The sequence below is a fragment of the Bradyrhizobium sp. SZCCHNR1043 genome (assembly GCF_032489675.1).
Lineage (GTDB): Bacteria > Pseudomonadota > Alphaproteobacteria > Rhizobiales > Xanthobacteraceae > Bradyrhizobium.
On the sequence record NZ_JAUEYN010000016.1, the window covers coordinates 112,537 to 225,677 of the forward strand.

Annotated in this window: 105 protein-coding genes, 1 pseudogene and 1 riboswitch; of the genes and pseudogenes, 55 read left to right on the forward strand and 51 right to left on the reverse strand. The window is 66.4% G+C overall.

All coding sequences use genetic code 11. The features are described from left to right. Window positions 1–422: 422 nt before the first annotated feature. On the reverse strand, window positions 423–1,766 hold the full coding sequence (locus tag QX039_RS26790; RefSeq protein WP_315739832.1) for a HAMP domain-containing methyl-accepting chemotaxis protein: 1,344 nt from the start codon (window positions 1,764–1,766) through the stop codon (window positions 423–425). 152 nt (window positions 1,767–1,918) lie between these two features. Between QX039_RS26790 and QX039_RS26795 the strand changes: the two genes are divergently transcribed. Further along, on the forward strand, window positions 1,919–2,050 hold the full coding sequence (locus QX039_RS26795; protein WP_315739833.1) for a hypothetical protein: 132 nt from the start codon (window positions 1,919–1,921) through the stop codon (window positions 2,048–2,050). 48 nt (window positions 2,051–2,098) lie between these two features. Here the strand turns inward: QX039_RS26795 and QX039_RS26800 are convergent, their stop codons facing one another. The 9 genes from QX039_RS26800 to QX039_RS26840 form a co-directional block, all read right to left on the reverse strand. Next, a complete protein-coding gene (locus tag QX039_RS26800; protein ID WP_315739834.1) occupies window positions 2,099–2,587 on the reverse strand; it encodes a cytochrome c-type biogenesis protein in 489 nt (162 codons plus the stop codon). A gap of 5 nt (window positions 2,588–2,592) precedes the next feature. Next, window positions 2,593–4,572 (reverse strand): heme lyase CcmF/NrfE family subunit, encoded by a 1,980-nt coding sequence (locus QX039_RS26805; RefSeq protein WP_315739835.1) that lies wholly within the window; start codon window positions 4,570–4,572, stop codon window positions 2,593–2,595. Further along, a complete protein-coding gene (gene ccmE, locus QX039_RS26810) occupies window positions 4,569–5,105 on the reverse strand; it encodes a cytochrome c maturation protein CcmE (protein WP_315739836.1) in 537 nt (178 codons plus the stop codon). The genes QX039_RS26805 and ccmE overlap by 4 nt, the downstream gene beginning before the upstream one ends. A gap of 31 nt (window positions 5,106–5,136) precedes the next feature. Beyond that, complete coding sequence (gene ccmI / locus QX039_RS26815) at window positions 5,137–6,240, reverse strand: c-type cytochrome biogenesis protein CcmI (RefSeq protein WP_315770447.1); 1,104 nt, start codon at window positions 6,238–6,240, stop codon at window positions 5,137–5,139. Between the two features lie 138 nt (window positions 6,241–6,378). Next, window positions 6,379–6,648 carry a hypothetical protein gene (locus QX039_RS26820; protein ID WP_315739838.1) on the reverse strand — a complete coding sequence of 90 codons (270 nt, stop codon included), beginning with the start codon at window positions 6,646–6,648 and terminating at the stop codon, window positions 6,379–6,381. A gap of 107 nt (window positions 6,649–6,755) precedes the next feature. Then, window positions 6,756–8,222, reverse strand: a complete 1,467-nt coding sequence (locus tag QX039_RS26825; RefSeq protein WP_315739839.1) for a hypothetical protein — start codon at window positions 8,220–8,222, stop codon at window positions 6,756–6,758. A gap of 110 nt (window positions 8,223–8,332) precedes the next feature. Continuing rightward, window positions 8,333–9,709 carry a sensor histidine kinase gene (locus QX039_RS26830; protein WP_315739840.1) on the reverse strand — a complete coding sequence of 459 codons (1,377 nt, stop codon included), beginning with the start codon at window positions 9,707–9,709 and terminating at the stop codon, window positions 8,333–8,335. Window positions 9,710–9,771: 62 nt separating this feature from the next. Continuing rightward, window positions 9,772–10,446, reverse strand: coding sequence for a response regulator transcription factor (locus tag QX039_RS26835; RefSeq protein ID WP_006614547.1), 675 nt, complete (start codon window positions 10,444–10,446; stop codon window positions 9,772–9,774). 291 nt (window positions 10,447–10,737) lie between these two features. Continuing rightward, the gene (locus QX039_RS26840; RefSeq protein WP_315739841.1) at window positions 10,738–10,890 is read right to left on the reverse strand and encodes a hypothetical protein; all 153 of its coding nucleotides are present in this window, start codon (window positions 10,888–10,890) and stop codon (window positions 10,738–10,740) included. A gap of 255 nt (window positions 10,891–11,145) precedes the next feature. Here QX039_RS26840 and QX039_RS26845 point away from each other — a divergent pair, with 255 nt between their 5' ends. The 3 genes from QX039_RS26845 (at window position 11,146) to QX039_RS26855 (ending at window position 15,498) form a co-directional block, all read left to right on the forward strand. After that, window positions 11,146–12,120 carry a Ku protein gene (locus QX039_RS26845; RefSeq protein ID WP_315739842.1) on the forward strand — a complete coding sequence of 325 codons (975 nt, stop codon included), beginning with the start codon at window positions 11,146–11,148 and terminating at the stop codon, window positions 12,118–12,120. Between the two features lie 476 nt (window positions 12,121–12,596). Then, a complete protein-coding gene (locus tag QX039_RS26850) occupies window positions 12,597–13,598 on the forward strand; it encodes a LysR family transcriptional regulator (protein ID WP_315770659.1) in 1,002 nt (333 codons plus the stop codon). A gap of 403 nt (window positions 13,599–14,001) precedes the next feature. Then, complete coding sequence (locus QX039_RS26855) at window positions 14,002–15,498, forward strand: porin (protein WP_315756474.1); 1,497 nt, start codon at window positions 14,002–14,004, stop codon at window positions 15,496–15,498. A gap of 229 nt (window positions 15,499–15,727) precedes the next feature. Here the strand turns inward: QX039_RS26855 and QX039_RS26860 are convergent, their stop codons facing one another. Next, window positions 15,728–15,892, reverse strand: coding sequence for a Flp family type IVb pilin (locus QX039_RS26860; protein WP_315716136.1), 165 nt, complete (start codon window positions 15,890–15,892; stop codon window positions 15,728–15,730). Window positions 15,893–16,274: 382 nt separating this feature from the next. Here QX039_RS26860 and QX039_RS26865 point away from each other — a divergent pair, with 382 nt between their 5' ends. From QX039_RS26865 to QX039_RS26880, 4 genes are all read left to right on the forward strand, one after another. Then, on the forward strand, window positions 16,275–17,807 hold the full coding sequence (locus QX039_RS26865) for a thymidine phosphorylase family protein (RefSeq protein ID WP_315770449.1): 1,533 nt from the start codon (window positions 16,275–16,277) through the stop codon (window positions 17,805–17,807). Between the two features lie 46 nt (window positions 17,808–17,853). Next, on the forward strand, window positions 17,854–19,446 hold the full coding sequence (locus QX039_RS26870) for an MBL fold metallo-hydrolase (RefSeq protein ID WP_315770451.1): 1,593 nt from the start codon (window positions 17,854–17,856) through the stop codon (window positions 19,444–19,446). A gap of 258 nt (window positions 19,447–19,704) precedes the next feature. Next, window positions 19,705–21,822 carry an OmpA family protein gene (locus QX039_RS26875; protein ID WP_315770452.1) on the forward strand — a complete coding sequence of 706 codons (2,118 nt, stop codon included), beginning with the start codon at window positions 19,705–19,707 and terminating at the stop codon, window positions 21,820–21,822. Window positions 21,823–21,834: 12 nt separating this feature from the next. Further along, complete coding sequence (locus tag QX039_RS26880) at window positions 21,835–23,568, forward strand: cell envelope biogenesis protein TolA (RefSeq protein WP_315739847.1); 1,734 nt, start codon at window positions 21,835–21,837, stop codon at window positions 23,566–23,568. 190 nt (window positions 23,569–23,758) lie between these two features. Here the strand turns inward: QX039_RS26880 and QX039_RS26885 are convergent, their stop codons facing one another. Both QX039_RS26885 and QX039_RS26890 read right to left on the reverse strand, forming a co-directional pair. Beyond that, window positions 23,759–25,342: an MDR family MFS transporter gene (locus QX039_RS26885; protein WP_315739848.1), complete on the reverse strand. Its 1,584-nt coding sequence runs from the start codon at window positions 25,340–25,342 to the stop codon at window positions 23,759–23,761. 169 nt (window positions 25,343–25,511) lie between these two features. After that, complete coding sequence (locus QX039_RS26890; RefSeq protein ID WP_315739849.1) at window positions 25,512–26,024, reverse strand: YcgN family cysteine cluster protein; 513 nt, start codon at window positions 26,022–26,024, stop codon at window positions 25,512–25,514. Between the two features lie 341 nt (window positions 26,025–26,365). Here QX039_RS26890 and QX039_RS26895 point away from each other — a divergent pair, with 341 nt between their 5' ends. The 5 genes from QX039_RS26895 to QX039_RS26915 all read left to right on the forward strand — a co-directional run bounded on the left by QX039_RS26895 (window position 26,366) and on the right by QX039_RS26915 (window position 32,047). After that, window positions 26,366–28,648 (forward strand): PBP1A family penicillin-binding protein, encoded by a 2,283-nt coding sequence (locus tag QX039_RS26895; protein WP_315739850.1) that lies wholly within the window; start codon window positions 26,366–26,368, stop codon window positions 28,646–28,648. 14 nt (window positions 28,649–28,662) lie between these two features. Further along, on the forward strand, window positions 28,663–29,244 hold the full coding sequence (locus tag QX039_RS26900) for a DUF1214 domain-containing protein (RefSeq protein WP_315739851.1): 582 nt from the start codon (window positions 28,663–28,665) through the stop codon (window positions 29,242–29,244). Then, the gene (locus QX039_RS26905) at window positions 29,241–29,825 is read left to right on the forward strand and encodes a DUF1254 domain-containing protein (RefSeq protein WP_315739852.1); all 585 of its coding nucleotides are present in this window, start codon (window positions 29,241–29,243) and stop codon (window positions 29,823–29,825) included. Before QX039_RS26900 ends, QX039_RS26905 begins: the two co-directional genes overlap by 4 nt. 119 nt (window positions 29,826–29,944) lie before the next feature. Beyond that, complete coding sequence (locus QX039_RS26910) at window positions 29,945–30,448, forward strand: CYTH domain-containing protein (protein WP_315739853.1); 504 nt, start codon at window positions 29,945–29,947, stop codon at window positions 30,446–30,448. Between the two features lie 108 nt (window positions 30,449–30,556). Beyond that, window positions 30,557–32,047, forward strand: a complete 1,491-nt coding sequence (locus QX039_RS26915; RefSeq protein ID WP_315739854.1) for an acetyl-CoA hydrolase/transferase family protein — start codon at window positions 30,557–30,559, stop codon at window positions 32,045–32,047. Here QX039_RS26915 and QX039_RS26920 read toward each other — a convergent pair. After that, window positions 32,034–32,882: an MBL fold metallo-hydrolase gene (locus QX039_RS26920; RefSeq protein ID WP_315739855.1), complete on the reverse strand. Its 849-nt coding sequence runs from the start codon at window positions 32,880–32,882 to the stop codon at window positions 32,034–32,036. The genes QX039_RS26915 and QX039_RS26920 overlap by 14 nt on opposite strands. Before the next feature lie 97 nt (window positions 32,883–32,979). Between QX039_RS26920 and QX039_RS26925 the strand changes: the two genes are divergently transcribed. Continuing rightward, the gene (locus QX039_RS26925) at window positions 32,980–33,879 is read left to right on the forward strand and encodes a LysR family transcriptional regulator (RefSeq protein WP_315739856.1); all 900 of its coding nucleotides are present in this window, start codon (window positions 32,980–32,982) and stop codon (window positions 33,877–33,879) included. Here the strand turns inward: QX039_RS26925 and QX039_RS26930 are convergent. Continuing rightward, on the reverse strand, window positions 33,876–34,637 hold the full coding sequence (locus QX039_RS26930; RefSeq protein WP_315739857.1) for a hypothetical protein: 762 nt from the start codon (window positions 34,635–34,637) through the stop codon (window positions 33,876–33,878). The genes QX039_RS26925 and QX039_RS26930 overlap by 4 nt on opposite strands. A gap of 19 nt (window positions 34,638–34,656) precedes the next feature. Then, a complete protein-coding gene (locus tag QX039_RS26935; RefSeq protein ID WP_315739858.1) occupies window positions 34,657–34,845 on the reverse strand; it encodes a hypothetical protein in 189 nt (62 codons plus the stop codon). 398 nt (window positions 34,846–35,243) lie between these two features. Here QX039_RS26935 and QX039_RS26940 point away from each other — a divergent pair, with 398 nt between their 5' ends. After that, a complete protein-coding gene (locus QX039_RS26940; protein ID WP_315739859.1) occupies window positions 35,244–36,197 on the forward strand; it encodes a DUF2336 domain-containing protein in 954 nt (317 codons plus the stop codon). A 32-nt stretch (window positions 36,198–36,229) separates the two neighbouring features. On the opposite strand, the gene QX039_RS26945 is transcribed toward QX039_RS26940, so the two are convergent. The 3 genes from QX039_RS26945 to QX039_RS26955 are packed head-to-tail and all read right to left on the reverse strand — an operon-like array spanning window position 36,230 to window position 39,073. After that, window positions 36,230–36,580 (reverse strand): DUF1491 family protein, encoded by a 351-nt coding sequence (locus QX039_RS26945; protein WP_315739860.1) that lies wholly within the window; start codon window positions 36,578–36,580, stop codon window positions 36,230–36,232. A 50-nt stretch (window positions 36,581–36,630) separates the two neighbouring features. Continuing rightward, on the reverse strand, window positions 36,631–37,317 hold the full coding sequence (locus QX039_RS26950; RefSeq protein WP_315739861.1) for a peptidoglycan-binding domain-containing protein: 687 nt from the start codon (window positions 37,315–37,317) through the stop codon (window positions 36,631–36,633). Then, the gene (locus QX039_RS26955; RefSeq protein WP_315739862.1) at window positions 37,310–39,073 is read right to left on the reverse strand and encodes a PAS domain-containing sensor histidine kinase; all 1,764 of its coding nucleotides are present in this window, start codon (window positions 39,071–39,073) and stop codon (window positions 37,310–37,312) included. The genes QX039_RS26950 and QX039_RS26955 overlap by 8 nt, the downstream gene beginning before the upstream one ends. 452 nt (window positions 39,074–39,525) lie before the next feature. Between QX039_RS26955 and QX039_RS26960 the strand changes: the two genes are divergently transcribed. Beyond that, window positions 39,526–39,987 (forward strand): DUF5330 domain-containing protein, encoded by a 462-nt coding sequence (locus QX039_RS26960; RefSeq protein WP_315739863.1) that lies wholly within the window; start codon window positions 39,526–39,528, stop codon window positions 39,985–39,987. A 74-nt stretch (window positions 39,988–40,061) separates the two neighbouring features. Then, a complete protein-coding gene (locus tag QX039_RS26965) occupies window positions 40,062–40,487 on the forward strand; it encodes a SufE family protein (protein ID WP_315739864.1) in 426 nt (141 codons plus the stop codon). 9 nt (window positions 40,488–40,496) lie between these two features. Here QX039_RS26965 and QX039_RS26970 read toward each other — a convergent pair whose 3' ends face one another. After that, window positions 40,497–40,913, reverse strand: coding sequence for a MucR family transcriptional regulator (locus QX039_RS26970; RefSeq protein ID WP_315739865.1), 417 nt, complete (start codon window positions 40,911–40,913; stop codon window positions 40,497–40,499). Between the two features lie 210 nt (window positions 40,914–41,123). Further along, window positions 41,124–42,056 (reverse strand): hypothetical protein, encoded by a 933-nt coding sequence (locus tag QX039_RS26975; RefSeq protein WP_315739866.1) that lies wholly within the window; start codon window positions 42,054–42,056, stop codon window positions 41,124–41,126. A 441-nt stretch (window positions 42,057–42,497) separates the two neighbouring features. On the opposite strand from QX039_RS26975, the gene QX039_RS26980 reads away from it, so the two are divergent. The 3 genes from QX039_RS26980 to QX039_RS26990 all read left to right on the forward strand — a co-directional run bounded on the left by QX039_RS26980 (window position 42,498) and on the right by QX039_RS26990 (window position 46,059). After that, on the forward strand, window positions 42,498–44,150 hold the full coding sequence (locus QX039_RS26980) for a glycosyltransferase family 39 protein (RefSeq protein WP_315739867.1): 1,653 nt from the start codon (window positions 42,498–42,500) through the stop codon (window positions 44,148–44,150). Window positions 44,151–44,254: 104 nt separating this feature from the next. Next, complete coding sequence (locus QX039_RS26985; protein WP_315739868.1) at window positions 44,255–45,034, forward strand: class II aldolase/adducin family protein; 780 nt, start codon at window positions 44,255–44,257, stop codon at window positions 45,032–45,034. Window positions 45,035–45,066: 32 nt separating this feature from the next. Next, the gene (locus QX039_RS26990; RefSeq protein ID WP_315739869.1) at window positions 45,067–46,059 is read left to right on the forward strand and encodes an NAD(P)-dependent oxidoreductase; all 993 of its coding nucleotides are present in this window, start codon (window positions 45,067–45,069) and stop codon (window positions 46,057–46,059) included. 148 nt (window positions 46,060–46,207) lie between these two features. On the opposite strand, the gene QX039_RS26995 is transcribed toward QX039_RS26990, so the two are convergent. After that, entirely contained in the window at window positions 46,208–46,747 is a 540-nt protein-coding gene (locus QX039_RS26995; protein ID WP_315739870.1) for a hypothetical protein, read from the reverse strand. A 90-nt stretch (window positions 46,748–46,837) separates the two neighbouring features. Further along, window positions 46,838–47,287, reverse strand: coding sequence for an Hsp20 family protein (locus QX039_RS27000; protein ID WP_315739871.1), 450 nt, complete (start codon window positions 47,285–47,287; stop codon window positions 46,838–46,840). Window positions 47,288–47,310: 23 nt separating this feature from the next. On the opposite strand from QX039_RS27000, the gene QX039_RS27005 reads away from it, so the two are divergent. Continuing rightward, complete coding sequence (locus QX039_RS27005; protein WP_315770454.1) at window positions 47,311–47,901, forward strand: hypothetical protein; 591 nt, start codon at window positions 47,311–47,313, stop codon at window positions 47,899–47,901. A gap of 137 nt (window positions 47,902–48,038) precedes the next feature. Here the strand turns inward: QX039_RS27005 and QX039_RS27010 are convergent. Then, window positions 48,039–48,245, reverse strand: a pseudogene (locus tag QX039_RS27010) (co-chaperone GroES); the annotation flags it as partial. Between the two features lie 221 nt (window positions 48,246–48,466). Here QX039_RS27010 and QX039_RS27015 point away from each other — a divergent pair. Both QX039_RS27015 and QX039_RS27020 read left to right on the forward strand, forming a co-directional pair. Beyond that, window positions 48,467–49,561, forward strand: coding sequence for a trypsin-like peptidase domain-containing protein (locus tag QX039_RS27015; RefSeq protein ID WP_315739872.1), 1,095 nt, complete (start codon window positions 48,467–48,469; stop codon window positions 49,559–49,561). Between the two features lie 145 nt (window positions 49,562–49,706). Further along, window positions 49,707–50,924, forward strand: a complete 1,218-nt coding sequence (locus QX039_RS27020) for a GGDEF domain-containing protein (RefSeq protein WP_315739873.1) — start codon at window positions 49,707–49,709, stop codon at window positions 50,922–50,924. A gap of 144 nt (window positions 50,925–51,068) precedes the next feature. On the opposite strand, the gene QX039_RS27025 is transcribed toward QX039_RS27020, so the two are convergent. Further along, a complete protein-coding gene (locus QX039_RS27025) occupies window positions 51,069–52,472 on the reverse strand; it encodes a M20/M25/M40 family metallo-hydrolase (protein WP_315770456.1) in 1,404 nt (467 codons plus the stop codon). Window positions 52,473–52,587: 115 nt separating this feature from the next. Beyond that, a complete protein-coding gene (locus tag QX039_RS27030) occupies window positions 52,588–54,198 on the reverse strand; it encodes a helicase HerA-like domain-containing protein (RefSeq protein ID WP_315739875.1) in 1,611 nt (536 codons plus the stop codon). A 609-nt stretch (window positions 54,199–54,807) separates the two neighbouring features. Here QX039_RS27030 and QX039_RS27035 point away from each other — a divergent pair. From QX039_RS27035 to QX039_RS27080, 10 genes are all read left to right on the forward strand, one after another. Next, window positions 54,808–55,215: a DUF4332 domain-containing protein gene (locus QX039_RS27035; RefSeq protein ID WP_315739877.1), complete on the forward strand. Its 408-nt coding sequence runs from the start codon at window positions 54,808–54,810 to the stop codon at window positions 55,213–55,215. 76 nt (window positions 55,216–55,291) lie between these two features. Next, complete coding sequence (folP, locus tag QX039_RS27040; protein ID WP_315770457.1) at window positions 55,292–56,149, forward strand: dihydropteroate synthase; 858 nt, start codon at window positions 55,292–55,294, stop codon at window positions 56,147–56,149. Further along, window positions 56,146–56,514, forward strand: a complete 369-nt coding sequence (gene folB / locus QX039_RS27045; RefSeq protein WP_009028138.1) for a dihydroneopterin aldolase — start codon at window positions 56,146–56,148, stop codon at window positions 56,512–56,514. The genes folP and folB overlap by 4 nt, the downstream gene beginning before the upstream one ends. Before the next feature lie 5 nt (window positions 56,515–56,519). Beyond that, window positions 56,520–57,008, forward strand: coding sequence for a 2-amino-4-hydroxy-6-hydroxymethyldihydropteridine diphosphokinase (gene folK, locus QX039_RS27050; RefSeq protein ID WP_315770661.1), 489 nt, complete (start codon window positions 56,520–56,522; stop codon window positions 57,006–57,008). 102 nt (window positions 57,009–57,110) lie between these two features. Next, window positions 57,111–58,973, forward strand: a complete 1,863-nt coding sequence (locus QX039_RS27055) for a methylmalonyl-CoA mutase subunit beta (RefSeq protein WP_315770459.1) — start codon at window positions 57,111–57,113, stop codon at window positions 58,971–58,973. 2 nt (window positions 58,974–58,975) lie between these two features. After that, complete coding sequence (locus tag QX039_RS27060; protein ID WP_315716096.1) at window positions 58,976–59,440, forward strand: GFA family protein; 465 nt, start codon at window positions 58,976–58,978, stop codon at window positions 59,438–59,440. A gap of 17 nt (window positions 59,441–59,457) precedes the next feature. Further along, window positions 59,458–61,614, forward strand: a complete 2,157-nt coding sequence (scpA, locus tag QX039_RS27065) for a methylmalonyl-CoA mutase (RefSeq protein ID WP_315770460.1) — start codon at window positions 59,458–59,460, stop codon at window positions 61,612–61,614. 201 nt (window positions 61,615–61,815) lie between these two features. Then, entirely contained in the window at window positions 61,816–62,589 is a 774-nt protein-coding gene (locus tag QX039_RS27070) for an RsiV family protein (RefSeq protein WP_315770462.1), read from the forward strand. A gap of 35 nt (window positions 62,590–62,624) precedes the next feature. After that, window positions 62,625–63,614, forward strand: a complete 990-nt coding sequence (meaB, locus tag QX039_RS27075) for a methylmalonyl Co-A mutase-associated GTPase MeaB (RefSeq protein WP_315770464.1) — start codon at window positions 62,625–62,627, stop codon at window positions 63,612–63,614. Next, window positions 63,611–64,267: a pyroglutamyl-peptidase I gene (locus tag QX039_RS27080; RefSeq protein ID WP_315770466.1), complete on the forward strand. Its 657-nt coding sequence runs from the start codon at window positions 63,611–63,613 to the stop codon at window positions 64,265–64,267. The genes meaB and QX039_RS27080 overlap by 4 nt, the downstream gene beginning before the upstream one ends. Before the next feature lie 46 nt (window positions 64,268–64,313). Here QX039_RS27080 and QX039_RS27085 read toward each other — a convergent pair whose 3' ends face one another. After that, window positions 64,314–64,601, reverse strand: a complete 288-nt coding sequence (locus QX039_RS27085) for a GlsB/YeaQ/YmgE family stress response membrane protein (protein ID WP_315739884.1) — start codon at window positions 64,599–64,601, stop codon at window positions 64,314–64,316. A 228-nt stretch (window positions 64,602–64,829) separates the two neighbouring features. On the opposite strand from QX039_RS27085, the gene QX039_RS27090 reads away from it, so the two are divergent. Next, window positions 64,830–66,206 carry a TIGR03808 family TAT-translocated repetitive protein gene (locus QX039_RS27090; RefSeq protein WP_315770467.1) on the forward strand — a complete coding sequence of 459 codons (1,377 nt, stop codon included), beginning with the start codon at window positions 64,830–64,832 and terminating at the stop codon, window positions 66,204–66,206. Window positions 66,207–66,215: 9 nt separating this feature from the next. Here QX039_RS27090 and QX039_RS27095 read toward each other — a convergent pair whose 3' ends face one another. The 6 genes from QX039_RS27095 to QX039_RS27120 all read right to left on the reverse strand — a co-directional run bounded on the left by QX039_RS27095 (window position 66,216) and on the right by QX039_RS27120 (window position 72,046). Continuing rightward, a complete protein-coding gene (locus tag QX039_RS27095; protein ID WP_315770469.1) occupies window positions 66,216–67,076 on the reverse strand; it encodes a DMT family transporter in 861 nt (286 codons plus the stop codon). Between the two features lie 68 nt (window positions 67,077–67,144). Beyond that, window positions 67,145–67,741 carry a TetR/AcrR family transcriptional regulator gene (locus QX039_RS27100; protein WP_315770663.1) on the reverse strand — a complete coding sequence of 199 codons (597 nt, stop codon included), beginning with the start codon at window positions 67,739–67,741 and terminating at the stop codon, window positions 67,145–67,147. A gap of 123 nt (window positions 67,742–67,864) precedes the next feature. Continuing rightward, window positions 67,865–68,491, reverse strand: a complete 627-nt coding sequence (locus QX039_RS27105; RefSeq protein WP_315770471.1) for a TIGR03809 family protein — start codon at window positions 68,489–68,491, stop codon at window positions 67,865–67,867. A 469-nt stretch (window positions 68,492–68,960) separates the two neighbouring features. Beyond that, window positions 68,961–70,604 carry a S8 family serine peptidase gene (locus QX039_RS27110; protein ID WP_315770473.1) on the reverse strand — a complete coding sequence of 548 codons (1,644 nt, stop codon included), beginning with the start codon at window positions 70,602–70,604 and terminating at the stop codon, window positions 68,961–68,963. A gap of 33 nt (window positions 70,605–70,637) precedes the next feature. Next, window positions 70,638–71,480 (reverse strand): hypothetical protein, encoded by an 843-nt coding sequence (locus tag QX039_RS27115; protein WP_315739889.1) that lies wholly within the window; start codon window positions 71,478–71,480, stop codon window positions 70,638–70,640. Then, window positions 71,477–72,046: a sigma-70 family RNA polymerase sigma factor gene (locus QX039_RS27120; protein ID WP_008961196.1), complete on the reverse strand. Its 570-nt coding sequence runs from the start codon at window positions 72,044–72,046 to the stop codon at window positions 71,477–71,479. The genes QX039_RS27115 and QX039_RS27120 overlap by 4 nt, the downstream gene beginning before the upstream one ends. 322 nt (window positions 72,047–72,368) lie before the next feature. On the opposite strand from QX039_RS27120, the gene QX039_RS27125 reads away from it, so the two are divergent. Beyond that, window positions 72,369–73,517 (forward strand): GGDEF domain-containing protein, encoded by a 1,149-nt coding sequence (locus QX039_RS27125; RefSeq protein ID WP_315739890.1) that lies wholly within the window; start codon window positions 72,369–72,371, stop codon window positions 73,515–73,517. 11 nt (window positions 73,518–73,528) lie between these two features. Next, window positions 73,529–74,638 (forward strand): DUF2336 domain-containing protein, encoded by a 1,110-nt coding sequence (locus QX039_RS27130; RefSeq protein WP_315739891.1) that lies wholly within the window; start codon window positions 73,529–73,531, stop codon window positions 74,636–74,638. A gap of 28 nt (window positions 74,639–74,666) precedes the next feature. Here the strand turns inward: QX039_RS27130 and QX039_RS27135 are convergent, their stop codons facing one another. After that, on the reverse strand, window positions 74,667–75,305 hold the full coding sequence (locus tag QX039_RS27135; RefSeq protein ID WP_315739892.1) for a DUF1109 domain-containing protein: 639 nt from the start codon (window positions 75,303–75,305) through the stop codon (window positions 74,667–74,669). A 2-nt stretch (window positions 75,306–75,307) separates the two neighbouring features. Beyond that, window positions 75,308–75,853, reverse strand: a complete 546-nt coding sequence (locus QX039_RS27140; RefSeq protein ID WP_315739893.1) for a sigma-70 family RNA polymerase sigma factor — start codon at window positions 75,851–75,853, stop codon at window positions 75,308–75,310. A gap of 325 nt (window positions 75,854–76,178) precedes the next feature. On the opposite strand from QX039_RS27140, the gene QX039_RS27145 reads away from it, so the two are divergent. The 3 genes from QX039_RS27145 (at window position 76,179) to QX039_RS27155 (ending at window position 79,097) form a co-directional block, all read left to right on the forward strand. Beyond that, complete coding sequence (locus tag QX039_RS27145; RefSeq protein ID WP_315739894.1) at window positions 76,179–76,568, forward strand: hypothetical protein; 390 nt, start codon at window positions 76,179–76,181, stop codon at window positions 76,566–76,568. 84 nt (window positions 76,569–76,652) lie between these two features. After that, window positions 76,653–77,432, forward strand: coding sequence for an enoyl-CoA hydratase (locus QX039_RS27150; protein WP_315739895.1), 780 nt, complete (start codon window positions 76,653–76,655; stop codon window positions 77,430–77,432). A 249-nt stretch (window positions 77,433–77,681) separates the two neighbouring features. Next, entirely contained in the window at window positions 77,682–79,097 is a 1,416-nt protein-coding gene (locus tag QX039_RS27155; protein ID WP_315739896.1) for a TolC family outer membrane protein, read from the forward strand. A 74-nt stretch (window positions 79,098–79,171) separates the two neighbouring features. Here the strand turns inward: QX039_RS27155 and QX039_RS27160 are convergent, their stop codons facing one another. Beyond that, window positions 79,172–80,080 (reverse strand): amino acid ABC transporter substrate-binding protein, encoded by a 909-nt coding sequence (locus tag QX039_RS27160; protein ID WP_315770475.1) that lies wholly within the window; start codon window positions 80,078–80,080, stop codon window positions 79,172–79,174. A gap of 176 nt (window positions 80,081–80,256) precedes the next feature. Between QX039_RS27160 and QX039_RS27165 the strand changes: the two genes are divergently transcribed. Next, window positions 80,257–80,544, forward strand: a complete 288-nt coding sequence (locus QX039_RS27165; RefSeq protein WP_315770477.1) for a DUF3303 domain-containing protein — start codon at window positions 80,257–80,259, stop codon at window positions 80,542–80,544. 156 nt (window positions 80,545–80,700) lie between these two features. Here the strand turns inward: QX039_RS27165 and QX039_RS27170 are convergent, their stop codons facing one another. The 3 genes from QX039_RS27170 to QX039_RS27180 form a co-directional block, all read right to left on the reverse strand. Continuing rightward, complete coding sequence (locus QX039_RS27170; RefSeq protein ID WP_315770478.1) at window positions 80,701–81,900, reverse strand: adenylate/guanylate cyclase domain-containing protein; 1,200 nt, start codon at window positions 81,898–81,900, stop codon at window positions 80,701–80,703. A 205-nt stretch (window positions 81,901–82,105) separates the two neighbouring features. After that, complete coding sequence (locus QX039_RS27175; RefSeq protein ID WP_315770479.1) at window positions 82,106–83,455, reverse strand: carbohydrate porin; 1,350 nt, start codon at window positions 83,453–83,455, stop codon at window positions 82,106–82,108. Between the two features lie 428 nt (window positions 83,456–83,883). Then, entirely contained in the window at window positions 83,884–84,741 is an 858-nt protein-coding gene (locus QX039_RS27180) for a LysR family transcriptional regulator (protein ID WP_315716073.1), read from the reverse strand. 97 nt (window positions 84,742–84,838) lie between these two features. Between QX039_RS27180 and QX039_RS27185 the strand changes: the two genes are divergently transcribed. Then, on the forward strand, window positions 84,839–85,216 hold the full coding sequence (locus tag QX039_RS27185; RefSeq protein ID WP_315739902.1) for a tautomerase family protein: 378 nt from the start codon (window positions 84,839–84,841) through the stop codon (window positions 85,214–85,216). A gap of 27 nt (window positions 85,217–85,243) precedes the next feature. Here QX039_RS27185 and QX039_RS27190 read toward each other — a convergent pair whose 3' ends face one another. The 3 genes from QX039_RS27190 to alaS form a co-directional block, all read right to left on the reverse strand. Continuing rightward, complete coding sequence (locus tag QX039_RS27190) at window positions 85,244–85,771, reverse strand: hypothetical protein (RefSeq protein WP_315770480.1); 528 nt, start codon at window positions 85,769–85,771, stop codon at window positions 85,244–85,246. Between the two features lie 600 nt (window positions 85,772–86,371). Further along, on the reverse strand, window positions 86,372–87,601 hold the full coding sequence (locus tag QX039_RS27195; RefSeq protein ID WP_315739936.1) for a cyclic nucleotide-gated ion channel: 1,230 nt from the start codon (window positions 87,599–87,601) through the stop codon (window positions 86,372–86,374). Window positions 87,602–87,603: 2 nt separating this feature from the next. After that, window positions 87,604–90,282, reverse strand: a complete 2,679-nt coding sequence (gene alaS / locus QX039_RS27200) for an alanine--tRNA ligase (RefSeq protein ID WP_315770665.1) — start codon at window positions 90,280–90,282, stop codon at window positions 87,604–87,606. 181 nt (window positions 90,283–90,463) lie between these two features. After that, a riboswitch (glycine riboswitch) is annotated at window positions 90,464–90,575 on the forward strand. Window positions 90,576–90,720: 145 nt separating this feature from the next. Between alaS and gcvT the strand changes: the two genes are divergently transcribed. The 3 genes from gcvT (at window position 90,721) to gcvP (ending at window position 95,267) form a co-directional block, all read left to right on the forward strand. Beyond that, on the forward strand, window positions 90,721–91,869 hold the full coding sequence (gene gcvT, locus QX039_RS27205; RefSeq protein ID WP_315770481.1) for a glycine cleavage system aminomethyltransferase GcvT: 1,149 nt from the start codon (window positions 90,721–90,723) through the stop codon (window positions 91,867–91,869). A gap of 9 nt (window positions 91,870–91,878) precedes the next feature. Further along, complete coding sequence (gcvH, locus tag QX039_RS27210; protein ID WP_315770483.1) at window positions 91,879–92,244, forward strand: glycine cleavage system protein GcvH; 366 nt, start codon at window positions 91,879–91,881, stop codon at window positions 92,242–92,244. A gap of 149 nt (window positions 92,245–92,393) precedes the next feature. Further along, entirely contained in the window at window positions 92,394–95,267 is a 2,874-nt protein-coding gene (gene gcvP, locus QX039_RS27215) for an aminomethyl-transferring glycine dehydrogenase (RefSeq protein WP_315770484.1), read from the forward strand. On the opposite strand, the gene QX039_RS27220 is transcribed toward gcvP, so the two are convergent. Continuing rightward, window positions 95,246–96,325, reverse strand: coding sequence for a DUF1835 domain-containing protein (locus tag QX039_RS27220; protein WP_315739907.1), 1,080 nt, complete (start codon window positions 96,323–96,325; stop codon window positions 95,246–95,248). The genes gcvP and QX039_RS27220 overlap by 22 nt on opposite strands. Before the next feature lie 294 nt (window positions 96,326–96,619). Next, window positions 96,620–97,708, reverse strand: a complete 1,089-nt coding sequence (recA, locus tag QX039_RS27225) for a recombinase RecA (RefSeq protein ID WP_315739908.1) — start codon at window positions 97,706–97,708, stop codon at window positions 96,620–96,622. Between the two features lie 561 nt (window positions 97,709–98,269). Between recA and QX039_RS27230 the strand changes: the two genes are divergently transcribed. From QX039_RS27230 to QX039_RS27240, 3 genes are all read left to right on the forward strand, one after another. Further along, entirely contained in the window at window positions 98,270–98,563 is a 294-nt protein-coding gene (locus QX039_RS27230; protein WP_315739938.1) for a hypothetical protein, read from the forward strand. A 1,350-nt stretch (window positions 98,564–99,913) separates the two neighbouring features. Further along, window positions 99,914–100,153 carry a DUF6894 family protein gene (locus QX039_RS27235; protein WP_012045383.1) on the forward strand — a complete coding sequence of 80 codons (240 nt, stop codon included), beginning with the start codon at window positions 99,914–99,916 and terminating at the stop codon, window positions 100,151–100,153. Between the two features lie 188 nt (window positions 100,154–100,341). Next, window positions 100,342–100,473 carry a hypothetical protein gene (locus QX039_RS27240; protein WP_315770689.1) on the forward strand — a complete coding sequence of 44 codons (132 nt, stop codon included), beginning with the start codon at window positions 100,342–100,344 and terminating at the stop codon, window positions 100,471–100,473. 18 nt (window positions 100,474–100,491) lie between these two features. On the opposite strand, the gene QX039_RS27245 is transcribed toward QX039_RS27240, so the two are convergent. Both QX039_RS27245 and QX039_RS27250 read right to left on the reverse strand, forming a co-directional pair. Beyond that, window positions 100,492–100,740: a hypothetical protein gene (locus QX039_RS27245; protein ID WP_315739910.1), complete on the reverse strand. Its 249-nt coding sequence runs from the start codon at window positions 100,738–100,740 to the stop codon at window positions 100,492–100,494. 120 nt (window positions 100,741–100,860) lie between these two features. Then, window positions 100,861–101,157 carry a hypothetical protein gene (locus QX039_RS27250; protein ID WP_315739911.1) on the reverse strand — a complete coding sequence of 99 codons (297 nt, stop codon included), beginning with the start codon at window positions 101,155–101,157 and terminating at the stop codon, window positions 100,861–100,863. 260 nt (window positions 101,158–101,417) lie between these two features. Between QX039_RS27250 and QX039_RS27255 the strand changes: the two genes are divergently transcribed. After that, entirely contained in the window at window positions 101,418–101,876 is a 459-nt protein-coding gene (locus tag QX039_RS27255) for a PaaI family thioesterase (RefSeq protein WP_409998826.1), read from the forward strand. A gap of 165 nt (window positions 101,877–102,041) precedes the next feature. Then, window positions 102,042–102,293 (forward strand): PilZ domain-containing protein, encoded by a 252-nt coding sequence (locus tag QX039_RS27260; protein WP_315716061.1) that lies wholly within the window; start codon window positions 102,042–102,044, stop codon window positions 102,291–102,293. Between the two features lie 15 nt (window positions 102,294–102,308). Here the strand turns inward: QX039_RS27260 and QX039_RS27265 are convergent, their stop codons facing one another. Both QX039_RS27265 and QX039_RS27270 read right to left on the reverse strand, forming a co-directional pair. Beyond that, the gene (locus QX039_RS27265; protein ID WP_409998832.1) at window positions 102,309–104,282 is read right to left on the reverse strand and encodes a pyrroloquinoline quinone-dependent dehydrogenase; all 1,974 of its coding nucleotides are present in this window, start codon (window positions 104,280–104,282) and stop codon (window positions 102,309–102,311) included. A gap of 275 nt (window positions 104,283–104,557) precedes the next feature. Beyond that, window positions 104,558–106,066 carry a caspase family protein gene (locus tag QX039_RS27270; RefSeq protein ID WP_315770486.1) on the reverse strand — a complete coding sequence of 503 codons (1,509 nt, stop codon included), beginning with the start codon at window positions 106,064–106,066 and terminating at the stop codon, window positions 104,558–104,560. Window positions 106,067–106,278: 212 nt separating this feature from the next. On the opposite strand from QX039_RS27270, the gene QX039_RS27275 reads away from it, so the two are divergent. From QX039_RS27275 to QX039_RS27285, 3 genes are all read left to right on the forward strand, one after another. Next, complete coding sequence (locus QX039_RS27275) at window positions 106,279–106,689, forward strand: hypothetical protein (RefSeq protein ID WP_315770488.1); 411 nt, start codon at window positions 106,279–106,281, stop codon at window positions 106,687–106,689. Between the two features lie 212 nt (window positions 106,690–106,901). Beyond that, window positions 106,902–107,948: an HD-GYP domain-containing protein gene (locus tag QX039_RS27280; RefSeq protein WP_315770490.1), complete on the forward strand. Its 1,047-nt coding sequence runs from the start codon at window positions 106,902–106,904 to the stop codon at window positions 107,946–107,948. A 137-nt stretch (window positions 107,949–108,085) separates the two neighbouring features. Then, window positions 108,086–109,321, forward strand: coding sequence for a GNAT family N-acetyltransferase (locus tag QX039_RS27285; RefSeq protein ID WP_409998827.1), 1,236 nt, complete (start codon window positions 108,086–108,088; stop codon window positions 109,319–109,321). Here the strand turns inward: QX039_RS27285 and QX039_RS27290 are convergent. Further along, the gene (locus QX039_RS27290; RefSeq protein WP_315770492.1) at window positions 109,299–109,964 is read right to left on the reverse strand and encodes a DsbA family oxidoreductase; all 666 of its coding nucleotides are present in this window, start codon (window positions 109,962–109,964) and stop codon (window positions 109,299–109,301) included. The two genes, QX039_RS27285 and QX039_RS27290, sit on opposite strands and share 23 nt — an antisense overlap. A gap of 67 nt (window positions 109,965–110,031) precedes the next feature. Continuing rightward, a complete protein-coding gene (locus tag QX039_RS27295) occupies window positions 110,032–110,850 on the reverse strand; it encodes a helix-turn-helix transcriptional regulator (protein WP_315739916.1) in 819 nt (272 codons plus the stop codon). Between the two features lie 100 nt (window positions 110,851–110,950). On the opposite strand from QX039_RS27295, the gene QX039_RS27300 reads away from it, so the two are divergent. The 3 genes from QX039_RS27300 to QX039_RS27310 all read left to right on the forward strand — a co-directional run bounded on the left by QX039_RS27300 (window position 110,951) and on the right by QX039_RS27310 (window position 112,348). Next, window positions 110,951–111,175, forward strand: coding sequence for a hypothetical protein (locus tag QX039_RS27300; RefSeq protein WP_315739917.1), 225 nt, complete (start codon window positions 110,951–110,953; stop codon window positions 111,173–111,175). Window positions 111,176–111,207: 32 nt separating this feature from the next. Then, window positions 111,208–111,606 carry a hypothetical protein gene (locus QX039_RS27305; protein ID WP_315739918.1) on the forward strand — a complete coding sequence of 133 codons (399 nt, stop codon included), beginning with the start codon at window positions 111,208–111,210 and terminating at the stop codon, window positions 111,604–111,606. Between the two features lie 124 nt (window positions 111,607–111,730). Beyond that, on the forward strand, window positions 111,731–112,348 hold the full coding sequence (locus QX039_RS27310) for a class I SAM-dependent methyltransferase (protein WP_315739919.1): 618 nt from the start codon (window positions 111,731–111,733) through the stop codon (window positions 112,346–112,348). A 26-nt stretch (window positions 112,349–112,374) separates the two neighbouring features. Here the strand turns inward: QX039_RS27310 and QX039_RS27315 are convergent, their stop codons facing one another. Further along, complete coding sequence (locus QX039_RS27315) at window positions 112,375–113,031, reverse strand: SET domain-containing protein (RefSeq protein WP_315739920.1); 657 nt, start codon at window positions 113,029–113,031, stop codon at window positions 112,375–112,377. Window positions 113,032–113,141 lie beyond the last annotated feature (110 nt).

Consider the following 113,141-nt stretch of genomic DNA (forward strand, 5'->3'; position numbering starts at 1 on the left):
CGCTCATCCGGGGCTACGAGAACGCCGCTATGACGCGAGCGGGCACCACACCCGCCGCTGTCGTCCCTGCGAACGCAGGGACCCATACTCCGTGACGGTCGTGGTGAAACAAGACTGGTCCGGCATCACGCGCAACGACATCTCCCTGGGGTTATGGGTCCCTGCGTTCGCAGGGACGACGGTGGAGAGCTGGGTAGCGGTGTCGCGTTATGACGACAACTTGTAGGGCGGCTTAGCCGCAGGCGTAAGCCGCCGCGATCCGAGCTCGGTCTGCAGTGGCGGATTACGCTGCGCTAATCCGCCCTACTCGACCGAACGCGTCGCCCGGATGAGCGCAGCGATGTCCGGATTCGCCTCGAGAGCGCGTGAGACCCAGGATGTCGCTGCGCTCATCCGGGCTACGGGCGAGATGCCCGCAACTACTAGCTCGCCTTCACGCTCACGATGAACGCATCCACCTCGCGCTTCAGCGTCTCGGCCTGTTGCGACAGCTCGCCGGCGGCGTCGCGGGCCTCGGTGGCGAGGCGGCCGGTTTCGGCCGAGGTGGAGGTGATCTGGGCGATGTGGTTGGAGACGTCGAGGGTGCCGCGGGCGGCTTCCTGGACGCTCTTGGAGATGTCCTGGGTGGCGTTGCGCTGCTGCGAGGTGTCGACCTCGATGCCGGACATGATGGCGCTGATCTCGGAGAGCGTGGTCGAGATGCCGTCGATGGCGCCGCGAGTCTCGGCGGTGATGCCCTGGATGCTGGCGACATGCGCCGAGATCTCGTCGGTCGCCTTGCTGGTCTGGTTGGCGAGATTCTTCACCTCCGACGCCACGACCGAGAAGCCCCTGCCGGCCTCGCCGGCGCGGGCGGCCTCGATGGTGGCGTTCAGCGCCAGCAGGTTGGTCTGCGAGGCGATCGCCTGCACCAGCTGGACGACGGCGCCGATCTTCTCGGCGGCGTCCGACAGCGAATGGATGGTGTTCTTGCTCTTCTCGGCCTGCGACGCCGCGCCCTCGGCGCGCTGGGTGGCGTCGGAGACGCGGCGGCTGATGGTGCCGATCGAGCTCGACATCTCCTCGGCCGAGCCGGCCACCGTCTGCACGCTGCGATTGGCGTGGTTGGCGGCGGCCTCGACCGCATTGGCTTTAGCAGAGGTGTCGTTGGCGGCGCGCGACAGCGTCTCGGCATTGCTCTTCAGCCGGACCGCCGAGGACGCCACGCTGCCGACGACGCTGGCGACGAGCTCGTTGAAGGAGTGGATGCGGCCGTCGAGAAAGCGCGAACGCTCGCCCTGGCGCTGCGCCTCCTGCAGCTCGCGCTCCGTGAGGCGCTGGCGCTCGATGCCGTTGGTCTTGAACACCTCCAGCGCGCCGGCGAGCTGTCCGATCTCGTTGCTGAGGCCGAGGCCGGGAATGCGCGTGTCGAATTTCTGGTCGGCGACGTCGCGCATGGCGCTGACCATCGCGGCGAGCGGGCGCAGGATGCCGTTCTGCACGGCGGCGTAGGTCATCAGGCAGACGGCGCTGGCGAACACGGCAATGGCGACGCAGGCCATGAGGAAGTAGGAGAACGCCGAATGCGCCTGCTGATAGGTCAGCATCGCATGATCACGCGCCGGGCCGCTGAGACTGGCGAAATCCGACGACAGGCTGGTGATCTGATTGTTGAGATAGAGCACCGCGATGAAGCCGGTGCCGCCGCCGATCGCCAACAGCATGAGGAGAGAGGCCACGACGCCCCCCACGAGGAAGCGGATCGTCAGATTACTGTTGGAGAACATCGGCTTTGCCCGGGTACGTCAGACGGAATGTCAACGCACACTTCCAGACAAAGGTAAAATAAGATGAAAGCACGGGGGCGGGGCGAGCACGGGGTTTTGCGGGCTACCGGCCGAAGCAAGATGGAGCATCGAAGGTGTGCTGGACGCTGACCATGAGCACTCCGGCCACGTTCTGCCTTCCGCTCCTCACCCTGAGGAGCCCGCCGCAGGCGGGCGTCTCGAAGGGCGAGGCCCGCGCTGTGGCCTCATGGTTCGAGACGGCGCTGCGCGCCTCCTCACCATGAGGGTGAGCTCCGAAACCGGCGCGGCGCATCGACCATGAGTCGCGCACTTCATGTCGCCGGCGGCTGCTTTTCCGCGGCCATCAGCGCCGCAAGCCGCGCCTCCTCGTCGGCCGTCAGCTTCGGCATGACCTCCGGGCCGCGCTGGCCGCGGCGGCGCACCTGCAGCCACAGCGCAAGCCCGCCGCCGAGCAACAGCACCGGCGGCAGCAGCCACAGCAACAGGGTCTGGCGCTCGAAGCGCGGCTTCAGCAGCACGAACTGGCCGTAGCGCGCGACCAGGAAATCCAGCACTTGATTGTCACTATCACCGGCGGCGAGACGCTCGCGCACCAGGAGGCGCAGGTCGCGCGCCAGCGGCGCATCGGAATCGTCGATCGACTGGTTCTGGCAGACCATGCAGCGCAGCTCGCGCGACAGCGCGCGGGCGCGCTGCTCCTTGGCCGTGTCGGCCATGACCTCGTCGGGCTGCACCGCATGCGCCACCGGCGCCGCGAGCAGCAGCAGCGCGAGCGCCGCGAGACCGAGAATGCGTCGCATCCGCCCTACTCCGCCGGCTGCAGCGCGTGCGCGGCACGCGCCGGCCGCGGCGCACCGACACGGAGACGACGATCGGACAGCGACAGCAGGCCGCCAAACGCCATCAGCACCGGACCGAACCAGATCAGCAGCACCAGCGGCTTGTGATAGATGCGCACGGCGAGGCCGCCGTCGGCGGTGGCGTCGCCGAGCGAGACGTAGAGCTGGCTGACGCCGCGGGTCATCAGCGCCGCTTCAGTCGTCGACATGCCGCGGGTGGCGAAGCTGCGCTTGCTCGGCGTCAGGACGCTGAGCTGCCTGCCGTCCTCGCTGATAACGAAGGTGCTGACGACCTCGCTGAAGTTCGGGCCCTGGCGCTGGGTCATGCCGTCGAACTTGATCTGGTAGCCGGCAAGATTGCGGACGTCGCCGGGACGGAGCGTGCTGATCAGCTCGCTGTTCCAGGTGGTCTCGCAGACGATGCCGAGCAGCGCGACGCCGAGCCCGGCATGCGCGAACGCCGTGCCCCACACCGAGCGCGGCAGGCCGCGGGTCCGGTGCAGCGCGGTCCTGAACGGCACGCGGGCCACGCCGCTGCGCTCGACCAGATCAACGACGGAGCCGGTGATCACGAACACGCCGAGGCCGATGCCGAGCGGCGCCAGCGCGCTGCCGCCGCGCGCCCACGCCCAGACGATCGCGATCGCCACCAGCGCGGTGATGCCGGCCGCGAGCAGCCGCTGCATCGCGGCGACGAGATCGCCGCGCTTCCACGCCAGCATCGGGCCGAACGGCACGATCAGCAAGAGCAGCGCGAACAAGGGGCCGAAGGTGATGTTGTAGAAGGGCGCGCCGACCGAAAGCTTGAAGTCGAGCGCCTCCATGATCACCGGATAGAGCGTGCCGAACAGCACGGTGGCACAGGACACGGTGAGCAGCAGATTGTTCAAGACCAGCGCGCCCTCGCGCGAGATCGGCGCGAACAGGCCGCCCTGCTTCAGCGCGGTGGCGCGGCCGGCGAACAGCGTCAGGCTGCCGCCGATGAACAGCACGAGGATGCCGAGGATGAAGACGCCGCGCGTGGGATCGCTGGCGAAAGCGTGCACCGAGGTGATGACGCCGGAGCGCACCAGGAAGGTGCCGAGCAGGGACAGCGAGAAGGTCAGGATCGACAGCAGGATGGTCCAGACCTTGAGCGCGTTGCGCTTCTCCATGACGACGGCGGAGTGCAGCAGCGCGGTGCCGGCGAGCCAGGGCATCAGCGAGGCGTTCTCGACCGGGTCCCAGAACCACCAGCCGCCCCAGCCGAGCTCGTAATAGGCCCAGTACGAGCCCATGGCGATGCCGAGCGTCAGGAAGATCCAGGCCATCAGGGTCCACGGCCGCACCCAGCGCGCCCAGGCGGCATCGATGCGGCCCTCGATCAGCGCGGCGATGGCGAAGGAGAACGAGATCGAGAAGCCGACATAGCCGAGATAGAGCATCGGCGGATGCACGGCGAGCCCGATGTCCTGCAAGACGGGGTTGAGGTCGCGGCCCTCGATCGGCGGGGTGGCGAGGCGCGTGAACGGGTTCGAGGTGGTCAGGATGAACAGATAGAACGCGGTCGCGACCCAGGCCTGCACGGCGAGGACGCGGGCGCGCAACGACAGCGGCAGATTGTTGCCGAAGGCCGCGACCATGGCGCCGAACAGCGCCAGGATCGACACCCACAGCAGCATCGAGCCTTCGTGGTTGCCCCACACGCCGGTGACCTTGTAGAGCAGCGGCTTCATCGAGTGCGAGTTCTCGAACACGTTGGCGACGGAGAAATCCGAGGTCACGTGCAGGGTGATCAGCGCGATGAAGGACAGACCGGCGAACAGCAATTGCGCCAGCGCCGCCGAGCGGCCGACATTCATCAGCGCGACGTCGCGCTGGGCGGCGCCGAGCATCGGCACGGTGGACTGGATCAGCGCCAGCGCGAGCGCCAGCACCAGGGCATAATGTCCGCTCTCTGCAATCACTGCGTCGCTCCTGCCGCGCTCTTGTCAGCTCCCTCGCGCATCGACACCGGGCTTGGTGTGGCTGCGCCGGCTGGCTTGGCGCCGGCTTGCGGCTTGCCGTAATCGTCCTTCCAATGGCCCTGCTTCTTCAGGCTGTCGGCGACTTCCTTGGGCATGTAGGTCTCGTCGTGCTTGGCGAGCACGGTGTCGGCCTTGAACACGCCGTTGGCATCGAGCGCGCCCTCGGCGACGACGCCCTGCCCTTCGCGGAACAGATCCGGCAGGATGCCCTTGTAGGCGACCGCCAGCTTGGCGCCGCCGTCGGCGACCTCGAAGCTGATGTCGAGATCGTCGCCGCGCTTCAGCGAGCCCGGCTGCACCAGACCACCGAGCCGGAAGCGCTTGCCCGGGCCGATATGCTTCTCCGCCACCATGGTCGGGGTCGAGAAGAACACGATGGAGTCGCGCAGCGCGTTGAGCACCAGCCCTGCCGCGACCGCGAGCACGAACAGCGCACCGCCGATGATCGTCAAACGCCTCTGCTTGCGTGTCATCCCGTCATCCCGTTGGCGGCGGAAGCGCCGCTCATCCATCCAAGCCGAAAGTCTTCACGCCCTCGTTGAGCTGCCGCAACCGCTCGGCATCGCCGGACACCGCCTGCCGCGCATCCGACAGCGCCCCCTTGGCCTTGTCGAGATCGCCCATCACGACATAGGCGCGCACCAGGCGCAGCCAGCCCTCGACGTCGTCGCCATTCTGCTTCAGCCGCGCCGCCAGCCGGTCGACCATGCCGCGGATCATCGTCTCGCGGTCACCGTCGCTCATGCTCTTGGCCGCGGCCATCGCCTCGCTCGGCAGCGCCGGCACCTCGCCGCCGCCGACCCGGCCGAGCGCCGCCGTCACCAGCGGCCGCCACGGCGCATCCGCCGGCGCCTTGCCCAGCATCGCCCGCCAGATCGCGCCCGCATCGTCCTTGCGGCCGTCCTGCTCGGCGGCGAGACCGAGGTAGTAGTTCGACTTCGGCTCGTCGGCCTCGAGCGCATGGGCCCGCTCGAACTCCGCCTTGGCCTCGGCGGTGACGACGCCGCCGGCGGCGGCCGTGATCACCTCGCCGAGATCGGCGCGCTTGGCCGCGCCGTCGCCGGCATAGGTGATCATGTTGCGGTAGGCGCGAATCGCGTCATCGGTGCGGCCGAGCCGTGCCAGCACCGGGGCGAGCACGGTCCAGCCGCGGCCGTCGGTCGGATTCTTCTGCAGATGCTGCTCGACCTGCGCCACCAGCGTTTCCAGCGGCTGCGTCCCGGTGGGCGGCGCCGCGCGTGCGGTGAGCGGGAAATCCGGCAGTTGCGGCGAGCCGAGCGGCAAATAGACCGCGAGCGCCACGATCGGCACCCCGATCAGCGCCAGCACGGCCGACGCGCGGCGCAGGCCGAGGCTCGGCTTCACCGTGGCCTCGCCCTCCTGGTCCGCAGCGGCCAAAAGGCGGCGGCTGATCTCGACCCGCGCGGCCTCCGCTTCGACCTTGCCGATCAGCCCGGTTTCGACGTCGCGCTCGATCTCGGCCAGCTGGTCCTTGTAGACGACGACCTCGCGACCGTCCGACGAGGCCCGCGCGCCCAGGCCGAGCGGCAGCAGGACGGCGAAGATCGCCGCGGCCGTCAACACGGCGAACACGAACCAGAGAGTCATCGGACAGAGTTCCAGTCAGCGCCCACCGGCAGGCGCGCCTCGCGCCGCTTTTAACCAGCACCGTTCCCGGCGGCAATTCACATTTGCCGCCGTGGTAGCCCAGCCGTCCGCGCCGAAAAACTCAGGAGGATTACGTAATTAGGGGACCTCGAACTCGGCGCTCTTGGCGAGATAGCTGCCGCGCCCGTTCAGGGCCACCAGGAAATAGGTCCCCGGCCTGACATGGTCGGTGAGCCTGATCCGCAGCGACCCGACCGGGACCGGAGACGCGATGGTGGTGACGGGATCGGCGAGTGGCGCCCCGCTCGTCTTGTCGACGAGCACGACCTTCGCCTTGATCATGAGGTTGCGATAGGTCGCGCGAACGACGCGGTTCTCGACCTCGACGAAGTTGATGACGGAAATCATGGTCTTGATGAAAACGGATGGAACCTGGCGGGAACCTATGCGTGGCCCCGGGGCGGGGTCAACCTGAAATTGCAAAATCAAAAACGTAAACAGATTAGCAGAAAATCTCAGCCGGCGCGCGAGGATTTTCGCTCGCCGGTCATCGCGTTCTCGGCCGCCCTGCTCATCAATTGGGCGTAGTCGTTGCCGAACAGGACGTGACAGAAGCGGATCGCCGCCGACACCTGCGACTGCCGATAGGCGCGCGCCCGCGCATCGCCCGAGCGCAGCGACTGCACCAGCGCTTCGGTGGCCTTCTCGACATATTGCTGCAGGTCGGAATAGGTCCGCAGCGTCACCTCGTTGATCGCGAGCTCGCTGGCATAGTTGCGGCAGACGGCGACGAACTCGATCAGCGCCGCCACCTCCTCGACCTCGCTGCCGTCGACGCCGGCGCCGGCCGGAATGTCCTTGTCGGCGCGCTGGCGCAGGATGCGGCGGACGCGGCCCGGCACGCTGTCGATCTCCGATTGCAGGGCATTGGAGATGTCGGCGCGGATCGCGGTGAGCTGCTTGCCCCAGTTCGATTCCGAGCGCAGGTCGAGCTCGGTGCGCAGGCCGCGAACGCCGTCATGCAGCGTCTTCAGCGTATCGCCGAGATTGGAGAAATGACCGCGCCGGATGTCGGCGCGCAGCACCGAGGCGAGCCCGGCGAGATCGTTGAGCGCGATTGTGACGGCGACGCCGAACGGGGTCGCCGCGACCCTGATCTCGTCATCGGAGGCGGCGATCTTGGTGGCGAGCCGGATGATCTGCCAGGGCGCGGCGAGCCGCTGCATCACCAGCGACAATGCGAACGGCAGCATCGAGGGCGTCTGCAGCGACGGCACGTTGATGGCTTCGGTGACGGAAGCAATCTGCGAATCGCCGAGCACGCGGATGATGCCGGGCAGCCGGCCGTTGAGGCCGTCGAGCGCCTCGCGATTCTGCAGCACCAGCCCGATCGGCAGGAGATCCTCGATCACGCTGGGCGCGCCGATGCGGGCCAGCGCGCGCTGGCGGTCGCCGGTCGCGTTGGGGCCGACGAGGTTCATCAGCGCGTCGGCGGCGGCGCGCTGCAGCTTGCGCGCGGCCATCTCGACCTCGCGCGAACTGTCGCTGGAGACCGCCATCGCGGCCTCGAATTCGGCGTAGCGCTCCGGCGCCCCTTCGCGGCCGAGCCACTGCCAGACCGGCAGCAGCGAGGCACGGCGGATCTGGCCGGGACGGAGAGGACCGGTGGAATCGGTGAGGAACGGGTCGAGCGGCCGGAACAGCCGACGCGGGCCATCGCCGCTCTGGCGGCGCTCCTCGCGGGCCTGCGGACGGGCGATCTCGATGGCGGGTTGGGGCCGCGCCGGGTCGGCTGTTGGCGCGGGAGCCGGCGGCGCGACGGGACGCACCACCTTGCGCAGTTGCTCGAGCACCAGGGTCGCCACGGCGACGTCCTGGCCGCGCTCGATGGCGCGCTCGAATTCGCGCATCAGGAGCGACTGCGCGTTCGGCGGCAGCTGCCCGAGATATTCCCTTAACCGCTCGTGAGCTGTCTGACCCATGCGCCGGCGTGCAAATTTCCACGGCGAGAGCGCACATCGCGCACCCCTGCCCGAACCATAGCGTCCGCGGTATTAAGAACACCTTTAGGATGGCGAAATTCGCCGCCCCGTCAAACGCCGGGCAATCTCAGCTCCGCCCGCAGTCCCCCGGTCGGGGCATCGCCCAGGGTCAGGCGGCCGCCATAGAGCGCGGCCAGATCGGTGACGATCGACAGCCCGAGCCCCGATCCCGGCTTGGATTCGTCCAGCCGCTGGCCGCGCCGCAGCACCTGGGCGCGCTCGGCGGCCGAGAGGCCGCGGCCATCGTCGTCGACCACGATCCGCAGCATCGGCGACGCCCCGGATTGGGCCGGCGGCTCCACCGTGAGCTCGACCGAAACCCGCGAAGCCGCCCATTTGCAGGCATTGTCGACCAGATTGCCGACCATCTCCTCCAGATCCTGGCGCTCACCGCGAAACCTCGCGGCGGGATCGGCGGTCGCCTCGACCACGATGCTGCGGTCGCGGTAGATCTTTTCCATGGTGCGCCGCAGCGCCTCGATGGCCGGCGCCACCTCCGTCACGGTGGATACGATGGTGACGCGCGCGGCGATCCGCGCCCGCTCGAGGTGGTGGGCGACCTGGTCGCGCATGACGTCCGCCTGCTCCATGACCTTGGCCGCGAAGGGGTCCGCCGCATGGGTCGCCGCTTCATTCACGATGACGGAGAGCGGCGTCTTGATGGCATGGGCGAGATTGCCGACATGCGTGCGCGCCCGCTCGACGATCTCGCGATTGGCATCGATCAGCGCATTGGTTTCGCGGGCCAGCGGCGCGATCTCGACCGGAAACTCCCCTTCCAGCCGCTCGGCGCGCCCGGACCGGATGTCGGCGATCGATTCGGAGATGCGTTTCAGCGGCGCGAGGCCATAGCGGACCTGGAAGATGGTCGTGAGCAGCAGCACGATCCCGAGCGCCGTGAAGGTGCCGCCGAGGTAATAGTCGAAGCTGCGGGTCTCGTCGAAGATCTCCGAGGCATCTCCGGCGACGCTGACCAGGAATTTGCCGTCGGAGCCGAGATCCACCGGGCGCTCGACCATGCGCAGGTCCTGGTTCTCCGGCCCCTCGACATAGCCGATCCGGATCCCGGCCGCCGTGAGCTCGACCCCCTGCTCCTCCAGCTTGGGCAGCTTCTTGTCCCACAGCGAGCGCGAGGCCCGTACCTCCGGCTTCTCGGCGTCGGTACGGGTGATCTGCCAGTACCAGCCGGACAGCGGCAGCTCGAACAGTGGCTCGCCCAATGACTGGAATTGGCGGTCCGGCGGATCATCGGGGGTGGCGACCTCGGCGATCAGGGTGCGCAGATAGAGGTTGAGCCGTCGGTCGAAGGCGCGCTCGGTCGCGTTGCGATAGACCGAGGACAGCACGATGCCGGTGATGGCGAGAATGACCACGAGCCACGCGGTCGCGGACAGGAACAACCGGGTGGCAAGTGAACTCTGGCGCATGACCGCAAACTAGCGAAACGGCCGGCGCCCGGCCACCTCGAATGGCTGGCTCCGGAAATGGATCAGGCGCCTGCGGCCGGCGGCGGGGTCAGCAGGTAGCCGAGGCCGCGCACGGTCTGGATGACGTCGCAGTCGAGCTTCTTCCTGATGCGGCCGACGAACACCTCGATCGTGTTCGAATCGCGGTCGAAGTCCTGGTCGTAGAGATGCTCGACCAGCTCGCTGCGCGAGACGACGCGACCGGAATGATGCATCAGATAGGACAGCAGGCGGTATTCGTGTGAGGTCATCTTGACGGGGTTGCCTGACACGCTGACCTTGCCGGTGCGGGTGTCGAGGGTGACCGGCCCGCAGGTCAGCTCGCTCTGGGCATGGCCGGCCGAGCGGCGCAGCAGCGCGCGGATGCGCGCCAGGACTTCCTCGAGATGGAACGGCTTGGCGACATAGTCGTCGGCACCGGCGTCGAAGCCCTGGACCTTGTCGCTCCAGCGGTCGCGCGCGGTCAGGATCAGCACGGGCATCGCCCGGCCATTGCGCCGCCAGGCTTCCAGCACTGAGATGCCGTCCATCTTGGGCAGGCCGATGTCCAGCACGACAGCGTCGTAGGGCTCGCTGTCTCCCAGATAGTGCCCTTCCTCACCATCGAACGCACGGTCCACAACGTAGCCGGCGTCGCTCAGGGCCGTGGTGAGCTGACGGTTGAGATCCGGATCGTCCTCGACAACGAGCAGACGCACGCTTGCCTCCAAAGCTGAACTGCACGATTTCCGCCCTCAAGATGAACCGGAAGGCCGTGAACCGTGCATGAACGGAACCCGAGCGACCAAGTTACTTTTTGGTCATCTCGATCGGGACCGCCGGCAAGGGCCGACAGAATTGGGGCGGATATAAGCTCTGGAGGATGGGCATGTGAAGACCCGCCGCACCGATGGCGGGGCTCGAACGCGGACCTGCGGGGACGCGGACGGACGTTGCTCCCCCGGTCCCCTCCCCAGCCACGCAACGGAGCGGGTCGAACGGTCCTCGTGTCACGTGCGGAAGAACACGAACCAGACCAGGCCAAGGACCAGCAGCGCCAGTCCGGTGGAGATGGCCAGGATCGCCAGGACGGACGGTCCAGGCTCACCCTGCCGCGCTTCGGTGGGGGTCTCGACGATCTGCGTCGGTCGTCTGGCTGCCATGGTGCCCTCAGCTGACTGTTATCCGCGTTCGAGCGGTAAAGCGCTCTGTCACGCACTCTCGTTGGCAACGTCGGCAGCCAGGTGATGTTCCGGTACGGCGCCCCCCTGCGACGGGTTAACGCCGATCCGAGAATCTGCCGGCCAGCTTGTTGAATCCGCAGCCTCGGGTGTTATCCTCGCGGCTGCCGCGAGAACGACGTCCGCAGCAGCCCGGTTCGGAGCAAGCCGTTAGTTCGGAGTTAAGTGGAGTAGGTCATGGCCCCGCGCGCCAATTGGAAGGGTTTTCTGCGCCTGTCGCTCGTGACCTGTCCGGTCGCGCTCTATCCGGCGACGTCGGAGTCCGAGAAGGTCTCCTTCAACCAGATCAACCGCAAGACCGGCCACCGCATCAAATACAGCAGGGTCGATGCCGAGACCGGCGAGGAAGTCGCCAATGACGACATCGTCAAGGGCTACAAGGTCGACACCGACACCTACATCGAGGTCACCAAGGACGAGCTCGAGGACATCGCGCTGGAATCGACGCACACGATCGAGATCGACGAGTTCGTGCCGCGCACCGACATCGACAGCCGCTATCTGATCCGCCCCTATTACCTCGTCCCTGACGGCAAGGTCGGCCATGACGCCTTCGCGGTCATTCGCGAGACCATCCGCAGCATGGACAAGGTCGCGATCGGCCGTGTCGTGCTCACCAACCGCGAGCACATCATCGCGCTGGAGCCGCTCGGCAAGGGCCTGATGGGAACGCTGCTGCGCTACCCCTACGAAGTGCGCAACGAGGAAGAATATTTCGACGACATCCAGGATGTGAAGATCACCAGCGACATGCTGGATCTCGCCAAGCACATCGTCGAGAAGAAATCGGCCGACTTCCAGCCGGAGAACTTCGAGGATCACTACGAGGCCGCGCTGATCGAGCTCATCAACAAGAAGCGCAGCGGCGTGACGATCGCCGCCAAGGCCGCGCCGAAGTCGAGCGGCAACGTCATCAACCTGATGGACGCCCTGAAGCGCAGCCTTGCCAGCGAGGGTGACAAGGCGCCCGCCGCGGCCGCCCCCGCGCCGAAGGCCAAGGCCAAGAAGCCGAAGAAGCGCGTCGAAGGCCAGCGCGAGATGCTGCTGCCGATCAGCGGCAAGAAGGCCAAGGACGAGACGAAGAAGGCCGAGGAGCCGAAGAAGTCGGAGAAGCCCGTGCGAACCACCGCGCGCTCACGCAAAGCGAGTTGAGGCTTCGATACGGCGAGCGACCTCCGGATCTCTGCACGTCGTACGGGTCCTCTGCATAACGGTCGCTCGGCCGCGACTGCCGCGAGTTCCAGGTGTTGCAGCGGGCACGCCACACCGCGCGTGACACCACGGGTCTGTCATCCACCAACGACACCGCATCGATCGCCGCCGTCCCATTCACGGCGGAAACATCTGCCTTGGTCAGGTAAGTTGATCCTGCGACGGTGATCCATCGATCAGGCGCGGATTTGTGATCGTGTCGACATCGCTTCGATGCTTGCGGAATGATCACGTCGCGCCTAGCTCTGCGGCGCGGGATGGTGATCCGGGCGTACAGCTTCCTGATGGAAGATCGATGTGCCTGGTCGGTCGGGACGACGCTGGCGAAGTCGTCCCAGCCGCACGACGCGGCGTATCAGGGGGATATGGATGTTTCAGCACGATGCGGACCAACGCCGGGCGCAGTACGCCTAGCGATGGCACGGGTTCAGCTGTCCGAGCTCTCCGCTTTCGCAGCCGTCGCGGATTCGTTGAGCTTCACCAAGGCCGCCGCTTATCTCGGCTGCTCCTTGCCCACCATCAGCCAGACCATCAAGAGCCTCGAGGAGCGGCTGGACGTCAGGCTGTTCAACCGGACGACACGCAGCGTGGCCCTCACGGAGGCCGGCGAGCGCCTGCTGGCGGAGATCCAGCCGATTCTCGAACGGGTCGACCAGGCCATCGAGAGCATCAACGCGTTCCGCGACAAGCCGATGGGCACCCTGCGCCTGACCGTATCCCGCGTGTTCGCCGTAAGGGGGCTCGGCCCCCTGATCAGGTCATTCCTGGCCGAATACCCGGACATCCATATCGAACTGGCTGTCGACGACACCAACAGTGACATCGTGCGCAATCGCTTTGATGCCGGCATCAGATCCGGACACCGGGTGGAGCGCGACATGAAGGTCATCCGCGTCTTCGACGAGTGCAGCTTCGTTGCGGTTGCCGCCCCCGGCTATCTCGCGGCGCATCCCGCGCCGGCCGTTCCCGAGGATCTCCAGGCCCATAATTGCATCCGGCATCGGGTCCCTGCCGACGATACGCTGCAGCCCTGGATCTTCGAAAAGGGCGGCGAGCGCACCGAGATTGCTGTGGACGGCTCCCTCATCGTCAACGACTTCGATCTCGCGCTGAATGCCGCACTCGACGGCATCGGCGTCGCTTATCTCGTCGAGCCGATGATCGAGCCGCATCTGGCCGAAGGACGGCTAATGCGGCTGCTGCCCGGCTGGCGCTACGCGACGCCCGGACTGTTCCTGTACCATCCGAGCCGCCGGCAACCGCCGATGCCGCTGCAGGTCTTTCTCGACTTCGTCAAGCGCTGGCGCAGCGGCGTCACCCTGGACGCGATGTCGCGCGCGGCGGATTACGGCGCACACGGGTTGGTAGCAGCGACGTCCCATCGAACGTCGATGCACGTCGAGCCCAACCGCCGCTAAGATCACGTGCGAGGCCGGAGAGATCATTCGCGCGTCGGCAGCGACGCTGCGAAACGCCATGATGCGCGCAGTCTGCGATGTGCAGCGGGATTGTTCGGGATTCCCACCTAACCTATTCACCATTGTCACCATTAACAAATCGACACAGCGAGGCCAAAACCGCGGCGTGACTGCGTCGACGCTGGTGCGTGCGAGCAGCGTGTTAACGACGATCGAGTGTGCCTCGAACAAGCAGAGCACATTCATCAAATCGAAATTGGCTCATGCACACTGCATTCAACCATTCCGCCAGTCGCGCCGATCAAGCCGTCGCCGGAATCAAATGTGTGAGAGCCGCAATCTGGCGAAGCCAGAGGCGACACGCGGGGGGCCGTGTGCATCGCCGTCAACCGGAGAAACGGAAATGAAGACGTTGAGGGGCCTGCTACTCGGAACGGGAGCAGTGATACTGTCCGCCGCGGCGGCGCAGGCCGCGGATCTTCCGCTGAAGGCCAAGGCCGTCGAATATGTGAAGGTGTGCTCGCTGTACGGCACCGGCTTCTACTACATTCCCGGCACCGACACCTGCATCAAGCTCGGCGGCTATCTGCGCGCCGAGACCGCGCTGTGGACCAACAGCAATTACGGTGGCGCCTATTCAGGCCAGGCCGGCGCAGACAACCGCCTGAGCAACCGCTATCAGACCCGTTCGCGCCAGGATCTGAACATCGATACGCGCACCGCGACCGAATATGGCGTGGTGCGCACCTACTTCGAGACCGTGCTGAACTGGACTTCGGGCTCCTATGGCGGCGCGGGCGCCGGCGCCACCTCCTACACCGGCGATGCCATCTCGGGCGGCATCGTCGGCGTCTACTACGCCTTCATTCAGTTCGCCGGCTTCACGATGGGCAAGGCGGTGTCGACCTTCGACGCGCCCTGGACCAACTATCCCGGCAACAATTTCGACGGCCTGGTCGGCGGCAGCGGCTCCAACAACGGCGTCAACCAGTTCACCTACACCGCCGATTTCGGCCAGGGCATCACCGCCGCGGTCTCGCTGGAAGACCAGACGCAGTTCTTCACCACCAACATCTGGAACACGTCGGGCATCACCGCGGCCGGCGTGCTCGGCGGCAATTATGGCTCGAGCAGCTTCGGCGGGACGGTGTCTCCCGACATCATCGGCATGGTTCGCGTCGACCAGGCGTGGGGCATCTTCCAGGCGTCGTTCGCCGCGCATGACAACCATGCCGCCTACTACGGCGCGACCGAGACCTCGGGTCATCCCTCCGACAAGTGGGGCTGGGCCGCGCAACTGGCGCTGTCGATCAAGAACATCCCGACCGGTCCGGGCGACGTCGTCAACCTGCAGGCGGTCTACACCGACGGCGCGAGCCGCTACAACTTCCAGAGCCTCGCCAACACGACCTACGCGATGTATGGCGGCACCAACGTAGCCGGCGCCTATCAGAGCATCGGCTTCGCCGGCGTCGCCGACGCGGTGTTCGGCACCGGCACGGGCCTGTCGACCGTGCAGACCTGGGGCATGCGCGGCGCCTTCACCCACAATTGGGATCCGCGCTGGAATACGGCGCTGTACGGCGCCTATGCCCAGGTGCGCTATGGCCAGACGGGATCGAGCCTCATCTGTGCCGGCATCGCCGCCACCGCGATGCTGACGGCGGGCTCGACCTGCAACCCCGACTTCAATCTCGGACAGATCGGCCTCATCACCCGATGGACGCCGGTCAAGGGCCTGACCTTCTCGGCCGACGTGACCTACAGCCACCTCGACCAGAAATATTCGGGCACGGCGATTGCTCCGGCCGTCACGAGCACGGCGAAGCCGGCCGCGATCTACCAGCTCAAGGACCAGGACACGGTGAGCATGCTGCTGCGCGCCCAGCGCAACTTTTGAAGCTGGGCTGTTGAACCTCTGACTGCTCGACGAGCTTCCGGCGATGCCCCCGCCGGAAGCTTCGTTCGTGGAGACTGGCGGCGCGTCGCATGCAACAGAATGGGATGGGGCACAATGCAGCAGGCGTCGTGCACAATCACGACGCCTGTGACTTGATCGGCCAATGAGTTGATTCGGCCAATGAGTTGATCACGCGCCGACTTGATCGCGCGGCAATTTGACCGGCGGGCTACTTGATCGAGGTGTTGATCGCGGTGAACTTGCTGCTCAGTCCCGAGCCCAGGCCATTGACGGCCGCCAGGATCACGATGCTCAATCCGCCGGCAATGATGGCGTATTCGATCGAGGTCGCGCCAGCCTGATTCTTCAGGAAGCTCGCAATCAACTGCCGCATCTACCTCTCCGGTCGGGCTCGATCATCTGACGCGCCGGAAGGGCGCGCCGAGGCCGGGATGGACGCCCCGCCGGAAACCCTCCGTCATCGGCTTGAACAATCGGTTAACCCGATGAGGTACCTGCGCGGCCCAGATTCGGAGCCGGCATTCCATCGCAGGCCCGCCCTCACCCGACGTCCGAGATCCGAACCGGAGTGCAAGCAACTGAACTTGCTTCGCTTTATTCTCAGTCCGCGGCCCCCGGCCGGTTGGCGGTAGAGCCGAGCCGCTGAATCCTCGTCCGACACATTCAGAAAAAATTCGGCTTATCCGCCGGATGCCACGTCATGATCTGGGTCAACGGCGATGGCGTGGACCGCCTTAAAGGTTATCCTGGTCGCCATGAGCACAACAGATTCCGCCCGCCCCCAGCTCAAGATCCGCAGCGTCGCGCTCGACACCGGCCGCGAGAACGTTGTCGTGATCTCCCGCCGCTCGAAGGCGCTGCGGCCCGAGGTCTTCCGCGGCTTCAGCCGCGTCGAGCTGCGCTGCAACTCGCGGACGCTGCTGGCCACACTCCTGATCACCGACGACGACGCACTGATCGGGCCCGACGAGATCGGCCTGTCGGAGCCGGCGCTGCGGCGCTTTGCCGAGCCGGCCGGCACGCTCGCGACCGTGTCGCCCGCGACGCCGCCCGACAGCATGGAGGCGGTCCGGGCCAAGATCCGGGGCGAGACCTTGAGCGACCAGGCGATCGTTGCCGTGATCGAGGACCTCACCCACTACCGCTATTCGGACATGGAGATCGCAGCCTTCCTGATCGGGTCGGCCAGCTTCATGACCTCGGGTGAGCTGCTGGCGCTGACGCGCGCCATGGCCAATGCAGGCACTCAGCTCAAATGGCCGGACCCGGTCGTGGTCGACAAGCATTGCATCGGCGGCATCCCCGGCAACCGCACCTCGATGGTGGTGGTGCCGATCGTCGCCGCCCACGGCCTGACCATCCCGAAGACCTCCTCGCGTGCGATCACCTCGCCGGCCGGCACCGCCGACACGATGGAGGTGTTGGCGCGGGTCAATGTCGGCGCGGAGGAGATGAAATCGATCGTCGCCGCCTGCAATGGCTGCGTGATCTGGGGCGGCCACGTCAACCTGTCGCCTGCCGATGACATCCTGATCTCGGTCGAGCGCCCGCTCAGCCTCGATACCCGCGAGCAGATGGTCGCCTCGATCATGTCGAAGAAGCTCGCTGCCGGCTCGACGCATCTGCTGCTCGACCTGCCGGTCGGCCCGACCGCCAAGCTGACCAGCGGCGCGGAGGCGATGCGCCTGCGCAAGCTGTTCGAGTTCGTCGGCGACAGGTTCGGTCTCAAGGTCGAGGTGATCACCACCGACGGCCGCCAGCCGATCGGCAACGGCATCGGGCCGGTGCTGGAGGCGCGCGACGTGATGGCGGTGCTGGGCAACGAGCCGTCGGCCCCGGCTGACCTGCGCGAGAAATCGCTGCGGCTGGCGGCGCATCTGCTCGAATATGATCCGAAGCTGCGCGGCGGCGCCGGCTATAACAGGGCGCGCGAGCTGCTCGACAGCGGCGCGGCGCTCAAGCAGATGCTGAAGATCATCGATGCGCAGGGCCCACCGGAATGCCGCAGCGAGCTCGGCGATCTCGCCTTCGACGTCAAGGCCGAACACGACGGTATCGTGTCCGCGATCGATTGCCTGCGGCTCAATCGCCTGGCGCGCACCGCCGGCGCGCCCGTGAACAAGGGCTCCGGGATCATGCTGTTCAGGAAGATCGGCGATCGTGTCGACCGGGGTGAGCCACTCTATCGCGTGTTCACCTGCGATCCGTCGGAGCATGATCTGGCCGCAGCCGCAGCCGCCGCCAACCACGGCTATAGCTTCGCCGACGGCGCGAACGGTCATTCGTGATGAACCGTCGTCGAGCATCGATCCATCGTCCTCGGGAGACCGCCGCATGAGTGTGACCGTTCGATTCTGCGGTGCCGCGCACACCGTCACCGGGTCCTGCTATCTGGTCCGGACCGACAACGGACAGATGCTGATCGACTGCGGCCTGTTCCAGGGTCAGAAGACGCTGAAGGAGCTCAATTACGGCGACTTCCCATTCCGTCCCGCCGATATCGACGCAGTGCTGCTGACGCATGCGCATATCGACCATAGCGGCCTGCTGCCGAAACTGGTGCGCATGGGCTTCGACGGCAAGATCTTCGCGACGCGCGGCACCATCGATCTCTGCTCCTGGATGCTGCCCGATGCCGGCAACATCCAGGAGCAGGAGGTGCTGGCGCTGAACCGCCGCAACACCGCGCGCGGCCGCGGCGAGGTCAGCCCGATCTACACCCAGGACGACGCCATCGCCGCGCTGCAATACTTCCAAGCCGTCCCCTACGAGACCTGGACCGATATCATTCCCGGCGTCCGCGCCCGCTACTGGAATGCCGGGCATCTGCTGGGCTCGGCCTCGATCGAGATCGAATTCGCAGGACAAGGCGCCGACGGCGCGCCGCTGCGGCTGCTCGCCTCCGGCGATGTCGGGCCCGACGCCAAGCTGCTGCAGCCGGACCCGAAAGCGCCCGAGGGCTTCGACTACGTGATCTCGGAGGCGACCTATGGCGACCGCATCCGTGAGCCGACCACGCCGGAGCTGCGCCGCGGCCGTCTGGCCGGCGAGGTGCGCGACGCGGCGGCGGCCCAGGGCGCGCTATTGATCCCTGCCTTCGCGGTGGAACGGACGCAGGAGCTGATCGTCGATCTGGTCGGCCTGATGGAGCGTGGCGAGATTCCGGCCGCGCCGATGTTCCTGGATTCGCCGCTGGCGATCCACGCCACCGAGGTGTTTCGCGCGCACACCGAGAGCCTCGACGGCGGCAGCGATGTCGGCCGTCTGTTGTCGTCGTCGCATCTGCGCTTCACCGAGACCGTCGATGAAAGCAAGGCGATCGCCAAGCTGACCGGCTTCCACATCATCATCGCCGCCAGCGGCATGTGCGATGCCGGTCGTATCCGCCATCATCTCAAGCGCTGGCTGTGGAACAGCCGCGCCACCGTGCTGCTGGTCGGCTACCAGGCCAACGGCACGCTTGGGCGCTTCCTGCAGGACGGCGTCAAGGCGGTGCGCATCCAGGGCGAGGAGATCAAGGTCGCGGCGCGCATCCGCATGATCGACGACTATTCCGGCCACGCCGACGGCGCCGAGATCGCGCGCTGGATCGCGGCCCGCCGCCCGATCGCGCGCGGCCTCTTCCTGTCCCACGGCGAGGACGCTGCGATCGCGGCGCTGGCGACGCGCGTCGCCGAGCGGATCGTGCCGGCGGCGAAAGTGTTCTCGCCCCTGCTCGACGACGTCTATGAGCTGACGAGCGCAGTGCCGACGCCGCTCGACGTCGCGCGCCGACGGCGGCTGGCGCCGGAGGCGGTCACCCGGCTGGACTGGCACAACGACATGTCGGGTCTGCTGCTCGACGTCCACGAGCGGATCGAGCAGGCCGCCGACGATCGCGCCCGCGGCGTCATCATCCGCCGCCTGCGCCGGGCGCTGGAGGAGTGATGCGAGCGGCGTAGCCGCGAAGGCTGCGCGCCTGCGATGTTCGTCGTCGAACGGTCACACTTTGATCGCACCTTGAGGACGATCGGGTGCGGTGCGAAGCTCGCAGACGGCGACGCTCTCGCAGCTTGTGCATATTGAAACACACAACGTGCCGACGGCTGGTCTCCGAGAGCTGTTCTGATAGGCTCGACACGTGGTTCATGACAACGGAACGATCCGGGTGAACCGGGCGCAGGTGGGGAAACGAGGGGCTCTCACATGCATCAACCATCGAAATGGTGGGCGGGACTGATCGCTGTTGCCGTGCTGTGGCTCGCGGCCATGAGCTTCAAGACGGCGGGGGTCGAGGACGATATCGCACCGCGGGCACGTGCCGCCGTTGCCGCCGCCGTCCCCGACACAGCCGCGGCTCTCAAGGTCTCTGTCGCGGGGCGTGACGTTCGCATCGAAGGGCCGGAGTTCAGTCCCGATCAGTCGACGAAACTGGAGGACGCCGCGTCGGTCAACGGCGTTCGGCTCGTCGACGGCACCTACGACAAGCTGCCGACACCGAAGCCGTATGCCTTCCGCGCCACGCGAAACGGCGGCCAGCTCGTGCTCGAAGGCGCGGTGCCGACGCCCGCCGTTCGGAATGCCGTGCTCAATGCCGTCCGTTCGTCCGGCGGTGAGGTGGTCGATCGCCTCGGCTATGCGCTGGGAGCTCCGGCCGACTTCGCGGCCATCGCGAGCCACGGATCGATCCAGGCCGCCAAGCTCAACGGCGGCACGTTCGCGCTCGCGGACAAGGCCTATTCGATCGCAGGTGCCGCCGCATCGTCGGACGCCTATGAGGCCGCCATCGCCGCGACGCGGCAGTTGCCGGGCGGCGCCGTGCTCGACAAGGTCGCGATCCTGCCGCCGGAGGCAAAGCCGTTCATCTGGAGCGCGGTTCGCGAGGGCAACACGCTGGTGATGTCCGGCGTCGTTCCGAATGACGACATCAGGCGCGCGCTCGAGGCCGCCGCGATCAAGGCCTGGCCCGGCGCGTCGGTGATGCATCACATGCAGATCGCGCGTGGCGCGCCTGCTGGCGATTTTGGTGCCTACACGTCCTATGCGCTGACGGAGCTCACCAGGCTGAGCACGGGCCGCGTCGTCATCTCCGACGCCACCTACACGATTTCGGGCGAGGCGCCCTCGACCGCCGCCTATGACGAAACGATGGCCGGTGTCGGCAAGCTGCCGACCGGGCTGACCTTGACGAAGGCCGACATTCTGCCGCCGGAGATCAAGCCCTATCGCTGGTCGGCGGAGTTCGACGGCACCGGCTTGAGCCTCACAGGTCTCGCGCCGAGCGGAGCGGCCCGCGATGCGATGCTCGGCTCCGCCAGCGGACAGTTCGACGGCAAGCCGATCAAGAGCCAGATCGGCATCGCCCGCGGCGCTCCGGATGGCGACCTTGCCAAAGCGAGCGCGCGCCTGCTGCAGCAGCTCGCCAGGCTGTCGCAGGGGCGCGCCGAGATCAACGACACCCAGGTCTCGCTCAGGGGCGTCGGACTCGCCAACGTCACCGGCGCAGCCGTGCGCGAGCAACTGGCCGGCGCCCTGCCCGCGCCGTTCGCGCTCGCGTCCATCGACGTCCGCGACGGCCCGGTCTCGCCTTACGCGTTCGGACTACAGAAGCAGGACGGCCGTGTCATGCTGAGCGGCTACGTGCCTGATGACGCCGCCCGCCGCGATCTCGTCGACGCCGCCACGTCGACCTTCATCACCGAGACGGTCGAGGACGGTCTGAAGATCGGCGACGGTGCGCCAAAGGATTACGTGCAGTCGCTGAAGGCGACGTTCCCGGCGCTGGCGCGGCTGTGGTCCGGCGCGCTGACGGCGAAGGACGCGGCGATCACGGTCGACGGGCTTGCCATCTACGACAAGTCGGCCGCGCAGGTCCGCAAGGAGCTCGCCGAGGCGGTCGGCAGCGGCTTCAAGCTCGACGACGTCAAGATCGGCGTCAAGCCGGAAAGCCCGCCACTCGCGGTCGCGGAGTGCCAGCCGGCGTTCAACGGGCTGCTCGCCAAGGGCCGCATCCGCTTCAGCACCGGCAGCGCCGAGCTGAGCCGCGCCTCGCTGGCGCTGCTCGATCACCTGATCGAGGTTGCGCAGCGCTGCAAGGATGCCGAGATCGCGATCGAAGGCCACACCGACAATGTCGGCGACGAAGCTGACAACATGGACCTCTCCAAGCGCCGGGCGGCGGCGGTGGTCGGCTACATCGGCGACGCCGGCATCGACACCTCGCGCATGACCTCGGAGGGCTACGGCCAGACCAAGCCGGTCGTCTCCAACGACACGGCCGAAGGCCGCGCGCAGAACCGCCGCATCGAATTCGTCGTCAAGTGAGGCGCTGACATCATGATGTACGACCTTGCGACATTTCCGTTCTGGATCATCTTCGCCGTCGGCATCGGCGGCTTTGTCGGCTGGCGCACCTGGTCGGACGCGCCGCGGCCGGATTGGCTGAGAAGCTGGCTGCTGCCGGCGACGCTCGCCCTCGTCATCGGGATCGTGATGGCGCTGCTGAGCGTGCTGCCCGGACGTGCCGGCCTGTGGCTCGAGGTCGGCCTGCTGATGGTCGGCGCCTATGTGCTCGGCTGCCTGATCGGCGGACAGCTCAAGGACTATGTCGGGCTGGGTGACACCAGTGCGATGTCGCCGGGCGGTCCTGGACACAGCGTCGCGTTCGCCGGCGCAACGGCGGCGGCCAGTCCTTGGGCGGACAGCCCATCCCCGGCTGCGCAAGCCGCAGCCAGCGTCGAGGCCGATCGCCTCGCCACTGAAGCCGCCGCGAAAGCTGAAGCCGAACGTGTTGCGGCCGAAGCCGCTGCAAGGGCGGAGGCCGAGCGTCTAGCCGCCGAAACGGCCGCAAAGGCCGAGGCTGAGCGGCTCGCCGCGGAAGCCACGGCAAGGGCCGAAGCTGATCGTCTGGCGGCTGAAGCCGCAGCGAAGGCCGAAGCCGAACGTCTCGCTGCCGAGGCGGCGGCGAACGCCGAGTCCCAGCGCCTTGCTGCGGAGACCGCCGCGAAAGCCGAGGCCGACCGCCTCGCTGCGGAAGCAGCCGCGAAAGCAGAGGCCGATCGTGTTGCGGCAGAAGCGGCCGAAAAGGCCGAAGCTGAACGCTTGGCCGCCGAAGCAGCGGCGAAAGCCGAAGCGGACCGTCTTGCGGCGGAGGCCGTTGCGAAAGCCGAGGCGGAAGCTCAGCGTCTCGTGGCCGAAGCGACCGCCAAGGCCGAGGCCGATCGCCTGGCCGCCGAAGCGGCCGCAAGGGCGGAAGCCGATGACCTCGCCGCAGACGCCGAGGCGGAACGGCTTGCAGCCGAGGTTGCCGCATCATCGGCGCCGGAGATCCCGGCCTCGGCCGACGGCAGGCCGCCGGCCCTGCCTGCGCCCAACGGTGCCGCCGATGATCTCAAGCTGATCAAGGGCATCGGACCCAAGAACGAGCGCGTCCTCAACGACATCGGCATCCACCATTTCAGCCAGATCGCGGCGTGGTCGCCTGACCATGCGAGCTGGGTCGGCCATCACATGGCCTTCCCCGGCCGGATCGAGCGCGAGCATTGGATCGCGCAGGCCAAGCTGCTCGCCGCGGGCCTCGACACCGCGCATTCGACTGCGGTGAAGTCCGGCGCGATCACGATCGATGATCAGGCCGACGCGCCGCTGAGCGAGGACGAGGCCAGCTACCTCCTGGCCCACCTGCCGGCGCTGATGCCGCCCGTCGAGAACGAGGACACCCATGGCGGCGCCCGCCCGCTCGGACTGGCGGCGCCGCGCGGCGGGCAAGCCGACGATCTCAAGCTCATCAAGGGCATCGGCAAGCAGAACGAGGCCCGGCTGCACGGCCTCGGCATCTGGCATTTCGAGCAGATCGCAGCCTGGACCGCCGAGCACGCCAAATGGGTCGGCTCGTATCTGGCGTTCGCAGGACGGATCGAGCGCGAGCGATGGATCAGCCAAGCCAGGGAGCTGGCGAACGGCCGATCGACCGAATTTGCGAAACGCGTCGAGGCTGGTCTGGTGACGTCATCGCTCGACGACGGCTCGCGCGGGCAGGACAACATCGAGATCCCTCAGCCGCGCGAGTAGCGGCCCCAACTGACGAACCGTAGGGTGGGCAAAGGCGCTGCTGTGCTCTCTCCTCACGTCCCATCGTGGTGGCGCCGTGCCCACCATCTCGCCGCGGGCTGTGCTTGACGACGGTGGGCACGGCGCGCGCGACAGGGTGCCTTGGAACAACGGCTGTGCCGGGCGCCTTTGCCCACCCTACCTGTCTTTCCTATTCCGCCATCTCCACCGGCTCGGCGCGCGACGGGCCGGCCAGCGGCCGCTCCTCCATCAGCATCATGCAGACCGAGGCGCAGGCCAGCATCGCGGTGGCCGCGGCATAGACGAAGCGGAAGGCATGGATCATGTCGGCTTCCGCGACGCCGCTGACCGCGCCATGGGCGCCCTCTGCCAGCGAAATGTCGGCGCCCAGCGCCATCAGCAGGATGGCGCTGAAGGCCGCAACCGTGAACGAGGACATCATCGAGCGGAAGAAGTTCATCGCGCCGGTGATGGTGCCGATCTGGGAGCGGTCCACCGCGTTCTGCAACGACACCACTGAGATCGGGAACGCTGTTCCGAGCCCGATGCCGTAGATCGACAGCAGCGCCATCAGCACCCAGAGCGAGGGCGTCGTCACCGTCATGACCGCGGCGGCGATGGTGCCGATGATCGTGCCCACGATGGCCACGCGCTTGTAGTGCCTGACCCGGGCCATGGTGCGGCCAGCAATCGCGGCGCCGAAGGTCGAGATCGCCGCGATCGGAATCAGGCCGAGGCCGGCCTCGCTCGGCGTCAAATGATAGACCAGCTCGTAATAGAGCGGCAGATGGACCGTGAGCCCGATCAGCGCGCCGAGTGCGCAGCCGCTTGCCAGCATGCCGTAGGGCACCACCGTGCCGCCCATCAGCGACAGCGGCAGGAACGGCTCATCGGCCCGCTTGGCGTGCCAGACGAAGGCCAAGCCCAGCGCTACCGCGCTGCCGATCATCGCCAGCAGGGTCGGCGACAGCCAGGCCAGCTTGTGGCCGCCCCAGGTCAGCACCAGCATGAACACGACGGCCGAGGCCATCAGCAGCAGGCCGCCGGCCCAGTCGACCTTGCGCAGCCGGTGATAGACCGGCAGCCGGCCCATCTTGGGCAGCAGCAAGGCGAGAGCGGCGATCGCGAGCGGGACGTTGATCCAGAAGATCATCGACCAGTGCAGATGGTCGGCGAAGAATCCGCCGATCACCGGCCCGAGCAGGCCGGCCAACAGCCAGACGCCGCTGAAATAGGCCTGGTACTGGCCGCGCTCGCGCGGGCTGACGACGTCGGAGATCACGGTCTGGACCACCGGCATGATGCCGCCGCCACCCAGCCCCTGCAGGCCGCGGGCAAGGATCAGCACCGGCATGTTCGGCGCCAGCGCGCAGACGACCGAGCCGACCACGAACAGGCTGAGCGCGGTGATGATCATCGAGCGGCGGCCATAGATGTCGCAGAGCGTGCCGAACACCGGCGCCACCGCGGTCGATGCCAGCAGGTAGGCGGTGATCACCCAGGAGAGATTGGCGACGTCCTGGAACTCGCGGCCGATGGTCGGCAGCGCGGTCGCCACGATGGTCTGGTCGAGCGCGGCCAGGAACATCGTCAGCAGCAGGCTCATCAGGATGGTCCGCACCTCGGCCTGGGTCAGCGGCACGGGCGGCGCGAGCGGCGGCGCATCCTCGATCGCCTGCACCTGCGGCGGAATGGCCGGCAGCTCGGCGGCGATCTCTTCGGGCAGGGATGGGGACGCGGCAGGACAATGGCTCTGCCGATCGAACTTGTTCATGGGATGAATGCTATGCCGGGCGCGACCAACGCCGCGCGGATTCGCTGACTGGCGAACTACTTAAGGCATAAATTTCCCCCGCGGCAGCCGGCCGGGCGCATGGGTGCATCCCGACAGCACGAGAACGGTCGCATCATCGTGATTTGCTGCGAACGCGAGGTGATCGAGCCTATTTCGGCCGTCGCTTCAGCTTGGCCCGCTTCGGCAGCAGCACCGGCCATTGCACGATGTGATCCTCGAGCTGGTCGTCCGGAACGTCGTCCTCGGTCCCTTCGACCCGGCCGCGCACCGAGACGCCGGCTTCATGCACCGTCTGAGGATCGCCCGAGATCAAGGGATGCCACCAGTAGAGATCGCGCCCCTCGGCCACGAGTCGGTAGCCGCAGCTCGGCGGCAGCCACGTCAGGGTGCGGACGTTCTCAGGCGTCAGGCGAACGCAATCCGACACTTGTTCGGAACGATTCGGGTAGTCCTTGCAGGCACATAGCCCGGCATCCAAGAGCTTGCACGAGATGTGGGTGAAGTAGATGTCGCCGGTATCCTCGTCTTCGAGCTTCTCCAGGCAGCAGCGCCCGCAGCCATCGCAGAGGCTTTCCCATTCTGCCTCGGACATCTCTTCCAAGATCTTGGTTTTCCAGAACATTCCCTCCTGGCCCGAGGGACGTTTGAGCGGTGCGGTCATCGGGCGATTCTCAAGGAGGGCGTGGCGTGGCCGCCATCTAGGTGCCCGGCCCCGAGCCGCGCAAGGGGCTTTGCCGATTACGGCGGCACGTTAGCTTTGTGCATCAAATTGTGAGCGGAACCATTGGTTTGTGACCTCCGCTCGGCTAGATAGATGGTTGAGTCACTCCGGCGCGGCGCCGGCAACGCGGCTTGGGGTCAGGTGCTCGGGTTCGGGCGGCTGACTGTGCAGTGCCATGGGTTTGCCGCAACAATCGCGCAAGACCCTTCGATGGCCCCCAGCCCCACTTGCTGAGTGCTTTCGAAGCCAGCTGACACGCTTTCGAAACGACCAGGGTTCCCGTGCGGCAGATCATTCCAGACGATTGGAAGAAGCGGATCAACAATTTCCGCCTGGATCTCGACGCCCGCTTCGATTCGGCGCTGTTCTCCTCCCTGCGCGGCACCCGCGAGCTGTATGAGCGCTATTCGGCGTTCATGGACCGCTTCTATGTCGGCGGCTGGAAGCGCTGGGTGTTCGTCGAGCCGTTCTCGGAGGCCGCAACGATCGGGCTCGGCGGCCTGGTGCTGATGCTGGCGCTCGCGATCCCCGCCTTCCGGGAAACCGCCGATGAGGACTGGCTGAAGAAGTCCGACCTCGCCGTCACCTTCCTCGACCGCTACGGCAACCCGATCGGCAGCCGCGGCATCAAGCACAACGACTCGATCCCGCTGGAGGACTTTCCGGACAATCTGATCAAGGCGACGCTCGCCACCGAGGACCGCCGCTTCTACGATCATTTCGGCATCGACATCGCCGGCACGGCGCGCGCCCTCGTCACCAACGCCCAGGCCGGCGGCGTCCGCCAGGGCGGCTCCTCGATCAGCCAGCAGCTCGCCAAGAACCTGTTCCTGTCCAACGAGCGCACCATCGAGCGCAAGGTCAACGAGGCGTTCCTGGCGATCTGGCTGGAAACCCGGCTGACCAAGAACGAGATCCTCAAGCTCTATCTCGACCGCGCCTATATGGGCGGCGGCACCTTCGGCGTCGACGGCGCGGCACACTTCTATTTCAACAAGTCGGTGCGCGACATCAACCTCGCCGAAGCCGCGATGCTGGCCGGCCTGTTCAAGGCGCCGACCAAGTTCGCCCCCCACATCAACCTGCCCGCCGCCCGCGCCCGCGCCAACGTCGTGCTCGACAATCTGGTCGACGCCGGCTTCATGACCGAAGGCCAGGTGTTCGGCGCCCGCCGCAACCCGGCCTTCGCGGTCGACCGCCGCGATGAGAGCTCGCCGAACTACTTCCTCGACTACGCCTTCGACGAGATGCGCAAGCTGGTCGACACGTTCCCGAAGTCCTACACCGAGCGCGTCTTCGTGGTGCGGACCTCGATCGACATGACCGTGCAGCATGCGGCCGACGAGGCGATCGAGAACCAGCTGCGCCAGTTTGGCCGCGACTATCATGCGACCCAGGCGGCGACTGTCGTCTCCGACCTCGACGGCGGCATCCGCGCCATGGTCGGCGGCCGCGACTACGGCGCCAGCCAGTTCAACCGCGCCGTCGACGCCTACCGGCAGCCGGGGTCATCTTTCAAGCCCTATGTCTACACCACCGCACTGCTGAACGGCTTCAAGCCAACGTCGATCGTGGTCGACGGTCCGGTCTGCATCGGCAATTGGTGCCCGCAGAATTATGGCCATTCCTATTCCGGCTCGGTCACGCTGACGCAGGCGATCACGCGCTCGATCAACGTCGTGCCTGTGAAGCTGTCGATCGCGCTTGGCGGCAGGGAGGGACCAAAGGCCGGCCGCGCCAAGATCATCGAGGTCGCCCGGCGCTTCGGCCTCAAGGCGCCGCTGCCCGACACGCCGTCGATGCCGATCGGCTCCGACGAGGTCACGGTGCTGGAGCACGCGGTCGCCTATGCGACCTTCCCGAACAAGGGCAAGGCGGTGACGCCGCATTCCGTGCTCGAGGTCCGCACCGGCGGCGGCGACCTGGTCTGGCGCTGGGACCGCGACGGCCCGAAGCCGAAGCAGGCGATCCCGGCCTCGGTTGCTGCCGACATGGCGGGCATGATGAGCCACGTCGTCAGCGAAGGCACCGCACGCCGCGCCGCACTCGACGGCATTCCGACCGCCGGCAAGACCGGCACCACCAATGCCTATCGGGACGCCTGGTTCGTCGGCTACACCGGCAACTTCACCTGCGCGGTCTGGTACGGCAATGACGACTATTCGCCGACCAACCGTATGACCGGCGGCTCGCTGCCGGCACAGACGTGGCACGACATCATGGTCGCCGCGCATCAGGGCATCGAGGTCAAGGAGCTGCCCGGAGTCGGCATGGGCGAGAAGCTGCCACCGCAGCCCGCGTCCGCCGCGATGGCGCAGGCCGGCCAGCCGAAAACGCTGGAGATCAAGCCCGGCCCACCGCCGGTCCTGACCCGTCGCGGCGCCGACGTCCTGGTCCAGGTCGAGAAGATGCTCGACGATGCGGCGCGCCTCGCCGAGAAGGCCGCGCCTGCCGATCCGCGCAAGCCCGGCAAGCCGGTCTCATCGAGCGCGCTGGCCTTCCCTGAGAACTACGCCGCGGCAACGGCCGACGGCGTGACCACCCCTGCCCTGCGCAAGAACTGACGTCAGCGATCCCCGTGCGGCTGCTCTTCATCACCCTGCTTACGCTCCTGATCGCCACCGGCGTCGGCATCGGCGCGACCTGGATGACGACGACCCGCGGCACCGAGTTCGGTACGCTGACGATCGGCGCATGGACAGCGCGTCCGAAAACCGGCACGGCCGATGTCGACCCCTATGCGCGCGCGACCATCACCCGCAATGGCGAATTGCCGATCGGCACCGGCGACGGCGTGGCCTTCACCGCCACCAGAGACGACAAGAGGAAGCCGCTCGACGGGCGCTGCGACATCCTCGTCAGCGGCGTCACGCCACCCGCCCGCTTCTGGACGCTCACGCTCTACGACCGCAAGGGCCACCTCGTCGCCAACACGCTGCAGCGCTACGGCTTCACCAGCCAGGAGCTGGTGCGAGGTGCCGATGGCTCCTTCGAGATTCGCGTCGCCGCGCGCTCGCGCTCCGGCAACTGGCTGCCGACCGGCGGCATCGAGCGCTACGCGCTGATGCTGCGGCTCTACGACACGCCGGTCGGTGTCGCAACCCGCACGCAGCGCGACGCGCCGATGCCGTCGATCACGACAGTGGGCTGCCCATCATGATCCGGCTGCTGTTCACGGTCGTCGTAGGCGTGCTGCTCGGCGGCGTGGTGCATCTCGTCAGCGTGCTGGCGTTGCCTCGGATCTCGACCCAGGACGCCTATTCCCGGCTGACGCCGATGACCAAGCTGAACGCCGTGACGCCCTTGCCGCTCGCCGATCCCGGCAATTCGCCGATGCCGTTCATGGACCCGGCTTTCGCCATGGCGATCTGCCGCTACGATCTGTCCGACGGACCACTGAAGCTCACGGTTCCGGTGAGCCAGGCCTATACGTCGGTGTCGTTTTATACGCGCAACGAGATCGCCTACTACGCCATCAACGATCGCTCCGCCGGCAAGCGCGTGATCGAGCTCAACCTGATGACCGAGGCGCAGCATGAAGACCTGCCCGAGGACGAGGAGATCACGGCCGCCGACCGGCTGATCATCGATTCGCCGACGACGACCGGGTTGATCGTGCTGAAGGCCCTTGCCGCCGAGCCGGGTCTCATGCCGCAGGCGCAGGCCTCCCTTGCAGCGGCAAGCTGCGGCGTACAGACCGAGGCACCGGCCAAGGCCGAGAAGCCGCGCGGCAAACGATAAGTCAATACGACGTCCTGGATGAATTCGACAACACTCTCTTCACCCTTGGTGGCATAGTCGTTGTCGCGCGCCGCTGCTATGATGGATCAGGACGGCGGCGCTTCGCTCAACATCAGGTCATGGCTCTCGAAATCGAACGGAAGTTTCTCGTCAAGTCCGACGCTTGGCGGGATCAGGCGACGCACAGTGAACGCCTTCGCGACGGCCTCGTCGCACGTCAGGACGGCCTCAAGGTCCGCGTTCGCTGCTATGGCAACCGGACGACGCTGTGCGTGAAGAGCGGCCGCCGCGGCCTGACCCGAGATGAATTCGAATACGACATCCCCGCGGACCACGCCGCGGTGCTGTTCGCGCATTGCAATGGGCGCATCCTCGAAAAGACGCGTCACTACGTGCCCGCGGAAAGCGGCGTCTGGGAGGTCGACGTCTACCACGACGCGCTCGAGGGCGTCGTGATCGCCGAGATCGAGCTGCCGACCGAAACGACCGTCGTGCCCCTTCCCGACTGGGTCGGCGACGAGGTCACCGGCGACCCGCGCTACAGCAAGGCCAACATGCTGACGGAGCGCTCGCGCGCCGCGAAGGTCCGGGAGCTGCGGCGCGCGCGCCTTGCAGGGCTGTGATGCACGCACGGGCCGTTGCGGCTTGACCCCTGTCAAATCACCCGTCGAGGGCCCACCTTAAACAGCGCGGACTTGGCGGTCTGAACGATCGCGCATGGAGTTTGCACGATGAGTTCATCGCAGGTGATGTCACAGGCGCTGCGCGCCAAGATCATGTCGGCGGACGAGGCGGCCGCGCTGGTCGAGCCCGGCAACCATGTCGGCATGAGCGGCTTCACCGGGTCGGGCTACCCGAAAGCGGTGCCGCTCGCGCTGGCGCGCCGGATCGAAGCCGCACATGCGCGCGGCGAGCCGTTCCGCATCGGCGTGTGGACCGGGGCAAGCACCGCGCCCGAGCTCGACGGCGCGCTCGCCCGGGCTGATGGCATCGACCTGCGCCTGCCCTATCAGTCCGATCCGGCGACACGACAGCGCATCAACGCCGGCAGCATCGACTATATCGATCTGCATCTCAGCCATGTTGCACAGTTCGTGTGGTTTGGTTTTCTCGGCCATCTCGACGTCGCCGTGATCGAATGCGCCGGCATCCTGCCAGACGGGCGGCTGATCCCATCGACCTCGATCGGCAACAACAAGACCTGGCTCGATCTGGCGGACCGCGTCATCATCGAAGTCAATTCGTGGATGAACCCGGCGCTGCTCGGCATGCACGACATCTATTACGGCACGCGCCTGCCGCCACATCGCAAACCGATCCCGATCGTGGCGCCCGGCGACCGCATCGGCGAGACCACCTATCGCTGCAATCCGGACAAGGTCATCGCGGTCGTCGAGACCCATGCGCCGGACCGCAACACGAGCTTCGCCGCGCCCGACGATGTCTCCGGCGCGATCGCCGGGCACATCCTGGAGTTCTTCGCACACGAGGTGAAGCAGGGCCGCCTCCCGCGCAATCTGCTGCCGCTGCAATCCGGCGTCGGCAATGTCGCGAACGCCGTCATGGCCGGGCTCGACGACGGGCCGTTCCCGCATCTCACCGCCTACACCGAGGTGCTGCAGGACGGCATGCTGAATTTGATCCGCTCGGGCCGGATGGATCTCGCTTCCGCGACCGCATTGTCGCTGAGCTCGGAAGCTGCGATCGAATTCAACCGCGAGATCGAGTTCCTGCGCGACCGCATCGTGCTGCGGCCGCAGGAGATCTCCAACCACCCGGAGGTGATCCGCCGGCTCGGCGTCATCGCCATGAACGGCATGATCGAGGCCGACATCTACGGCAACGTCAATTCGACCCATGTCCGCGGCAGCAGCATCATGAACGGCATCGGCGGCTCCGGGGACTTCGCCCGCAACGCCTATCTATCGATCTTCATGACGCCCTCGACGGCAAAGAATGGGACGATCTCCTGCATCGTGCCGATGGTCACCCATGTCGACCACACCGAGCACGACGTACAGGTTCTCGTGACCGAACGCGGCCTCGCCGATCTGCGCGGCCTGTCGCCGAAACAGCGGGCCCGCGCCATCATCGACCAGGCGGCGCATCCCAAATTCCGGCCGGCGCTGGCGGACTATTTCGAACGCGCCTGCCGTGATTCGACCGGCAAGCACACGCCGCATCTGCTCGAGGAGGCGTTCCGCCTGCTCAGGCCGGAATGAGCGCTGCGGCCCGATCACCGCAGCGGCACGTCTCGTAGGCAACGGGATCGTGGCTGTTCACGATCGTGACCCGGTCGCCATGGTCGCGTTTCAGGCGCCGCAGCCGCTCCTGGTTGGCGATCCGCATCGTGCGATCCTGATCGCCCTTGCGCTGGAATAGCCCGAGCAGCAGCGGCATGCGTGGCCGCGGACCGAGCTGGCCGTGGAAGAAATAGGCATCGCCGGCGTGCAGCAGCCATTTGTCGCCGCGACGCACGGCGACGCCACAATGCCCGCGCGTATGGCCCGGCAGAGGAATGATCAGGATGTCGCCGCTGCGATCGACGGCAGCGCGGACGCCGCGAAAGCCGAACCAGTCCTCGCCGTCATCGCCGTAGAACTGCCAGTCGGGACGATGCCGCCATTGGCCGGCGACGTAGCGGCCGCGCGGCGGCGCCGGAGAGCCCTCGACGGCCATCGCATGCTCCGCGCGATGAACGTGCACCTTGGCCTTCGGGAAATCGCCGATGCCACCGGCATGGTCACGGTCGAGATGAGTGAGCAGGATGTGCCTGACGTCACCGGGCGAGAAGCCCAATGCCCGCACCTGCTCCAGCGCCGTCTCCGACGCGTCGAGAAGCGGCGCGGCCTGCCTCACCCAGCGTGCCCCCAATCGTGCGGGCGCGGCGATGTCGCCGGTGCCGATGCCGGTGTCGACGAGGACCAGGCCGTCATCGCTTTCGATCAGCAGGCAGTGGCAGACGAGGCGGGCGCGCGCGAACAGGCCGCCACTGCCGCTCACCAGCCGACCGCCGCGTGGACACATCGTGCCGGTGTTGAGGTGGTGGACGCGCATCGATCTTCTCCTTCATTGCCGACATCGGGCGCATCCTTGCGTGCCGGCCTGAGATAAGTAAAATATTGATCAGTGATACGCATCATAGGCAGTTCCTATGGATATCCGCGAGCTCCGTTATTTCTCCGCCGTGTTCGAGGAACGCAGCCTGACCAGAGCCGCGGCGCGCTGCTTCGTCTCGCAGCCATCGATTTCGCTGGCGATCGCCAATCTCGAGGCCGAGCTCGGCACCGAGCTGTTCCTGCGCCACCGCAAGGGTGTCGTGCCGCTGGAGGCGGCTGAACGCCTGCAGCCGATCGCCCGCCGGATCGTCGGCGAGGCCGATGCCGCCCGCAACCTGTTCCGGCACGGCGCGCCGAAGCAGGCGCTCAAGCTCGGGCTCATGCGCACCCTTGACGGACGCCGCGTGACCGCGCTGCTCAAGCCGCTCACGGCGCGCGAGGATCTCAGGCTTCACATCGTCGGTCCGACCGAGCGGGCCGACGGACGCATCGTCTCAAAAAGCCTGGTCGGCGACGGCGAGCATTTCCTGCCGCTGTGGAGCGAGCGCTATGTCGCGGCGCTCCCGCTCGCGCATCCGCTCACGCTGAAGCCGCGCTTGCGCGCGGCCGACCTCGCCGACGTCGCCATGATCGACCGCTGCCATTGCGAGCACAGCGCACTGGCGCGACGCAGCGGCGGACCGCGCGAGATCGCCGCCATTGCTGAAACCGAGGATTGGGCCCTGGCGCTGGTCGCCGCCGGCGTCGGCGTCGCGATCGTTCCCGAAGGCGTCGTGCACGGCCGAAGCGACGTTGCGGTCCGCGAGATCGAGATGACGTTGAAGCGCCAGGTCGGCCTCGCCTACTCCGCCTCGCGCGCCCCATCCGAGGCGCTGAAGATCCTGATCGCAACGCTGCGCGCGGCAGCGCCGCAGAAGCTCCGTGCGACAGCAGGGCGGCAAAAGGGAGCACCGGCCAAGCGAGGCCGGCGCCGGAGCAAGGTCGTGCCGGGCTAGCCCCGCGTCGTCAGCGGCCGTTCGATCAGGGGCCGCGCCGCGACCGGCGGATTGGCGGTCTGAGCCGCCAGTTCATGGATCAGGCGATCGGCGTCGGCGGCCAATCCGTCGGGAGCCTGGAGCACCAGGCGCTCCAAGGCCCAGCGGTAGGACGAGACGCGCTGCTCCAGGCTGATCTGCACCCATTGCACGATCAGCGAGTTCTCCTGCATGCGCGCGACCGCATCGGCCTTCTCGCGCGGCGAGAGCTCGGTCATGTATCTCATGCTGGCATCGCGCTTGCGGTCGAGATCGATGACGCGGATGGCCGATGCGAAGAACGGCTCGAAGCGGGTGATGTCGTCGCGCACGTCGTCGATCAACTGGGCGTAGCGCGAGGCGTGCGAGCGGTGCGGCTCGTCGATCAGGGCGCGGCCATAGGCGGTGCGGTCGAACACGACCTTCTGGCGCCAGGGCGAGGCCGACGGCTGATAGTCGCCGAATACGCTCTTCCAGGCAGGGCGCGAATGCGGCGGCTCGATCAGCGGATAAGCGAGATCGCGCAGTTGGCGCTCGTTGTCGGTCAGTTGGAATTGCGATGGGTTGACGCCGACGCTGGCGGTGGCTTCCGCCCCGATCCATTTGTGCATGTCGTCATTGCGCATGTCGGCGCGGGTGCGACCGAAATCGCCGCCGCTGCAGGCGCCGAGCAGTCCGCCGACGAGAACGAGTGCGAGGACCGGCACCGCGCGCCGGACCGGATTCACGATGGCCGGCATTCCCGTTTCCCCCGACCTGTCAGCGGCGACGGCGGCGGCGGCTTGGAGCTGTGCCCTCGCGGGGCCCGCGATCGTCGGTCGTGGTCTCGCGCTCGATCCGAACGACGGGAAGAATCAGGATCGTTCCCATGCCCTCCTGCGGCGCGCCGGTCACGGCAGGCCGCGCGCGACGCGCAACGTCCGCCGGGAATTCAATGATGGTCGCCATGTTGACTCTCTTTCGTGCCCGAAGTTCTGACCCCCTGAAAACTCCCCGTCGCCCGAACTTCGCAGGCAAGAGGGCACGCAGAACTGACGATCACGAATGCCGGCGCATGAAGCTGCGCTTTGGCATTCGGCGCGGCGAAGATCAGGCTGGCCGCGTGACGCGGCCAAGGCGAGATCATCGAACGGATCGATTAAGATCAGGACGTGGTTAAGAGGATATTAATGCGCGGGCCGCCCGACACGGATCGCGTGCACCGGCGGGAGAGAAGGCAAGCCAGCGTTGCGCCTTTGTCTCACCGGGTCATTTCGGCCCATCTTCACCGATTGTTTTCCTTAACGCCGCATTAAAACAACTCCGCTCTAATCGGCGCAACGATTGCCGAAGTTGCGTACCCCGACATGACAAGATCATCGCTGTTCCCCGGCTTCGACGGGTTGCTCACGCTCTCGCGCCGCGAGGGCGTGGACATCAAGCCCACTCTGCTGCGCGTCCTGACCGACCTCTATGTCCAGGCGAGCGCGCATTCCGCCGACGAGGAGCGGCAGTTCGTCGAATTGGCCTCCCGTCTGGTCGACGACGTCGATGATGCGACCCGTGCGGCGGTGCGAGCGCGGCTGGCGATCTATCCGGCGACGCCGATCGAGATTTTGAACAAGCTGGGCTTGCGCCCGGCGCAGAGCGAGCCGACGCCGCCGCTCGCCGGCCCCATTCCCGCATCGCTTCGCTCGTCGTCTCCGATCCCGCCGCGCGACGACGCGGCGTCCGGATTGTCGATGCAGCCGAAGGATGCCGCCGAGCTCAGCGAGATGTTCATGCGCGCCGCCTCGCACGAACGCATCGCCATCCTGCAGAACCTCGCCACCACGCCGCTGAGACCTGCCGCGCCGACGCCATTGCACCGCGCGGTGCATGCGATCGAGGCGCTGGAGATGGCCGCCTTCAACGCCGACGTCGAGACGTTCACGATCGAGCTCGGCGAGAGCCTGATCCTGCCCTCACGCATGACCCACGAGGTCGTCAACGACCCGAACGGCGAGCCGCTGGCCTGCGCCGCAAAGGCGCTCGGCATGCCGGCGCCGGTGTTCGAGCGGGTGCTGCTGTTCCTCAAGCCGGAGATGGGCCAGTCCGTCCAGACCGTGTTTCGGCTGTCACGTTTCTACGAGCGCCTCAGCGAGCGCGCGGCGCTGATCATGCTGGCGGCCTGGCGCGGCTCCGGGATGGCCGCGATCAGGGCCAAGCATCGCACGGCTCTCTATGACGACGAACGTCAGCACGTCCGTGGCAGCACGGCGCGGGCCGGCACCGCGACGAGGCCGATCGTGCGCACGGGGACCGACGGCTTCAAGCGATGACGCGCGATCGCTGCCCCGAATCTTGGCGATGATCAGGGACGCTCGCGCACGAGATCGAGAAAATGACGGCCCTGCCTGTCCTCGGTCTCGATGATCCAGGCGTCGGGATCGAAGCGCAGCTCCTTGACCAGGCGTTCCTCGATCTGCGCTTCCTCGATCGGCTGCGGCGATATCGGTACGAAGAAGCGGTCGATCGGCCGGCTGTCGTCATAGACGGTCTGCGGCGCGGGAACATAGAGCTGGGCCGTGCCGTCCATCAGCGCGACCTTGACGAACACCGCGCCGGCTTCCTCGGCGCCACGGTGGCGGATCGCGCTGAACGCGCCGGCCGACTGGCAACGCCGCAGATAGGCGCTCACCCAGATGCTGCTCTTCAATCGCATGATGGTTCGATGCAGGTGCAAGCGCGCTGCAAGTCGCAGCCGCCCCTGCTCTATTCGATCGGGTGACCGATGACAATCGCAAGCTCGCGCACCAGGCGGTCCGACACCTGGCCCGTCACCGGCAGCTTGCGCTCGCGCTCGAACTTCTGGATCGCGGCCTGGGTGTCGGAGCCGACCATTCCCGTCGGCTTCAACTGGCCATAGCCGTATTCGGTCAGCGCACGCTGGACCGCGGCGACACGACGGACATTGCCGCCCTGCTGCGTCGGCTGCGGACGCGGCACGTTGCCCTGACCGCCGCTGACCGAGCGGACGAGATCGGCCAGCGGATCGGCATATTTCTGATCCGGACGCGCCTCGGTGGCGCGCTGCTCAACCGCCCTCTGCTCCGCCGCCCTGGTTTCAGCGGGCCGCGTCTCGATCACCTTCGGATCCAACGGCGAGATGTCCATCGGCCGGGGCCGCGGCAGTGGATTGGAGCTCGTCAGATTGGGCGGAATGGTCACGATGGACCCGAACATCGGCGCTGGATGCGGTCCGGATTGCAGGAACACGGCATTGACGATGATGGCGCTGCCGGCCGCGCAGGCCAGCAGGCCCGCAAACAGATCCTTGGGGCTGTAGAGCATGGCCCGCAGCAGCCAGCCGCGCTCGTCCGCGACGACGGCCGCAGCCGCGGCAGCGCGCTTGCGACGGCGCGGCGGCGCCGGATCATCCTCTGCAGCTCGTCTAGGCACTCTTCTTCACCTGCATGACCTGCCCTGGCAGGGCGGAGCGCGAGGGCGACAGCGGCGTGATGGTGGCGCCCGCGGTCGCCTCGGCCACGAAGTTGATCGGCAGCGCGATCGTGACCGTGGTCCCCTCGTCGATCTTGCTTTCTATCGACATTTCGCCGCCGTGCAAGTTCACAAGGCTCTTGACGATCGACAGACCGAGGCCGGTTCCCTCGTGACGGCGCTGGTAGGTCTTGCCGGCCTGGAAGAACGGATCGCCGATGCGCTTGAGATCATCGGCGGCGATGCCGACGCCGGTGTCGGTGATTCGCAGCAGCAGGCGCGCGCCGTCGACGCCGGCAGAGACCGTGACACGGCCGCCGCGCTCGGTGAACTTGATGGCATTGGAGACGAGGTTGAGCACGATCTGCTTGAAGGCGCGCGGATCACCGGTGACCATCGGCAGATCCTGCGGCACGTCGGCCGACAGATCGACACCGTTCTCGCGCGCCCGCAGCGCCAGCAGGTTGCAGCAATTGATCAGCGCCGCGCGCGGCGCGAACGGCTCCGGCGTCAGCTCGAAATTGCCGGACTCCATCTTCGACATGTCGAGAATGCCGTTCACGACCGACAGCAGATGCTGGCCGGAATCGTTGATGAGCTGCGCATATTCGCGGCGCCGCGCGGCGTTCAGCACCAGCATTTGCTCCTGCATCAGCATCTCGGAGAAGCCAATGATGGCATTCAAGGGCGTGCGCAGCTCGTGGCTCATGGTGGCGAGGAATCGCGTCTTCGCGGCGTCGGCGCGCTCCGCGGCGCCGCGCGCCAATTCGAGCGCCTGCTCCTGCAGCTTGCGGTCGGTGACGTCGCGCATGACCGCGACCACCTCCTGCTCCGATCCGCCCGGCGCCACGCCGATGCGGTCGAGGGGGCGGCAACGCATTTCGACCCAGATGAAATCGACCGGATGCTGAAAGCCGCGCCCCTCGCCCGGCGCATCGCGGCGCAGGCGGAACTCGACGCTCGAGGCTTCGCTGCCGCCTGCCGCCTCCGACAGCGCCGTGAGATAGGCCGGCCGGTCGACAACATGGACGCGTTCGAACAGGCCATGGCCGTGCAACTGCGCGACCGGCGCGCCGAGCAGCGTCTCGACCGCGGGCGAGATGAACATGACAGCGCCGTTGCGGCGATGACGGGAGATCACGTCGCTCATGTTGCGCGCGAGCAGCCGATAGCGCTCCTCCTCCATCGACAGCAGCGTCACGCTGGTGCGCGCGAGCGTGTCGGCGGCAAAGGCGAGCACGGCCGCATAGAGCGTCGCGGAGGCGACGCCGAAGGCGAGCAGCACGGTGCGCAAGGCGGGGGTGGTCTCGGGCTCCGGCAGCCAGCCGAAATGACCAATGAGGATGAGCAGCAGCGCGCAGCACAGTGCGAGCCCCGCGGAGAACACGACGACGCGGCGCGAGGCCGAGAACGAGGCTTCCAGGGGAACGACGATCAGCCACACCGCGGCAAAGGATTCGATGCCGCCGGTCTCGATCGAGACCGCCATGATCAGCGCCGACAACGCCAGCGACGACAGCGCGCAGGCGCTCTCGTAGCGGCCGGTGCGCGACAGATACCAGGACAGCAGGATGGGCGCGATCAGCCACGACAGCGCGCCGACCTCGAGCGCGCTCGGCGCGCCGCGCATCGCGAGATAGGCAGGAAACACGGCGAAGACGGCGAGGCTGCCCAGCAGGCGCGGCGCGATGAAGGCGCGGTGACGCGCGCGCGTCATCGCATCAGTTCGAGCCGATGGATGCAATAACGCATCGAGACAATCGCGGATGATACTCAACACACTCACGGCTCTCGCGCCTCGGCCTGTCGGTCGTTCTCACAAAGAGAACGCGCCGGGACGCCCCCTGTCGTCGGAAGTCACCGTGTCAGACTCGCATTAAGCGAACGCTAAGGGCCAGACTGCGGTAAGCCCGCCATTCGGCCGGAATGGTGAATGCATCGTTTCCGGCCGGGCCTGCGGTTGCGAAAGCTGTGCGATCTACAGCCGGTTGCGCGGCGCATGCGGCCCGCGCCAATGAAAAATTTACTCCGAAGAAAATCCGGCCTCCGGCTTCGCGAAATCTCAACCAATTAAGCCCAATGCAAGCAGTCGCGACATAGAACAATCAGCTGCGATCCCGGTTGCGCGATTTGAGCACGCGAGATCAGCAGCACGGTCGGGGTTGCGTGATGTTCTTTCTGCTTCGGATGGCATTCTGGCTCGGGCTCGTGCTGGTGCTGCTGCCGCGCGAGAAGAGCCAAGACGCCGACAAGCTGCCGCAGATCAATGCGCACGAAGCCGTGCAGGCTGCGACCGCCGCCGTCTCCGACATGAGCCAGTTCTGCAAGCGGCAGCCGCAGGCCTGCGAGGTCGGCGGCCAGGCCGCGACCGTCATCGGCCACCGCGCCCAGGAAGGCGCGCGCAAGATCTACCAGATCATCACCGACAAGGCCGATGCCGCGGAGAAGCCGGCCGGCGCCGACAAGTTCATCGGCCCGGTGAAACCAGCCAGTCTCGACAAGCGCGGCAACGATCACACGGGCTCGATCGACGCCCCCATGGTCGAGGAGGTTCCCCCGGGCGACGCGCCGGCCGACACGCTCTCGGCCGACGATCTCGCCGCCGAATGGCAACTGCCGCCGACGCCCTGAACCGGCGGAACCGACTGTCGCTTTCGCCGTCCCGAACGCCTATATGAAGGCCGATATCGGGACCGAAGAGCATCATGACGATCGACGACATCCGCGACAATTTCGCCCTGCTCGACGACTGGGACGACCGCTACCGCTACGTGATCGAGCTCGGCCGCACCTTGGCGCCGATGCCGGAGGACGAGCACTCCGCCGCGAACAAGGTGCAGGGCTGCGCCAGCCAGGTCTGGCTGTCGAAGCACGTCGATCGCAGCAGCGCCGTGCCGGTGCTGAACTATCTCGGCGACAGCGACGCCCATATCGTTCGCGGTCTGATCGCAATTCTGCTCACGCTGTATTCTGGGCGGACGCCGCAGGAGATCATGACCATCGATGCGCCCGCCGTGTTCGACGAGCTCGGGTTCCGCGAGCACCTGACGCCACAGCGCTCCAATGGCCTGCGCTCGATGGTCGAGCGCATCCGTGCCGACGCCCGCGAAGCGCTCGCCACGGCGTCCTGATCGGTTCGGCTACTTCTCCCGCTCGGGCCGCTGCTGGCCCAGGCCCATCTTCTTGGCGAGCTGCGACCGGGTGACCGCGTAGTTCGGCGCCACCATCGGGTAGTCCGGCGGCAGGTTCCATTTGTCGCGGTATTGTTCCGGCGTCATGCTGTACTGCGTGCGCAGATGCCGCCGCAGGGACTTGAAGCGCTTGCCGTCCTCGAGACAGATCAGATAGTCCGGGTGGATCGATTTCTTGACCGGCACCGCCGGCCGCGCCGGCTCGGGCGCGGGCTCGCTTCGTCCCGCCGCGACCCGGGTCAACGCGGCATGCACCTGGCTGATCAGCGAGGGAATCTCCGCCGCCGGGGTCGGGTTGTTGCTGAGATAGGCCGACACGATGTCGGCCGTCAGATCGATAAAGCTCTTGCCGGCCGCTTCGGTCATCGACCCCTCATCCCGCTCCGCCTGTGACCGTCGATCGCAAGTATCACTCGCGCCGAGTGACAGCGTTGTCTCGCGATTCTACAAGCAATATGGGCAATTAACTGGCAAAATGACAAGATAGTGAGGACTTCTTCTTGAGAAGTCTGTCACCTGCCAAGTACTGTGTACCACATTCCAGACGCGCTCAACCTGACCGTGTGGTCTGGCCCGTCAGGAGCGGCCTTCGAGATGGGTGCGCAGCTCGTCGATCGACGCGAAGCGCATCATCCCTTCGGGCATCTGCGCCTCGATCGACCCGTCGGAATAGAGCGAATAGGCCATCCCATCCACCACGCCCGACTTGACGATGCTGACGGCCGGCGCGTCCAGGTCCTTCGGCTCGGGCGGCGGCGGGGTTGGCTCGGGCTCGACGAAGGCCGGTGCGGCCCGCGCCAAGCGTCGCGGGAAGGGCGGGCGCAGAGGCTCCGGCGTCCGCGTCCGCTCCGGTCGCGACCAGCCATTGTCGAACGACGAATCCGATTCGGTTGCGGCGGGCTCGTCCAGCGGCACGGGCGGCGGGTCGCTGAGGGGCGGAGACCGGAAATCCGTCGGCGGCGGCTCGGCGCCGCGCTTCTCGGCGCGCTCCCGCTCGCGGCGCGACGAAGACGCAAACAGCAGGTTGCGCTTGGGCCGCTCGGCGGGTTCGGCCGGCGGCTCATCCGAGGCCGGCTTCGACTCGCGCAGCGAGGCCGACAAGGGAGACGAGGACAGTGGCGACGACGACACCCCCGAGGACAAGGGAGACGACAGGTCCGGCATGCGGGGACGCGGACGTGGCGAGCCGCCCTCGCGCCAGACGTCCTCCGTCGGCGGCACCGGGGCGGTCTCGAAGTCGGTCTTGCCGGCGGCGAGCGGGAGCTGAAGAGGCCTGGGTTCGGACTCAGCCTCAGCGCCCGGACGCGACCGCAGCCGACTCGAGATCATCTTCAGCTCGCTCAGGACGGCCGACAGTCCGAACAGGATCAGCCCACTGCAGACGCCAAGGGTCCCCGACAGGATCAGCGTGTTACCGACGCTGAACTCCTTGACTGGAATTCCCCAGGCGATCGCCCCGAGCCCGGCCAACACGGCGAGGGCCCCGGCGGCCAACATTGCACTCATCATCGAACTCATCCCCTAATGCGCCGGTTCCGGACGGTGTCCCGACCGAAATCACATTAGATAGTTGCGGTTGCCCGCGTCCTTGAATCCGGTTTCTAGTCCAAATCCGCGACAATTTGCAGCGGAAGTTCGGCCAATCCTGCTGAAGTTCTCGTCCGCCGTGCAGCCATCGTCATGATGCCGCCACAATATACATCGGCCAACCCTCGGCATTCATTGAGGTTCCTCCCGGGTTCTTCCGGCCCCTGTGGTTCAGCGGGCGTTCATTTGACTGTGCCAATATGGCGCTCAGCAGCCGAAATTCGGGTCCCCGCTGCGCTGCGAGAAGCATGCCTTCCCATAATTCCGACACCTCGGAAGCCGGGACGCGCTATACGGAGGCGGGGAACACAGGCCTGAAACGCGGAAGCGGGGTCGCCAGGGGACGCCGGGTTACACTCAGCCATGACAACGATAACCACTTCGGTCCTCGAGACGCCGACGCGGCGGTCCCTTGAGCGGACGTATGACGATCTTGCCATGTTCGTGCTTGCCGCGGTCGCGGTGGTGGCCGGGCTCACATTCCGGGATTACGGCCTCGGCTGGGATGATTACACCCATGCCGAATATGCCGATCTGTTGCTGCGCATGTACGGTTCCGGTTTCAGGGATCAGGCGGCGCTGTCGTTCGCCAACCTTTATATGTACGGCGGCGGCTTCGACATGGTTGCAGCCCTGCTGCACAAGATCCTGCCGCTGGAGCTGTTCGAGACCCGCCGGCTGGTCGGCGCCATCGTCGGGCTGATCGGCCTTGCCGTGACCTGGCGCCTGGCGCGCCGCATCGGCGGCCCGGTGGCCGGCCTTGCCGCCCTGCTGCTGCTGGCGCTCTGCCCGATCTTCTACGGCCACATGTTCATGAACCCGAAGGATGCGCCCTTCGCGGTGGCGATGGTGGTGCTGCTGATGGGCCTGGTCCGCCTCGCCGATGAGTATCCCTACCCCTCGCCGCGCACCATCCTGATCCTGGGCCTGGGGGCCGGCTTTGCGATCGGCTCGCGCATCCTGGGCGGCATGGCTGTCGTCTATGCGATGGTCGGCTTCCTGCCGCTGTTCATGGAGGAATACCGCACGCAAGGGCCGCGCGAGGCGATCCGCCGCTTCGCCCACGTGCTCTATGTGCTGATCCCCGGCCTGATCCTGGGCTACCTGATCATGGGACTGATCTGGCCCTGGTCGATCATCGAGCCGGCCAACCCGTTCCGGGCCCTGACCTACTTCTCGCACTTCTTCGAGAAGCCGTGGAAGGAGATGTTCGACGGTGCGCTGGTCTCAGTGCCGGACATGCCTTGGTCGTACCTGCCGACGCTGTTCGCGCTGCAGCTGCCTGAATTGATGATTGCGCTGTTCGTCGCCGGCGTCGTGGCCTCCATCATGTCGCTGTCGCGGCCCGACGTGCCGGCACGCCAGAAGAGCATCCTGTTGATGCTGACGCTGGCGGCGACGCTGCCGATCCTGATCGCGATCGTCAAACGCCCGGCGCTCTACAACGGCATCCGCCACTTCGTGTTCGTGATCCCGCCGATGGCGCTGCTCGGCGGCATCGCCTTCTCGTGGTTGCTGTCGTGGCTCAACGCCGACGAGCGCCGCAGCTGGCAGCCGGTGGCGATCGCCGCCTTCTGCTTCGGCCTGCTGCTGCCGCTGGCCGAGATGATCCGGCTGCATCCCTATCAGTACACCCACTTCAACTTCATCGCCGGCACCGTGCGCGAGGCCGACACCCGCTTCATGCTCGACTATTGGGGGCTGGCGTTGAAGCAGGCCTCCGACGGGCTGAAGGAGCAGCTCGACGAGCGCCAGGAGGTGCCGCCGATCGGGCACAAATGGAAGGTCGCGGTGTGCGGCCCGCAGCGTCCCGCCCAGGTCGCGCTCGGCCCCGATTTCACCATCGGCTGGGACAGCCATGCGGCCGACTTCGCCATGACGCTCGGCGAGTTCTACTGCAAGGGACTGACTGCCCCTGTCATGGTCGAGATCAAGCGCGACGACGTCGTGTTCGCCCGGGTCTACGACATCCGCGGCCGCAGCATTTCCAGCCTGCTGTCGATCCCGGCGCCCTGAGCGGCCTACTCAGCCAAACGACATGACTGCTGCCCTGCCCTGCGCCTTGCCGCACGGCGGCGTGCCGCTTAGGCTCCGGTCAACCCTGGAAATCGGAGAATGCCATGTCGCCAGCCGAAGCGCGCCTCAAGGAAGTGCCGTCGAACATGACCGAGGCCGAATGGTCGCAGCGGGTCAATCTCGCCGCCGCCTACCGCCTGGTGGCGCTGTTCGGCTGGGACGACCTGGTGGACACTCACATCTCGGCCCGCGTGCCCGGCCCCGAGCATCACTTCCTGATCAACCCCTACGGCCTGCTGTTCGAGGAGATCACCGCCTCCAGCCTGATCAAGGTCGACCTCTACGGCAACCAGCTGTCCGAGAGCGAGTACAGCATCAATCCCGCCGGCTTCACCATCCATTCGGCGATCCACGAGGTGCGCGAGGATGCCGGCTGCGTCATCCATCTGCACACGCTGGACGGCGTCGCGGTGTCGAGCTGCGCCGACGGCCTGCTGCCGCTGAACCAGATCGCGCAATACGTCACCCACGACCTCGCCTACCACGACTACGAGGGCGTGGCGCTGGACCATGACGAGCGGCCGCGGCTGCAGCGCGACCTCGGCACCAGGAACCACATGCTGCTGCGCAATCACGGCACGCTGACGGTCGGTCGCTCGGTGGCCTCCGCCTTCGAGCGGATGTATCACCTTGAGCGCGCCTGCTCGATCCAGGTGCGGACGCGCACGCTGGGACCCTCGGCCTATCCGGTGCGCGACGAGGTCATCGACAAGAACGCGAAGCTGTTCGACAATGAGGATCGCGTCGAGCTGCGCTCCACTCAGCTGGTCTGGCCGCCACTGCTGCGCAAGCTCGACCGGGTCAACCCCGGCTACCGGACCTGACGACCGGGCCTGACGGTCGCAGGACGGGCCGCATGACGATCCTGGTGACGGGCAGCTCCGGCCATCTTGGCGAAGCGCTGATGCGGACCTTGCGGGCGCAGGGCCGCGCCGCGCTCGGCGTCGATTGCCGTCCCGGCGCTTTCACGCAGCGCGTGGGCTCGATCACCGACCGCGGCTTCGTCCGCGCCGCCATGGCGGGCATGACGGCGGTGCTGCATGCCGCGACCCTGCACAAGCCGCATGTGGCAACCCACAGCCGGCAGGACTTCATCGATGTCAATGTCACGGGCACGCTGAACCTGCTCGAAGAGGCGGCAGCTGCGAAGGTCGAAGGCTTCGTCTACACCAGCACGACGAGCGTCTTCGGCGACGCGCTGGTGCCGCCGCCGGGGCAGCCGGCCGCCTGGATCACCGAGCAGGTCACGTCGGTGCCGAAGAACATCTACGGCGTCACCAAGGCCGCCGCCGAGGACCTCTGTCAGCTGTTCGCGCGCAATGACGGCCTGCCCGTCACCGTCCTGCGCGTCTCGCGCTTCTTCCCCGAGCAGGACGACGATCCGGCAACGCGTGCGCGGCGCGCCGACGCCAATATCAAGCTGAACGAGTTCCTGGCGCGCCGGGTCGACATCGAGGACGTGGTCGAGGCGCATCTTTGTGGGCTGGCGCGCATGCCCGCGGGATTTGCAGAGTACATCATCAGCGCGACGACGCCGTTCACGCCCGCCGATGCCGCCGAGTTGCGCAGCCGCGCACCGGACGTGCTCCGCCGCATCATCCCGGAGCACGCCGCGATCTATGCCCGGCACGGCTGGACCATGTTCGAGGGCCTCGACCGCGTCTATGTCAACGACAAGGCCCGCCATGAGCTCGGCTGGCGGCCGCGTCATGATTTCCGCGCCGTACTGGCCCGGATCGCAAGCGGCGGCAACATCGCCAGTCCGCTGGCGCAGGTGATCGGCAGCAAGGGCTACCATGACGGCGACGGGACGACGCGTGAGATTGAGGAGCACGCGGTTCCGAAATGAGGTGCCGTCGGCTGTCATGGACAGCGCCGACCGAGGGTGCTACATTTCCGCCATCGCCCTCTACGCTGTCTGGAATGAAACGCCGCCCAATTCCGGGCGGCGTTTTCGTTATGCGCGGGCTGTTCTCATCCGCGCCGGTCGATCGGGATCAGCAGCGTCCGGCGCGGGCGAAGCCGCGCCGCTCCGGCAGGGGATGCAACTGCTGCAGCTCCTCGGCCAGCCGACGCTCGACAAAGCGGCGCTCATGGTCGGCAAGCCGGGTGGCCAACAGCTTGCGATAGCGCCGCACATTGGCTTCGCGGGAGAACCGCACGCGGGCGGCCGGCCGCATCCGGACGTCTGATCCGGACGCAACGTCCGTTGCCGAGCCATCCGCTTCGACGTCGACGCGCGGAACGATGCGCATGGCGGCCCCGCCGCGCGGGCGCGGTGGCTGATCTTCGCGGTCGAGCTGACGCAGCGCACCGAGCACGTCGGCCAGATGCAGCGGCCTGGAGATGCCGGGAATCTTGCGCAGGCCAGGCTGCGACTCGACGGCATACATGTCCGACGCCCAGGACGACAGGATCAGCCGCTTCTCGGCCAGTGACAGCTTGCGGTCATTCAACAGGTCTGCCGGCGACTCGTAGTGTGAGACCGGATGGAATCCGGCACTGCCGGCGGTGATCGAAAAACGGTGCTCGCTCATGGCGTCTCTCCTCTTCCACTCCTTTCACAAGAGACAGTTGATGCAAGGGCGCGGGCGACATTCCGCCCGCGCCGCAGCTCGAACAAGGCGTCAAGCCGCCTTCTGCTGCGCGATCTGCTCGACCGGTGCCGTGCCGATGGCAATGCGGCGGGGCTTCATCGCCTCGGGGATCTCGCGTACCAGCTCGATCCGCAGCAGGCCGTTGTCGAACGCCGCGTTCGTCACCTGCACGTAGTCGGCGAGATTGAACTGCCGCTTGAACGGCCGCGACGAGATGCCCTGATAGAGATATTCGCGGGTCTCCTTGTCGGCCTTGCGCCCTTCCACCGTGAGCACGTTGTGCTCGGCGGTGATGGACAGCTCGTCCGGGGCGAAGCCTGCCAGCGCCAGCGAAATCTGGTAGCGGTCGTCGCCGAGCCGCTCGATGTTGTACGGGGGATAGTTGTCCTCGACCGCGCGCTGGGTCTCGTCGAGCAGGTCGAACAGACGGTCGAAGCCGATGGTCGAACGCCACAGCGGAGAGAAGTCGTAGGTCCTCATAGCCAAGTCCTCCTAAGAGCAAGATGGATACGAAGGAGCGCCGAGCCGATGCAAACTTCAAAGTCCCAGAAACTTCTGAGTATCAGACGACCGGTCAGCGCCCAGATATCGACCGGGCCCTTACGGCACCCGGCGCCGCCGAAGCGGCAGCAGACGACTTAGAACAGCCGACATCCGTTTCAAGAGGAAAAATCGAATTTTTTGTCGCAGCCTCTATCGCAGCGCAACACCCGTCAGGCGGCCACGGCAGACAGCCGCTGCAGCCGCATCGTCGCCTCTCGGAGCACGCTAACCAGCCGGTCGCGCTCGCGCTGATCGATGTCGCCACGCGACAACACGGCCTGGCAGTGCGCCACCACGCGTTGCTCGCTCTCGATCAAAAACCGCGTCAAGCGACGGGGATCGCCCATGCTCATGACGGAGGTCGGGTTGGGCGGCGGATGATCGTATTGCCAGGCTGGCATGATCGGGCCTGCGAGCTCGCGCTGCTGATGAGACCGGGCGGCGCGACAGCGCTCAACCACACCTCCCGTCGACCGTCGGTCCGTTCACAGCCGGCTCATGAACGCAATTGTGGCCGGTTCTGGACGAACTGCGATCGTCAACCTGATTGATAGCTGCGCGTTGTGGCCGATCCACGACCGGCCGCGGCAGCGATGAGTTGTTTGTAGATATTTCTTTCGCGCAGCCGGGGCCGGGCTGCGACCAGTCCGCCCGGATTCGTGCGATCAGAAGTCCATCGATGACGCGGCTTGCCGAACAGCACCCGGTCGCCGGGCTTGACGTCGAGGGCGACCTGCTGCCCCTGCTCATTCCGCGCACCAGGACCCGCGGCAACGATCTCGCCCTCCTGCGGCTTCTCCTTGGCGGTGTCGGGAATGATGATGCCGCCCTTGGTCTTCTCCTCGGCATCGATGCGGCGCACGAGCACGCGGTCGTGCAATGGACGGAAATGCATGCACATCCTCCTTTACAGATCAGCGATGTCATAAGCCTCGGGTCCATCCGGCCCCCGGGCGAGCAACGACCTAGGAAAGCCGAACTTTTCGTTCAAGAGGGTCACGCAAATTTTTTGGCACTCTCGGGGAACGATTGCCAGTGCGGCTCTTGAACCGGGCCGGCTGCTTTCCCAGCTCTGTCGTCGCCAAAAGAACCTGATCGCGCTTGTTGGGGATCACGATGCAGCTTCCGCCTTCTCTTCGGGCCGTCCTGGCGCCTGCCATCCTGTTTTGCCTGATGACCGGGCCCACCCTGGCCCAAATTCCCGATCTCAAGCTCGGCCGGGTGCCGACGCTCGCGCCGCTGGTGAAGGAGGTGACGCCGGCCGTCGTCAACATCTCGGTCGAAGGCAAGGTCCGCCAGGACAACCCACTCTACCAGGACCCGCTCTTCCGCGAGTTTTTCGACGTCCCCAAGCAGGTCGAGAAGCAGATCAGCGCCACCGGCTCGGGCGTCATCGTCGATGCGCAGCGCGGCTACGTCATGACCGCCAATCACGTCGTCGAGCACGTCACGACAGCGCAGATCCGCACCAAGGATGGCCGCAAATTCGCCGCCCGCCTGGTCGGGCGCGATCCCGCCACCGATATCGCGCTGCTGCAGATCAGGGACCCCCTCGACCTCAAGACCATCGCGCTTGGCGACAGTGATGCGCTCGAGGTCGGCGACTTCGTGATCGCCGTCGGCAACCCGTTCGGTCTTGGCCAGACCGTCACCTCGGGTCTCGTGAGCGCGCTCGGGCGGACCGGCCTCGGCAAGCAGGGCTACGAGGATTTCATCCAGACCGACGCGGCGATCAATCCCGGCAATTCCGGCGGCGCGCTGATCAATCTGCGCGGCGAGCTGGTCGGCATCAACACCGCGATCATCTCGCCCGGCGGCGGCAATGTCGGCATCGGTTTCGCCGTGCCGATCAACATGGCGCGGCGGGTGATGGAGCAACTGGTCGCCAACGGGCGCGTCGACCGCGGGCGTATCGGCGTGACCCTGCTCGACCTGGATGCGCCGGCCGATGGCCGGATTCAGGGCGCGCGCGTCGCCGACGTCACCGTGGGCTCGCCGGCCGAACGCGCGGGACTGCGCAAGGGTGACATCATCGTGAAGGCGAACGACATGCCGGTGCGCAGCGCCACGCAGGTTCGCAACCTGATCGGCCTCACACCGGTCGGGCAGCGCGTCCGTCTCGTATTCGAGCGCGACCGCGCGCTCGGCAACGCGACGGTGGAGGTCGCGCCAGTCACCGAAGAACGTGCGCGCGCGAGAACCTCGGGCTGAGAATTCAACTTCTGTTCGCTGTTAGCTGCGTATACCACGTGGAGCAAATTTTTACCGTGCATCAAGCATGCAGCGAGACGCCGATACCTCTCTAAACGCCTGTTAAGTGCCATCGCGCTTATTGCAACCCCGCGGAGGTATTGAAATGCGGGGTGATGGTTTGGCGTTCAGTTTGCCACGCTGGCGCGTGACGCGCTGGCTGGCCGACCCGGGATATCCGGTGTCATCAGATATCCGACTCGCATTGACGGGTGAGCTGTACGGCTGCTGGTCGGTTTTCGCCGGCGGCGCCATCAACACCGTGGCGGTCGCAGCGGCGCTTGCGCTGCGCACGCCGACCGCCCTCTTCATCACATGGTTCGTGATGGAAGTCGTAATCTGCCTGTCGCGGCTGATCGTGATGATCATTGCCTACCGCCGCGCGCGCGAGCGGCTAACGACGCCGACCGACATCCACATCCTGCTGTCGGTGGCCTGGAGCGCCAGCGTCGGCTTCGGCGTCGGCATCAGCCTGGCGTCGGGCGACTGGGTCGCCGCGTCACTCACCTGCATCTCGTCGGCTGCCATGGTGGGCGGCATCTGCTTTCGCAATTTCAGCGCGCCGCGCCTCGTCGGCACCATGATCCTGTTCAGCATCGGCCCGGTGATCCCGGGCGTCGCGACGTCGCATGAGCCGCTGTTGTTCGCGATGTATCTGCAGATGCCGGTCTACTTCCTCGCGATGACCGGCGCGGCGTTCCGGCTCAACAAGATGCTGGTGGCGGTCATGCAGTCCAAACGCGAGAGCGACGAGCGGGCGCGGCGCGATCCGCTCACGGGCCTGTCCAACCGCGCCGGCCTGATCGACGCGCTGCAGAGCAGGCTCACGGACCAGGCCGGCGGCGACCGGAGCTTCGCCGTCCTGTATCTCGATCTCGATGGCTTCAAGCCGGTCAACGACACCTTCGGTCACGCCGCAGGCGACGAGCTGCTGAAGATCGTCGCCAACACGCTACGGCGGACCGCCTCTCCGGACGACGTCATCGCCCGGATCGGCGGCGACGAATTCGTGGTGCTCGCCGGCGATCCGGCGATCGATCACGCACTGGCGCTCGGCGAGCGGATCATCGAGGTGATGGCCGCCCCGATGGTCATGCCGGGTGGTGCGCATGTCCAGATCGGCATCAGTATCGGCATCGCCGTCGCGCCCGAGCACGGCACCGATCCGGAAGCCCTGCTGTTCGCGGCGGACGCCGCGTTGTATGAAGCGAAATCGAGCGGGAAATCCTGCTGGCGATTGGCCTCGGCCGAAGCCAACCTCGCAGCGCTGCGCAAAATCGCCGGCGGCGATCTCGCTGCGAAGTCAGTCGCCAGCGCAGCGTGAGTTCAGCCTCGTGCAAACAATCTGCGCCGTCGCAGTCGTAGCCCGGATGAGCGAAGCGACATCCGGGATCTCACGCGCTGCCGCGTTGCCCCCGGATGTCGCTTCGCTCATCCGGGCTACGGACTCATGCGAGGGCCAGCGGATCTAGCGCGGCATCTCCGCGAGCGCAGCGAGGATGCGGGCCCAGGAGCGGATGCCCTTGTGGTAGCTCTTGAGGTCGTACTTCTCATTCGGCGAATGGATGTTGTCGTCGTCGAGACCGAAGCCGACCAGCAGTGAATCGAGACCGAGCGTCTTCTTGAAGTCGGTCACGATCGGGATCGAGGCGCCCGAGCCCATCAGGATGGTCTCCTTGCCCCACTCCTCGGTCAGCGCCTGCTTGGCAGCCGCCAGCGGCTTCATGGTCCAGTCGAGCGCGATCGCGGCACCTGCCGAATGATCGCCGAACTCGACCGAGCAGTCGCCGGGGATGCGTGCCGACACGTAGTCGCGGAACGCCTTGCGGATCTTCAGCGGGTCCTGGCCCTCGACGAGCCGGAACGAGACCTTCGCATGGGCCAGCGACGGGATCACGGTCTTGGAGCCCTCACCGATATAGCCGCCCCAGATGCCGTTGATGTCACAGGTCGGCCGCGACGAGATCTGCTCGATCAGCAGACGATCCTTCTCGCCTGCGGGGATCGACAATCCGATCGGCTTGAGGAAGCTTTCGGGAGTGAGGTTCAGCTTCTTCCACTGCTCCAGAACCTCAGGCGGAACGTCCTTCACGCCGTCATAGAAGCCGGGAATGGTGATGCGGCCGTCGGCGTCGAACAGGCCGCCGAGAATCTCGGTCAGCACCCGGATCGGATTGCGCGCGCCGCCGCCGAACACGCCCGAATGCAGGTCGCGGTTGGCGGCCTTGATCTTCACCTCTTCATAGAGCAGACCGCGCAACGAGGTCGTGATCGCCGGCGTGTTCGGGTCCCACATGCCGGTGTCGCAGACCAGCGCGAAGTCGGCCTTGAACTCGTCCTTGTTGGCTTCGAGGAACGGCACGAAGTTCTTCGAGCCGACCTCCTCCTCGCCTTCGATCACCACGGTGACGTCGAGCGGTAGCGCACCCGTCACCTTCTTCCAGGCGCGGCAGGCCTCGACGAAGGTCATCAGTTGGCCCTTGTCGTCCTCGGCGCCGCGCGCGACGATGATCTTGCGGCCGTCGGCGTGATCGGCGACGACAGGCTCGAACGGCGGCCGGTGCCACAATTCGAGCGGATCGACCGGCTGCACGTCGTAATGACCATAGAACAGGACATGCGGCCTGGCGGCGCCATGGCTGTTGCTCTTGCCGACCACGGCGGGATGACCGGCGGTCGGCCGCACCTCGGTCGCAAAGCCGAGCGTCGCAAGATCCTTGGCGAGGTGGTTGGCCGCCACCTTGCAATCCTCAGCGAAGGCCGGATCGGCCGAGATCGACTTGATGCGGATCAGCTGAAACAGCCGGTCAAGGCTGTTGTCGAAATCAGCATCGATGTGATCGAGAACGGATTGAAGCTGCGCATTGGCCATGGCCACGAGACCCCTTAAGCAATTGACGACGATCGGCCCGCTTGTAGCTCCGTTGCGCGGTCCGGGCCAGCCTCCCGCGGCGAGAGCATCGCGCCGAAGGCGAGCGCTGCCTGGATCATCGCCGCAGCAATCCCCCAAGCGCGCCGCGCACCAAAGAGCGGCCGATCGAACTGCCCAAGGAGCCGCCGACCTGCTTGCCGAGATCGGCCGCAATCCCGCCCACCACCTTGTCGGAGACCGAGCGGGCGACGTTGCGCGCAATCACCTGTGTCGTCGAGAGCTGGCCGCGCTTGACGTTGGTGCCGAAGATCGTCGCGGCGATGTCGCCGATCTTGCCGAGCACGCTGCCGGACGAGGCTTCCGTCGTCACGGCGGTTCCGCTGATCCGCTTCTGCAGCAGCTCATAGGCGGACTCGGCGTCGATCGCAGTATCGTATTTGCCCTTGACCGGGCTCGCAGCGATGACCGCCTTGCGCTCCTCCGGGGTCACCGACCCGATCCGCGCCGACGGCGGCCGGATCAGGACGCGCTCCACCATCGCCGGCGTGCCGTTGCCCTCCAGGAACGAAACCAGCGCCTCGCCCTTGCCGAGCTCGGTGATCACCTTGGCGGTGTCCAGCTTGGGATTGGGGCGGAAGGTGTCGGCGGCGGCGGCCACCGCCTTCTGATCGCGCGGCGTGAAGGCGCGCAGCGCGTGCTGCACGCGATTGCCCAATTGCCCGAGCACCCGGTCCGGAACATCGAGCGGATTCTGCGTGACGAAATAGACGCCGACACCCTTCGACCGGATCAGCCGCACCACCTGCTCGATCTTGTCCATCAGCGCCTTCGGCGCATCGTTGAACAAGAGGTGCGCCTCGTCGAAGAAGAAGACCAGCTTGGGCTTGGCGAGATCGCCGACCTCCGGCAGCTCCTCGAACAGCTCGGACAGCATCCACAGCAGGAACGTCGCGTAGAGTCGCGGGCTCTCCAGCAGCCTGTCGGCGACGAGGATGTTGATCATGCCGCGGCCGTCGCGGTCGGTCTTCATGAAGTCGGTGAGCATCAGCGCCGGCTCGCCGAAGAACTTCGTGCCGCCCTGGTTCTCGAGCACGAGCAACTGCCGCTGGATCGTGCCGACGGTGGCGCGCGTGACGTTGCCGAACGATTGCGCAGCCTTCCGGATCGGCGCCAGCGGATCGGCGTCGGCATCAGCGCCTTTCTTGCCGGCCTCCGGAATGATGGCGTCGAGCAGCGCGCGCAGATCCTTCATGTCGATCAGGGCGAGGCCGTTCTCGTCGGCCACGCGGAACGCGACGTTGAGCACGCCCTCCTGGACATCGTTGAGGTCGAGCATCCGCGCGAGCAGCAGCGGCCCCATCTCGGTGACGGTGGCGCGCACCGGATGGCCCTGCTCGCCGAACACATCCCAAAATACCGTCGAGAACTGATCGGGCTGATAGGTGAGCCCGAGTTCGGTCGCGCGCTTGATGATGAAGTCCTTCGCTTCGCCGGTTTGCGAGATGCCCGAAAGGTCACCCTTGATGTCGGAGGCGAAGACCGGAACACCTGCACGAGCAAAACCTTCGGCCATCACCTGCAGCGAGACGGTCTTGCCGGTGCCGGTTGCGCCGGTGACCAGGCCGTGGCGATTGGCGAGCGCAAGCGTCAACCAGGCCGGCTGCTCACCGGCTCCCACGAAGATCTTGTCGTCGGTATCAGCCAGGGATTTTCCGGATGGTGCCATGATGATCCATCTTTCGAGAGTGATTGTTTCGCATCGCACGTGGAGCGGAGCATCTCGTGCAGTAACATAGTTGAGTTTCGCGAATGGGAACTAGGGTCAGGCTGCCTTACCTCTTCGCACGACACGCACTCTTCTTAACATTGGTGCTGCGGGATACGCAGGTTTGAGCCGTGGATTCAACATCTGGTCTTGCATCGCTGCAACAGTTCATCGTCGATCACGAATCGATTCGCGCACCGGGCCGGCTCCTCGCTTGTAATTCACGGATCGTCCGATCAAGATGAATTCAGCGAGAGGACGTTCGGTCTTGGGGGACCGGATGATACGGGGTTCACATGAACGAGTTGATTGAGCCGCTGGCCAGAACGGCCGGCATCGGTAGAGTCGTGGCTGAAATCATCGGCACCGAGCCCGACCTCCTCAGCGACAATGGACGGCAACGACGGGAGCAGCAGCGATCCGCCGGTGAACTTTTCAAATTCGGCCGCGACCAAACCGAAGCGGATCAGTTGGCACGATCGCGACAGGCACACCCGGCCTGAGCCGGTTGCCCAAAGCCCAACCGCCTGGGCCAGATCACCTGAAGCACCTTCGCGCGCGCCGAGCATCATGACATATCCGATCACCGAACTCGAAGGCATGACGGCCTTCTATGCTGCCAAGCTGAAAGCTTTGGGCATCCGCACCACCGACGCATTTCTCGAAGCCGCCCGGACCGTGAAAGGGCGCAAGGCGCTTGCCGCCACGACCGGCATCAGCGAGCAGCAACTGCTCGATTGGGCAAATTCCGCCGACTACATGCGCATTCCCGGCATGGGCAAGGCCAAGGTCTGCCTCGTCCGCGCGGCCGGCGTGCCCACCGTGCGCGAGCTGGCGCACCGCAACCCCGCCCGCCTGGCGCAGAACATCAAGGAAGTGAACACCCGGCGGAAGCTGGTTCGCATCCTGCCGTCGGAGAAGTCGGTCGGCCAGCTCATCGAAAAGGCGCGCCGGCTGGAGCCGAAGATCAGCTATTGACCAGCCTCTAGATTGACCGCGCTTGTGCGCGCGCGACACCTTGACTTGACGGTGGCAACCGCGCAAAGCGGCGCCCATGAGCGCCATTTCGCCGCACTCCGCCTCGGACCTCACGTCGAGCCACCCGCTGCTGCGGCCGTGGCTGGCGCGTCCATTCCCGGCGGTGATGGGCATCCTGAACGTCACGCCGGATTCGTTCTCGGATGGCGGCCGTTTCGATGCACCGGAGCGGGCAATCGCGCAGGCCGAGCGCATGATCGCGGCCGGCGCCGACATCATCGACATCGGTGCCGAGTCCACCCGGCCTTACAAGGGCGCGGTGCCGGTCACGGCCGAAGATGAGCTGGCGCGCCTGCAGCCGATCCTGCCCGCGATCGTCGCACTCGGCGTCCCCGTGTCGATCGACAGCATGAAATCTCAAGTTGTAGACTACGCGCTGAACCATGGTGCTGCGATCGCCAACGATGTGTGGGGTCTGCAGCGCGATCCCGCGATGGCCGCGGTCGTCGCGGCGCATGGCGCGCCGGTCGTGGTGATGCACAACCGCGCTGCCGTCGATCCGGAGATCGACATCATCGAAGACATGCTGGGCTTCTTCGCGCGCTCGCTCAACATCGCCGCCAAGGCCGGCATCCCCATTGGTAACATCGTGCTCGATCCCGGCATCGGCTTCGGCAAGACGGCGCAGCAGAGCATGACCGCACTGGCGCGGCTCGACGCATTCGCGCGCTTCGGGCTGCCGCTGCTGGTCGGCGCGTCGCGAAAACGTTTCATCAGCACCGTGGTCGCGTCGGAGCCGCAGGAGCGGCTCGGCGGCTCGATCGCGGCGCATCTGATTGCGGCTCGGCGCGGTGCTGCAATCATCCGGGCGCATGACGTCGCCGAGACGGTTCAGGCCGTGCGCGTGGCCGCGGCAATCGAGGCACTGGGATGACCGATACGATCTTCATCAAGGGCGTTCTCATCCACGCGCGTCATGGCGTGATGGAGCATGAGAGCGAGGTCGGCCAGCGCTTCGTCATCGACCTCGAGCTCTACACCGATCTGTCGGACTCCTCGCGCAGCGACCGCCTCGCCGACACCGTGTCCTATTCCGACGTGGTGGAGACCGCGACGGCGGCGTTCAAGGATGTCAACTACCGCCTGCTCGAGCGCGCGGCCGGCGCGGTGGCCGATGCGATCCTGTCGACCTTCGCCCGCATTCGCGCCGTGAAGGTCACGGTGCATAAGCCGCATGCGCCGATCGCCGCCATCTTCGAGGATGTCGGCGTCGTGTTGACGCGCTCGCGGCATCCATGACGGCAATGGCGAGCGCGCTGATTGCTCTCGGCGGCAATGTCGGCGACGTCAGGGCGACGTTCCGGAGCGCCATTCCGGAGATCTGTGCGCGCGCCTCGGCGGCGCTTGTCGCGCGGTCGTCCGACTACATCACTCCGCCATGGGGCGAGGAGCAGCAGCCGCCTTTCATCAATGCCTGCATCGAGATCGCGACCGCGATGCCCCCACGGCCGCTGCTCGGCGTTCTGCACGCGGTCGAGCGCATGTTCGGCCGCAATCGCGCGCAGGAGACGCGGTGGGGTCCGCGGACGCTGGACCTCGATCTGATCGCCTACGACGATTTCGCGATCGACACGCCCGATCTCACGCTGCCACACCCCCGGCTGTTCGAACGCGGCTTCGTACTGGTGCCGCTGGCCGAGATCGTGCCGGCGCGACAGATTGCCGGCCGCCGCGTCGATGAGGCCCTGCGCGCCGTTTCGCGCGACGGAATCCGGCCGCTGCCAGCCGAATAGCTGACGTCTCCGGCCAAACAACCGTTTGGCTTGGCCCCCCTGACGTGGCATTTTGCGCCACAACAATCGCGATAACAGACGCCCCGGGAGACGCGTGCCGACATGACGACCGAGACCGACGATCTGCGACTGGCTGCCGATTTTGCTCCGGCCAGCGAGGCGGACTGGCGCAAGCTGGTCGATGGCGTGCTGAAGGGCGCGGCTTTCGAGAAGCTGGTCGGCAAGACCTATGACGGGCTCCAGATCCAGCCGATCTATCCGCGCGCCAAGCATGTCGCGCCGGTCGCAGGCCGCTCAGCATCGGCGCCATGGCAGATCATGCAGCGCGTCGATCATCCCGATCCGGCCAAGGCCAATGCGCAGGCGCTGATCGACCTCGAGAACGGCGCGACCGGCTTGTCGCTGGTGTTCGCCGGGTCGAATGCCGCACACGGCTTCGGCCTCGCCGCCAGCGCCGACGCAGTGGCGCGCGCGCTCGACGGCGTGCATCTCGATGCTGCGATTGCAATCGAATTGCAGCTCGGTGAATCGGTCTCGCCCGCCTCGCGTCTCGCCGACTACGTCAAGCAGCGCGGCGTCGAGGCCGCTGGCTGCGACATCCGATTCGGCCTCGATCCGATCGGGGATGCTGCCAGTCGCGGCGCAAGCTCACATGACGCATCGATGCTCGGCGGCAACTCGGGCGCGCTGGTCAAGCAACTGCACGAGGCCGGCTTCAAAGGCCCGTTCTTCGCCGCGGACGGCCGGGTCGTGCACGACGCCGGCGGATCGGAGGCGCAGGAGCTCGCTTTCGTGCTCGCCTCTGGTGTCACCTATCTGCGGGCGCTCGAAGCCGAAGGCATCGCGCTCGAGACCGCGCGCGGCATGATCTATGGCCGGCTCGCCGCCGACACCGATCAGTTTCTCACGCTGGCAAAATTCCGCAGCCTGCGGCGGCTGTGGGCGCGCATCGAGGAAGCGTGCGGGCTGGCACCGAAGCCGCTCTTCATCTCGGGCGAGACAGCGTGGCGCATGCTCACCCGGCGCGACCCTTACGTGAACATGCTGCGCGCAACCATTGCGACGTTCGCGGCCGGATTAGGCGGCGCCAACGCCGTGACGGTGCTGCCGCACACCGCCGCACTCGGCCTGCCCGACGCGTTCGCGCGCCGTGTCGCCCGCAACACGCAATTGGTGCTGCTGGAGGAGAGCAATCTCGCCCGCGTCGCCGATCCCTCCGCCGGCGCCGGCGGCATCGAGGCGCTGACCAGCGAGTTGTGCGTTACCGCCTGGGCACTGTTCCAGGAGATCGAAAAAGCCGGTGGCGTCGTAGCTGCCTTGCGGGCTGGGCTGATCCAGTCCAAGGTCGCCGCGGTGAGGGCGGCGCGGAATGCCAACATCGCCAGGCGTCGCGACGTGCTGACCGGCGCCAGCGAGTTTCCAAATCTCAACGAGGCCGAGGTCGCGGTCGAAGCGGTTGCACCGCTGGCTCCGCAGGCGACAGCCAAGGCCGCGCTCACCGTCACGGCGCTCGCGCCCATCCGTCTCGCAGACGGGTTCGAGAAGCTGCGTGATCGCTCCGACGCCCTGTTGAAGAGCAAGGGACAGCGCCCCTCGATCTTCCTCGCCAATCTCGGCACCGCCGCCGATTTCACCGCACGCGCGACTTTCGCCCGCAGCTTCTTCGAGGCCGGCGGCATCGCGGCGATCGATGGCGCGGGCGCTTCGGATCCGGCCGCGCTGGCTACCGCCTTCCGCGCCTCCGGCGCCGCCATTGCCTGCCTCTGCTCGTCCGACAAGGTCTATGCCGACGCCGCGGTTCCGGCGGCCAAGGCCCTTCAGGCCGCGGGCGCGCGACATATCTATCTGGCAGGCCGCGGCGGCGAGCAGGAGGCCGCGCTGCGCGAGGCCGGAATCGGCAGCTTCGTGTCCGCCGGCGGCGACGCGCTGAAGACGCTCGAAGACGCCTATACGCATCTGGAGTGAGCATGACCGACGACACCAAGCCTCTCCTGACCGGCGGCTGCCAATGCGGTGCCGTCCGCTTCGCGTTCAAGACCACGCCGAACAAGGTCAGCATCTGTCATTGCCGGATGTGCCAGAAAGCCTCCGGCGCGCCGTTCGCCTCGTTCGCTGAGATCGACCGCGAGCACTTCGCCTGGACGCGCGGTCAGCCCGCCGCGTTCCGTTCATCCACGATCGCCGAGCGCTTCTTCTGTCCCGCCTGCGGCACGCCGCTCGGCTTCGGGCGTATTGATGGGCCGCGGATCGAGATCATGACCGGCAGCTTCGACCGGCCGGACCGGGTGGTGCCGACGCGACAATATGGCTCGGAGTCGCGACTTGGCTGGGTGGTCGCGATCGCCAATCTGCCGAGCCAGACGACACAACAGAACTATGGACCGGAGAAGATGGCGACCATCGTCAGCCATCAGCATCCGGACCACGATTGAGACGAGGACGCCGGGCCATGAGCCGCATTCCCGATTTCACCGCGATCGCGTTCGAGCCCACGGCCACGCCGGCTCCCGCAGGCCCAGCCGAGCCGTGGCTCACGCCCGAAGGCATTCCGGTGAAGCCGGCCTATGGCGAGGCCGATCTCGCCGGCATCGACTTCCTCGACACCTGGCCGGGCATCGCGCCGTTTATGCGCGGTCCGTACCCGACCATGTATGTCAACCAGCCCTGGACGGTCCGGCAATATGCCGGCTTCTCCACGGCGGAGGATTCCAACGCGTTCTACCGCCGCAACCTCGCCGCGGGCCAGAAGGGCCTGTCGGTCGCATTCGATCTCGCCACCCATCGCGGCTATGATTCCGATCATCCGCGCGTCGGCGGCGATGTCGGCATGGCCGGCGTCGCGATCGACTCGATCTACGACATGCGAACCTTGTTCGCCGGCATTCCGCTCGACCAGATGAGCGTGTCGATGACCATGAACGGCGCGGTGCTGCCGATCCTCGCTTTGTTCGTGGTCGCCGCCGAGGAGCAAGGCGTGCCGCCGGAGAAATTGTCGGGCACCATTCAGAACGACATTCTGAAAGAGTTCATGGTGCGCAACACCTACATCTATCCGCCGTCGCCCTCGATGCGGATCATCTCCGACATCTTCGCCTTCACCTCGCAGAAGATGCCGAAGTTCAACTCGATCTCGATCTCCGGCTATCACATGCAGGAGGCCGGCGCGACGCAGGACCTCGAGCTCGCCTACACGCTCGCCGACGGCGTCGAATATCTGCGCGCCGGCATCGCCGCGGGTCTCGACGTCGACCGCTTCGCACCACGGCTGTCGTTCTTCTGGGCGATCGGCATGAACTTCTTCATGGAGGTCGCCAAGCTGCGCGCCGCGCGGCTGTTGTGGGCGAAGCTGCTGAAGCCGTTCAACCCGAAGGATCCGCGCTCGCTGTCCCTGCGCACCCACAGCCAGACCTCGGGTTGGTCGCTGACCGCGCAAGACGTCTACAACAACGTCGTGCGCACCGCCGTCGAGGCGATGGCGGCGACCCAGGGCCATACGCAGTCGTTGCACACCAACGCGCTCGACGAAGCGCTCGCGCTGCCGACCGACTTCTCCGCGCGCATCGCCCGCAACACGCAATTGTTCCTGCAGCAGGAGAGCGGCACCACGCGCATCATCGATCCCTGGGGCGGCTCGTACTACGTCGAGCGCCTCACCCGCGATCTCGCCGCAAAGGCCTGGGGCCACATCCAGGAGATCGAGGAGCTCGGCGGCATGGCGAAGGCGATCGAGGCCGGCGTGCCGAAGCTGCGCATCGAGGAGGCCTCGGCCAAGACGCAGGCCCGCATCGACACCGGCCGCCAGTCGGTGATCGGCGTCAACAAGTTCAAGCCGACCGACGAGCCGCCGCTCGACGTGCTCAAGGTCGACAATTCCACCGTGCGCCGGCTGCAGATCGACAAGCTGTCCAGGCTCAAATCCGAGCGCAAGCAGGCCGAGGTCGATGCGGCGCTGTCGGCGCTCACGCGCTCGGCCGGCGACGGCAACGGCAACCTGCTGGCGCTCGCGATCGACGCGGCGCGCGCCAAGGCCACCGTCGGCGAGATCTCCGACGCGCTGGAGAAGGTGTTCGGCCGCCATCGCGCCGAGATCAAGTCCATCACCGGCGTCTACAAGCGGGAGATCGCCGCCATGTCCGGCAAAGCCGAGAAACTGCAGGCGCTGATCGAGGCGTTCGAGGAGGCCGAGGGCCGCCGTCCCCGCATCCTGGTCGCCAAGATCGGACAGGACGGCCACGACCGCGGCCAGAAGGTGATCGCGTCGGCCTTCGCCGACATCGGTTTCGACGTCGACATCGGACCTTTGTTCGCCACCGCCGACGAGGCGGCGCGGCAGGCGGTGGAGAACGACGTCCACATTCTCGGCGTCTCGTCGCTGGCGGCCGCCCATCTCACCGCGGTGCCGGAGCTGAAGGCCGCGCTCAAGAAGCAGGGCCGCGAGGACATCATGATCATCGTCGGCGGCGTGGTGCCGCCGCAGGATTACGATGCGCTCTACAAGGCCGGCGCCGAGGCGATCTTCCCGCCGGGCACCGTCATCGCCGACGCCGCCGAGGAGCTGATCCAAAAGCTCAATGCGCGCCTCGGCCACAGCGAGGCGGCGGAGTAGTCCGACTGCGTCACACCCCACCGTCATTCCGGGGCAAGGCCAAAGGCCTTGAACCCGGAATCTCGACCTTGTCTTGCGTCCATTCCTGAGAGCGTCGAGCTATTGACGCGCTGTAATCAATCGCCGCGCGTTCGATCTGGGCACGATCGAACCTTTGCGGTACGTGCGCGCACAGACCACCAAACCCGGATCACAAGTCTCATGTATTCTACCAAACTGCTTGTCGCCGCCCTGTTCGGCCTGCTCACCCTCTCGCCGGCGATCGCCGCCGAAGCCAAGCCCGATGCGTCGATCAAGACCAAGGCCGCCGAGGCCAGCGTCACGCTGAGTGCCGACATCAAGGCCGATCCGGCGCTCGCCGCGAATTGCCTCGCCGAAGGCCGCAAGTGGATGGACAAGCAGGCCGCGGACGCCGCCAAGGACTACAAGGCGGACAAGGAACTGTTCCGCGACGGCCCTTACACCTATGGCCGCGACTATTCGGTGCGTTCGATCGTCGCCGATCGCTATGTCAGCGTGCTGCGCAACGACTACATGGACACGCATGGCGCCCATCCCAACCGGACGGTCGACACCATCCTCTGGGACAAGGCCGCCGCCAAGCGCATCTCGATCCGCCCGTTCTTCAACGAGACCGCCGACAACGGTCCGACCATGACCGCGATCAGCAAGGCGATCATCGCCTCGCTGCGGGCAGAGAAGAAGGCGCGCGACGCCGGCGACACTGACGAGTGGTGGCTGAAGAGCGTCGAGCCGAAGCTGCTCGGCATTGGCGCCGTCACGCTCGCGCCCTCGACGCTGGCCGGCAAGAGCTCGGGCCTCACCTTCCACTATCCGCCCTACGCCGTCGGCGCCTACGCGGAGGGCGATTATGTCGCCTTCGTGCCCTGGGAAACGCTGAAGCCCTATCTCAGCGCGGAGGGGCAGGCGATCTTCGGCGGCGCGAGGCCGAAGGGGGATGCGGAGGAGAACTAGCTGGCCGGGCCGCTCGCATCCGCTATAACGGGCGCATGTCCTCTCGTTCTCCTTCGCCAAATACCACGGCCTTGGCCGACGATATCAGCGCCGGCAGCCGCGCGGCGCTGGCGCGTGCGATCACCTTGGTCGAGAGCCGCCGCGCCGACCACCAGGCCGCCGCGCGGGAGCTGGTGCAGGCGCTGCTGCCACGGACGGGGCACGCGATCCGGGTCGGCATCACCGGCTCGCCCGGCGTCGGCAAGTCCACCACGATCGATGCGCTCGGCATGTATCTGATCGAACAGGGCCACAAGGTCGCGGTGCTCGCGGTCGACCCCTCGTCGGCGCGGACCGGCGGTTCGATCCTGGGCGACAAGACGCGGATGGCGCGATTGTCGCATCACGAGCACGCCTTCATCCGCCCCTCGCCATCGTCGGGCACGCTCGGCGGCGTCGCCGCCAAGACGCGCGAGGCGATGCTGCTGTGTGAGGCCGCGGGTTTCGACGTGATCCTGGTCGAGACGGTGGGCATCGGCCAATCCGAAACCGCGGTCTGCGACATGACCGATTTCTTCCTCGCCCTGATGCTGCCCGGCGGCGGCGACGAGCTGCAGGGCATCAAGAAGGGCCTGGTCGAGCTCGCCGACATGATCGCGATCAACAAGGCCGATGGCGACAACGTCAAGCGCGCCAACATCACCGCCGCCGACTATCGCGGCGCATTGCATCTGCTCAGCCCCCGCTCCGAGCACTGGCATCCGCCGGTCGTGACCTATTCGGCGATGGCCGGGACGGGCATTGCCGAGCTGTGGCAGAAGGTCCTCGACCATCGCAAGGCGATGATCGCCTCCGGAGAATTCGCCGCCCGTCGCCGCGACCAGCAGGTGAAATGGATGTGGACCATGCTGGAGCAGCGCCTGATGGCGCGGCTGCGCACCGATCCATCCATCCGCGCGAAGGTGAAGAGGCTGGAGAGCGACGTCGCCGAGGGCCGCGTCGCGCCGGCGCTCGCCGCCGAGCAACTCGCGGAGATGCTGACATGAGCGAGCGGCCGCGCATCCTGATCACCGGCTTCGGCCCGTTTCCCGGCGCGCCGCTCAATCCGACCATGGCGCTGGTGAGGCGGCTGTCAGAGCTGCGGCGGCCGGCGCTGGACGACGTTGACGTCACGAGCCACATCTTTCACGTGACCTACGCGACCGTGGATCGCGAGCTGCCCGCCCTGATCGCCGAGCGGCGCCCGCATGCGCTCCTGATGTTCGGCCTCGCCGGGCGAACATCATACCTGCGCATCGAGACCCGCGCGCGCAACGCGATCACCACGACCTTCCCCGATGCCGATCGCCACGTCGCGCGCAAGGGCGTGATCGCGCCGGGCGCACATCCGGCGACGTTCGGTCCGCACATGGCGCGGCTGCTGCGCGCGGCGCGCGCCACCGGCATCGATGCCCGGGCCTCGCGCGATGCCGGCAGCTATCTCTGCAACTATCTGAGCTGGCGCGCGATCGAGGCGACCAAAGCCGCCGAAGGGCCGCGGGTCGCCGCCTTCGTCCATATTCCTCCCTTGCCGCGTGCCGGCTCGGCGTTGCCGCACGGCAGTTCGCGCATCACGCTGGAGGGGCTGGTCGATGCCGGCGAAGCCATGCTGATGGAGCTGGTCAAGCTCGTGCGACAGGCGACCTGTCGCACGAGCTGACGTCGATAGTGGTATGACCGTATGACCGCTGACCGTCAGCGCTGTGTCAGATGCTCCAACGGCGCCGACCGCCAAATCCCCCGCCGATCAGGCGCAGCAGGAGCAGCAGGACCACGGCGCCGATGAAGGCGTTGATGATCGCGGCGACCAGTCCGACGCCCAGATGGATTCCGAGCTGCGGCAACAGCCAGTTGCCGATGAAGGCGCCGACGAGACCGACGACCAGGTCGCCGATCAGGCCGAAACCGCCGCCCTCCATGACGCGGCCCGCGAGCCACCCGGCGACGATGCCGACGAACAGAATAACCAGTAGACTCTCATTTGACAGATGCATGACCCTCTCCTCGCCGATCCATTGCGGGAACAATGTCCCCGAGTCCCATTGGTTCCCTCGGGAGAGGCTCACCGGTTCGACGGGCAACCCACCGCCGGCGGCGATCTGACGTGAAGATTTAACCCTACCGCCAACAATCCCGGGCGCAGGCGCTCATCCTCAGCATCAGCTTTGAGGCTTTCAGCTTAAGTCGTGGCCGCACATCATCTTTTGCGTGAGACGCTGACCATGGATGTCAATCGCCGCCGCATTCTGGCTGGATCGGCTGCCGGCGCCGCCGGGGCATTGGCCCTGCCGGCGGATGCCGCACAGGCCGCCCCCTTGATCTCCGCGCTCGGGCGCGACGCCACACAGTATGGCGTCAAGCCCAACAGTCCCGACGACCAGACCCGCGCGCTGCAGCGTGCGATCGACGAGGCCGCCCACGCGCAGGCGCCGCTGGCGCTGCCGCCAGGCACCTACCGGACCTCGATGCTGCGCCTCGCCAGGGGCAGCCACTTGGTCGGCGTCCGCGGCGCCACCAAGCTCGTCTTCACCGGCGGCGGCCCGTCGATGCTGTCAGCAGAAGGCGCTGACGGCATCGGCGTCACTGGCGTGTCGCTCGACGGCGGCGGCATCGCCCTGCCCCAGCGCCGCGGCCTGCTCCATGTCGCCGCTAGCCGCGACGCCCGTATCTCCGATTGCGAGATCACCCGCTCCGGCGGCAGCGGCATCTGGCTCGAGCAGGTCTCGGGCGACGTCAGCGGCAACGTGATCACCGACATCGCGGTCACCGCCATCGTGTCGTTCGACGCGCTCGGCCTGATCGTGTCGCGCAACACCATCAACGGCACCCGCGACAACGGCATCGAGATCCTGCGCACTGCGATCGGCGACGACGGCACGATGGTGCTCGACAATCGGATCGAGGACATCAAGGCCGGCCCCGGCGGCTCGGGCCAGTACGGCAACGCCATCAACGCCTTTCGCGCCGGCAACGTCATCATCAGCGGCAACCGCATCAGGAACTGCGACTACTCGGCAGTGCGCGGCAACTCCGCCTCGAACATCCAGATCGTCGGCAACAGCGTCAGCGACGTGCGCGAGGTCGCGCTCTACTCGGAGTTCGCATTCGAGGGCGCCGTCATCTCAGGCAATACGGTGGATGGTGCCGCCTTCGGCGTCTCCGTCTGCAACTTCAACGAAGGCGGCCGCATCGCGGTGGTCCAGGGCAACATCATCCGCAATCTGATCCCGAAGCGGCCGATCGGCACAGCACCTGACGACGATGCCGGCATCGGGATCTATGTCGAGGCGGACTCCTCGGTGACGGGCAATGTCGTCGAGAACGCCCCGTCCTACGGCATCGTCGCCGGTTGGGGCCGCTATCTCAGGGACGTCGTGATCTCCGGCAACGTCATTCGCAATGCGCTCGCGGGCGTCGGCGTGTCCGTCGTTCCGGGCGCGGGCACGGCGCTTGTGAGCAACAACATGATCTCGGGCACGCCCCGTGGCGCCGTGATCGGGCTTGATCACATCAAGCCGGTGACATCGGACCTGACGCGCGACGGGACGCAAGGCTATGCGCAGATCGTGGTCAGCGGCAACGCGGTGCGACGAAGCTGAGCCGCCGCTTCAAATCGGCCGAGCACTCGGCCTCACTTGTGTGATCGCGACGCCGGTGATCGCCAGCAGCCCGCCCGCAATCAGCTTCGGTGTCATCCGTTCGTCCAGGAACAATACGCTCGAGATCAAGGCGAACACCGGAAGCAGCAGGCTGAACGGTGCGACGCGGCTCATGGAGTAGCGGGCGATCAACCAGAACCAGACGCCAAACCCGACAATTCCGCCGATGAAGACCGTGTAGGCGAGCGCCAGCCATCCGCGTTCATCCGCCGCGGCAAGGCTCGCCACCTGGCCATATTCGAGGAACGACGACATGACCATGACTTGCGGCACGGTGAGCAGCGACGACCATCCCATCAGCATCAGCGGTTCAAAAGGGCCGTAGCGCTTGGTCAGGACGTTGGACACCGCGAATGCGAAGGCTGCGCCAACCACCAGCAGCAGCGGAAGCACGTTTGCCGTCAGACCCGGCTCGGCCGCCAGCACGACCACGCCGGCGAATGCAAGCCCTACTCCAGCGCATGTGGAGAGGGACGGCTTCTCCGCCAGCAGCGGCCACGCCAACAGGACGGTGAAGGGCGTGGCGAGTTGATAGGCGACGGCTGACATGCTTCCCGAGCCGAGCCCAAGACCAACATAGAACAGCCCGAAGTTCAGGCCGCCCAGGAAAACGGAAATGACTGCGATGTGACCGAGCTGTCGACGCGTCGGCCTTTTGACGAACGGAACGAGCAGCAGCGCGATGGCCAGAAATCGAAGCGCGAGAAAGAACAGCGGCGGAAACTCCGTCACCCCCACTTTGATGACGACGAACTGGTAACCCCACAGCAAGGGAACGGCCACCGAGCAGAGAATCTGGACGATGGTCATGGCATTCTCCATTTAAGGACTGATCGGTCCAGATATAGGCGACTCGAAAGCAAGGCGCTCAACGGTCTCTATCGAATGAAGCGGTCGAGAAGCGCGTCAACGGTGGCTTGCGATGTGATCGGCGTCGGCCCCGTCTTGCCGACCACGCGCAGCCCCTCAACGAAACAGACGAGAATTCGCGCGGCACTCGAAGGTTCGACACCCTCGGCCAGCTTGCCCGCCATCTTCGCGCGGGACAGTGCATCCGCCACCCGGACCTCCATGGCCTTGAAGAAACTCGCGATGCGCCGACCAACTTCGGCGTCCTGGCCAGCAAGCTCCATGGCTGTCGCCACCAGCAGGCAGCCGCGCCGACCCTTGGCCCCGCAGGTGCGGTCGACGTAGCCGGCAAGATAGGCCCGCAGGCCGTCGACCGGCTCCCTGCTTGGGTCGAGCTCGGTATCCATCCGGGCCAGGGCATCGGCGATGTAACGGTCAAGCGCGAGCAGGAACAGCGAGTGTTTGTCACCGAACGCGGCGTAGAGGCTGCCACGCGAGAGCTTCGTCGCCTGAAGAAGATCAGGCAGCGCCGTCGCGTGATAGCCACGCGACCAAAACACACCCATTGCCCGCTCGACAGCGGCGTCCATGTCGAAACTTCGCGGGCGCCCACGCGGCAACTGCATCGGAGTCTGGCGGCTCATCACCGATATATGGACTATTCGGTCTTGAAATCAAGTGACCAGATTGAGGGCGGCTTGCGGCCCCCTTGGCTGCGATGCGGTTTGGGTCTGGAGCTCGCCCTGCGCCTAGAACGCGACCGCCAGCGCGGGATAGCGGCGCTCGATGGCGTCGAGATCGACCACCGGCTCGTCATACTCGGCGTCGGATTGAATGCCGATGCTCAAAGCCTGCTCCAGGGCGAACATGTCGATGCGGGGCGGCGCGACGGCCGGCTCCGGCGCGATGGCATCTTCGGCCACATAGTCCGGTTCGATGACGTCGTCCGGTTCCAGATCATCCGCGGCCAGCTCGATCTCGGGCTCGACGATGATCTTGGACTCCGCAAGGATGGTTTCGAGCGAGGGCGGCAGCGCGATGGGGCGCCGCTCGATGGGATGATTCTCGTGGAGACGGAATTTGATCGGCTCCGGCTCGGCGGGGCGCACGGGAGCGGGTGGCGCAGCCACCATCGCAGCCGGCCGCTGGCTCGGCACGATGCTCACCTGCTCGGGTTCGGCGCGGGATAGCGCCTGCCAGGTCTGCACCGCGGCCTTGGCGTGCCGGATATCGTCGAGGAGCGACTGCTCGGTGTAGTAGCGGCGCCAGCGGCCGCTCTGGAACAGCTCGGTCAGATGGTCCAGGCGCCTTTCGGCAAGCGCGCACCAGCGTGCAGCCAGTTCGCGGCTGCAAGTCACGTCCGGTCGATGTGTCATGGGGGAGCCCGTGAGATAAGGGGACGGACGCACTCGGCACGAATCAACGCAACGTGACGTGAATATTTTGTGGAAAAGGTTAACAAAGTCTAGCTAATGCCATGTTGTTTGGCGGCCAAACCGTAGTCGTGCGGAAATTTTCTCCGTGCTTTTTCGGAATCCGGCCTAGTGCAGCCACGCGAGCGCGGCCAACGACATCGCCTGACAACCCGAAGATGTGCCCATCGGGCGGGCGAACACTGCCGGATATCAATGTCGCCGGGATTTGACCTGGCCCAGAAATGGAAGACCCGTCCGGGGGGACAACCGGACGGGTCGAGCCATATGGGCGCTTGGGGTGGATGGGCGCTCGCGCCGTATATAGCCTTGGGGAGGGGATCACCGCTCCCACATGCTTTCTGTCGTGACCGCCCCGCTGCACGTTCAAAGCGAGCGGGAGAATTTCGGAACGTTCACGAAAACGTTGGCGTCATTGCTGCGCCGGCCGAAGCGCGTCGCCGGCTGGAGATGCCTCGGTCACCGCGGCCGGCGCCGGACGCAACTCGCGGGCCGCCGCGGGCTCCGTTTGCAGCCCCGCGGAAGGCACAGCAGCAGCAGGCGCATCCTGCGGCGAGACCACGGCCTGGACCGCCGCCAACGCATCCGCCTCCCCTGCCCCGAACAGATCGTCGCGTCCGGGGGTCCCGAGATCGCGCGCGGTCCCGGTCAGCACGGTCCGCACCGTTTCCGGCTTCAACGCCGGATTACGCTCCAGCACCAGCGCCGCAAGCCCGCTGACATAGGCCGCGGAAAACGAGGTGCCCGAGATGATCTGATATTTTCCGTCCGGCGCCGGCAGGAAGATCTCGGCGCCGGGCGCGGCCAGCGCGATGTAATTGCCGCGGTTCGACGCCGGCAGCAACTGATCCCTGTCATCGGTCGCACTGACGGCGATGACGTTCGGATTGCCCGCAGGATACAGCGGCGGCGACTTGGCCCCGGCATTGCCGGCCGCGGCGACCATCACGACGCCCTTGGAAGCGACGGCCGCGATCGCGCGCTCGATCACCGCATCTTTCGGGCCGGCGAAGCTCATGTTGACGATCTGCGCGCCGTGCAGGGCCGCGTAGTCCAGCGCCTTCAGGATCACATAGGAGCTGCTCTCCGGCCCGCCGCCTTTCTTGGCCATGCCGAAGGCGCGGATGGCGATGATGCGTGCATAGGGCGCGCTGCCCATCAACCGCTTGTGCGACACGATCACGCCGGCGATGCCCGTGCCGTGCGCATGCGGTCCCTCGTCACCGCCGAGCGCGTCGAACGCGTCGAACGACGCGTCGGCGAATTCCGGGTGCTTGAGATCGACCCCGGAGTCGATCACGGCGATGGTGACGTTGGCGCCCTCGGCCAGCCTGTGCGCTTCCGGCAGCCGCAGCTTCGCCAGCGCGTATTGCGCCGGATCGCCCTCGACAGGCGGCGCACTCTGCTGCTGCAGCGTATAGCGGTAGTTCGGCTGCACCGAACGCACCCTGGCATCTGCCGCGAGCGCACGGCTGACCGCTTGCACCGAGCGGCGATCGGTGATCCTGAACAGGCCGATGGTGGCACCGATCAGCGGAAAGCGCTGCGAGCTGATGCGCTGCAGGCCATGGCGGCGCGCCAGCGCGTCGGCCTGGTCGATCGAGAGACCGTCATCGATCTCGGCGACGATCTCGTTGGCGACGGCCCGCGGATCGCCAGCGGCCGCAGCCTTAGGCTCGCGCCGTTGCGTCACCTTGGCGGACCTGCCTTTGTCCAATCTTCCTTGGGCTTGCCGGCCCTGCCCGTCCCCCGTCACCGACCGGCGGTCGAGACATTCACCCGACACGCTGCGATCCGCCGGGTTGCAGGACGCCTGCAGGTTCGGTGCAAATCGCGCATTGGGCAAGGTCGGGCGCAAGGCCATCCCGGTCGGCGGCGGCACACGCATCGCGGTGCCCGGGTTGATGCTTGGCACCCGGCTCGGGATGTTGATGTTGGGCGAACGCATCATCGCCTGGGCATGGGCACTGAGGTCGCCACCCGCGAAAGCAGGCATTGCGACGACAATCAGTATCGCGACCGATCTGGCGAACTGTAGCGGCGAAGTGGACGACATGGAGCCTCCGAATGACGTTCGGACGGCGCGGGCCTATTGCGCGGCCACCGCGAGGCTGACGATCTTCTCTCGCGCCAGACGGCCGATCAGGCTGTCGGCCTCGGCCTTCGACAGCGGCCGGTCGCCGAGTTGCAGCTTGAACAGGCCGCCTCTGGCGCCCTCGACGATCAACGCCTGGTAGCTGTCGAGCAACGCGGAGATGTCGGCCATGCGCGCATCCGGCGCGAACCGCACCAGCGCATAGGCGGGCGCGGTCGATCCGGCGACCTGCGGTCCAAGGCCGCGGATCAGCGGAGCGGCCGGGGCCGGTGCTTCGGCCATCCGCGAACGCGTCATGCTCTCGGGCGTCCGCTCCGCCGGGGCCGGCGCAGCAGCGCTCGGCGGCGGTGGCGCGGCCATCGGTTTGCTCGCGGGCTCGGGAGCTGCGTTCTTGTCCTCGACCGAGGCGGTCTGATAGGTCGCGGTCTGCGAGCGCATCAGCACGGCGCCGATAACGCCGGCCTGCGCCAGCACCAGAAGCGCGCCGAGGCTGACGGTCCACGCCAAGGTCTGCGGCGACAAGCTGTCGAAGAAATCCATCAGCCGCGCGCTGAAGCCGCGCGGCGCGGCAGGCTTTTGCATCGGATCCGCCTCGATCGCCGCGAACAGCTTCTGCATCGCGCGCATCGAGGGCGCGCCGAGGCTTTCGTTCAGCGCGATGGTCTCGGCATATTCCTTCTGGATCTCTGCATACTGCCTGGCGAGATCGGCATCGTGGGCAAGCACCTCCTCGACCCGGCGCATGTCGCGCGCGCTCAGCGTGCCGGCGGCGTACCACGGCAGCAGGAGTTCGATCTCTCCGGGCTCTTGCTCCAGCATCTTGCTCAAAGCCATCATGGCCAGCCTCTCTCAATGCCGGCCGCTTTCAGGAGTTCGGCCAATTTCTTGCGCGCATAGAACAGGCGCGTCTTGACGGTGTTTTCCGGAATTCCGACGATCTCGGCCACCTCCTCCACGGACTTCTCGTGGTAGTAGACGAGATCGACGATCTCCCGGTGATCAGGCGAAAGCGCCGTCAGGCACTTGCGCAATGCTTCGCCGGTATTCTTCTTCTGGACCGCGACCTCCGGATCGTCGGACGTATCCTCGATCGCGTTCGCGGCCTCGTCTTCCAGCTCAACGTCCTTCCGGCGCCGAAGTGCCGACAGGGCCTTGAACCGCGTGATCGCCAGAAGCCAGGTGGAGACGGCAGAACGGCCCTCGAACTTGCCGGCCTGACGCCACACGTCGAGAAAGACCTCGCTGATGAGGTCTTCCGCGACCTGCTCGTCCCGCACGAGCCGGAGCCCGAAACGGTACACCCTGACATGGTGCCGTCCGTACAGCACCTGCATGGCGAGCCGGTCGCCTTGAGCGATCCGGGCAATCAGGGTTTCATCTGACGCCGCTGCTGTCACGCTCAATGGCCGTCTCGCAAGATTGGTCTGGAGGATTGACGTCGCGGTTCGAATACAACCGCAAAAATCTTCAAAATACCGGAAAGATACGTCCCGAAATGTGAGTTGGCGCACAGACTTGCAGATTTCGCTGCAGCGCCCAGGTCGATCGCGACCAACGGGTTCCCGCCTACCATGTTCCGCCCGTTCCCGCCAACTGCGCGTCCTGAAAGCCGTAGATTCCCCGTCGCAGCACGACGCCGGCGGCCTCTTCGTCCATGCCCATAGATACCAAAGTTAAATGCTTTCCCACGTAGATTTTGAGCCAACGACGAAGAATCGCGAGCACATGGGCACGACGGCACCGCCTTTTCCCAGTCCGAATGTCGCTGAGGCCGGGGACGCGCAGCCGTCTCCGTCCAGCGACCTGCGCGCGCGTCGTGCCGGGCGGCGCCGGCAGATGCTGGCGCTGGTCGCAGGATGCTACCTGATCGACGCCGTCATCCTGCTGATCTACGCCAAGGCGGGCACCGTCCCGGTCACGATCGCGCCAGCCTACGCAGCGATCGGCGTTCTCACCGTCGCGCTGTGGACCGCTTTGTCGGAGAGCGGCTTCAACGACCGTTTCCGCGACCACTACCTCGTGGTGCCGCAATCGCTCGCCAGCATGATGATCACGGTCGCGTTCTGCTACATCGCGCCCGAAGTCAGCATCCTGTTCCTGTGCACGCTGTACATCGTCGTCGCCTTCGCCTCGCTGCGCGCGACGCCGCGCCAGAGCGCGATCTGCTGGACGTTCCTCGCGATCGGGCTGGCGGGATTGTTCCTGCTCACCGACAAGCCGCTCGGCATGCCGCACGACAGCGGCCTCGAGCGGCTCGCGACGCTCCTGGTCTTCCTCCTCACCATCGCCGGCTGCATGTTCCTCGGCATCTTCTCCAGCGCGCTGCGCGAGACGCTGTACCAGCGCGGACAGAAGCTAAAGGAAGCCTATCGCCGCATCGAGGAGCTGGCCGAGATCGACGAGCTCACCGGCGCGCTGAACCGGCGCTCGATCATGGATGTGCTGGACGAGGAGATGGCGCAGGCGCGGCAGGGCGGCCAGCCCTGCTCGGTCGTGCTGATCGATCTCGACTGGTTCAAGCGCATCAACGATACGCATGGTCATCCGACCGGCGACGACGTGCTGCGCACCTTCGCCATCACGATCTTCGCCAACATTCGCGGCAGCGACCGCTTCGGCCGCTACGGCGGCGAGGAATTCCTGCTGGTGCTGCCGGGCGCGCCGGCGGACGCCGCCGCGCGGCTCGCCGAACGATTGCGCCAGATCATCGCCGGCCTCGACTGGAGTGCGTTCTCGACCGGCCTGCAGGTCACGTTCTCGGCCGGCGTGGCCGCCCCGCGCGGCGACGAGACCGCCGATTCGCTGCTCGCCCGGGCCGATCGGGCGCTCTACGACTCGAAGGCGCAGGGCCGCAATCGCGTCACCAGCGCCTGAGCCATCCCGGCATGCCCCCGAAACCCACGCCGAACGAAAGCCTGCTCGACGAGCTCGAGGACACGCTCGCGCACGGCACCGTCGCGCGGCGGGTCGAGACCCTGCGCAAGGTGACGGACCTGTTCGTCGACGGCGCGACGGACTTCGCCGATGAGCAGGTCGCGCTGTTCGACGACGTATTCGAATGCCTGATCGACCACATCGAGATCTCGGCCCGCGCCCTGCTCGCGCGCCGGCTTGCGCCGCTTGCGTCGGCGCCGCCGCGGACGCTGCACCGGCTGGCCGATGACGACGCCATCGATGTCGCAGGCCCCGTGCTGTCGAAGTCGGAACGGATCGATGAGGCCGCGCTGATCCGCACAGCCGAGACCAAGAGCCAGGCGCATCTGCTCGCGATCTCGCTCCGGCGCGTGCTCAGCCACGCCGTCACCGACATCCTGCTCAGGCGCGGCAACGACGAGGTCGTTCACAGCACCGTCAGCAATCCCGGCGCCGACGTCTCGGGGACCAGCCTCGACACGCTGGTCGATCGCGCCGCGCTGGACGAAAACCTCGCCGCGTGCCTCGCCATGCGGCCCAATCTGCCGCGCCACCTCTATCTGAAGCTGGTCGCCAAGGCGTCTGCCACGGTCCGCACGCGGCTCGAGGCGGCAAATCCGAAGCTCACGCAGGAGGTTTCCTCGGCGGTGCGCATGGCGGGCCGGCGGGCGCGATCGAGCGCGGTGGCGCTGACCAGCCAGACCGAGATCGCGCACGCGCTGGTGCGCTCGCTGCATGCCGAGGGCCGGCTCGACGACCGTCTCGTCGTGCAGTTCACCGAGCAGCGCAAGTTCGACGAGGCCAATGCCGCCGTCGCGGCCATGGCCAACGTGCCGGTCGCGGTCGCCGAAAGCATCATGATCGAAAGCCGTGCCGAGGGCGTGATGATCCTTGCCAAGGTCGCAGGGCTGTCCTGGCCAACGGTGAAATCGATCATCCTGATGCGCGATGAGCTCGCCACCACCGCGCCGGCCGATCTCGATGCCTGCAAGGCGACCTATGAGCGGCTCCGGCGGTCCACCGCGCAGCAGGTGCTGCGCTTCCACCGCGTGCAGGACGCCGCGGCGCCGATGCAGGCGTAGTCGCGACCTCGCTCGTCGCGCAGCCCCCTCAGTAGCGCAGGACCCTTGCGCCGATGAGCGCGCCGAGCCCGGCCACGATCAGCGCGGCCACCGTGTACCAGGTCGCCACGAACAGCGGCGAGTCGTCGGTGCAATGCGCGGCATAGAGCGTCGCCGCGATCCCCGCCGAGACCAGCCCGGCGATCGCGCCCGTCATCGCCGGACGCGACGGCGCGCCATGGCGCAGGCCGAACAGCGCGGCGGCCAGCAGCGGCAGCGACAGCACGGGAATGGCGCTCATGCACACCATCGAATTGTGGCCGACCAGCCGCGCCATCATCGGCGTGCGCTGCGGCAGCATCATCTCCGCCGCCATGCCGCCGATGAGGACGACGATCGGCGCGATCAGCAGCCAGCTCCAGCCCTGCAGCGAGGCTTCGGGGCGCGACAGATGCAGGCCGATGATCAGCGCCGGGATCGCCAGCGCCGTGGTGACGACGAACTTCAGGTCGAAGAATGGATTGCGCACCGCGAGCCAGATGTCCGGCCGGACGCCGAGGCCGACGAGCAGCATCGCGGTCGATACCGGCGTCGCCGCCATCAGGGCCAGCGCCAGCACGATGCCGACCGGCTGCGCGCGCTGCGCATTGTCGGCCGCGAGGGTGCGGATGAGCTGATCGGTGTCCATGGTCAGGTATCCCGTAGCTTGGCCGTGAGGCTTGCGAGCGCCCGGTGCAGCGCCACCCGCACCGCGCCCTCGCTCATCGAAAACTTCTCCGCGGTCTGCTTGATCGAGGCGGCCTCGACCGCGATCGATTGCAGCACGTCGCGCTGACGCTGCGGCAAGGTCTTCAGCTGCGCCTCGACCTCGCTGGCCGAGACGGTGGGCGCCGGCGGCGCGTCGGCCAGCGTCTCCGAGAAATCGTCGATGTCGACGAACACCCGCCGGCCGCGCCGGCGCAGCATGTCGATCAGCTTGTTGCGCGCGATCGCGAACAGCCAGGGCGCGAACGGCGCGTCGACGTCCCAGGTGTGCCGCTTCAGGTGAACCGCCAACAGAATTTCCTGCACGATGTCCTCGGCCTGGTCGGGGGGCTGGCCGGCGCGCGCCAGCCCGCGCCGTGATGCCGCGCGCAGCACGGGCGTGATCGCCCTCAGCAGGCGATGATAGGCCTCGTCGTCACCGGCGACGGCCCGGCGCATCCAGCCCGTCCACTCGTCGTCACGCTCGCGCAACTCCGCTCCACCCCCAGCAATTCGCCCGAAACACTCAGTTTGTTACTCTCGCTCTATCCTCATCACTAATTCGTGATGATGACATTGGCCTCGGAACCATCCGAGTTACGCCACACCGAGAGCACGCCACCGGGCAAGTCTTGGAACCGCTCCATAGCACCGAATCGCGAGGTGCATGATCAGGTTTGATGGGCAGCGTCGCAAAGTGCGGCGGCGCCCAGCTTTTGCCGTGAGCGGCAGGAAGATACCCATTTTCTGCCCCGTTCTCGACATCTGTCGGGGTCTCACTCCGGCTTGGGCTGGCGGGATGGGGAGAAAGCCGACGATGACGATCCAAGCCAGTGGACGTTCAGCATTGATCATTGCCGCCGCGTTCGTTCTGGGCCTCGTTGGCACTGGATTCGCGCGCGCGGCCGAACAGCAGAGCTATAGTCCGTTCTTGCCGGTGGGGTCCGAGAGCGCTCCGGCGGCGAAGCAGGACGGCTTCCCGGCGCCGCTGCCGGCCGAAGCCCAGGCTCAGGCCGCACCTGCGGCGCAATCGACCGACGCCGCGCCGAGCGATGCGCCGGCGGCCTCGGACGTCACCGTGAACATGGTCACGGTCAGCAATGACGACAGCTCCGGCTGGGACAAGGCCTCGATCATCGGCAAGATCTTCATCGCCTGCGGCACCCTGCTCACCCTGGGCTCGGCGGCGCGGATGTTCATGATCTGAGGCGCCGCGCGGCGCCGCACCTACTTGATGCGCATCGATCCAGCGGGCACATTGCCCGCTGTTTTGATTTCTCGGGGTGGGATCATGAGCGTCTACGAGCACATCATCGTCGAAGGCAAAGGCGCGGTCGGTGTCATCACCCTGAACCGGCCGAAGATGCTCAACGCGCTGTCGTTCGGCGTCTTCCGCGAGATCGCCGCCGCCGTGGATGATCTCGAGGCCGACGACGCCATCGGCTGCATCGTGATCACCGGCAGCGAGAAAGCGTTCGCCGCCGGCGCCGACATCAAGGAGATGCAGCCGAAGAGCTTCATCGACATGTTCTCGAGCGACTTCACCGCGATCGGCGGCGACCGCGTCGCGCGCTGCCGCAAGCCGACCATCGCCGCGGTCGCGGGCTACGCGCTCGGCGGCGGCTGCGAGCTTGCGATGATGTGCGACTTCATCATCGCCGCCGATACCGCGAAATTCGGCCAGCCCGAGATCACGCTCGGCACCATTCCGGGCATCGGCGGCACCCAGCGCCTGACGCGCGCGATCGGCAAGGCCAAGGCGATGGACCTCTGCCTCACCGGCCGCATGATGGATGCGGCCGAGGCCGAACGCTCCGGCCTCGTCAGCCGCATCGTGCCGGCCGACAGGCTGATGGACGAGGTGATGGCTGCGGCCGAGAAGATCGCGGCGATGTCGCGCCCGGCGGCGGCGATGGCCAAGGAGGCCGTCAACCGCGCCTTCGAGACCCCGCTCTCCGAAGGCATGAATGTCGAGCGCAACCTGTTCCACGCCACCTTCGCGCTGGAGGACCGCGCCGAGGGCATGGCTGCCTTCATCGAGAAGCGCAAGCCGGTGAATAAGAACCGGTGAGATTGCTGCGGGTCACTCGCAGCTGAACGAATCGATCTGCCTCTGATGTCCACGGGTGCCCCTCACCCGCCTACCGAGCGCGTATCCGTGCGGCCATGTCGCAGCACTGCGACAAACGGTCTGTGGCGAGCACGACACAACAAACCATGGAAAAGCCTGCCGGATTCCACATCCGCGGTTTGTGTGTGGCCGCCATCCGCCCTAAACAGGTAAACAACTGGTTAAGACAGTGGGACGCGGCGGAGTCGGATGGTGGGTCGAGCCAAGGAATTTGGCGTCGGCGAGGTGCGTGCGCGAAGGATCGGCCTCGGCCTGACCCTCGCGGCCAGCCTCGTCGTCTGCTCGCCCGTGCGCGCCGAGGATCTCGCGGCCGCGCTCGCGAAAGCCTATCAGACCAACCCGGCGCTCAATGCCGAGCGCGCGCGCCAGCGCGCCACCGACGAGAACGTGCCGCAGGCGCTCGCCGGCTATCGCCCGCAACTGATCGCGAGCCTCGGCGCCGGCCTGCAGGCCGTGCGCAACCTGCTCCCCAACAACACGATCCAGACCGCGACGCTGAAGCCCTGGACCATCGGCGTGACCGTCACGCAGACGCTGTTCAACGGCTTCCGCACCGCCAACAGCGTGCGCATGGCGGAGCTGCAGGTGCAGTCCGGCCGCGAGGCGCTGCGCAATGTCGGCCAGGGCGTGCTGCTCGACGCCGTCACCGCCTACACCAACGTGCTCGCCAACCAGTCGCTGGTCGAGGCACAACGCTCCAACGTCGCCTTCCTGCGCGAGACGCTCTCCGTCACGCAGCGCCGCCTCAATGCCGGCGACGTCACGCCGACCGACGCCTCGCAGGCCGAGGCGCGGCTGTCGCGCGGCCTGTCCGATCTCAACGCCGCCGAGGTCAACCTCGCCATCAGCCAGGCGACCTATGCCCAGGTCATCGGCATGGCGCCAGGCCAGCTCCGCGCGGCCGACCCGATCGATCGCCTGCTGCCGCGCAGCCGCGAGGACGCGATTGCGCTTGGCAACAAGGAAAATCCGGCCGTGGCTGCGGCGAGCTTCGACGTCGACGCGGCCTCGACCTCGATCAAGGTCGCCGAGGGCGCGCTGCTGCCGAGCGTGACCCTGCAGGGCGGTGTCAGCCGCAGCCGCGATTCGGATCAGACGCTGGGCACCTTCGGCACCGACCAGGCCTCGATCGTCGGCAGCGTCACCGCGCCGATCTATGACGGCGGCACGGCGGCGTCGCAGACCCGCCAGAGCAAGGAGCTCGCGGCGCAGAGCCGCCTCGTGCTCGACCAGGTCCGCAACCAGGCGCGCACCGCGGTGGTCAGCGCCTGGGTCGCCAATGAAGGCGCCAAGGTCGCCGTCAGCGCCTCCGAGGCCGAGGTGAAGGCCGCCACCGTCGCGCTGCAAGGCGTCTCGCGCGAGGCCCAGGGCGGCCAGCGCACGACCGTCGACGTGCTGAACTCGCAGGCGGATCTGATCCAGGCCAAGGCGCGGCTGATCGGCGCCCAGCGCGACCGCGTCATCGCCTCCTATACGCTGCTCAGCGCGATCGGCCGGCTCGACGTCAAAAATCTCAATTTGAACACGCCGGACTACCTGCCCGAGGTTCACTACCATCAGGTGCGCGATGCCTGGCACGGGCTGCGCACGCCCTCCGGGCAGTAGCGCGGGACGAGACCCGCGCGAGCGCTGGTCTCATCCCATCCTGTCGATACGCCGTACGACATAGGCTGAAGATACTAATAGGCCTTGGGATCGCCGCTGTCGCTCGGATGCGCGAACGCCTTCTGCAGCGCGGATGTCATCGGGAAGTTGAAGTTGACGCCTTTCGGCGGCACCGGCGCCATGAACCATTTGGCGTACAAGGCCGCGATCTCCGGGCTCGTATAGAGCTTCGTGGCGGCGCGGTCGACGACGGCCTTGAAGGCCGGATCGTCCTTGCGCAGCATGATCCCATAGGGCTCCGGCATCGAGAACTGATCGGTCGAGATCACGAAGTCCGACGGCGTTTTCGCGCTGGCCACCAGGCCCGCGAGCAGGATGTCGTCCATCACATAGGCGTCGGCGCGACCGTTCTCGACCATCAGAAAACCTTCGGCATTGTCCTTGGCCGTCAGCACGTTCATGCCGAGCTGGCGCGCCGTGTTGGCCTCGAAGAGCTGCTTGATGTTGGTGGTGCCCGATGTCGAGGCGACGGTCTTGCCCTTGAGGTCGTCGATGGTCTTGAGGCCGCTCGCGGCCTTGGCGACGAAGCGGTTGGCGGTGAGGAAATAGGTCGGCGAGAACGACACCAGCCGCTGGCGCTCGATGTTGTTGGTGGTCGAGGCGCATTCGAGATCGATGGTGCCGTTGGCGATCAGCGGAATGCGGGTCGCCGACGACACCGGCGTGAGCTTCACCTCCAGCCTGTCGAGCGTCAGCGTCGCCTTGATCTCGTCGACGATCCTGTTGCAGATGTCGAGCGCGAAGCCGAGCGGCTTCTGGTTGTCGTCGATGTAGGAGAACGGCAGCGAGGTTTCGCGGTAGCCGATCGTGATCGCGCCGGTCTCCTTGATCTTCTGCAAGGTGCCGGTCAGCTCCTCCGCGAAGGCGGGTGCGGCCAGCACCGCTGCAACCAGAGCGTACGCGACGAGACGTGCCTTCTTCATGGGTTTCTCTTCCCGTTGGATGCGAGTTCCCTCGCAGAAGCAAGGACTGCGCCAGGGAAAGGCGTCTCGTCCACGAGGCCATCGAGGCCTCGTCCGTCAGGCGAACGATGTCCCCCCAGGCTGGCACCCCGCACCGATTCACCGCACAATGCGTGCACGTCAGGACGGAGGCGCGCATGCTGTTCATGGTGATCGAACGTTTCAAGGACCGCGATCCGATCCCGGTCTATCGGCGTGTCCGCGATCCCGGCATCACGTTTCCCGACGGGCTGAAATATCTCGGCAGCTGGATCGAATCCAATTTCGACCGCTGCTTCCAATTGATGGAATGCGACGACGCCCGATTGCTGCAGCAATGGATTCTCTCCAATGCTCGCGACACCGGCATGACGTTCGAGATCGTGCCGGTGGTGACGAGCGCTGAGACGCGCGAGGTCGTCGCGCCGTTTCTGGACGAGGCGTGAACGGCGGAGAAGTCCGCGTAAGGTGGGCAAAGCAGCAGGCGGCTGCGTGCCCGCCGTCTTTCCACGAACTCATCAGCAGGATGATGGGCACGGCGCCACGATGATCTCGAACGTGGAGACAGCGCGGCTGCGCCTTTGCCCACCCTACTGAATGCCCTACCCATCGAACGAAAACAGCTCGATCGGGTCGTTGAATCCGCGCACCGGGAATTCGCCGACGCGCTCCAGCGCGAACGGGCCTTCGACGAGCTCGGCGAAATCGCGCGACAGCAGCACCGGCCGTCCCACCTGCTTGGTCAGCGCCTCCATGCGCGAGGCCATGTTGACCGCGGGGCCGATGACGGTGAAATCCAGCCGGGTGCGCGAGCCGATATTGCCGTACATGACGTCGCCGACATGGACACCGATGCCGTAGTTCAGCGGCGCGCGGCCGGTCTCGCCGTTGCGCGCGTTCAGCTCGGTCATCGCCTTACGGGCGCCGCTCACGGCGTGCAGCAGGTTGGCGCAGGCAGCGGGCTCGGTGAGCGGAAAGATCGCCAGCAGGCCGTCGCCGATGAACTTCAGGATCTCGCCGCCGTGCTGCGTGATCGGCTCCACCATGGCATCGAAATAGCTGTTGAGCAGATCGATGACGTCGTCGCGCGGCCAGTTATCGGAGATGCGGGTGAAGTCCCGGAGGTCGCAGATCATGATGGCGGCGCGCACCGTGGTGCCGCTGCCGCGCCGGGTGGCGCCGGCCAGCACCATCTCGCCGGCATGCGGCCCGACATAGGTTTCGAGCAGGGTCCGCGCCAGCCGGTTCTTGATGCGGATCTCGCTGACCAGCGCCAGCACCGGCACGAGCCTGATCAGCGCGTCGATGTGCGCCTGGTCGAAACCGCCGCGCCGGTCGGTCGCGAAGGTGACGATGTGGCGCTTGCCGAGCGTGTGATACATCGGCCATGCGACATAGTCGGTCAGGCCCTGCGCCCGCATCTCGTCATAGATCGCGTGCCGACGGCCGAGCTCGGGGTCGCGCGCGAGGTTCTCGCGGATCTCCTCGACGCCCTCATGGATTTCGCTGGCGGGACTGCCGATGTATTCCGAGCGCTCGCGGACGTCGTAGTCGACGCGGGCGATGTCGGCGCCCTCCATGCCGTCGCTCCACAGCATGCGCGCGCCGAGCCACTGCGGATGATTGATCTGGACGTGCAGCGAGGCCCGCTTCACCGGAATGCCGACACGCTGCAGCCGGTTGCACATCTGCCCGAAGATGTTGTCGATGAAGCGCTCGTCGCGGGTGCCGTTGGTGAGCCAGTCCACGACCTCGTCGCCCAGGCGTCGGCCGGCGACGGGATGGGTGTCTGTTGCGGTCATGGCGGTCTCCTGGCAGCTCGGCGTCGCGGTCCAGGAGATGTCGTGTCGCAATGCGAAAGAGTCAATCGACGTCATCGCATCGCGGCCCACCCGGATGGGCAGGATACGCCAGCTCCTCATCGGATCGGCGAGCCGGGACAGCCGAGACGCCTCGCGCAGATGGGGCGGATGCTGCACACCCGCCCCGTCGGCTCACATCACAGGATCAGAAGTGCACGACCGTCCGCAGGCCGAGCACCACCGCATTGCCGGTCTTCAAGCCGGCGGCGTTGAAGCCGCGTCCGCCCGGATTGATGACATACTGGGCGTCGAACTTCAGGTTCATCCAGCCGGTCGCCTGCCAGCCATACCAGGCCTCGATCGGCACCTCGTTGCCGCCGGCATTCGGCGTCAGCGCCGCCGAGTTGACATGCGTCGTGCCGACCGCGAAGCCGACCTCGTCGTCGGGACGGAACGAGAAGGTGCCGGTGTGCTTGACGCCCCACGAGATCTGGTAGTCCTGATACGAGGTGCGGTGATCGGCGACGCTGGTGTTGAGGAAGGTGTACCAGCCCTGCGCCTTGGGACCCTCGACCGTCAGCCGCTGCAGGATCGATTCGTAGAAGCCGTAGCGGCCGCGCTGGCTGCTGAGGTTCTGATCTCCCACGCCGGGACCACCGGGGACGACGGCGACGATGCCGGGCAAGCCGCCATCGATCGTCGACGCGCTGTCATACCAGCCGCCGAAGCGCCAGGTGCCGTTCAGCGGACCGCTCGGCTCCCACACCACTTCCACCGGCACCAGCACGCCCGAGGCGGGAGTGGAGCGCGGAATGCCCGGCGCGAGGTAGACGCCGGCGTCCGACGTCGTCAGATAGTTCGGATTGGCGTCGTAGACGCCGACCGACAGCTTCCATTCCTTGGTGAAGTTGTAGTGCACGACGCCGGCCCACTGGCTCACCGGCCAGTTGTAGATGTAGCCGCCCTGGATGTTGCCCGGCTGGCCGCCGCAGAAGGTCAGGTTGATGAACTCGCACTGGCCGAAGAAGAAGTCGGAGCCGACCGGCAGCCGGCCGCCCTTGAGCACGAGGCGGTCGTCGAACAGCTTCTGCTGATAGTAGAATTCGGTGAGGCGCAGGATGTTGCCGCGGCCGAACACCTCGTTGGTCAGTTGCAGCGCCGGAATGCCGGCCTCGCTGTTGAGATTCTTGCCGAAGCGATCGACCAGCGTCACGCCGATCATGCCGCCCTGGATGCCGGCGAGCTTGGCCATGTCGAACTTGGCTTCGAACCACAATTGCCCGGCATTGGCCGCGGTGTTGCGCGAGCCACCCGACAGATTGGTGACGGCTTCGTCGCCGAGCGTGAGCGCGAGCGAGATGCCCTGCTCCTTCAGCCTGGTCCGGCCGAGATCGCCGAACAGATACGGCCGCGTCCAGAAATCATCGACACCCGCATAGGGAATCGGCGGCGCCTTCATCGGCAGATCGGCCGCGACCGCACCACCGCCACCCAACAAACAAGACAAAGCAACCCCTACGCCGCACATGCGCGCGGTCGTCGCAAACCCACTCATTTTTCCTGCTCCTCGCAGCGTCCCCAGGCTCTGGATGTTGTTCTGTCGCGTCCGGCCCAGAGCCTCCGTCCCGGCACGCGCTTCCCCACGGCTCAATCCCGGCCGCCGCTCATTCGAGGAGCGATTTCGTCAACCTGAGATTGGATGGCAATCCTAGCAAGCACCAGGGCGCCCTTGAATAGTCATATTATATTTGGGAGTCGGTATAACCGTAACTGTGACATGAGTGTCACATGCCGCATTGCGGAATAAGGCTTACGTCAATTCCACCCCGGCGACTCCTGAGGAGCCAATTCCAAGAGCGATCAGATCTGCGCGCGGGCACGCGCGATCCATCCGCGAGCAGGACATCCGGCCGTCGAAATAGCGTTCGGAGTTGATCTCAGCTCCAAGCTCCATCACCTGCGCCGCGGCACGCGCCGCATGCATCACGCCCGCACCGCGCTTCGGAAGGCCGCCACGAGGGCATCGAGCGCCGCGCGCGCCCGGCCATCCCTCACCCGCGTGTGCAGCACGACCGGCAGCCGGGGCAGCTCCGGCAATCCGAGCCTTGCGCCGACATCGACCGCGCCCGATGGCAGCATGCGCGGCGCGAGCGCGGCAACGCCGAGCCCGGCCGTGACGGCCGCGACGACCGCCGCAACGCCGCCGCCGACGAAGATTTCGGCCCAGGACACGCCGGCCGCATCGAGATGCTGCGCGGCCATCGCGCGCACGCCGCACGGCTCGGCCATGGTCGCGACCGGCAACGGCTCGCCCGCGCGCGGCTCCCAATCCGGGCCAGCGAACCAGCCGAACTTCTCCTCGGCCACGAGGTCGCCATCGCTGCGTCCGGCATGCAGGCGGACGATCACCGCCTCGAGCTCGCGCCGGTCGTAGCTCTGCAGCAGGTCGGCCGACGATCCGATGCGGATCTCGACCACGAGATGCGGATCATGATCGTTCATGCGCGCGATCAGCGCCGGCAGCTCCGGCCCGGCGACATGGTCGCTGATGCCGATGATCAGGCGCTGCCGCACGCCGGCGAACACCGCGAGCGCGCGGTCATGCGCTGCCAGCAGCTGACGGGCAGGATCGAGGAAGACCCTGCCTCGCTCCGAGAGCTGCACATGACGCGGCGTGCGCTCGATCAGCCGGCACCCCAGCCGGTTCTCGAGCCGCCGCAGCTTCAGGCTGATCGCGGCCTGGGTCGTCTGCATCGCCTCGGCGGCACGGGTGAAGCTGCCGAGCTCGGCGATACGGACGAAGGCCTGGACCTCGTCCAGGTCGAGCGGGTGTTCGGTCATTTCCAGCCATTATGACTGATATCTCGATCCCCAGCATACCCGAACCGCACCGCCGCATCTAACCTCTCAGCCGACATCACGGATGAAAGGACTAGGGATGCCGCTGCTTCACATCTCGCTGCGCGCGGGCAAGCCGGAGGCCTACCGGCAGGCGATCTTCGACAGCCTCTACCGGGCGATGCGCGAGGCGCTCGACGTGCCGGAGGACGATCAGTTCATGACCATCACCGAGCACGATCCTTCCAACTTCCGCTATGGCAACGCCTTCGGCATCAACCGCAGCGACGATCTCGTCTACATCCAGATCACCGTCTTCAACACCCGCACGCGAGAGCAGAAGAAGGCGCTGTTCCGACGCATCGCCGAGCTGCTTGGGGAAAGCCCCGGCATCAGGCCGGAGGACCTGTTCATGACCATCCTCGACGCCGCCAAGGAGAACTGGTCGGTCGGCCACGGCCTCGCGCAATTTGCGTGAGGCGATCGGCGGCGAGAGCACATTGGTTTATTTTTCGAGAAGACGTGAGAGTTCTTCTGCTCCGAGTCGCTTCCGTTCGAAAACTGCGATTGCAAGCCGCTCCACCTTTGCGCGATGCTGCAAGACCAGTTCGAACGCTGGTGCGTGTCCCTCGTGCATCATGGCCGACTGCTCATCGTCTACTAGGTCTTCTAGTAGCTCCACCATCTTGCCGTAGTCGCCCCAGCCAGCTCCCTCATGTGTAGGAGCATCGAACATTTTTTGAGCTTCCATGCCTACGGCACATACAGCGAGCTGATCTACAAGACCGACTGAATTTTGGTATACTAGCACCAGCTTGGCTTGCCCCCGAGTTGTCTGTATGCGCGCGGTGGCGCTAATTTTCTCACCCCCGAGTTGGCCGACGGGCAGCATCGCCAGACAGGAGAGCGTGACATCGCTCTTCAGACTGGTCCAAAATTGGATACACTGAAGGCTGATTTCACGAACCGGTTCAAGACGATCTCCGGCTTCAAGAGCTTCGCGCAAAAATAAAACGCTTCCGAAAATCAGCAAACCATGCCTATTCTCCCTTCGTTCCGGTCCGGATGAGGGGCGTACGCGTCGTCACGAAACGTTGGGCCGGCAATGCGGTGGACGTGAGGGCATCAGCGCGCTTCATGCGCGGACGAATGATGCGCTTGCGGACGTGAAGTCGCGTGGTCCTGACACCCCGAAGCTGGTGTCCCCGCGGCGGCGAGCGAGAAGCGCGTCGTCGCGCACGGTGGCCAACAAGCCCGGTGCACCGAGGAGATCGCGTATAAGCGTTAAAACCGCCGCGCAGGGAATGCCGGATGAATCGGCTTTGCCTGTGGTACCTGCCGCCTGCATTTTTTTCGCAGGCGGGCCATGGGTGAGGCCCTCACCCGGCATTCCCTGCGCCCTCATCATCGATCGAGGGTGGATGCTTTCCGCATCTCCTGGGTGCAATCGCGCCGCGGGACCGCGTGTGCATGCCCGGCTGTTTGACTGGTTGGTAGATGAGATACAGCTCGTAGCTGCGCCACTCCCCGCTCGCCGCAGCGAGGACGTTGATGGGCAATCTGTCTTGGGCGGCGATCTCGGTCTCACCCTCCCCTGGAGGGAGAGGGTGACAGCAGGACTCGTTGTTCGGACCTACCCGTCCGTCTGGTCGTCGTGCTCGGCCTGCGACAGCTCGGCGAGGGCGAGGTCACCGGAATCGGCCATGCGCGCCTTGGCGATGGTCCGGACATGCGCGGCCAGCGCCGGCATCCGCGCGATCAAGGCGTGGAAATCCTGCGCGTCGAGCACCAGCAGCCGGGTCTTGCGTGTCGCCGTCACGGTGCCCGAGCGCTTGGTCCGATGCAGCAGCGCGATCTCGCCGAAGAACGTGCCGTCGGCGAGCTTGACGCATTGCGTCGGCAGCTCGATCTCGACCTCGCCGGCAGTGATGAAATACATCGAGGAGGCGGCATCGCCGCGCCGCACCAGCACCTCGCCGGACTCGATCGTGCGCGCGCGCAGCAGCCGCATGATGTCGGCGATTTCGGACGCCGAAAGATGCGAGAACAGCGGCACCCGCGCCAGCATGCCCCAGGTGACGACGAAGTCGCGCCGCTTGATCTCCTCGGCGAACGCGGTCGAGATGATCGCGACCGGCAGCGCGATCATGGCAAAGCCCCAGATGATCGCGAACACCGTGATGATGCGGCCGAGCGGCGTCACAGGCACGACGTCGCCATAGCCGACGGTGCCGAGCGTCACGATCGCCCACCACATCGCATGCGGGATGGTGCCGAACTTGTCCGGCTGGACGTCGCGCTCGACCGCATAGAGCAGCGAGGCGAACAGCAGCACCGCGCCGGCCAGGATGACGAGGCAGCCGATCAAGATGCGCCGCTCGGCCTGCACCGCCGACAGCAGCGAGCGCAGCGCCGGCGAATAGCGCACCAGCTTGAGGAACGGCAGCACGATACACACCGCTTCCAGGCTGCGGTCGCCAAGCACGAGCGCAATCGCGGCCGGCACGAAGGACAGGAGGTCGACGACACCGAGCGCGGAGAAGGCGTAAGCGAAGCGATCCTGGCGCGGCGACTGCCGCCGCGGCATGTGGCCGGCGACGCTCCAGAGACGGGCGACATACTCCGCGGCGAAGACGATCAGCGCGCCGATCTTGATCGCGCGCAGCAGTCCGCCAATGGCGGCCGCGATGTCCGGGTCCGATGCCAGCACCACCGCCAGCACGTCGAGCGTGATGACGAGCACGATGAACTGGACGACGCGCGAGCCGTGCGTGCTCGGCAGATGGTCGTGCTCGAGCAGCTCGTACAGCCGGTCGCGCAGATCGGGATCGCGAACGCTCTCGCCCGGCCCGAGCGGCGGCACGATCAGCCGGCCTTGCCGATCGCGCTCTCGATCGCGGCCAGCGCGGCCTCCGCCTTGCCGCCGTCGGGGCCGCCGGCCTGGGCCATGTCGGGACGGCCGCCGCCGCCCTTGCCGCCCAACGCCTCGGACGCGGCGCGCACGAGGTCGACCGCATTGAAACGCGCGGTGAGATCGGCGGTGACGCCGACCACGACGCCGGCCTTGCCGTCCTCGGTGACGCCGACGATCGCGGCGACGCCCGAGCCGAGCTGCTTCTTGGCCTCGTCGGCCAGCGACTTGAGATCCTTCATCTCGATGCCCGAGACGGCGCGGGCCATCAGCTTGATGCCGCCGACGTCGCGGATCCCGGCGGGAGCGCCGTTGCCGGTCTCCTGGCCGCCACCCATGGCGAGCTTCCTGCGCGCGTCCGACAGCTCACGCTCGAGCTTCTTGCGTTCCTCCATCAGCGCGGTGATGCGCGCCGGTACGTCCTCGACCGTGGTGCGCAGCTCGGCCGCGGCGGCCTTGGCGAGCGACAGATTGTGGTTGGCATGCGCGCGGGCGCCGCGAGCGGTCAGCGCCTCGATGCGGCGGACGCCGGACGCCACCGCGCTCTCGGAGGTCACCGCGATCAGGCCGATGTCGCCGGTGCGCCTGACATGGGTGCCGCCGCACAGCTCGACCGACCAGCCCATCGCGTTCGAGCCCTGCTCGCGCGCGACGTTGCCCATCGAGACGACGCGGACCTCGTCGCCATATTTCTCGCCGAACAGCGCGCGGGCACCGGCCTCGCGGGCATCGTCCAGCCCCATCAGGCGGGTCGTGACCTCGGCATTCTCCAGCACGACGTCGTTGGCGATGTCCTCGACGCGGGCGAGCTCCTCCGGGGTGATCGGCTTCGGATGGACGAAGTCGAAGCGCAGGCGGTCGGGCGAGACCAGCGAGCCGCGCTGGGCGATGTGGTCGCCGAGCACCTGGCGCAGCGCCTCGTGCAGGATATGGGTCGCCGAATGGTTGGCGCGGATCGCCGAGCGCCTGCTGTGATCGACGTCGAGTTGCAGCGCGGAGCCGAGCTTGAGCGTACCCTGCTCTACCGTGCCGATATGCGCGAACAGGTCGCCGGCCTTCTTCTGGGTGTCGGTGATGCGGACGCGGACGCCGTCGCTGGTCATGAGGCCGGTGTCGCCGACCTGGCCGCCGGATTCGCCGTAGAACGGGGTCTGGTTGAGCACGATGACGCCGCTCTCGCCGGACTTGAGGCTCTCGACCTCGGCGCCGTCCTTGACCAGCGCGGTCACTGCGCCTTCGGCGGTCTCGGTCTCATAGCCGAGGAACTCGGTGGCGCCGAGCTTCTCGCGCAGCGGGAACCAGACGGTCTCGGTCGCAGCCTCGCCGGAGCCGGCCCAGGCCGCGCGCGCCTTGGCGCGCTGGCGGTCCATGGCGTCGGTGAAGGAAGCCTGGTCGACGCTGATGCCGCGCGACTTCAGCGCGTCCTGGGTGAGATCGAGCGGGAAGCCGTAGGTGTCGTACAGCGTGAAGGCGACGTCGCCGTCGAACATGTCGCCCTTCTTCAGAGTGGCAGACTTCTCGTCGAGGATGGCCAGCCCGCGCTCCAGGGTCTTGCGGAAGCGGGTCTCTTCGAGTCGCAGCGTCTCCTTGATGAGCGCCTCGGCGCGGATCAGCTCCGGATAGGCCTGGCCCATCTCGCGGGAGAGCGTACCGACCAGCTTGTGCATCAGGGGCTCGCGGGCGCCGAGCAACTGGGCGTGGCGCATCGCGCGGCGCATGATCCGGCGCAGCACATAGCCGCGGCCTTCGTTCGACGGCAGCACGCCGTCGGAGATCAGGAACGACGAGGCGCGGAGATGATCGGCGATGACGCGGAGCGACGCCTTCTGCGGGCCCTGCGGGTCGGCATTGGTGAGGTCGGCGATGGCGCGGATCAGGGCGACGAACAGGTCGATGTCGTAATTGTCGTGCTTGCCCTGCAGCACGGCGGCAACGCGCTCCAGGCCCGCCCCGGTGTCGATCGACGGCTTCGGCAGCGGATTGCGGACCCCGCCCTCGAGCTGCTCATATTGCATGAACACGAGGTTCCAGATCTCGATGAAGCGATCGCCATCGGCCTCCGGCGAGCCCGGCGGGCCGCCCCAGATCTTGTCGCCGTGGTCGTAGAAGATCTCCGAGCACGGGCCGCATGGGCCGGTGTCGCCCATCTGCCAGAAATTGTCCGAGCCGGCGATCCGGATGATGCGGGATTCCGGCAGGCCGGCGATCTTCTTCCAGAGCCCGAACGCCTCGTCGTCGTCGATGTAGACGGTCGCGGTCAGCTTGTCCTTCGGGAGGCCGAACTCCTTGGTGACGAGCTTCCAGGCGAGCTCGATGGCGTTCTCCTTGAAATAGTCGCCGAACGAGAAGTTGCCGAGCATCTCGAAGAAGGTGTGGTGGCGGGCGGTGTAGCCGACATTGTCGAGGTCGTTGTGCTTGCCGCCGGCGCGCACGCATTTCTGCGACGTCGTAGCGCGGTTGTAGGGCCGCTTCTCGACGCCGGTGAAGACGTTCTTGAACTGCACCATGCCGGCGTTCGTGAACATCAGGGTCGGGTCGTTGCGCGGCACGAGCGGCGAGGACGGCACGATCTCGTGGCCGTTCGCGGCGAAGAAGTTGAGGAAGGTCGACCTGATCTCGTTGACGCCGCTCATAGCAATCCAATCGAAGAAGTCCGGGAATTCGGCGGTGATGCTTTTAGACAAGGGGACTTCGCGTGTCCAGAAACTGTGCAGAAACATCATGGGCTTGCTGCACGGCTCCTAAAGCTGGTTGAAAGCCCGAGTGACGCGTTGACAGCCTGCGCGGGCTGGTGTTTGGTCCGGGACATAGACGACAGTCGCGTCGGGAGAGACCGGTCTTCTGAGGTTCTGGTTGAACTTCAAGGGTCGGCGCCGAAGGAGCAACCGCCCCGGAAACTCTCAGGCAAAAGGACCCTCGCGACTGCAACTGCATCTGGAAAGAGACGCTGGCCGGGCTTTGACCGGACCGCGTCCGCCGACGGGATAATACTCTCAGGCACAGCGACAGATGGGGCTTCGGTGGCGTTTTTCGGGACTGGTCCCGAGGAACCGCGCGAGGACCCCTGATCGATGGCTGAACCGGCTGCCCCCCTTTCTTTGAAGCGAACGCCGCTCCATGCGCTGCATGTCAGCCTTGGCGGCAAGATGGTGCCCTTCGCGGGCTATGAGATGCCGGTGCAGTACGCCCCCGGCGTGCTCAAGGAACACCTCCATACCCGCAGCGCGGCCGGACTTTTCGACGTGTCCCACATGGGCCAGGTCGCGCTGGTGCCGAAATCCGGCAAGGTCGCCGACGCCGCAGCCGCGCTCGAGCGGCTGGTGCCGCAGGACATCGTCGGCATCCCGGCAGGCCGGCAGCGCTATGCCCAGTTCACCAACGCCGACGGCGGCATTCTCGACGACCTGATGGTGGCAAATTTCGGCGAGCACCTGGTGCTGGTGGTCAACGCCGCCTGCAAGGACGCCGACATCAAGCTGCTGCGCGACGGGCTGTCCGACGTTTGTGACGTGCAGCCGCTGACCGACCGCGCGCTGCTGGCGCTGCAGGGGCCGAAGGCTGCGAGCGTGCTGGCGAAATTCTACGCAGAGGCCGAGGGCATGCGGTTCATGGATGCGGGACCGCGCATGGTCGACGGGCTCCCCTGCTACGTCTCCCGCTCCGGCTATACCGGCGAGGACGGCTACGAGATCTCCGTTCCCGCCGCCAAGGCCGAGCAGCTCGCCGAAGCGCTGCTGTCCGACAACGACGTGCTGCCGATCGGGCTGGGCGCCCGCGACAGCCTGCGGCTCGAGGCCGGGCTCTGCCTCTACGGCCATGACATCGACACGACGACGACGCCGGTCGAGGCCGCGCTGGAATGGTCGGTGCAGAAGGTCCGCCGCACCGGCGGCGCGCGTGCTGGCGGCTTCCCCGGCGCCGACAGGATCCTGGTGCAGTTCGATGGCGGTGCGACACGCCGCCGCGTTGGCTTCAGGCCCGAGGGCCGCGCACCGGTGCGCGAGGGCGCGCCGCTGTTCGCGAGCGCCGACTCGGCCGAGCCGATCGGCCAGGTCACCTCCGGTGGCTTCGGACCGACGCTGAATGCGCCGGTCGCCATGGGCTACGTGCCGACCGCCCTCTCCGCAATCGACACCCGGCTGTTCGCCGATGTGCGCGGCCAGCGCCTGCCGCTGCGCGTCGCCGCCATGCCTTTCGTTCCCAACACCTACAAGCGCTGAAGGACGTCCATGACCACGCTCTACACCTCCGACCATGAATGGCTCAGCATCGATGGCGACACAGCCACCATCGGCATCACCGACTATGCGCAGGCCCAGCTCGGCGACGTCGTGTTCGTGGAGCTGCCGCAGGTCGGCCGCGCGCTGAAGAAGTCGGAAGCTGCCGCCGTGGTCGAGTCGGTCAAGGCCGCTTCCGACGTCTACGCGCCGATCAGCGGCGAGGTGGTCGAGGTCAACCAGGCGATCGTCGACGAGCCTGCGCTCGTCAACACCGACGCCGGCGGCAAGGCCTGGTTCTTCAAGCTCAAGATCGCCGACCGGGGCGAGCTCGGCGGCCTGATGGATGAGGCCGCCTACAAGGCGCATACGGCGTGAGACGTGCGGTGCGGCGATACTCACCACTGTCATCGCCCGGCTCGACCGGGCGATCCACTACGCCGCGCTCTCTCCGCCTGATCTCACCATCGATGTTTACTGGATGCCCCGCCGTCGCGGGGGCATGACGAGGCATAGAGGATTTGCTCATGACCACGCCGCTCAAGCCGCTCGATGATGCCGCCACCAGCTTCGCCCGCCGCCATATCGGTCCTTCCCCCCGCGACGTCGCGGCGATGCTGGAGACCGTCGGCGCCAAGAGCGTGGCGGAGCTGATGGCGCAGACGCTACCCGGCACGATCCGGCAGACGGCGCCGCTCACCCTCGAGCCGGCGCTGAGCGAGCCCGAAGCGTTGTCGCATATGCGCGCACTGGCGGCGCGGAATCAGGTCTTCACCTCGCTGATCGGCCAAGGCTATTCCGGCACGCTGATGCCGGCGGTGATCCAGCGCAACATCCTGGAGAACCCGGCCTGGTACACGGCCTATACGCCCTATCAGCCGGAGATCAGCCAGGGCCGGCTGGAGGCGCTGTTCAACTTCCAAACCATGATCTGCGATCTCACCGGGCTCGACGTCGCCAATGCCTCGCTGCTGGACGAAGCCACGGCGGCGGCGGAGGCCATGGCGCTGGCCGAGCGGTCGGCACGGACCAAGACCAAGGCGTTCTTCGTCGATCAGGATGTCCACCCGCAGACGCTGGCGGTGCTGCGCACCCGCGCCGAGCCGCTCGGCTGGCAGCTGATCGTCGGCGACCCGGCCAAGGATCTGGACAGCGCCGAGGTGTTCGGCGGCCTGCTGCAATATCCGGATACGACGGGCGCGCTGCGCGATCCGCGCCCCGCGATCGCCCGGCTGCACGACAAGGGCGCGCTCGCGATCCTCGCTGCCGACCTGCTGGCGCTGACATTGATCGCCTCGCCGGGCGAGCTCGGTGCCGACATCGCGATCGGCTCGGCGCAGCGCTTCGGCGTGCCGATGGGCTATGGCGGACCGCATGCCGCCTACATGGCGGTACGCGATGCGCTGAAGCGCTCGCTGCCCGGCCGCATCGTCGGCCTGTCCGTCGATTCGCGCGGTGCCCCCGCCTATCGGCTGGCGCTGCAGACCCGCGAGCAGCACATCCGCCGCGAGAAGGCAACGTCGAACATCTGTACCGCGCAGGTGCTGCTGGCGGTGATCGCTGCGATGTATGCCGTCTATCATGGCCCCGACGGGCTGAAGGCGATCGCCCGCACCGCGCATCGGCGGACCGCGGTGCTGGCTGCAGGGCTGCGCAAGCTCGGCTTTGCGCCGGAAAGCGAGACCTTCTTCGACACGGTCACCGTCGAGGCCGGCGCCAAGTCCGATTCGATCATCGCCCTCGCGGAAGGCGAGCGGATCAACCTCGGCCGCGACGGCAGCAGGCTGCGGATCGCGCTAGACGAGACCACGACGGCCGATGTCGTCGAAGCCGTCTGGCGCGCATTCGGCGGCGACCTCTCCTACACGGCGATCGAGGCGGAAGCGCGCGAGGCGCTGCCGGCCGAGCTCAAGCGGCAGCGGCCGTACCTGACCCATCCGGTGTTCCACGCGCATCGCTCCGAGACCGAGATGCTGCGCTACCTGCGCAAGCTCGCGGACCGCGATCTCGCGCTCGATCGTGCGATGATCCCGCTCGGCTCCTGCACGATGAAGCTGAACGCGACCACCGAGATGATTCCACTGACGTGGTCGGAATTTTCCAGCCTGCACCCGTTCGCGCCGCGCGCGCAGGCGGCCGGCTATCACACGATGTTCGCCGATCTGACCGACTGGCTGTGCCGCATCTCCGGCTATGATGCCGTGTCGCTGCAGCCGAACTCGGGCGCGCAGGGCGAATATGCCGGCCTCCTGGCGATCCGCGGCTATTACGCCGCCCGCGGCGAAGGCCATCGCACCATCTGCCTGATTCCTTCCTCCGCCCACGGCACCAACCCGGCCTCGGCGCACATGGCCGGCATGGAGGTGGTCGTGGTCGGCTGCGATGCAGGCGGCAATGTCGATCTGGCCGATCTCAAGGCCAAGGCGGAAGCGCATAGCGCCAAGCTCGCCGCCATCATGATCACCTATCCCTCGACGCATGGCGTGTTCGAGGAGCACATCCGCGACATCTGCGACATCGTCCATGCCCACGGCGGACAGGTCTATCTCGACGGCGCCAACCTCAATGCGCAGGTCGGCCTCTCCAGACCCGGCGATTACGGCGCCGATGTCAGCCATTTCAACCTGCACAAGACGTTCTGCATTCCGCATGGCGGCGGCGGCCCGGGCATGGGGCCGATCGGCGTGAAGGCGCATCTGGCGCCCTTCCTGCCCGGTCACCCTGCGACCGATGGCGCGAGCGCGCATCCGATCGGGCCGGTCTCGGCGGCGCCGTATGGCTCCGCCTCGATCCTGACCATCTCCTACATCTACATGCTGCTGATGGGCGGCGACGGCCTGACCCGCGCCACCGAGATCGCGATCCTCAATGCCAACTACGTCGCGGCGCGGCTCGATGCGCATTTTCCGGTGCTCTACCGCAACGAGCGCGGCCGCGTCGCGCATGAATGCATCATCGATCCGCGGCCGCTCAAGCAGAGCAGCGGCGTCACCGTCGACGACATCGCCAAGCGGCTGATCGACTACGGCTTCCATGCGCCGACCATGAGCTTCCCGGTGGCGGGCACCTTGATGATCGAGCCGACGGAATCGGAGTCCAAGGCGGAGCTCGACCGCTTCTGCGACGCTATGATCGCGATCCGCCAGGAGATCGCCGAGGTCGAGCAGGGCCGCTTCGGAATCGAGGCCTCGCCGCTCCGCCACGCGCCGCACACGGTGCATGACATCGCCGACGACGATTGGAACAGGGCCTACCGGCGCAGCGAGGGCTGCTTCCCCGCGGGCACCTCGCGCACCGACAAGTACTGGTGCCCGGTCGGCCGCGTCGACAACGTCTACGGCGACCGCAATCTGGTGTGCTCATGCCCGCCGGTGGCCGACTACGCCCAGGCGGCGGAGTAAGCCTCCTCACGCATGCTCCAAGGGATCGGGCGCCACGGCTCGCGACAATCAATGACGTGAGGCGTGCCATGATCCGGAGCGATGAGCACCGCATGCCAACGCCAGAGATTGGCGTTGATCAATTCGGTGCCGCCCCACCAGCGCCAGATCGGATTATGGCTGCTGAAATCCTCCTCGCCGGCGAGGATTGCCTTGCCGAGCGGTGTCAGCGACAGCGTGCTGGCCCTGTAGCGCTCGAGGCGTTCACGGCTGTCGTGCATCTCGACCGAGAATGGCGATTCGGCGAGGCCCGAAATTGCAGGCACCGGCGCGAGCGCCAGACCGTCGAGCAACGTGCCTCCTTCCCAATAGTCATAGACGCGCCGTTGAAAGCGATCCTGATGATGCGGCAACAGGTCGAATGGGTGCTGATAGCCGGCTGACAGCAATTCGAGGATTCTTAGCTCCGATGCTCCGAGGCCCGTCGCAACACCGGGAAGCTCATCGAGCATCTCCTGCACGCAGCGGCGAAGCTGCGGCAGTGCACTGAGATCCTGCTTCAACAGATCGAACCAGGCTTGCGGCGTCGGCGCCCGAAACGCCCGCCATGCCAGATGACCCAGGTCGAGATGCTCACGTGCGAGCTCTACGCCGGCAATGGTCCGACCGGCGAGTCGCCCGGCCGGGGCATCGAATAGCGGTACATCGACATGCCGCAATACGATCTTCGTCGCGATCTCCGCGTGATGGCGCAGATAATCCAAGAGCCAGATCAGCACCAACTGGTCGTTCGGACGGGTTCCCATCCACAGCTCGACGCTATCGCAGCGGTCAACAAGTTCGAGAAAACTGTGACTCCGCCCGCCGGCCGCCATGACGTCGCTACGCGAGGCGAAATCCAACCAATGCCCCCGCTTCCGTCGCGTGGTGCGCTGGACGAGATACGCCGATAATTCGGCATCGGATGGCAGCGGTCCCCACACGAAACGATGGAGAATTGGCACCACCAGGTCGGCAAAGCCGCCCCTCCGAAGCGCTCCGGCGCTCGGATCATCGGCCGCTAGAATCAAACGCGTCATGCTGTTGGCTCCGGCACGGCCCGATTGGCTCAAGGCGCTATCAACATATTCGCGATCGGCTCCCGGCGCCCAGGATCGGCGTCGGAAGTCTCGGTGCCGCCGTGCGGATCCGGTCCGCTCGTCCGCGTGCACGCCTTCAGCTATTCGCGTTGAAGATCGTATCCGGCGCTCAGAGACGCATTCTCGCTGCATTCGGGAATGCAGCCGCAGATTTCGGTAGAGCACCACACATCTGCAAACGGGCGCTGGAACGTCGACAACTCAACGTCCACGGCGCCCGCCGCCGCCGTACCCCTACTCTTCCGCCGGCTCCTCACCGTCGGCGTCGCGCTCGGCATTGCCGGCCAGGATCTGCTCGGCGATCAGGCCGGAGTTCTGGCGGATCGCGGCTTCGATCTTGGCAGTCATGTCCGGATTGGCCTTGAGGAACGATTTCGAATTCTCGCGTCCCTGCCCGAGACGCTGGCTATCGTAGGAGAACCAGGCGCCGGACTTCTCGACGATGCCGGCCTTGACGCCGAGATCGAGGATCTCGCCCATCTTGGACACGCCCTCGCCATACATGATGTCGAACTCGACCTGCTTGAACGGCGGCGCCAGCTTGTTCTTCACCACCTTGACGCGGGTGGTGTTGCCGATCACCTCATCGCGCTCCTTGATCGCGCCGATGCGACGGATGTCGAGGCGCACCGAGGCATAGAACTTCAGCGCGTTGCCGCCCGTGGTGGTTTCCGGCGAGCCATACATCACACCGATCTTCATGCGGATCTGGTTGATGAAGATCACCATGGTGTGGGATTTGTTGATGGAAGCGGTCAGCTTGCGCAGCGCTTGGCTCATCAGGCGGGCCTGCAGGCCCGGCAGCGACTCGCCCATCTCACCCTCGAGCTCGGCCTTGGGCACCAGCGCCGCGACGGAGTCGACGACCAGCACGTCGACCGCCCCCGAACGCACCAGCGTGTCGCAGATTTCCAGCGCCTGCTCACCCGTATCCGGCTGCGAGATCAGCAGCTCGTCGATGTTGACGCCCAGCTTGCGCGCATAGACCGGATCGAGCGCGTGCTCGGCATCGATGAAGGCGCAGATGCCGCCCTTCTTCTGCGCCTCGGCCACCGTGTGCAACGCCAGGGTGGTCTTGCCCGATGATTCCGGCCCGTAGATCTCGACCACCCGCCCTTTTGGCAGCCCGCCGATCCCCAACGCGATGTCGAGCCCGAGCGAGCCGGTCGACACCGTCTCGACATCCATCGAACGGTCGTTCTTGCCCAGCTTCATCACCGAACCCTTGCCGAACTGACGTTCGATCTGGGACAGCGCAGCAGAGAGCGCCTTACTCTTATCCATTGAGGAACCTTCGACGATACGCAGGGCGGTGGCGGACATTGGCGCTCCTTATGGCGGGGATTCGCGAGATGGACAAACGGTTAACGAGGTCGGCCAGCAATCTTGAGGTGAATGTACTCCATCCGTTCTTTGTTCGCAATATGTTCTTCCCAACAATCATCGCTCTCAGCCCCCCTGACAACCGCGGGGACACGCCTGCCACTCGGGGGCCGGCGCGCAGTCCACCGAGCAGCAGCGAGGGAGCGCCGCCCGATCAGCGCGCCCAGAAGCGAAGTACGGGGTGCTGGATGACGGCGACCGCGAAAGGATCCTGATCCGGCTGGAGGCGGAAGCCATGTGCGCGAGCGGCGCAGCCGCCGACCGGCGATCGCGCGGATGATGACCAGCCTGTCCGAGCGCTCCAACCTCGCCCACCGCGCCTGCGGCAGACATCAACTCAATTATAAGTTGTTAGTGTCGTCCCGGCCGTGCCCCATCATCCTGTTGGTCGTTCTCTATGAGCCTCGCACACCGCTTCCAATTTTCGGCACCAGCATGACCGGATCCAACAAGGAACAGACCCTCACGTTGTGGCGCCCCGTCGGCCCAAAGGAGCTTGCCTTGATCGAGGCGTCGGGCATGCGTGCGTTTCCGCCGCGCCTTCCTGAGCAGCCGATCTTCTACCCGGTGCTCACCGAGGACTATGCCGTGAAGATCGCACGGGACTGGAACGTGCCGGCGAGCGGCGCCGGCCACGTGCTGCGCTTTGCGATCCTGCGAGGCTTCATCGACACCTACGAGGTGCGCGAGGCCGGCGGCCGCAAGCATCGCGAGCACTGGATTCCCAGCGAAGACCTCGCCGACTTCAACGCCGCAATCGTTGGACCGATCGTGCTTGTCAGGTCTTTCCCTTGAAACTACCAAACTCCTACACGCGTGCGTAGATCGCACATTCCGGGGTTCTCCTGACAGGAACGAAGTTCCCTCGCCTCTTCTGCTTTTGTTCGGCTCATCGTGCGTGCAGGCGCACGGTTTCGATGCAGATGCGCATGCAATGCTCGGCCGCGCGCAAGCTGTGTCCGGCCAGAAGTTCCGCAACAGAAGCGTCCGCGGATCTGCCGCGGCTTTCTGAGGCGGAATGGCACCCTGCGTTCCGACCGGAGCAATGGCCGGCGCGCGAACAGCTCGACGGCCGCCATATGACGAGCGACAGATGAAACGGCGCCCGCCAGGACGCTGTCTCGTGCCATGCCAGAGGGAGCCACGAGAGCCGTTCGCGCAGCCCCCTATGACCGGGCGAATGAGTGGGCCGAATGGAAGCCGGCGTGATCCGCATCACGCAGCACGCGGCGCTCACGACATCTTCAAGCCACAAACCATTGTCATAAACTTTGGGTTGCGTTATAGAATCATGGTTGTCGTACGTCTGAGCAAATTTTTGATCAGCCCCGGATTTGTTTGTTCGTTGCGATGATGGTCGCCGCACATTGTCAGTGGTGTATCGCCTTTGGTGTATCGCCCGTGGTGTGCCGTCGACCGATCCCTTGCAGCCTGCCTGCTACAACATTTGCAGGCTCCGTCACCCGTAGGCGCACGGCCCTGAAACCATCCGCGCCGAAAGAAAGCCCCGGACGACGTCCGGGGCTTTCGACGTTGATAGCTCCGCTCGGGATGCATCCCCCCGTCATTGTCGTGATGTCGAGGAACGGATCGCTTGCGTTGCGCTTCATATTGGCGATGACAAGAGATGACGTGACGTGCCCGTCCTGCAGGGCCGGCCTTCAAAGGATCGAGCTTCACTCGCAGCAAGGCGCCGCGGGAGAGAGGCGTTGTCCGGCTTGCGATGAACTCTTGGAAATGGTCGACGGCGCGACGCAGATCGCCTACCGACTGACAGTCGTGCCGGAACGGATCTTCGATCACAGCTAGGCGCGCGTCCCACGGCGATTGATCGAGATGGCAACCTTGATCTGACGCAAGGCACGCCTACTAGTTTCGCACTAGTCTAACTACGTCATTGCCGAACTGCCCTCGCTGGGAAGCTACGACGTTGACGCCGAGCCTCGGACCGCGGCGGTCCGAGGCTCATTCGTTGGCCTGCAATCCGTCCGATTGCGCCGCACATCCTCAACGGCAATCAGCTCAACGGACAGCGCGACCGACCGTATTTTACCGGAATTGATCCGAGGGGGTTTTGCGCTTCCATTTGCGATGCGTACATCAAACCCAGCGGCCTGGGGCGGTCAGGGCTCACCGGTTTTGGCAATGCCGCTCTATTTCTTTCGTATCCGTAACGGCCACTTCTCAGGCGCGTCCGAGTATGGGACCGAGTGCGCCGACCGCAACGCAGCCTGGAAAGAGATGACCACCGTCTGTGCCGACATGGCCAGCAGCATCTCGCGCAAGCTCGCCGAAAACTCCGAATGGCAGATGGAGCTGCTCGACGAGGCACGGCAGCCGGTCTTCCGCATCCGGATCGTCGCCGAGTCGCTGGATCAGGCCTGACGGCTCGCCACACCTCTTGTAGATCGTCACCGACGAGAACCACAACCGAAGCCTGTGGCCGGCGAGGTGACTGCGCGTCATTTCGCCAGCCGAGCTTGATCCAGATCAAAATGCCTGTCTGCATCCTGGCAGACATTTAAATTTGTATGGGTAATCTGATCTTCAAATGTCCGCGAACGGGGATGAACGTGCAGCATTGGCTGGAAGAGCCGAAGCCCGGCGATCCCGCGTACGCCTATGAAACCGTGGTCTGCAAGGCCTGCACGCGGCTTCATTTCATCAATCGCGACACGCGCAAGCTTCTTGGCGAGAAGGAATGAGGCGCTAGCCGGAATGATTCAATCGGCGCTGGGAAGCCGCCGCATCGTGAACTCGATGGCCCCATCGGGAAGCTCGCGCCAGCTTTCGACGGCGCTCATGTAGCCGGCCTTGGGATAGCGGGTCAGATAATCGCGGGCCTTGGCGCGCGCTTGCTCGCGCGGCAGCGTGAACGTGTCACGAACGTAGCCGTCGCGAACCGGGCCCACGCTCTTCTTCTGGCGCCGGGCCGCCATCCGGCTGGCCATGTCTCGAGGACGCATCCCCATCGACGAACTCCAACGCGCTGCCACACCGTCAATATAGACGGGGCCGCGAGGAATCCGAGTCCGCAATCAGGCAAGCGGGCCCGGGAGGATCAGAGCCCGCCGACCCGAACGCGATAAATCTCAGTTGGTGCTGCCGACAGCCTTCGGCTTCTTGGCCGCGGTGGTCTTCATGGCAGGCGCCGCCTTGGGCTGCTCCGCCGCCCGGACGTTGCCCCAGGGATCGGCGCTCGTCTTGGCGTCCGGAATCTTGCGCATGGTGTCCTTGTAGGCCTGCTCCCGCGCCGCTTCGGCCTCTTTCTCCTCGGGCGACTTGGAGGGACCGTCGGCGAGAAGGTTGATGTTGGGCATCTGCGCCATTGCGGGAACCGCCCAGCCGGCCAGCACGGCGACCGCCATCGTCACGATCAGCTTCTTCATTGGTTACTCCCCGGTATAGGCGCCTTATACCATCGCTTCGCCATGCGCCAAGCCCGCGGCACTGTGCCGGAACGGTGGACCACAGGTCGGGATGTTCACGGCCGCATCGTCTGCGCGCACCTGCCGTCTGTTCCACGGTGTGCCCTCATCATAGTTTTCCAACTCCGGCCTTTTCAAGCCGCCGCTCTGCGGCAACATTCCGGCGGCTCCGCCGATCGCGTCGAGGCAAGTCGATGCCAAGACAAATCGATGACACGATCATGGAAGGACCTCCGCGCGTGCCGAACGAGACCCTGAACTTCACCACCGACGACGCGAGGCGCATCCTCGATGACGTGTTCGCGCCCTGGATCAAGGATCTTGGCTTGATCGTCGAGGACATCGCGCCGTCTGCGCAGGGCGAAGCCGGCGCCATCCTGCGCATGCCGTTCTCGCCGCGGCTCTGCCGCGACAATGGCGTCGTCTGCGGCCAGGCGCTGATGGCCTTTGCCGATACCGCGATGGTGATCGGGATGGTCACCGCGAGTGGCGGCTACCGGCCGATGACCACTGTCGACCAGACCACGCATTTCATGCGCGCCGTTGCCTCCGCTGACGTCCTGGCGGATGCGCGCGTGGTGCGGATGGGCCGCACCATGAGCTTCGGGCGGGTCACACTGACCAGCGCCAGCGATGGCAAGCCGGTGGCCATGGTGTCGAGCGCCTTCGCGATGCTCTGATCTGCGGCCTCTCTGATCCGCGGCCCGGCGGGGGGGGGTTAACGAAACATGAAGGCGACGGCCCGGGCTTCGCAGGCCGGATTCATCTGATCGAAACGCGAGACTGATTTATTTTAGGTGCTTTTGACGCGAAAGGTGACGCCATTCGGCACCGGGTTACAGGCCATGAGCGAGACGAGTGACAAGCGCATTGCACCGAGGCATCGGGTGCTGAAGCAGGGCAGGCTGGCATTCGACGGCGGCGGCGCGGTCGATTGCATGGTCCGCAACATGTCCGACACTGGCGCCAGGGTCGAGGTGGTCAGCCCGGTCGGTCTGCCCGAAGCCTTCACGCTGGTGATCCCGGCCGACAAGTTCACGCGGCGCTGCCACGCAGTCTGGAGCCACGACAAGCGGATCGGCGTGGCATTCGACTGATAGCGGCGCGGCGGGCTAGACCCGCCGCAGGCGCCATCGCCACAACGTCACCAACAGACCGACCAGCACCCCGACCGCGAGCAGGACGCCGGCGGCGAACCGTCCGCCCGGACGATCAATCGTCCGTGACCACAGCGAGGGCCCTTCGCCATCGCGCGCCAGCCGAAACGCCACGACGCTGTCGCCGAGCGATGTGCCCGCCTCCGAATGGCCGCCCGCTGCGATCACCACGAATTGCTCGCCCTTCCATTCATAGGTCATCGGATTGGCGATGCCCGGCGCCGGCAACCGGCCCTGCCAGAGCTCCTGACCTGAGACAGCGTCGAAGGCGCGCAGATAGGCATCCATCGCGCCGGTGAAGACGAGGCCGCCGCCCGTGACCACGACGCCGTTGACGAGCGGCGTGCCCCACTTGAACGCCAGCCCGAGCGGCGCGCGATCCTCGGTGGTGCCGACCGTCGAGCGCCACAGGATCCTGCCGGCCTTGAGATCGACCGCGACCATTTCGCCCCATGGCGGCCGGTTGCACAACAGGCCGAGCCTGGACATGGCGACCACCCGCGTCACCGCGAACGGTGACCCGCGCTGCAATCCGAAATCGACACCGCGCGGCGGCGTCATCCGGTCAGCTTCGGCGCGCGGGATCAGCCTGACGATGTGGATGGCGCGGCTGACATTGGCGTAAAGGATCTGGTGCACGGGATCGAACGCCACGCCGCCCCAGTTCACGCCGCCTCCGGTCATTGGAAACAGCAACGCACCCTGAGTCGTCGGTGGCGTGTAGAGACCTTCATTGCGCAACGCCGCGAGCTGATCGTCACAGGAGGAATCGACGACGCGCGGCACGGCCCTGAAGACCTCTGCCACTTCGAAGTGCTGATTCAGCAGCGGCGGCACATGGGTCGGGAACGGCTGCGTCGGCGACAGAACCTCACCTTCGACGGCGCCCTGCGGCACCGCGCGCTCCTCCACCGGCCAGATCGGCGCGCCGGTGTCGCGGTCGAGCACGAACACGAAACCCTGCTTGGTCGGCTGCATCACGACGTCACGTGCACCCTGCCCGGTCTCGATCCGCGCCAGGGTCGGCTGCGCCGGCAGATCGTAGTCCCAGACGTCGTGATGCGTGGTCTGAAACGACCAGGCCAGTGCGCCGCTCTCGATCCGCAGAGCGACCACGGAATCGGCGTGCCTGTTGTCACCCGGACGCGCACCGCCAAAGAAATCCGGACTGGGCGAGGATGTCGGAAGGAACACGAGGCCGCGCACCTCGTCGACCGACATCGGCGCCCAGACGTTCGCATGTCCCGCCGCGATGCCGTCATGGATCAGCGGATCGAAACGCCAGCGCAGCTCGCCGGTGCGCGCATCGAAGCCGTGGACCGTGCCTTCGGGCGCATCGACCCGCACATTGTCGCCGATCGATGAGCCGACCACCACGACACCCCTGCTCGCCACCGGCGCCGAGGTGATCTGGAATTCGCCCGGCCACAGCAGGTCCTTGGCGATGTCGATCCGCACTTCACCGTTCGCTCCGAAGCCGGCGCAGGGCTGCCCTGTCCGGGCATCGAGGGCGATCAGGCGGGCATCGACCGTGCCCATGAACAACCTGCTGCGGCACGCCACGCCGGCCGGCGCCCGCTCGTCCACCCAATAGGCAACGCCGCGGCAGGCATAGCGATTGGCCGGGCGCCGTCCGTTGCCGACCTTGGGATCGAAACGCCAGCGCTGAACGCCGGTGCCGGGATCGAGCGCCACCACCTCGTTGAACGGCGTGCAGAACACCAGGCTGTCCTCGACCAGGATCGGCGTCGCCTCGAACTTGGTCCGCAAGGCGGCCGCGGGCGGCCGGCTCTGCAGATCCCCGGTGTGATAGTCCCAGGCAGGCACGAGCCGATCGACATTGGAAGGCGTGATCTGCGCCAGCGGAGAGAACCGCGTCCCACCGGCATCGCCGCTCCAGTGCTGCCAGGAGACGGCCGGCACCACCATCAGTTGGCTCCAGATGACGACCGCGCAAACACCCGCTCGACGCAATGACATGGACCTCTTCCTCCCGCAAACTGCATCCGAGGCGACGCAGCCGGGCCATGAAAGCAGCCTTCGCAGGCGGATCGAGCGGGATGGGACGGGCGGCGGCATCCGCGGGACGAGTGGTGGTGGGCGATGACGGATGGCGGAACCGAGCGGATGACCCGAACGAACCTCTCAAACGTCAGTGGCCGCCCCTGCGGACGGCCACATCGATGCGCAGAGGTCAGCGAGCTTCAGTAGCCGTAACCACGCCGTGTCGGATAGCTCTGCGGAGCCCGCCCATAGCCACCGCCATAGCCACCGCCGATGCCGATCCCGATACTGACCGGCGGCGCCACGCGCACCGGCGGTCCATAATACTCGCGCGGCGGAGGCGGCGGCGCATAGACGACGACATCATCTGGGTCGCGACGGGGTGTGCGGCTGGCGCGCCTGGGCGGATCCTCGTCGCGCTTTCGGGCCGGCTTCTCTTCGACCCGCTTCTGCGTCTCGGACTTCCGGCCCGGCGGAGGCGTCTGCGAGCATGGACAGGTGGGACCAGCCGCGGCAACGGCCGGCACGACCGGCGGGGTTGCCGGAGCGGCGGCCGGGATCGCTGCGTTGGCGGCCGCCACCACCGGCGTCACCACAGGCCGGTTGCGCAAGCGCTCGATCAGCTTGCGCGCGGTCGCGGTCAGGTCGCTGTTCGGATAGCGGTCGAGAAAGCCCTGATAGGACGCCACCGTATTGATCAGCACCGCCTCGTTCCAGGCTGCCATCCTGTTGTGGAGGTCGAGCCATTCGCGCGCCTGCGGGCCATAGGGCGGCGCGGTGTAGAGCGCCACGAAGGCCTCATACGCCTCGACGCTGCCGTCGCCAACGATGATTTCGTTGGCGGCCTCGATCGGCTTGCCCTGCAGGTTGCGCTTCCATTCATCGACGCTGCGCTTGGCGACGACCGGCCGCGGGCCGGCATTGGCAGCGCCCGCATCCGCCGACACCACGAAGCGAAAATCCTCCGTCAAGGACGACGAATCCCACGGCGTCTGCCGACCCTCGGTGACCTTGTTCACCGCGACGCGCACGCGCTTGAACGCCTGCTCGATCGGAAGGCCCGGTTCCCGCGCCGCCTGCAGCAGCGCCGTGGTGTAGGGGCTGTTGGCGCCGGTGCCATCCTCGGCTTCTGCGCCAGGCGAGGTCGAGTAGGACAGGAACGTGCCCGGTGCTCCGGTCTTGGTGTCCACCAGCGCAAGGCCGCGGCCCGCGTTCTGACTGATGGCAGGAAACGGATTGTTGCGGCAGGCATCGAGCAGCAGGATGCGCATCCGGCTCGGCACAGAATTCAGCGTGTTCAGGAGATCGTTGAGACGCACGGCCTGCAGCGGAATGTCGGCTTCACGTCGCGGATCCACGTCGACGGGCACGAGATAGTTCTCGCCATCGATCTGCAGGCCGTGGCCGGCATAGAACACCAGCGCGACCGTGTCGGGTCCCTTGGCCGCGATCTTGGCGGCAAAGTCGCCCACCTCCCTGTTGAGGTCCCGCTGCGACAGATCGGCGGCCGTCGTCACCTCGAACCCCGCCTCCCCCAGCATCTGCGCCATGACCTTGGCGTCATTGGCGGGATTCGGCAGCGGCGTCACCGAACGATAGGCCGACTGCCCGATCACCAGCGCCAGCCTGCTGGTTTCGGCCAATGCGGGAGTGAGGCCGGCAAACAGGCCGCCGGCGAGCAATGCAGCCCTGAGAGCGTGCCGAAACATGGGACCTCCAATCTGCTCATGGCGTGCCTGTTGGTCGAGCCGGTTCGTGACCCGGTTCATCCCGACGGGCACAATCCGGTGAGCACGATGCCGCACGGCCGGCGCCGTTCGCGCCCTTGCCGCCCGCGGCCGGACATCGTTGCTGCACGAGATCCCCGTAGCAATGCCGCGATCGCTGGCTAGCGTGCGCGCCGCAATGGGGGCGATGAGACATGCGGCGGATTGCGTCACAGGTGGGGCTGCTCTCGGCCCTGCTTCTGGCCGGCTGCGCCGCCGACAGCAATGCGCGCCTGCCGGCCTTCATGCGCGCCAAGGCGCCCGCGCCGCCGCAACCCGAAGCCGCGCCGGATGTCGCACTTCTGGTGCGCAAGAATCTCGACATGATCTTCGTCGCAACGACGCTGCCGCGCGATCTCGAGGCCACATCCGCCCGACAGACCGATGCCGGCGATACATGGACCGCCTGCGTGCGGGCCGGAATCATCTCGGTGAGCGGCGCAACGCTCCGGCGCCAGACCTATCGGCTCACGATCAGGCACAACGAGATCATCGACCGGCGACGCACGGCGTCCGCCGACGACTGTGTTTCTGAAGATTACAAAGCCATCCTGCCGACGAAGTGATTTTGACCCGAAGGCGATCTGGATCCGCCACGTCGACTGGAACTCGCCACGTCAGTTGGCGTGCTGGAACGGGCTACCGCATCGGTTGCGGATTGTTAGTTCTTAGCTAACGCAATTCCGCAACCGCACAGCGAACGAATGGCTCAAATTTAACGATTCCTGCGGAACATCTGGTTCGCAAAAGCGCGGAATGACCCTGGACACGGCTTTCCATGAACGTTCACCTCGTCGGCGATGACACAGCCAAGCTCGCTCTGCTTCGCGGCATGCTGGCCGAGCGCTGCTCGCTCACATCTGAACTGATCGGTGACGCCGAATTCAAAGGCGGAGACATCGACGCGATCGTCGTGGCCGCCGATCTGCGCCGCGTCGACAACATCACCGCATTGAAGGAGATCTCCGACCGGCTCTCGCGTATTCCGCGGCGGATCTTCCTCACCAACAACAAATCCCGTCTGTCGACGGTCCAGGCCTATGCGCTCGGCGCGACGAGCGTGCTGTCGAGCACGCCGAGCCGCAATCAGTTGCTCGGAAAGCTGCTCGATGTGCGCCCCGGTTCTGCGGCCAAGAGCATCGCGGTCGACGACCGACAGGCCGCATTTGCCGGCGCGTCCTGCATCGCCTCGATGTTTGCAGCCGTGCTGGGCGGTGCAGCGATCGACGTCGAGGAGACCCGGCGGGCGGGCAAGCGGATCGCCGACTGTATAGCGGAAAACGGTCTGTCCGATTGGCTCGCCACCGTTCGCCGCCATCACGAAGGCACCTATCAACACTGCCTGCTCGTGACCGGCATCACCGTGGATTTCGGCTTGAGCCTCGGCGTCCACAGTTCCGATCTGGAGCGTCTCTACATGGCCGCGATGTTCCACGACATCGGCAAGGCCAAAATCCCGCTGACCATTCTCGACAAGCCGGGACGGCTCGACGTCAAGGAACGCACGCTGGTGGAAACCCATCCCGTGGCCGGCTACGAAGCGCTGAAGGACAACGCAGCGATCACCGACGAAGTGCTCAAGGCGGTGCGCCACCATCACGAATTTCTCGACGGCAGCGGCTATCCCGATGGGCTTATGGCCGACAACATTCCAGATCTGACACGCATCCTCACCATCTCCGACATCTTCTCTGCGCTGATCGAATATCGCAGCTACAAGCCGGTGATGACGCGCGAGAAGGCCTATGAGATCCTCCAGGAGATGGAGGGCAAGCTCGAGAAGCCCCTGATCGGCGCCTTCCGCGAGGTGGCGCTGATCCGCTGATCGCAGCCGGCGATAGGCTGAACCGGCCGTTAACGCATCGATTCGAATTGTCTGCCAACGTCAAGTGTCTCTTGTCAGCTTTACGCTAGTGTCGCCCGCGGTGCGGGTTGTCCGCGCCGCGAGGGGACCATCGGGACGTGGCCGAGATCATCGATCGCGCGATTGCGACTGCTTCATCGACGGCAAGGAACCACCAGGCCGATCCGCTCGCGTGCGTGCGCGCCGCCCACCTGGTGCCGCTCGAGACCGTTTCACCGCAGGCATGGCAGGATCTCGCGGAGCGTGCGCGCGAGCCGAACGGCTATTACCTGCCCGGATGGGAACGCGCGGTGAACGCCACGGCGCGCGGCCGCACCGGAACATCGGCGCTGTGCGCATGGGACGACGATCAGCCCTCGCGTCTCATCGGCCTGATGCCCACGACCTCCCTATGGCATGCCTGCAGGCTTCCACTGCCCGCGCTCGCCAGTGGCCATCCCTACGGCACTTTGTGCACGCCGCTGCTCGACGCAGGGAGCGCGGAGCCGGCTGCGGCGCAGATGCTCGACGAAGCGCGACGAACAGGCGCTCGCGCCGTGCTGCTGCGCGACATGTCGCTGGCAGGCTCCGTGATGCAGGCGTTCGACGCGGCCCTTCGTCGCGGCGGCCTGCGCCCGCGCATGCTGCATTGCTATGAAAGAGCCTTTCTCGATGCGACCGTGGACGCCGACCAAGTGCTGCATGACGCGCTCGGCGCCAAGAAGCTGAAGGAGTTGCGCCGCCTGCGTCATCGGCTGGCCGAGCATGGCGCGGTTCGCTTCGAGGTCGCGCGCTCTCCCGGCGACGTCTCCGCTGCGCTGGAGACGTTTCTGGTCCTGGAGGCGAGCGGCTGGAAGGGACGCCGCGGCACTGCGCTGATCCAGCACGACGGCGACGTGGCGTTCATCCGACGCGCGGCAGCGGCGCTTGCGCAGCACGAGGCCTGCGAGATCATCAGCCTCCGGGCGGGCGACACCACCGTCGCCGCGGGCGTCGTGTTGCGCCATCAGGACCGCGCCTTCTTCTTCAAGCTCGGCGTCGACGAGCGCTTCGCGAAGTACTCGCCCGGTGTCCAGCTGACGCTCGACCTGACACGGCACCTTTGCGCGGATCCGAAGATCAACGCCGCCGATTCCACTGCCGGTCCCGACCATCCCATGATCAACCCGATCTGGCGCGAGCGCCTCGCCATCGGTGACGTGCTGATCCCGCTCTACGCGCGCGATCCGATCGTCGAGCTGATCCACGCTGCGTTGACGGCACGACGCGAAGGCCTGGCCATCGCACGTCGCGCCGTGCACGCGATCCGCGCCATCCGAAAGCGCCGGCCGACTACTCAGCCGCCTCGGCGTTGACCTCCGCCGACACCTGCCGGATGGCACGGGCCAGCATCTGCGGATCCTGCGCACCGGAGACGGCGTATTTCTGCGCGAAGACGTAGGTCGGAACTCCGGAGATGCCCTTCTCCGCGGCCTCCTGCGCCTGGGCAGAGACCAGCGCCACATCCTCGTCGGTCGCCAGCATCTTGCGGACCACCTGGGCATCGAGCCCGCAATCCGCTGCGGCCTGCACCAGCACATCGATATCGGTGAGATCGCCGCCGTCGCGGAAATACAATTCCATCAGCCGCTGCTTCATCTCGGGCGCCCTGCCGATCTCGCCCGCCCAGCGGATCAGGCGATGACAATCGATCGTGTTGGGCTGACGGGCAACACGATCGGGATGATAGCTCAGCCCCTCCTGCTCCGCGGCCGCCACCACGCGGCCCGCGATGCCCTTGTAGGCCTCGACCGATCCGAACTTGGTCGTCAGGTACTGCTCGCGGCTGATGCCCTCGCGCGGCACCCAGGGATTGAGGAAGAACGGCCGGAAATTCACCTCGACCGGAACGTCCGGCACGAGCTCCAGCGCGTCCTCGATGCGCTTCTTGCCGATGTAGCACCAGGGACAGACGACGTCGGAGACGACATCAATGATCAGCGGCTTCAAGGTGCTCATGCGCCTCGCTCCAGGTTCGCTTGCGATCCGCGCAAGATAAGCCTCTGCATCGCCGAGACAAGCGCGGTCACGGCGAGGTAACCATCTCCTTCAGCCTGATGGCCGTGAGCTCATCGGCCGGAAAGAAGGTCTCCAGCGCCAGCTCCGACAACGTGATGTCGACCGGCGTGCCGAACACCATCGTCGTCGAGAAGAAGCTCAGCACGTCGGTCCCGACCCGCAGCCGCAGCGGGATCGCGACGCTGTCGGCCGCGAGCGGCGCCGATCGCGCCGGGAACGGATAGGACTTCAGCTCCTGATAAAGCTTCAGCAAATCGGCATCCGCCGTCGCCTCGCATTGCCGGTGCAGCCGCTCGAGCAGATGTCCGGACCATTCGGCGAGATTCACCGTCCGCGCTGCGAGCCCCTCCGGATGCAGCGCCACGCGCAGCACGTTGAGCGGCGGCGCAAGCAGTCGCGGTGGGACGCCTGTCAGCAGCGGCGCGATCATCCGGTTCGCCGCGACCAGGTTCCAGTGCCGGTCGATCGCGAGCGCAGGGTTGGGCTCATGGGCCTTGAGCACGAGGTTCATCGCCTCGCGCGCGGGCTTGAGCGCCGGATCATCCAGCGGGCGCTGCTGGAAGGCGGGCGCGTAGCCCGCCGCCACCAGCAGAACGTTGCGTTCGCGCAAGGGCACGTCCAGTCGCTCCGCCAGTTTGAGGACCATGTCGCGCGACGGCGCGGCGCGGCCGGTTTCCACGAAGCTCAGATGGCGCGCCGAGATCTCGGCATCGAGCGCGAGATCGAGCTGGCTGAGATGCCGGCGCTGCCGCCATTGCCGCAGGTGCTCACCGACATGAACGGGTCTGGCGCGGTCGGCGCGCGCCGAAGCAAGCTGTGCATTCATGGGCCAAGACCTATCACGCTGACGTCAGCGCCTCCATGACCTGCCAGGTAATCGAAATGCCTCCCGGCGCAGGTCATCGTCCTCACCACAGGAGATGACGATGAGCAGGCAGCGCAATCCCGAGACCTTTCCCTTCACCGCAGTCGGCCACTGGCTGGCGGGTCTCGCGACATCGCTGCTGGCGCGCTCGCTCAACCTGCCGGAGCCGCTGCTGCACGTCACGGGCAGCCTCGTCTTCGCGCAGGTCTATGCCATCGAGACAAGGGCAGCACGCTCGCTGCGCCCGGCGCGCCTGCGCCGTCAGCTCCTGGCCTGGTTCCGCTGAACCGCCCTCCCCCAAACCAAAGGAGACCCGACATGATCACCTCGTCCGCCCTGCTCCGCCGCGCCCTGCTCGCCGATGCCGCCTTCAGCGGCATTGCCGGGCTCGCGCTCACATTCGGCGCCTCGCCGCTGGCGGCGCTGCTGCAACTGCCCGACGCGCTGCTGCGCGAGACCGGTCTGTTCCTGATCGTCTACGCGGCCTTCGTCGGCTGGCTGGGCGCGCGGCCGATGGCGCCAAGGCCGCTGATCCTTCTGGTCATCGCCGGCAATGCGGCATGGACGGTCGGCAGCATCGCGCTGCTGTTCTCCGGCCTCGTCACACCGAACGTGCCCGGCGAAATCTTCGTCGCGGCCCAGGCGGTGGGCACCGGCGTCTTCGCCGAGCTGCAATATATCGGCTTGCGCCGCAGTTCCGGCACCGTAACGGCGTGACCCGATCGGTGATGAGCACCGGCCATCGTGCTCGCGCGGGCCGGCGCTCCCGCCCCAACCGAGATTGGGCATGCGCGGCGAATGCACCTTCGGCATAATCGGCGACCGACAGGAGATCGCAGCGATGCAGCCGCAGGTGAGAGGAACGGAAGGCTACGCCGCTGAAGCCGACAGTCTCTTCGTGCGGTACGAGAGCATCCCGTCGGAACAGGTTCATGCCGCCGTGCTTCATCTGCTGCCGAATACGCCCGCACGCGTGCTCGACATTGGAGCGGGCACGGGGCGCGACGCCGCGTGGTTTGCAGGCCTCGGACATCAGGTGGTTGCCGTCGAGCCGACCGATGCGCTGCGCGTCGGCGCCATGCGGCTGCATGCCTCGCCTGCGATCACCTGGATCGACGACAGCCTTCCGGAGCTCGCCACACTGGCCGCTCGTGATGAGCAGTTCGACCTCGTCATGCTGACCGCCGTCCTGATGCATCTCGATGAGGAGCAGCGGCGACGCGCGCTTCCCAACATCGCGGCGCGGATTGCTCCCGGCGGAATACTGATCATGACGTTGCGGCATGGTCCGGTGCCGCCGGGCCGCCGGATGTTCGAGATCGCGGCCGAGACGATCGTTGAGCCGGCGCGGCAGCTCGGGCTGACGCTCCAGCTCAACCGGCATGGCGAGTCGCTCGGCGCGGAGAACCGGGTTGCCGGCGTCACCTGGACGACGCTGGCCTTCGGCAAGCCGTCCTGAGAGATCCCGGAAACGAACTGATCGGCTCAGGCCGCCTTGGCGCGGCTGGTCACAGTCTTCGCCGGGGTGGATCTGGTCTTGCCGCGATTGCCGGCAGCCGGGCGCCGGGTCTTGGCCTTGCCGCGAGCAGCCTCGCCGCCCGATTTGGCTCTGGCCTTGGGCCGCTGCTTGGCCTTGTCCTTGACGGGCTTCCCGGCCTTTTTCTTCGCCTTCTTCTCGGCCTTCGCCTTCACCCGCGTCCGCTCGGCGCGCGCCTCGGCCTTCTGCTTCGCCCGCTTCTTCTCGCAGGCGTCGCATTTGCAGCCGATCGGCTTCAGATAGGCTTTGAAGTAGTCGGTGCCGTAGTCGTAGTTGATCTCCTCGCCGGGCTCGATGTTCTTGATGGCCCGGATGAAGATCTTCTTCTTGCGCGGCTTGACGTCGGACTCGGCGTTCGGCTTGCAGGAATGATTGATGTAGCGGGCGACGTTCTCACGGACCGAGCCGTCGATGGTCCAGCGCTTGTCGAGCTCGAACAGATATTTGTTCTCGATCGCGTCCTCGTCCGCCTTCTTCGAATCCAGCAGCGGACCGAAATAGCGGACGATCTTGGTGCCCTTCTTGATCGGCTGGGTTGCGAACAGGCCGAGCCCCGTCTTGGAGCGGCCGATGCGATAGGGTTTGGTCGGCGGGATGACAGGCATGATCGATGAGAAGAGATGAACCTCGCGAGGCCGCCGTTCTAGGATAATTTGGCGACGCTGTCAGGTGTTTCCGGCCGCCGTTTCGAGCCGTCCCCAGTTTGCGCGGGCCG

Excerpts from the sequence above, each read along its gene's own strand:
- QX039_RS26790 (WP_315739832.1), bottom strand. The coding sequence starts at position 1,766 with ATGTTCTCCAACAGTAATCTGACGATCCGCTTCCTCGTGGGGGGCGTC.
- QX039_RS26795 (WP_315739833.1), top strand. The coding sequence starts at position 1,919 with ATGAGCACTCCGGCCACGTTCTGCCTTCCGCTCCTCACCCTGAGGAGC.
- QX039_RS26800 (WP_315739834.1), bottom strand. The coding sequence starts at position 2,587 with ATGCGACGCATTCTCGGTCTCGCGGCGCTCGCGCTGCTGCTGCTCGCG.
- ccmE (WP_315739836.1), bottom strand. The coding sequence starts at position 5,105 with ATGACACGCAAGCAGAGGCGTTTGACGATCATCGGCGGTGCGCTGTTC.
- ccmI (WP_315770447.1), bottom strand. The coding sequence starts at position 6,240 with ATGACTCTCTGGTTCGTGTTCGCCGTGTTGACGGCCGCGGCGATCTTC.
- QX039_RS26820 (WP_315739838.1), bottom strand. The coding sequence starts at position 6,648 with ATGATTTCCGTCATCAACTTCGTCGAGGTCGAGAACCGCGTCGTTCGC.
- QX039_RS26825 (WP_315739839.1), bottom strand. The coding sequence starts at position 8,222 with ATGGGTCAGACAGCTCACGAGCGGTTAAGGGAATATCTCGGGCAGCTG.
- QX039_RS26830 (WP_315739840.1), bottom strand. The coding sequence starts at position 9,709 with ATGCGCCAGAGTTCACTTGCCACCCGGTTGTTCCTGTCCGCGACCGCG.
- QX039_RS26840 (WP_315739841.1), bottom strand. The coding sequence starts at position 10,890 with ATGGCAGCCAGACGACCGACGCAGATCGTCGAGACCCCCACCGAAGCG.
- QX039_RS26845 (WP_315739842.1), top strand. The coding sequence starts at position 11,146 with ATGGCCCCGCGCGCCAATTGGAAGGGTTTTCTGCGCCTGTCGCTCGTG.
- QX039_RS26850 (WP_315770659.1), top strand. The coding sequence starts at position 12,597 with ATGGCACGGGTTCAGCTGTCCGAGCTCTCCGCTTTCGCAGCCGTCGCG.
- QX039_RS26855 (WP_315756474.1), top strand. The coding sequence starts at position 14,002 with ATGAAGACGTTGAGGGGCCTGCTACTCGGAACGGGAGCAGTGATACTG.
- QX039_RS26860 (WP_315716136.1), bottom strand. The coding sequence starts at position 15,892 with ATGCGGCAGTTGATTGCGAGCTTCCTGAAGAATCAGGCTGGCGCGACC.
- QX039_RS26865 (WP_315770449.1), top strand. The coding sequence starts at position 16,275 with ATGAGCACAACAGATTCCGCCCGCCCCCAGCTCAAGATCCGCAGCGTC.
- QX039_RS26870 (WP_315770451.1), top strand. The coding sequence starts at position 17,854 with ATGAGTGTGACCGTTCGATTCTGCGGTGCCGCGCACACCGTCACCGGG.
- QX039_RS26875 (WP_315770452.1), top strand. The coding sequence starts at position 19,705 with ATGCATCAACCATCGAAATGGTGGGCGGGACTGATCGCTGTTGCCGTG.
- QX039_RS26880 (WP_315739847.1), top strand. The coding sequence starts at position 21,835 with ATGATGTACGACCTTGCGACATTTCCGTTCTGGATCATCTTCGCCGTC.
- QX039_RS26885 (WP_315739848.1), bottom strand. The coding sequence starts at position 25,342 with ATGAACAAGTTCGATCGGCAGAGCCATTGTCCTGCCGCGTCCCCATCC.
- QX039_RS26890 (WP_315739849.1), bottom strand. The coding sequence starts at position 26,024 with ATGACCGCACCGCTCAAACGTCCCTCGGGCCAGGAGGGAATGTTCTGG.
- QX039_RS26905 (WP_315739852.1), top strand. The coding sequence starts at position 29,241 with ATGATCCGGCTGCTGTTCACGGTCGTCGTAGGCGTGCTGCTCGGCGGC.
- QX039_RS26910 (WP_315739853.1), top strand. The coding sequence starts at position 29,945 with ATGGCTCTCGAAATCGAACGGAAGTTTCTCGTCAAGTCCGACGCTTGG.
- QX039_RS26915 (WP_315739854.1), top strand. The coding sequence starts at position 30,557 with ATGAGTTCATCGCAGGTGATGTCACAGGCGCTGCGCGCCAAGATCATG.
- QX039_RS26920 (WP_315739855.1), bottom strand. The coding sequence starts at position 32,882 with ATGCGCGTCCACCACCTCAACACCGGCACGATGTGTCCACGCGGCGGT.
- QX039_RS26925 (WP_315739856.1), top strand. The coding sequence starts at position 32,980 with ATGGATATCCGCGAGCTCCGTTATTTCTCCGCCGTGTTCGAGGAACGC.
- QX039_RS26930 (WP_315739857.1), bottom strand. The coding sequence starts at position 34,637 with ATGCCGGCCATCGTGAATCCGGTCCGGCGCGCGGTGCCGGTCCTCGCA.
- QX039_RS26935 (WP_315739858.1), bottom strand. The coding sequence starts at position 34,845 with ATGGCGACCATCATTGAATTCCCGGCGGACGTTGCGCGTCGCGCGCGG.
- QX039_RS26940 (WP_315739859.1), top strand. The coding sequence starts at position 35,244 with ATGACAAGATCATCGCTGTTCCCCGGCTTCGACGGGTTGCTCACGCTC.
- QX039_RS26945 (WP_315739860.1), bottom strand. The coding sequence starts at position 36,580 with ATGCGATTGAAGAGCAGCATCTGGGTGAGCGCCTATCTGCGGCGTTGC.
- QX039_RS26955 (WP_315739862.1), bottom strand. The coding sequence starts at position 39,073 with ATGACGCGCGCGCGTCACCGCGCCTTCATCGCGCCGCGCCTGCTGGGC.
- QX039_RS26960 (WP_315739863.1), top strand. The coding sequence starts at position 39,526 with ATGTTCTTTCTGCTTCGGATGGCATTCTGGCTCGGGCTCGTGCTGGTG.
- QX039_RS26965 (WP_315739864.1), top strand. The coding sequence starts at position 40,062 with ATGACGATCGACGACATCCGCGACAATTTCGCCCTGCTCGACGACTGG.
- QX039_RS26970 (WP_315739865.1), bottom strand. The coding sequence starts at position 40,913 with ATGACCGAAGCGGCCGGCAAGAGCTTTATCGATCTGACGGCCGACATC.
- QX039_RS26975 (WP_315739866.1), bottom strand. The coding sequence starts at position 42,056 with ATGATGAGTGCAATGTTGGCCGCCGGGGCCCTCGCCGTGTTGGCCGGG.
- QX039_RS26980 (WP_315739867.1), top strand. The coding sequence starts at position 42,498 with ATGACAACGATAACCACTTCGGTCCTCGAGACGCCGACGCGGCGGTCC.
- QX039_RS26985 (WP_315739868.1), top strand. The coding sequence starts at position 44,255 with ATGTCGCCAGCCGAAGCGCGCCTCAAGGAAGTGCCGTCGAACATGACC.
- QX039_RS26990 (WP_315739869.1), top strand. The coding sequence starts at position 45,067 with ATGACGATCCTGGTGACGGGCAGCTCCGGCCATCTTGGCGAAGCGCTG.
- QX039_RS26995 (WP_315739870.1), bottom strand. The coding sequence starts at position 46,747 with ATGAGCGAGCACCGTTTTTCGATCACCGCCGGCAGTGCCGGATTCCAT.
- QX039_RS27000 (WP_315739871.1), bottom strand. The coding sequence starts at position 47,287 with ATGAGGACCTACGACTTCTCTCCGCTGTGGCGTTCGACCATCGGCTTC.
- QX039_RS27005 (WP_315770454.1), top strand. The coding sequence starts at position 47,311 with ATGGATACGAAGGAGCGCCGAGCCGATGCAAACTTCAAAGTCCCAGAA.
- QX039_RS27015 (WP_315739872.1), top strand. The coding sequence starts at position 48,467 with ATGCAGCTTCCGCCTTCTCTTCGGGCCGTCCTGGCGCCTGCCATCCTG.
- QX039_RS27020 (WP_315739873.1), top strand. The coding sequence starts at position 49,707 with ATGCGGGGTGATGGTTTGGCGTTCAGTTTGCCACGCTGGCGCGTGACG.
- QX039_RS27025 (WP_315770456.1), bottom strand. The coding sequence starts at position 52,472 with ATGGCCAATGCGCAGCTTCAATCCGTTCTCGATCACATCGATGCTGAT.
- QX039_RS27030 (WP_315739875.1), bottom strand. The coding sequence starts at position 54,198 with ATGGCACCATCCGGAAAATCCCTGGCTGATACCGACGACAAGATCTTC.
- QX039_RS27035 (WP_315739877.1), top strand. The coding sequence starts at position 54,808 with ATGACATATCCGATCACCGAACTCGAAGGCATGACGGCCTTCTATGCT.
- folP (WP_315770457.1), top strand. The coding sequence starts at position 55,292 with ATGAGCGCCATTTCGCCGCACTCCGCCTCGGACCTCACGTCGAGCCAC.
- folB (WP_009028138.1), top strand. The coding sequence starts at position 56,146 with ATGACCGATACGATCTTCATCAAGGGCGTTCTCATCCACGCGCGTCAT.
- folK (WP_315770661.1), top strand. The coding sequence starts at position 56,520 with ATGGCGAGCGCGCTGATTGCTCTCGGCGGCAATGTCGGCGACGTCAGG.
- QX039_RS27055 (WP_315770459.1), top strand. The coding sequence starts at position 57,111 with ATGACGACCGAGACCGACGATCTGCGACTGGCTGCCGATTTTGCTCCG.
- QX039_RS27060 (WP_315716096.1), top strand. The coding sequence starts at position 58,976 with ATGACCGACGACACCAAGCCTCTCCTGACCGGCGGCTGCCAATGCGGT.
- scpA (WP_315770460.1), top strand. The coding sequence starts at position 59,458 with ATGAGCCGCATTCCCGATTTCACCGCGATCGCGTTCGAGCCCACGGCC.
- QX039_RS27070 (WP_315770462.1), top strand. The coding sequence starts at position 61,816 with ATGTATTCTACCAAACTGCTTGTCGCCGCCCTGTTCGGCCTGCTCACC.
- meaB (WP_315770464.1), top strand. The coding sequence starts at position 62,625 with ATGTCCTCTCGTTCTCCTTCGCCAAATACCACGGCCTTGGCCGACGAT.
- QX039_RS27080 (WP_315770466.1), top strand. The coding sequence starts at position 63,611 with ATGAGCGAGCGGCCGCGCATCCTGATCACCGGCTTCGGCCCGTTTCCC.
- QX039_RS27085 (WP_315739884.1), bottom strand. The coding sequence starts at position 64,601 with ATGCATCTGTCAAATGAGAGTCTACTGGTTATTCTGTTCGTCGGCATC.
- QX039_RS27090 (WP_315770467.1), top strand. The coding sequence starts at position 64,830 with ATGGATGTCAATCGCCGCCGCATTCTGGCTGGATCGGCTGCCGGCGCC.
- QX039_RS27095 (WP_315770469.1), bottom strand. The coding sequence starts at position 67,076 with ATGACCATCGTCCAGATTCTCTGCTCGGTGGCCGTTCCCTTGCTGTGG.
- QX039_RS27100 (WP_315770663.1), bottom strand. The coding sequence starts at position 67,741 with ATGCAGTTGCCGCGTGGGCGCCCGCGAAGTTTCGACATGGACGCCGCT.
- QX039_RS27105 (WP_315770471.1), bottom strand. The coding sequence starts at position 68,491 with ATGACACATCGACCGGACGTGACTTGCAGCCGCGAACTGGCTGCACGC.
- QX039_RS27110 (WP_315770473.1), bottom strand. The coding sequence starts at position 70,604 with ATGTCGTCCACTTCGCCGCTACAGTTCGCCAGATCGGTCGCGATACTG.
- QX039_RS27115 (WP_315739889.1), bottom strand. The coding sequence starts at position 71,480 with ATGATGGCTTTGAGCAAGATGCTGGAGCAAGAGCCCGGAGAGATCGAA.
- QX039_RS27125 (WP_315739890.1), top strand. The coding sequence starts at position 72,369 with ATGGGCACGACGGCACCGCCTTTTCCCAGTCCGAATGTCGCTGAGGCC.
- QX039_RS27130 (WP_315739891.1), top strand. The coding sequence starts at position 73,529 with ATGCCCCCGAAACCCACGCCGAACGAAAGCCTGCTCGACGAGCTCGAG.
- QX039_RS27135 (WP_315739892.1), bottom strand. The coding sequence starts at position 75,305 with ATGGACACCGATCAGCTCATCCGCACCCTCGCGGCCGACAATGCGCAG.
- QX039_RS27145 (WP_315739894.1), top strand. The coding sequence starts at position 76,179 with ATGACGATCCAAGCCAGTGGACGTTCAGCATTGATCATTGCCGCCGCG.
- QX039_RS27150 (WP_315739895.1), top strand. The coding sequence starts at position 76,653 with ATGAGCGTCTACGAGCACATCATCGTCGAAGGCAAAGGCGCGGTCGGT.
- QX039_RS27155 (WP_315739896.1), top strand. The coding sequence starts at position 77,682 with ATGGTGGGTCGAGCCAAGGAATTTGGCGTCGGCGAGGTGCGTGCGCGA.
- QX039_RS27160 (WP_315770475.1), bottom strand. The coding sequence starts at position 80,080 with ATGAAGAAGGCACGTCTCGTCGCGTACGCTCTGGTTGCAGCGGTGCTG.
- QX039_RS27165 (WP_315770477.1), top strand. The coding sequence starts at position 80,257 with ATGCTGTTCATGGTGATCGAACGTTTCAAGGACCGCGATCCGATCCCG.
- QX039_RS27170 (WP_315770478.1), bottom strand. The coding sequence starts at position 81,900 with ATGACCGCAACAGACACCCATCCCGTCGCCGGCCGACGCCTGGGCGAC.
- QX039_RS27175 (WP_315770479.1), bottom strand. The coding sequence starts at position 83,455 with ATGAGTGGGTTTGCGACGACCGCGCGCATGTGCGGCGTAGGGGTTGCT.
- QX039_RS27180 (WP_315716073.1), bottom strand. The coding sequence starts at position 84,741 with ATGACCGAACACCCGCTCGACCTGGACGAGGTCCAGGCCTTCGTCCGT.
- QX039_RS27185 (WP_315739902.1), top strand. The coding sequence starts at position 84,839 with ATGCCGCTGCTTCACATCTCGCTGCGCGCGGGCAAGCCGGAGGCCTAC.
- alaS (WP_315770665.1), bottom strand. The coding sequence starts at position 90,282 with ATGAGCGGCGTCAACGAGATCAGGTCGACCTTCCTCAACTTCTTCGCC.
- gcvT (WP_315770481.1), top strand. The coding sequence starts at position 90,721 with ATGGCTGAACCGGCTGCCCCCCTTTCTTTGAAGCGAACGCCGCTCCAT.
- gcvH (WP_315770483.1), top strand. The coding sequence starts at position 91,879 with ATGACCACGCTCTACACCTCCGACCATGAATGGCTCAGCATCGATGGC.
- gcvP (WP_315770484.1), top strand. The coding sequence starts at position 92,394 with ATGACCACGCCGCTCAAGCCGCTCGATGATGCCGCCACCAGCTTCGCC.
- QX039_RS27220 (WP_315739907.1), bottom strand. The coding sequence starts at position 96,325 with ATGACGCGTTTGATTCTAGCGGCCGATGATCCGAGCGCCGGAGCGCTT.
- recA (WP_315739908.1), bottom strand. The coding sequence starts at position 97,708 with ATGTCCGCCACCGCCCTGCGTATCGTCGAAGGTTCCTCAATGGATAAG.
- QX039_RS27235 (WP_012045383.1), top strand. The coding sequence starts at position 99,914 with ATGCCGCTCTATTTCTTTCGTATCCGTAACGGCCACTTCTCAGGCGCG.
- QX039_RS27245 (WP_315739910.1), bottom strand. The coding sequence starts at position 100,740 with ATGGGGATGCGTCCTCGAGACATGGCCAGCCGGATGGCGGCCCGGCGC.
- QX039_RS27250 (WP_315739911.1), bottom strand. The coding sequence starts at position 101,157 with ATGAAGAAGCTGATCGTGACGATGGCGGTCGCCGTGCTGGCCGGCTGG.
- QX039_RS27255 (WP_409998826.1), top strand. The coding sequence starts at position 101,418 with ATGGAAGGACCTCCGCGCGTGCCGAACGAGACCCTGAACTTCACCACC.
- QX039_RS27260 (WP_315716061.1), top strand. The coding sequence starts at position 102,042 with ATGAGCGAGACGAGTGACAAGCGCATTGCACCGAGGCATCGGGTGCTG.
- QX039_RS27265 (WP_409998832.1), bottom strand. The coding sequence starts at position 104,282 with ATGGTGGTGCCGGCCGTCTCCTGGCAGCACTGGAGCGGCGATGCCGGT.
- QX039_RS27270 (WP_315770486.1), bottom strand. The coding sequence starts at position 106,066 with ATGTTTCGGCACGCTCTCAGGGCTGCATTGCTCGCCGGCGGCCTGTTT.
- QX039_RS27275 (WP_315770488.1), top strand. The coding sequence starts at position 106,279 with ATGCGGCGGATTGCGTCACAGGTGGGGCTGCTCTCGGCCCTGCTTCTG.
- QX039_RS27280 (WP_315770490.1), top strand. The coding sequence starts at position 106,902 with ATGAACGTTCACCTCGTCGGCGATGACACAGCCAAGCTCGCTCTGCTT.
- QX039_RS27290 (WP_315770492.1), bottom strand. The coding sequence starts at position 109,964 with ATGAGCACCTTGAAGCCGCTGATCATTGATGTCGTCTCCGACGTCGTC.
- QX039_RS27295 (WP_315739916.1), bottom strand. The coding sequence starts at position 110,850 with ATGAATGCACAGCTTGCTTCGGCGCGCGCCGACCGCGCCAGACCCGTT.
- QX039_RS27300 (WP_315739917.1), top strand. The coding sequence starts at position 110,951 with ATGAGCAGGCAGCGCAATCCCGAGACCTTTCCCTTCACCGCAGTCGGC.
- QX039_RS27305 (WP_315739918.1), top strand. The coding sequence starts at position 111,208 with ATGATCACCTCGTCCGCCCTGCTCCGCCGCGCCCTGCTCGCCGATGCC.
- QX039_RS27310 (WP_315739919.1), top strand. The coding sequence starts at position 111,731 with ATGCAGCCGCAGGTGAGAGGAACGGAAGGCTACGCCGCTGAAGCCGAC.
- QX039_RS27315 (WP_315739920.1), bottom strand. The coding sequence starts at position 113,031 with ATGCCTGTCATCCCGCCGACCAAACCCTATCGCATCGGCCGCTCCAAG.